Origin of the sequence: Tessaracoccus sp. SD287 (assembly GCF_017355265.1) — a bacterium.
GTDB lineage: Bacteria > Actinomycetota > Actinomycetes > Propionibacteriales > Propionibacteriaceae > Aestuariimicrobium.
The window spans coordinates 1-112553 of record NZ_JADIJQ010000007.1 but is presented as its reverse complement, the minus strand read 5'-3'; the positions used below and the strand labels follow the sequence as shown (position 1 = coordinate 112553).

Genomic DNA, 112553 nt, shown 5'->3' with positions numbered 1-112553 from the left:
GAGGCCGCCAAAATCGTGCTGGCCATCGCCTTCGCGTCCTACCTCGTGCAGAAGCGTGAACTGTTGGCCCTGGGTGGCCACAAGGTGGGTCCGCTGCGCATCCCGCGGCTGCGCGACCTTCTGCCGATCGTGATCATGTGGGGCGCGGCGATGCTGGTGCTGGTCTTCCAGTCCGACCTGGGCACCGCACTGTTGTTCTTCGGTCTGTTCGTGATGATGCTCTACGTCGCCACCGAGCGTCCCAGCTGGGTGATCATCGGCATCGGTCTGTTCGCGGTGGGGGCGTGGCTGGCCTTCACGCTGTTCTGGCACGTGCAGGTGCGCGTCAACGCCTGGCTGCACCCCTTCGAGAACTACGACCAGAACCTGCAGGTGATCAGCGGCCAGTTCGGCATCGCCTGGGGCGGTCTCACCGGCCGCGGCTGGGGCCTGGGCCGTCCCGGACTGACCCCGCTCGCCAAGAGCGACTTCATCAGCGCCGCCGCCGGCGAGGAACTGGGCATCGCCGGCCTGATGGCGATCATCATGATCTACGCCATCCTGGTGTCGCGAGGCCTGCGCACCGCGCTGGCCAGTTCCGACGAGTTCGTGAAGTTGTTGACCTGCGGACTGTCGTTCGTGTTCGCGCTGCAGGTCTTCGCCATCATCGGCGGGGTCACCCGGCTGTTGCCGCTGACCGGGCTGACCACCCCCTTCATGAGCCAGGGCGGGTCGTCCCTGATCGCCAACTGGGTCATCATCGGGTTGCTGGTCGTGATCAGTCACCAGGCCCGCAAACCGGTGCCGCTGGTGCACACCGGCCCCGCCATGGCCGCCGATGTCGCCGACCTCTCCGACGACCAGACGCAGGTGGTGAACCGATGAATCGTCCCATCCGCAAGGTGGCCGTGCTGGCAGCGCTGATGATGTTCGCCCTGCTCCTCAATGCCAGCTGGCTCGAGGTCGGCCGGGCCCAGACCCTCAACAACGACACCCGCAACCGTCGGGTGACCGACGCCGAGTACGCCCGCAACCGCGGCGCCATCATGGTGGGCACCCAGGCCATCGCCCAGTCGATGCCCAGCCAGGGTCGCTTCGCGTTCGCCCGCCAGTACGCCCAGCCGCTGCTGTACGCCCACGCCACCGGTTACTACGCCTACGACTACGGCTCGGCCGGCATCGAGCTGAACTACTCCAAGCAACTGGCAGGCACCAGCGACGACCAGTTCTTCAACCGCATCATCGATTCCCTGACCGGCAAGGAGCCCATCGGCGGTTCGGTGACGACCACGCTCAATCCCAGGGCGCAGAAGGCGGCCTACGACGGTCTGGCCGGCCGCAAGGGTGCCGTGGTGGCGATGGACTGGACCAGCGGCGAGATCCTCTCGTACGTGAGCCTGCCCACCTACGACCCGAACCAGCTGTCCAGCACCGACCTCAACATCTCGCGCGACGCGTGGACGACGCTGAACGCCGACCCGAACCGACCCCTGGCGAACCGCGCCTCCCGCGAGATCTATCCCCCGGGCTCGACCTTCAAGATCGTCACGGCGGCGGCGGCGCTGGAGAACGGCATGGCGCCTGAAACCCTGTTCGAGGCACCCGACGAGCTGAAGCTGCCCCAGACCAACGTGGTGCTCACCAACCAGGTCGACTGCGGCAACACCCAGGTCACCCTCGAGGTGTCCCTGATGAAGTCGTGCAACACCTCCTTCGCCAACATCGGCATGCAGGTGGGCTCCGACGCGCTGCGCGCCCAGGCGGAGAAGTTCGGGTTCAACAAGACCGTCGCCACCGACGTCCCCTTCGTGGCCAGCCAGTTCCCCGGCGAACTGGACGTGCCGCAGACCGCGTTGAGCGCCATCGGACAGTTCGACGTGGCCGCCACCCCGCTGCAGATGGCCATGGTGATCGGCGCCATCGCCAACGATGGGCAGGTGATGGCGCCGACCCTGGTCAAGGAGGTGCGCGCCAACGACCTGTCGATCGTGCACGTGAACCGCCCCGTCAAACTCGACAAGGCCATGAGCACCGGCAACGCGGAGTTGCTGCAGGAGATGCTGGTCAAGGTCGTCAGCGACGGCACCGGCGGCGCCGCCCAGGTCGCCGGGGTGCGCGTGGGTGGCAAGACCGGCACCGCACAGTCCGACCCCGATCGTCCGCCCTACGCCTGGTTCGTCGCCTTCAGCGAGAACCCGAACGTGGCGGTGGCTGTCTTCATCGAGGATGCAGAAGTGGAACGTAATGACATCGCCGGCGGCCGACTGGCCGGACCCATCGCCAAGGCAGTGATCGAGGCTCTGAGACCATGACTCCCAACGACGACACCTTCGTGAACCCGGACCAGCCCGCTCGGGCCCTGCCCCCGGACGAGGAGGGGCAGCGGCCCGAGGCCGCGCACGACGCGGCGGCCACCCGCGCCATGCCCGCGATCGACCCCGACGCCCCCACACTCGCGGAAAGGACCCGGCCGATGTCCGTGCAGGGAACCGTGCTCGGTGACCGCTACCGGCTCGACGAGATCATTGGGCGCGGCGGCATGGCCGAGGTGTGGCGTGCCCGTGACGTCCGCCTCGATCGCGACGTGGCCGTGAAGCGTCTGCGGGTCGACCTGGCCACCGACCCGATGTTCCAGGCACGTTTCCGTCGCGAGGCGCAGTCCGCGGCCGGCCTGAACCACTCCAAGATCGTCGCCGTCTACGACACCGGCGAGGCCGAGGACCCGAACACGCAGATCTCGGTGCCCTTCATCGTGATGGAACTCATCGAGGGCCACACCCTCAAGGACGTGCTGCGCGACGGCCGCAAGATCCTGCCGGAACGGGCCCTGGAGTTCGTGCAGGGCACCCTGGAGGCCCTGGGCTACTCCCATCGCGCCGGCATCATCCACCGCGACATCAAACCGGCCAATGTGATGCTGACCACCAACGGGGTGGTCAAGGTGATGGACTTCGGCATTGCCCGCGCCGTCTCGGACACGTCGGCGACGATGACCCAGACGGCCGCCGTGATCGGCACCGCGCAGTACCTGTCCCCCGAGCAGGCCCGCGGCGAGACCGTGGACAACCGGTCCGACATCTATTCGGCTGGCTGCCTGTTGTACGAACTGCTGGTGGGGCGTCCGCCCTTCATCGGCGACTCACCGGTCAGTGTCGCCTACCAGCACGTCCGGGAACTGCCGGTGGCGCCGAGCCAGCTCGACCCCGAGATCACCCAGGACATGGACGCCATCGTGCTGAAGGCGTTGGCAAAGGACCCGGCCGACCGCTACCAGAGCGCCGAGGAGATGCACGACGACATCGCCCGCCTGCTCTCGGGCGAAAAGGTCACGGCAGTGTTGATGTCGCCGGTGCCGCTGCCCCCGGAACCGTGGCAGACCGGCAGCCAGACGCCGGTCGCCGTGGCCTCGGCGCCGCCAGCGGCCCTGGCCACCGCCGACGACGAACTGGACGAGCAGAGGAAGGCCCGGACCCTGCCGATCGTGGTCGGGGTGCTCCTGCTGGCCCTGCTGGCGGCGGTCAGCTTCGGGCTGTGGCAGTTCTTCAAGCCCGTCGAGGCGCCCGTGGTGGCCCAGGTTCCGGTGCCGGCGTTGACCGGCCTGACCGAGGAGGCAGCCCGCTCGACCATCGTCAACGCCCGGCTGAAGGTCGGCACCGTCGACTACGTCAACCAGACCGCCGAGAAGGCGGGGCAGGTGATCAGCCAGAACCCGGAGGGACAGTCCCAGGTGCCTGAGGGAACCGCTGTGGACATCGTGGTCAACCGTGGCCCGGCGACCAGCAAGGTGCCGGCCAATCTGGTCGGGATGACCGCCGCCGAGGCAGAGAAGGCACTGGTGGCGGCCGGCTTCACGGTCAAGAAGGTCGACGACACCCCCGCCGACGAACCCATCGACGCGACCGCCGGTGACGTCACCAAGGTGAACCCGGCCGAGGGCGCCGACCTGCCCAAGGGTTCCGAGGTCACCATCACCGTCGCCAAGGGCATGTCCATCGTCCCGAACCTGATCGGCAAGACCGAGGCCGAGGCCGAGGCGTTGGCCCGGCAGCGGGGCTTCACCATCACCGTGGAGCGCGCCGAGTCGACCCAGACCCAGGGTCTGGTCTTCCGGCAGACGCCCGGCGACGAACTGGCCGCCGACCGCACCAAGCCCATCGTGGTGGTGATCGCCGAGGCCCCGGCGACTCCGGTGGCCACGCCCAGCACGGCCACCAGCACCCAGACCACGCCCGCCGAGACACCCCCGCCGTCGACACCGGTGACCCCGGACCCGTCGACGTCGTCGACGTCGTCGCAGACCCCGAGCGGCGCGCCCTCGACGCCCGGCGGCTGACCCGGGTTCAGGCCAGGGTGACCAGCGGCGACATGCCGACCGCCCGCGCCGGGGCGTCGGCGTCGCCGCAGTCCGCCAGCCAGTTGGCGAGCATCTGGTAGCCACCCTCGGTCAGCACCGACTCCGGGTGGAACTGCACCGACTCCAGTGGCTGGTTCCGGTGGCGAATGCCCATGATCACCCCGGACTCGGTGCGCGCCGTGACCTCCAGCACCTCCGGCAGGGTCTCCTCGACGATGGCCAACGAGTGGTAACGGGTGGCGGTCAGCGGTGAGGGCAGCCCGGCGAAGACGCCGGTGCCGTGGTGCAGGATCGCCGAGGTCTTGCCGTGCAGCAGTTCGGGGGCACGTCCCACGGTGGCGCCGTGGGCCACCGCCATCGCCTGCAGACCCAGGCACACGCCCAGGATGGGCACCCGTCCGGTGTGGGTTCGGATCACCTCGACGCAGACACCGGCCTCCTCGGGGGTGCCGGGGCCGGGCGAGACCAGCAACCCGTCGTAGCCCTGATGGAAGTCCTGGTTGGCGAAGCGTTCGTCATCGTTGCGCCAGACCTCGACCTCGGCCCCCAACTGGGCCAGGTAGTGGACCAGGTTGAACACGAAGGAGTCGTAGTTGTCGATGACCAGAATCTTCACGTGCCCCATTGTGCACCCTCAGGCTGGGGGCTTCGCGTACTTCAACCCGGCCTGACCGGTGTACGCCGGCATGGTCACCTCACCGAGACGTTCCTGGGCCCAGCCCAGGCGGTAGACCTCGGCGTACTGCTGGTAGACCTTGACCTCGTCGCTGCCAGCCAGCGCAGCCAGCAGTCGAGCCGGGTCGCCGATGGCGATGATCTCGTAGGGCGGTGCATAGGGCACCCCGTGGAGGACGACGGAGTTGCCGACGCACTTGATGCCGGTGGTCGAGATCATCCGCTGCCCCTGCACCGTCATCGCCTCCGCGCCAGCACCCCAGAACAGGTTGACCACCATCTGGATGTCCTGCTCGTGGACGATCAGCAGGTCGTCGGCGACGTCCGGCGGTTTGACCGACAAGGGGGCGTCGTCCAGCACCACCTTGACGGCCGGTCCCCGCACCGGGGTGGCACCGGCCTGCGCGGCTGCCCGCTCGAGTTGGGCGCTCAGCGCAGGATTGTCGGACTGCTTGGACAACTCGTCGAGTTCGGCACGTTGGGCGGCCATGGTGTCGGCCAGGTTCTTGTTCTCGTGGGCGCGGGCCCGGACCAGTCCGGTGAGGTCACCATTGCGTCCGGCCCTTGGGTCGTCCCCGCGCACCGAGAGGGCTCCGACGGTGGCCATCAGCGCCGCCAGTGCCAGGACCACGGAGCTGGCCAGACGACCCCGCACCGATCGGCCACCCGGCCCGACCCCGGCGCGACGCCACAGGCGTCGCAGGCGAGGACGCAGGGGGTGGCGCTGGCGATCGGGGCTCAACTGTCCTCCAAGGTTTCGGCGGCGTACCCGGTGTCGACTAGGCTACCTCTCGTAAACCGACGCAGTTCGGTCTGGCGAGTCCGGCACGACCGGGGGAACAGGGGAACACACGGCATGGCCGAGTCCAAGGTGTCGAAGTCCGCAGCGACGAAGAAGAAGACCAAGAAGGTCGTCGAGGACGCCGAAAAGCGCCGCGAGCGCAAGCGCATGGCCCCCACCTCACGCCGGTGGGTGCCGCCGGTCTTCATTGCCGTGGGCCTGCTGGGCGGTCTGTGGCTGGTGACCTACTACATCGCCGGCAACCAGATTCCGTTCATGAGCGAACTCGGCGACTGGAACGTGCTGATTGGCATGGGTCTGATGGCTGCCGCCTTCGCCATCTCGACCCTCTGGAAGTAACAGCCTTCTGGGGGGGCAACAGCCCGGGTCAGTGTCCCGAGGGACGCAGCAGCGGGAACAGGATCGTCTCGCGAATGCCGGCACCGCTGAACAGCATGATCAGGCGGTCGACGCCCAGACCCAGACCGCCCATCGGCGGGGCGCCGAACTCGAGAGCCGCCAGGAAGTCCTCGTCCAACTGCATCGCCTCGGGGTCGCCCGCCGCCGCAGCCAGCGACTGGGCCGTCAACACCTCGCGCTGGACGATCGGGTCGATCAGCTCGGTGAAGCCGGTGCCGCGCTCCACGCCACCGATGATCAGGTCCCAGGCCTCCACCATCCGCGGGTCGTCGCGGTGCGGGCGGGCCAACGGCTGCGCGATCGCCGGGTAGTCGCAGACGAAGGTCGGCTGCAGCAGCGTGGGTTCGACGATCTCACCGAACAGTTCCATGACGACCTTGCCGTCGTTCCACGAGGGGTTCAGCTCGACGTCATGCCGCTGCGCGATGGACTCCAGCACCGACCGGGGGGTGTCGAGGGTGACCTCTTCACCGACGGCTGCCGACAGCCCGGGATGGACGCCGAGCCATTCCCAGTCACCGTCCAGGTCGATGGTGCCGGCCGGGGTCTCCAGCTGCAGCAGGCCGAGCTCGCGGGCGGCGTTCTGGATGATGTCCTGGGTGACCCGGGCGATGGTGAACTGGTTGCCCCAGCTCTGGTAGGCCTCGAGCATGGTGAACTCGGCCGAATGGGTTGAGTCGATGCCCTCGTTGCGGAAGATGCGGCCCATCTCGTAGACCCGGTCGGCGCCGCCGACCATCGCACGCTTGAGGTACAGCTCCAGGGCAATGCGCAGGGTCATGTCCAGGTCGAAGGCGTTGAGGTGGGTGCTGAACGGGCGAGCGGCCGCGCCACCGTGGATGAGCTGCAGGGTGGGGGTTTCAACCTCCATGAAGCCCTGGTCCTCAAGCGTCCGGCGGATGCTGCGGGTGATCTGCGCCCGGGTGCGCACCATGTCACGCGCCTCGGGGCGCACCACCAGGTCGGCGTAGCGCTGACGGACGCGGGCCTCCTCCGACAGATCCTTGTGCATGACCGGCATCGGGCGCAGCGCCTTGGACGCCATCCGCCATTCGGCGGCCATCACCGACAGTTCGCCGCGCCGGGAGCTGATCACCCGTCCGCGCACCCAGACGAAGTCGCCCAGGTCGACGTCGCTCTTCCAGTCGGCCAGACGCTGCTTGCCGACCTCGGCCAGCGACAGCATCACCTGCAGGCGCTCGCCGTTGTCGGCGGGACTGAAACCGTCCTGCAGCGTGGCGAAGGCCAGCTTGCCGGTGTTGCGGATGAAGACCACCCGCCCGCCAATGCTGACCTCGTCCTGGGTCTCCTCACCGGACTCGAGGTGGCCCCAGGTGGCGCGGACCTGGGCCAGGGTGTGGTCGCGTTCCAGGTCGAAGGCGTAGGCCTCGGTGCCCTGGTCGAGCAGCCGCTGGCGCTTCTCGCGGCGCACCTGCATCTGCTCGGAGACCTCGGCCTGGGCGCGAAGTTCCTCGGAGGTGCTGGACGGGGCGGTCGGCGATTCCTGGTTCTCACTCACCCGGACAGCCTACCGAGGTCGGGCCTCGGTGCCCTCATCGTGCAGCAGCGCCCATTCCTGTGCGGGGTCCAGCCCGGAACGGCGCGTACGCGCGGTGCCCCGAGAGCGTTCGTCGACCAACACCCGGCTGATGGTCTGCCCCAGTGGACGGATCGTCCCACCGGCGGCCAGGTAGGCGTCATTGCGATTATCGGCGAAGCCGGTGTGCGTCGGCGGCAGCCACAGCGGCAACGAACGCGGGCCCGCCCAGTAACCGACGTCGCGGGCCAGCAGCCACTCGTCCTCGCGGGCCACGAACGGGGCGGTGAACCCGGTGGCGCGGGCGGTCTGGGCCAGGACGTCGGCCAGGTCATGACTGTGGCCCACAGCGTTGACCACCCCGACCCCGGCCCGGTCCGCCGCCCCGACGACGAATTCGGCCAGGTCGTCCACGTCGATCACCTGAACCCTGCGGCCCTGGGTGGTCGGGGTGAGTGCCGGGCCGCCGCGGTCAAGCCGGGCCATCCAGTACCCGAAGCGGTCACTCGGGTCGCCGGGGCCAGCGATCAGTCCGGGGCGGACGACCAGCAGCCGGTCACCGAGGTGGTGGGCGCTCGCTCGTTCCGCCGCGACCTTGGCCTGGGCATAGTCACGCTCGCCGTCCTCGGGACCCACCTCGACCAGGTCGGCCGACTCGTCGGCGCCGGGTTCATCGGTGCGTGCGTACACCGAGACGGACGAGACCAGGGTCCAGTGCCGGGCGCGGTCGGCCAGCGCCAGCAGTGCCGACTCGACCAACTCCCGGTCATGGGCGATTTCGATGACCTCGTCCCAGTCGCCGCCGAGCCCCTGGTAGGCATCCGGCAGGCGGCGATCCACGGGCACCAACTGCGCGCCCGGGGGCGCGGCGCCCGACTCCCCGCGGGCCAGGCAGGTGACCGTGTCACCACGCTCGACCGCGCGTGCCGCGATCCGCTGACCCACCCAGCCGGTCCCGCCGAGCACCAGTACCCGTCCCATGCAGCCATTCAATGCCATGGTTGTCCCTGCGCGGGGGAATTTCGCTCCTCGATGACCTGCCGCGGTGAAACCCCAACAACTATCGTGGGGGCATGAGCAACCCTCCCTACGGCCAGAACCCGTACGGCCAGAACCCCTATGGCCAACCCTCCTCCCAGCCCTCGGCAGGGTGGGGGCAGCCGCCAGCCGGTGCCGGCAACCAGCCGCCGCAGCAGCCGGGATGGGGCCAGCCCGCCCCGTGGGGAGCGCCTCAGCCCGGTCCCGGCGGACCGCCCCAGCAGGGCTGGGGCCAACCCCCGCACCCGGGCCAGCAGCCGCATCCCGGCCAGCCCCCGCACCCCGGCCAGCAGCCGCCGATGTCACCCCAGCACTGGGGGCCGCAGGGCCAGCAGTCGGCCCAGCCGCAGCGTCCCGTGCCCCCCACCCCGGTTCCCGAGCCGGAGCCGCGCACGGCTGAACTGCTGCAGCGTGACGTGATCGTGTCCACCACCGAGAACCTGCCCGGTCAGGAGGTCACCGACATCCTCGGTGAGGTCATCGGCGTGGTGACCCGTCCCCGAGACATGCGCGCCCAGGCCGACCTGGCCGTGATCCTGACCGAGACCCGGCAGGCCGCTGTCACCGCGATGGTCGAGATGGCCACCCGGGCCGGCGCGGACGCGGTCATCGGTCTGCGCTTCGACGGCGGCAAGATCAGCGAGGGGGCCTCCGAAGTGACCGCCTATGGCACCGCGGTGAAGCTTGGCGGCGCCCCGCAACGCGCCAGCACCGACGCCGAAGAGAAGGGTGATGCTCCGCTTGCCGCAACCCCCGGTACGCAGGCCGAGGGCGACGCCCCGCAGGGACAGGGGGACAGCGCGGCCCCCGGTGACCAGGGTGACCAGCCGAACCCGTTCGTGAACTTCTGAACCAACGCCACAGCCGGGCACCCGTGAAGGGTGCCCGGCTGTGGCGTGTCTGGGGCTGGTGGTTACCAGCGCTGTCCGTTGGTGGTCCCGGTCGTGCCCGTGGTCCCGGTCGTGCCGGTGGTCCCGGTCGTGGTGCCCGGGTACCCGGTGGCGGTGTCCGTGGTCCCGGTGGTGCCCGAGTAGCCGGTGGTGGTGTCGGTCAGCCCCGACCCGGCGGTCCCGGACTGCAGGTTGTCCTTGGCCGTCTTGCCCTGCTCGACCGTGTGGTCCTTGGCCTGTTGGGCCTGGCCGACAACCTCGTCCTTGGCGTCGGTGGCGGCCTGCTTGAGCTGCTCGCCTGCCTCCTGGACGGCGGGCTTGACCTGCTCGACAGCGTCACGCGCCATCTCCTTGGCCTGGTCCATGGCAGGTCCGGCCTTGTCCTTGACGGCCTCGGCGGCCCTGCGCTCCGGTTCGGTGGACGGGATCAGGCTGCCGATCAGGGCACCCAGACCGAAGGCGACCACCCCGGCGGCCAGGGGGTTGCCCCGGGTCTGGCGGCGCACCTGCTGGGGTGCCTGCTGGGCCATCTGCTTGGCCTGGCCAGCGGAGTCACTGATGGCGCCGGCAGTGCTGCTGAGGGCCTGGGCGGCGTGATCCTCGGTGCCCATGACACGCTCCTTCAGGTTGGTCGCGGTCTCGCGGACCCCCGACAGGGCCTTGTCGGCCTGCCGGTGGGCGATGTTCTTCGGGTTCGCCTCATCGGCGAGGGCGTTGACGTCGTAGCTGAGGCTCGAGCGGGTGTGCTCAATCTGCTGACGAATCTCTTCGGGATCGTTGCTCATCGGTTCTTCTCCTCATCACCCTTCACGGCGTTCGGGATCTGCTTGATGGTCTCGGCGGTACGGGGGACGCCTTCGACGTCTTCGAATTCGGACTTGCCCTTGACAGCCATCACCGCGGCGACGATGCCCCACAGAACGGCCACGATCAGGAAACTCCAGCCGAACCAGGGATCATCGTTGTCGAATAGGTGGGCCACCAGCCACCACAGCGCGAAGGTGGCGAACAGCAGCGCCATGTGGGCCGCGACGCCGGCGCCGCCGAAGAGGCCTGCCCCGCGGCCGGCCTTCTTGGCGCTCTGGGTGATCTCGGCCCGGGCCAGCGCCACCTCCTGGCGCATCAGCGTCGAGACGTCCCTGCTGAGATCGCCCATGATCTGGCCGATGTCACGGCCGTCACTCGGGTGTCGGTCCTGGTCCGGTGCACCCACGGGGCGGCTGGGCACCTGCAGGTTCGGGTCGGTCATCGCGGCGGCTCATTCTGGTAGCCCTGCTGACCGGTGGTGGTCTCGTAGTCCGATCCCGCCTGGTATCCGGGTGTCGCCGGGTAGCCCGCAGAGGTCTGGTAGCCGCCGGAGGTCTGGTACTCCGTGTCAGCAGCGTAGGTGTCCTCCAACGGGTAGGCCGGGTCCACGGGGTAGGCGGAGCCTCCCGTGGCGCCGAGTCGGCTGGTGTCCTCGGAGTAGCTGTAGGCGTGCTCACCGACGGCGCGGCGCGGGTCCTGGTAGGAGTACCCGGTGGTCAGTTCCCGGGTGTCGTCAGCACTCTCGTCGCGTACGCCTCGCAGGAAGCGGCCCGCCAGCAGACCGGCGCCGGCCGCGATGGCCAGGAAGGTGCCCGGACGGCGAGCCGCGAACCGGCGGACCTCACGCAGGACGTCGTCGGGTCCGTGGGCCTCCAGCCAGCTGGCCAGGTCATCGCCGACGCGGGCTGCGTCAGACGCGAGCTTGGTGGCGATGCCGCTCTGCCCGCTGCCCTCAGCCATGGTGCCGGCCTCACCGGCGAACTCACGCACGACCTCAGCCAGACGCTGCTGGCCGGTGGCGGCCTGGCTGCGCAACTGGCCGACGGACTCATCGACCAAACCCTTGGCCTGGTACTTGGCCTCTGACATGACGTTCTGGCTCTCGGAGCCGACGGTGCTGGCCAGCGTGCTGGCCTCGTCGCTCACGGTGCGCTTCAGGTCGGACGCCTCGGTCGCGGCCTGGTCCTTGGTGGATTCATTTCCAAAGGTGCTCATCTTGCCCTCATTCCATTCGTCGATGTGATGCGGACCACATGCTCATCCCCACATTGCCCCGGCGCCCCGGGCCGGGGCAGCAACGGGCTCGACAAGCCATCCTTGGGGGTGCAATCTCGCACCCGCAGGGGTGTGATCAACAGGGATCCCGTTTGCGGACGGCGTGGGAGGCGGACAATTACCCCGCGCCCGGGGGCAGGGCTCAGGCGAGGGTCAGGCTGACACCGCGCGGCGTCTGGGTGAAGCGCACCTCGGCCAGGTTCGTCACGACGGCATCGGCCTGCTCGGCGACCAGTTGCCGCGGGGTGGTGGTGACCACGCCCAGCGTCACGCAACCCGCGGCGCGGGCACCGACCAGTCCGGCGGTGGCATCCTCGACCACCAGGCAACGGGTCGGGTCAACACCCAGACGCTGCGCTGCCAGCAGGAAGGGGTCGGGGTTCGGCTTGCCGCGCTCGACGTCGTCCACGGTCACGGTGACGGCGGGACGCGGGATGCCGCTGGCCACGATCCGCGCGTCCATCAGGTCACGGTGGCAGGAGGTCGCAATGGCACGACGCGAGTCGTCCAACGCCTCCAACGCGCCGACGGCCCCGGGTAGCGCCACGATGCCGTCAGTGTCGACCACCTCGAGTTCGTCAATGAAGCGTTTGGCCTCGTCACGGTGTGGTTCGGGAATGAGGTGGGCAATGATGGCCGCCGACGGCACACCGTGCCAGTTCGCCAGCTGTTCGGCACTGATTCCATAGTGGACGGCCCAGGTCGCCCAGCTGCGCTCGACGGCCGCCAGGGAGTTGATCAAGGTGCCGTCCATGTCGAAGATGATCGCTTCGAAGTGTCGACCCGCCAGGGGTCCGAGGTCGGCTGGGCTGGTGTCAGTGGCTGCGGTCACGCTCCCACCCTAGGCGATGAGAAAGTTCATCATGCCGCTTGGATGAGTGAGTGCTCACTCACTACACTGGGTCGACGTGACACCACCCCGCGCCGCGGCACTGCCGCCCGACCAGCGACGCACCGAGATCATCGCTGCCGCCTGCCCCATCCTGCTCGCCGACCCCACCGGCTTCACCACCCGGCAGGTGGCCGAGGCTGCCGGGATCGCTGAGGGCACCCTGTTCCGCCATTTCGAGACCAAGGCAGAACTGGTCTCGGCGGTGGTCGACGACCTGCTGAACCCCGACCCGCTCCTTGAGTTGCTCGCCGGCCTCACCGGCGATGACCTGGAGAGCCTCACCCTGGGCATCCTCACCGCGTTGCGGCGCGGCGTCGAGCAGCAGTCCAGCCTGCTCGTCGCGCTGAAGCGCCACGATCGGCCCAGCGAGACCGCGATGGCCGACCACCACCACCGCCACGTGGAGCGGATGCGACTGGTCGATGCCGCCATCGCCCATGCCCTGGCCCCCCACGCGAACGAGTTCCGGTTGCCGTTGCCGACGATCGCCTTCCACCTGCGGGTGCTGGCCGTGAGCGCCAGCCACCCCCTGCTGTCGGCCGGTGAGCCGACGCTCGACTCGGGCGATCTCGTCCGGGTCTTCCTCTACGGTGTCGCCTCCACCCAGCAGGAGTCCTCGTGAAGCTCATCCATCTCGTCAACAAGCACATCGGGCCGTACGCGGGCTTGATTGCCGCGGTCATCGTGCTGCAGGTGATCGCCACCGCAGCCTCGCTGGCCCTGCCGACACTGAACGCCCGCATCATCGACCAGGGCGTCCTGCTCCAGGACACCGGACTGGTCTGGCGCAACGGCGTCATCATGCTCGTCGTCGCCGCCGCGCAGGCCGCTTGCCAGATCGGGGCGGCCTACCTCGGTGCCCGCATCGCCATGAGCCTGGGGGCCGACATCCGCTCCAGCATCTTCACCCGGGTGCTGTCCTTCAGCAGTCGTGAGGTGAACCAGTTCGGTGCCCCGTCGCTGATCACCCGCAACACCAATGACGTGCAACAGGTGCAGATGCTCGTGCTGATGTCGTTGATCATGCTCGTCAGCGCACCCATCACGATGGTGGGTGGGGTGGCCATGGCGCTGCGCGAGGACGTGCAACTGTCCGGTGTGATCCTGGCCTCGGTGCTCGTGCTCGGCGTGTCCCTGGGCCTGCTGATCACCCGTGCGATCCCGCTGTTCCAGTCCATGCAGGTCAAGATCGACGCCCTGAACCGGGTGGTGCGTGAGCAGATCACCGGCATCCGCGTCGTGCGTGCCTTCGCCCGTGAACCCCACGAGGGCCAGCGGTTCAACCACGCCAACGAGGACCTGACCTGGTTGGGCATCCGGGTCGGCCGGCTGATGGCCATGTTGTTCCCGCTGATGTTGTTCGTGATGAACGTCTCGCAGGTCGCGGTGATGTGGTTTGCCCGCACCCGCATCGACAGCGGCGAACTCCAGGTCGGCCAACTGACGGCCTTCCTCGTCTACCTGGTGCAGATCCTGATGAGCGTGATGATGGCCACCATGATGGTCTTCATGGCCCCCCGAGCCATGGTCTCGGCCGAGCGCATCATGGAGGTCCTGGACACCGAGTCCAGCGTGGTGCCACCCGCCGAGGGCGTCATGTCCCTGGACACCCCGGGACGGATCCGCTTCGAGGGCGTCGAGTTCAGCTACCCCGGGGCCGAGGTGCCGGTGCTGCAGGACCTCACCTTCGACCTGTTCCCCGGCCAGACGACCGCCATCATCGGTTCCACCGGCGCCGGCAAGACCACCCTGGTCAGCCTGATCCCCCGGCTGTTCGACGCGACGGCGGGACGGGTCCTGGTCGGCGGCGTCGACGTGCGCCAACTCGACCCCGACACCCTGTGGGCCTCCATCGGACTCGTGCCGCAGCGCCCGGTGCTGTTCAGCGGCACCGTCGCCTCGAACCTGCGCTACGGCTCACCGGAGGCCACCGAGGAACAGATGTGGCAGGCGCTGCGCGTGGCTCAGGCCGAGGACTTCGTGCGAGCCATGCCCGGCCAGCTGGAGGCGCCCATCAGCCAGGGCGGCACCAACGTGTCGGGCGGACAACGCCAACGACTCTCGATCGCCCGCGCGCTGATCAAACGCCCCGAGGTCTACGTCTTCGACGACTCGTTCTCGGCCCTGGACGTGGCGACCGACGCCCGCCTGCGCGAGGCACTGCGGCCCGTCACCGGCGAATCGGCGGTGCTGATCGTCGCGCAGCGGGTGGCCACCATTCGCCATGCCGAACAGATCATCGTCCTGGACGGCGGACGCATCGTCGGGCGGGGCACCCATTCCGAGCTGATGGAGACCTGCTCGACCTACGTCGAGATCGTCAACTCCCAGCTCAGCGCCGAGGAGGCAGCAGCATGAGCAGCCCAGGAACCGGGCTCGGCGTGACCGACGCCCCCGACACCGAACCCGTCACGGCGAATGCCCGCAGCGAGCACGAGGAGGTCGCCCGCAAGTCCGGCGCCAGTGGTCACGGCCCGATGGGCGGCATGGCGCCCGCCCAGAAGGCGGTGAACTTCGGGCCCTCGCTCAAGCGCCTGCTGTCCCGGATGCGCGGCGAACGAATGCTCATCGCCCTGGTCATCACCATGGCCGCCATCAGCGTCCTGGCCAGCGTTGTCGGCCCGAAGATCCTGGGCCGGGCCACCAACCTGATCGTGGCCGGTGTCCTCGGCAAGGACCTCCCGTCGGGCATCACCAAGGAGGCGCTGATCGCGCAGTTGCGCGCTGAGGGCCGCGGCGACTTCGCCGACCTGCTGAGCACCATGCCGGTCGTCCCGGGCCAGGGCATTGACTCCGGCGCACTGGGACAGGTGCTGCTGGTGGTGCTCGGCCTGTACGTGATCTCGGCCCTGCTGATGTTCGCCCAGGGATGGGTGCTCAACGGCGTCGTCCAGCGCACCGTCTACGGGCTCCGCAAGGACCTGTCGAAGAAGCTGGACCGGTTGCCGTTGCGCTACTTCGACAAGCAGCCGCGCGGTGAACTGCTCAGCAGGATGACCAACGACATCGACAACGTCTCACAAACGCTGCAGCAGACCCTGCAACAGATGCTGAACGCCGTCCTCACGCTGATCGGCGTCATGATCATGATGTTCTGGGTCTCGCCGCTGCTGGCAGTGGTGACCCTGCTGATCGTGCCCATCTCGGGGGTGGCCGCCGCCATCATCGGCAAGAAGGCCCAGGTGCAGTTCGTCAGCATGTGGGCATCGACGGGCAAGCTCAACCAGACCATCGAGGAGAGCTTCACGGGCCACGCACTGGTCAAGGTCTTCGGACGCCAGCGGGAGGTCGAGAAGGTCTTCGCCGATCGCAACGAGGCGCTGCGCACATCGTCGTTCATGGGCCAGTTCCTGAGCGGAATGATGATGCCGGTGATGTTCCTGATCGGCAATCTCAACTACGTGGTCGTCGCCGTCGTCGGCGCCCTGCGGTTGTCCAACGGCCAGATGACCCTGGGCGACGTGCAGGCATTCATCCAGTACTCCCGCATGTTCACCCAGCCGATCACCCAGGTCGCGTCCATGGCCAACCTGCTGCAGTCGGGCGTGGCCTCGGCGGAGCGCGTCTTCGAGGTGCTGGACGCCACCGAGTTGGTCGGTGACAGTGGCCAGCCGCTGCCGCCGACCCGAGGGCTGGTGAGGTTCGAGAACGTCTCCTTCAGCTACACGCCCGACGAGCCGCTGATCGATGGCCTGTACCTCACCGCGACGCCGGGCCAGACGGTGGCCATCGTCGGGCCCACGGGCGCAGGCAAGACCACCCTGGTGAACCTGCTGATGCGCTTCTACGAACTCGACGGTGGCACCATCACCCTGGACGGCGTCGACATCGCCTCGGTGGCCCGCGCCGACCTGCGCCGCAAGCTCGGCATGGTGCTGCAGGACACCTGGCTGTTCGAGGGGTCGATCCGCGACAACATCATGTACGGGAACCTGGATGCCACCGAGGAGCAGATGCTCGAGGCTGCCACGGCCACCTACGTCGACCGGTTCGTGCACGCCCTGCCCGAGGGCTACGACACGGTGATCGAGGACGAGGGCTCCAACATCTCCGCTGGCGAGAAGCAGCTGATCACGATCGCCCGTGCCTTCCTGGCCAATCCGGCGATCCTGATCCTGGACGAGGCGACCAGTTCGGTGGACACCCGCACCGAGGTGCTGGTGCAGCATGCCATGGCGCGCCTGCGGGAGGGCCGCACCAGCTTCGTGATCGCCCACCGGCTCTCGACCATCCGCGACGCCGACCTGATCCTGGTGATGGAACACGGAGCCATCGTCGAGCAGGGCAGCCACGGCGAGCTGCTCGCCGCCCAGGGCCCCTACTTCGACCTCTACGAGTCGCAGTTCAAGGCTGCCAGCCCGGTCGACGAGGAACGGGAGGCGGTCCGATGACGATCCACAGCAGCCACCCCTTCATGGACGAGGAACGGGTCCTGGGGCGCCAGTTCCGCGGTCGGCTGGGCAACCGGGTGAGCCTGTGGACCGCCGGGAACCTGGCCGCCGGGGCGCACGACGCTGCCGGACTGACGGTGAGCTCGTCCCTGGTCATCCCCGGGGAGCCGTGGCGGGTGATCGGGTTCGTCGACCCCGAGTCGGCCCTGGCCGAGAAGGTCATGGCGACCGGCAGGGCGGTGGTCTGTCTGCTCGAGTGGCAGCATCGGGGACTCGCCGACATGTTCGGCGGCGTGGCCCCGGCGCCCGGGGGCGCCTTCACCCATGCCGAGTTCGAGCAGACCGACCATGGGCCCCGGTTGACGGGCGCGGCGACCTGGGCAGCCCTGGAACTGGAGTCGCAGGCCGAGGTGGGTTGGACGCTGCAGCTGACGTGCCGGGCGACCCACTTCGAGGTCGGTCCCGACGAGAGCCCTCTGCACCACACCCGCGGCCGCTACCGCACCATCACCGCACCGCTCTGAGTACCGACGCTCGGTGGCCGGGCCGGTTCAGACGGGCTGGCGCAACGCCCGCAGCACGCGTTCGACGTGCTCCCGACGGGATTCGCTGAGTCCCTCGACGAACTGGGCCAGGATCAGATTGGTCTCCTCGCCGGCCTCGTCGAGCAATTCGGCCATCGCCCCCACGACCATTTCAGAGTGCGTCGCCGCCGGCAGGTACAGCCAGGCGCGACCCTCCTGCTGGCGGGTGACCCGGCCCTTCTTGGCCAGACGGTCCAGCACCGTCATCACGGTGGTGTAGGCGAGTTGGCGTTCGCGGGTCACGGTTTCGAAGACTGCGCGCACGGTCATGGGGTCATCGGAGGACCACAACACCTGCATGATCGCCGTCTCAAGCTCACCCAACATCGCCACGGCCTCAGTCTAGCGTGGCACGACTCTCAGTACGACGCTAGGTAGTATTAAACGAGACTGTTGCAGATTGCACCACCGTGAGAGCATGAACCCATGCTCGTCGCCTTCTCCGTCGCCCCATCGTCGAACCACCCGGACGCCTCGGTTCACGATGCCGTGGCTCGCGCCGTGCAGATCGTGCGCGACTCGGGCCTGCCGAACCGCACCGATGCCATGTTCACCACGATCGAGGGCACCTGGGACGAATGCATGGACGTCGTGCGCCGGTGCAGCGAAGCGATGCTCGAATTCGGCCCTCGGGTCTCGCTGGTACTGAAGGCCGACATTCGCCCCGGTCACTCCGGGGAACTGGACGGGAAGCTCGTGCGTCTCGAAGAGGCGTTGACGAGGGCTTCCGCTGACGACTCCTGAGTCGCATCCTGAATGGGAAAAAGGTGGGATGGCCCCGCCTGACGCTACGATCTTCGCACCTCTGCTTGACCATCCTCGAGGAGTACTCATGTCGAACCCGCCCAACAATCCGAATCAGCCCGGTGGCTATGGCGAGCAGCCTGGTGGCTACGGTCAGCAGCCTGGTGGCTACGGCCAGCAGCCCGGTGGCTACGGTCAGCAGCCCCAGGGTGGCTACGACCAGTCCGGTGGTTACGGCCAGCAGCCCGGCGGGTACCCACAGCAGTCACCCGCCGGCTACGACCCCACCGCCGCGACTGGCGGCTACGGGCAGCAGCCCGGCGGCTACGGACAGCCCCCGCAGGGTGGCTACGGGCAGCAGCCCCCCGTCGGTGGGGGCGGCTATCCCCCCGCTGGTGGGGGCGGTTATCCCCCCGCGGGTGGCGGCTACCCCCAGGGTCAGCCCCCGAAGAAGAACAACACTCCCCTGATTGCCGCGATCGTGGCCGTGGCGGTCCTGGTCGCAGGTGTCGGCATCTGGGCATTGACCCGCGGTGGTGGCGACGACACGTCGGGCACGCCGGTCGTCACCACGAGCACGCCCAGCACCGACACCTCGACCACCTCGGAGGAGACCGAGACCACCGACGTCGAGACCACCACCACCGAAGAGACGACGACCACCGAGCAGACCACCAGCACCGCGGCCACCACGACCGCCCTGCTGAACGTCAAGGTCGGCGAATGCGTCAGCCTGACCCAGCGCGAGAACAGCACGTGGAACATGACCAAGGCTGACTGCGCCGACCAGACCGGAACCTCGCTCTACGTCGCCAAGATCAACACCGACGGTGCCACGTGTGACCCGGCCTACTCCAACTACCGTGTCACCCGCAATGGCACCAGCGTTCGCTACTGCCTGATCGAGGAACTCCAGCAGAACGCCTGCTACACCAAGTCGACCACCAAGACGTTCGGTTACGCCAAGATCGACTGCGCCGCCTCGACCCTGGCCGCCGACATCAAGATCGTCCTGCGCGCGAATGACAAGGCGGACAAGAGCCTGTGTGGCGCGGGCACCCGGGTGCGCGTTTTCCCTGAGGCCAAGCGCACCTACTGCTTCTCTCCTGCGAAAGCCTGACCCAGCGCATTCCTTCCCTGAACGCTGCCCATTTGCTCGCCAAATGGGCAGCGTTCTGCATCTGTTGACGGCTGCATTTGTGGCGTAGATTACGCAGTTATCAACGCGACGCTGACCGGCCTCGCATGATCAGGATTCAGGAGCCCGCCATGACCAACCCACCGAATCAAGGCCCTCCCCAGGGCCCCCACCAGGGTTCCCAGCAGGGTCCTGGCCAGAGTCCGAACCAGTGGGGAAGTCCCGGCAGCCAGTCGAGCGCCCCGCCGCCCCAGCCCACGGGAGGTGGGCAGTACGGCCAGCAGCCACCGGGGTACGGGCCACCCTCGGGCGGGCCGGGCCAGTACGGTCAGCAACCCTACGGTCAGCCGGGCGCCGGTGCTGGTGGTGGCCTGCCGCCGCAGGCTGGCCAGACCCAGTTCGGTGGACCCGACCAGCCCAGGAAGAACAACACCCCGATGCTGATCGGCGTCGGCGTCATCGTGCTCGCCCTGATCGCGGGACTGATCTGGTTCTTCACCCGCGAGGACGACACCGTGACGTCCACCCCCGCCACGACCACCTCGCAGCAGTCGACTGACCCCGCTGGCACCACTGCCCAGACCAGCGAACCCGAGTCGACCGAACCGGAGACCACCCAGGCCGAGTCGACCGAACCGGAGTCCACCGCCCCCGAGACCACCACTGCCCAGAGCACCGCTGCGACGACCGCGAAGAACACGGGCAGCGTCCCCAAGGACCCCGGCAAGTACAAGACGGTCGGCTCCAAGGCCTTCACCAAGGTTCCGGCCTCGGTGGGCGACTACGTCAACGTCGCACCCGACGCCACCGGCACCCTGCTGGTGCTGTACACGCACAAGGGCGACAAGAACAAGCTGGTCATGGCCAGCGTGCTCCCGTTCGGCTCCGACGGCACCGAGTCGCGCTCCGAGCTGGTCAATCCCCAAGTGGTCGGCGATTTCGTCTGCGGTGAGTTCGAACAGGACGAGACCGACGAGCCGGGGTCCTCGTGCATCATCGACATTTCCGACGGCTTCGTGCAGTTCATAGCCTCCGAAGATGTCGCCACCACTGCCCAACTGTTCAAGCAGTGGCTCAGCGGGGCCATGGCCTGATCATTGACCCATGAAAACGCGGGCCCACTCCTCGAAGGAGTGGGCCCGCGTTCACGGTAGGACGGGATTCAGACCTGCACGTAGCTGACCTGCGCGATGCCTGCGTTCTCGCTGGCGATCTGCAGGAACGCGCCCTTGGCCAGGTCGAGGCAGCGACCGCCAATGTAGGGGCCACGGTCGTTGATCGTCACGATGACGCTCTTGCCGTTGGCCTTGTTGGTGACCTTGAGCTTGGTGCCGAACGGCATGCTCTTGTGGGCGGCGGTCATGCCCATCGGGTTGAACCGCTCACCGGTGGCGGTTACCTGACCCTGCCAGTAGTTCGATGCCTCGCAACTGCCCGAGTAGCCACCCGACTTGGCCGTCACCGAGGTGTTGGTGCGCGGCGGGGTGGTGGTCTTCGGGGTGGTGGTCTTCGGAGTGGAGCTGGTCTCCGACGAGGTGTCGACGGGCTCGGCCTGCTTGGTGCCGACGTGGACGACCTGGGTCACCGGCTGCGCGGTGACCTTCTCGCCGGTCTTGTGATTGTTCGAGACGAGCTTGCCGTCGAGGTAGACCTCGGTGATGGCCGTCTGCTTGTGGCCCTTGACGCCCTTGGTGACAACCTTCCGCTCACCCTTGGGCAGCGAGGCGTTGTCGACGGTCTTCTCGTCGAAGGCGATCTCAGAGGTCACGAGGATCGGCCGGTAGGCGACGTCCTGGTAGGTGATCTTCTGGTCGGCGGTTACCGGGCTGGCCGGCGAGGCACTGACCTTGTCGAGGTTGTCCAGGATCAGGCCAGCGGCCTTCAGCGCGTCACCGACGGTGGCATTGCCCGGCACCTCCACGGTCTTGGTGCCCGACGCGGTGGTGATGGTGACCGTCTTGGGGGTGACGACCTCAACCTGCAGACCCTGGCGCTGGAGCGCGGTCGAGCGGTTGGTCGAGACCAGGTTCTTGGCGTCGTCCAGGTCAAGCTGCGCCAGCGCCTCGTCCAGGGTGAGGGCGGTGGTCCACCTGGTGATGGTCTTGCCGTCGACGTTCAGCGTCAACGGCTTGCCGATCTTGATGGTGACGGCCGCTCCGTCGACCACGGGGGTGTCGACCTGCGGCTGGATGACGTCGTGCTCTGCCAGCGTGATGCCCTGCTGCTCGAGCAGTTGGGCGACGGTCTTGGCACGGGTGTCAACGGTCTGGGTGCTGCCGTCGGTGGTGATGGTGACGGTGTCCTTGTCCATGGCGACGGCCGCTGCTGCGCCGCCCCCACCGATCACACCGAGTGCCAGCACACTCGACAACGCGATCGCGGTGCCCTTGGAGATCTTCTTCACGTGATGGAACCTCTCAACATGACGGGCACCTGGGTTGACGGAGCTCGTCTGGATACGACCCGGCCGAAGCCGAACGCTTACCACAATAAGAGATTGTTGAGAGATCCCCAAATCAAAACTGAGAAATCTTCAGCTTGTTCGGCGGGTGAAGCCCCGCAGCCGCAGGCTGTTGCCCACGACGAACACCGAGCTGAAGGCCATGGCCGCGGCGGCGAGCATGGGGTTCAGGAAGCCGAGCGCCGCCACCGGGATGGCGATGACGTTGTAGAAGAAGGCCCAGAACAGGTTCGTCTTGATGGTGCGCAAGGTCGCACGCGAGAGGCGGACGGCGTCGGCGGCCAGCAGCAGGTCAGCCTGGATCAGCGTGATGTCGCTGGCGGCGATGGCAGCATCGGTGCCACTGCCCATGGCCATGCCCAGATCAGCCTGGGTGAGGGCCGCGGCGTCGTTGACGCCGTCACCCACCATGGCCACCCGACGCCCCTGGGCCTGCAGTTCGCGCACCACGTCCAGCTTGTGGCTCGGCAGCACGTCGGCGTGGACGCGCTCGATGCCGACCTGTCCCGCCGTCGCCCGGGCGGCGTGCTCGTTGTCGCCGGTGAGCATGACCGGCTCCAGTCCAAGCTCCCGCAGCTCCGCGACGGCGCGGGCGCTGGTGGCCCGGAGGGTGTCCTGCACCGCGATCAGGCCCAGGACGTGGGTCTGGTCGGCCACCAGTACCTGGGTGGCGCCCTGCATGGCTGCCTGGTTGGAGGCAGCGACCAGTTGCGGGCACAGCCCGTGGCCCTGCTGCTCGACCAGGCTGCGGTTGCCGACGACATAGGTGGTGCCGTCGACCACTCCCCGGATTCCCGAACCGGGCAGGTTCTCGAAGTCGGTGACCTCACCGATCGCCACCCCCGCCTCGACGATGGCGCGGCCAATGGGGTGTTCCGAGTGTGATTCCAGCGCCGCGGCGATGCCCAGCACCCGTGCCACGGTGGCACCGGTCTCGGTCGCCGGGGTCACCTGGGAGACGGCCATCTTGCCGGTGGTGAGCGTGCCGGTCTTGTCGACCACGACCGTGTCAATGGAGTGGGCCTGCTCGAGGACCTCCGGCCCCCGGATGACGATGCCGAGTTCGGCGCCGCGTCCAGTGCCGGCCAGCAGCGCCGTGGGCGTGGCCAGGCCCAGCGCGCAGGGGCAGGCGATGATCAGGACGGCGACCGCCGCGGTGACCGCGAATGAGGGCGAGGACCCGGCCACCAGCCAGGCGACGAGGGTCACCAGGGCGATCCCCAGCACGATCGGCACGAAGACACCCGAGATGCGGTCGGCCAGCCGTTGGACGGCCGCCTTGCCCGTCTGGGCCTGCTCGACCAGCCTGGCGATGTGGGCCAACTGGGTGTCATTGCCGATGGCGGTCGCCCGCACGCTCAATCGTCCCGAGGTGTTGATGGTGGCCCCGACGACGTTGTCCTCGGGACCGACCTCCACGGGCACGGACTCCCCGGTGATCATGGCGGCGTCGATGGCCGAGTTGCCACTCAGGACGACCCCGTCGGTGGCGACCTTTTCGCCGGGCTTGACCACGAAGACGTCACCCACCGCCAACTCGCCGATGGGAATGCGCTGTTCGTGCTGGCCGTCGGGGCCGTCGCGCAGGACGTTGACCTCCTTGGCGCCCATGTTCAGCAGCGCCTGCAGAGCCGCCCCTGCCTCGCGGCGTGACCGGGCCTCGATGTAGCGACCCAGCAGGATGAAGGTGATGATCGCCGTGGCGGCCTCGAAGTAGACGTTCGCACCCGACATGGAGCGGTCGAGTCGCAAACTGAACTGGTGGGTGAAGCCGAGGTCACCCGCGTGGGTGAACCCCAGGGCATAGATCGACCAACCCATCGCGGCTGTCGTGCCCAGGGTGATGAGCGTGTCCATCGTGGTGGCACCGTGGCGCAGGTTCACCACGGTGGACTTGTGGAACCCCCACCCGGCCCACAGCCACACCGGCAACGACGCCACCAGGGCGAAGTACTGCCAGCCGGTGAACTGCAGGGACGAGAGCATCGAGACCAGCATGACTGGCACGGTGAGCACCGCCGCGACGACCAGGCGGGTGCGCAGGGCACCGGCACGGTCCACGGGCCGGGCGTCGGGCTCCGGCAGGGAGGCCCCGTAGCCGGTCTTCTCGACGACCGCGATGAGGTCACCGACGGTGACCGCCACGGGCGCCAGCACGTGCGCCTTCTCCGTGGCGTAGTTGACGCTGGCCTGCACGCCCTCGACCTTGTTGAGCTTCTTCTCGACGCGTGCTGCGCACGAGGCGCAGGTCATGCCCGAGATGTCGAGCTCGATCGACTCCCGCCGGTCAACGGGCGCTGCGGGGTGGGCGGTCGTGCTGGGGGTGCTCATCAGATGTCCTTGGGGGTGGTCCTAGGCGGGGGGGCGGAACCGGGTGTTCAGGCGGGCTGGACGACGTACTGGTCGCCGGCCTCGGCGACGGCCGCCTTGATGGCGTCGAAGTCCACGGCGTCCGCAGAGGTCACCGACATGGTGCCGCCTTCGAGCTGGACATCGACCTGGTCGACCCCGGCGACGGCGGAAACCTCTTCGGTCACGGCGCTGACGCAGTGGCCGCAGGTCATGCCGGTGACGGTGTAGGTGCTGATCATGGTGTCTCCTTGTGGTGGTGGTGGTTGCTGCCTGTCAAGATCATCAGGACTTGACCAGGCGTCGGATGGCAGCCATGGCTTCGGCGATCTTCTCGTCCGCCTCGGTGCCCCCCTGGCGCGCGGCATCCAGGACGCAGTGACTCAGGTGGTCCTCGAGCAGCCCGAGGGCGACGGCCTCCAGGGCGTTCGTCATGGCCGCGACCTGGGTCAGGATGTCGATGCAGTAGGTGTCCTGCTCGACCATCCGCTGCAGACCCCGGCTCTGACCCTCGATACGCCGCAGGCGCTTGAGGTAGTCGTCCTTGGCACTGATGTAGCCATGGTGATGACCGTGCTCATCGGGTCGGTGGTCTTGAATCGGTGATTCGGTCATGGAGCAACCATACCCCCACAGGGTATCGAGCAGGTCATGGGGACTCCTCAATGTGCCGAAACTCCGCGAGCCGACCCCGCGACCGTCCATGATCACGTCGACCTGACGGGTCCCCGGGGCGAACTGTGGACAACCCTGCCCCACGGCGCCAACCCCACGTGCCACGGCGCTCGCGGACGTGATCAGAACGTGAACACGTCGTCAACTACCCACACTCTCCACAATCAGTTGCGGGGCCGTGAAATCCCTAGTCAACCACGGGTTGGCGAGTCCAGATGAATTCTTTGTCCCCAGAGAAATTCGGGTTGTCCACAGCATCGCGCGCACCGCTCCACCCCTGTCCACAGGTCCGCTGGCTGCCTGTGGACAACTCTGGGGCGTGCTGGGGTTGCGCCGTAGTCTGTCTACCAGTACGGTTCACCGGTCCCACCGGCGGGTCGGCACCACGTGCACCCGTGCACCGGCCCGCGAGACACAGCGGCGCCAGGACCACTGGCCGGTGACGCGTAGAGTGGCCGACGGCGCTGGTGGCGCCAACTTGGACAGGCAGAGGAGGGCGATGTCGTGAGCGACGGCTTCGATCAGGGCATGGATCGCACTCCCCCACAGGACCTGGCCGCCGAGCAGAGCGTTCTGGGCGCCATGCTGATGAGCAAGGACGCCATCGCGAACGTGGTCGAGGTTCTGAAGGGCCGCGACTTCTACCGACCCTCGCACGAACTGATCTTCGACGCCATCATCGACCTGTACGGTCGCGGCGAGCCGGCCGACCCGATCACCGTCGCCGACGAGTTGGGCAAGCGCGGCGAGATCGCCCGGGTCGGTGGGCACGTCTACCTGGCCGACCTGCTGGCCAGCATCAGCATCGCGGCGAACGCCAGCTACTACGCCGAGATCGTGCACAACAAGGCCGTGCTGCGACGGCTGGTGGAGGCATCGATCAAGGTGGCCCAACTCGGCTACCAGGGGCAGGGTGATGTCGCCGACATCGTCGATGCCGCCCAGCAGGCGGTCTACGAGGTCGCTGACGGCAAGTCCAGCGAGGACTACCAGCCCCTTTCGGAACTGATCGAACCCACCATCGACGAGATCGAGGCCATTGAGGGTCGCAAGGGCGTGATGTCCGGGGTTCCCACCGGTTTCGCCGACCTCGACGAACTGACCAATGGGCTGCACGCCGGACAGATGATCATCATTGCGGCGCGTCCCGCCGTGGGAAAGTCGACCCTGGCCCTCGACTTCGCCCGCGCCGCGGCCATCAAGAGCAAGCTCGCCACTGTCTTCTTCAGCCTCGAGATGAGCCGCACCGAGATCGTGATGCGCCTGCTGAGCGCCGAGGCGCAGGTGTTCCTGGGCTCCATCCGTGGCGGCAAGATGAACGACGAGGACTGGCGTCGGGTGGTCAACAAGACCCCCATGATTTCGGAGTCGCCACTGTTCATCGACGACTCCCCCAACCTGACCATGATGGAGATTCGGGCCAAGGCACGCCGCCTCAAGCAACGCCACGACCTGAAGATGGTGATCATCGACTACATGCAGTTGATGAGTTCCGGGAAGAAGGTCGAGAGCCGCCAGCTCGAGGTCTCGGAGTTCAGTCGCCAGATCAAGCTGCTCGCCAAGGAACTCGAACTTCCCGTGATCGCGCTCAGCCAGCTCAACCGTGGCCCCGAGCAGCGTGGCGACAAGAAGCCGATGCTGTCGGACCTGCGCGAGTCGGGCTCACTGGAGCAGGACGCCGACATGGTGGTGCTGCTGCACCGTGAGGACGTCTACGACAAGGACAATCGCCCCGGAGAGGCCGACCTGATCGTGGCCAAGCACCGCAACGGTCCCACGGGGACGATCACGACCGCATTCCAGGGGCACTACTCCCGGTTCGTCGACATGCAGGGCTGAGCCTGCCCGTCGCGACTCAGCCCTCGGTGGCTCCCGGCACGTTGATCTCCCAGAGCACGCCGAACTGGTCGCGGGCCTGCCCGTAGTGGTCTCCCCAGGGTGCTGCCTCCAGGGGCAGCACGACCTGGCCTCCGGCGGAGAGCTTGCCCATCAGCGCCTCACCGTCCTCCAGGGAGTCCGGCACCAGCATGATCGAGTAGGGCCCGGCCGCCGGGTCGACAGTCCCGCCGACCGCGTCGCCACCCACGATGTGCAGCCCCTCGGCACTCAGGTCGGCATGCGCGACGGCCTCGGCCGGTGGCGTCTCGGTCATGTCCATGGGAGGGAAGTCCTGGTAGCGAGAGATCTGCAGGTTTCCGCCGAAAACGGTCTGGTAGAAGGTGAATGCCTCGGCAGCGTTGCCGGGGAACTGGATGGAGATGCAGCCTGTCAACGACATGGGGTGCTCCTTTGCACACGACTGCGTCCCACGCTACGCCGAGCCGTGGCCGAGGGCGAGTGCGTCGGATACCCGCGATTCTTGACAGAGCCCGCCCACTGGCGTAAATTTAGTTAAGCATTCAACCTTCGCGGGTGGCCCCAGCGGTTCGCCCCTGTCACCCAAGGATTCCCATGAACGACCTGCTCAACCTGTCCGGCAACTACGTCCTCGACCCCGCCCACACCGAGATCGGCTTCGTGGCCCGTCACGCCATGGTCACCCGCGTGCGCGGCTCGTTCAAGGAGTTCGAGGGCACCGCGTCCACCGACGCGAACCTCGCCAACGCCGCCATCTCGCTGAGCGCCCAGGTGGCCTCGATCTCCACCGGAAGCGCCGACCGGGACGCGCACCTGCGCTCGGCCGACTTCTTCGACGTCGAGAACTACCCGACCATCACCTTCACCTCCACCGAGGTCACGTCCCCCGACGCCGACGTCCTGCGCGTCACGGGCGACCTGACCATCAAGGACGTCACCAAGCCGGTCACCATCGACTTCGACTTCGAGGGCGCCGCCGTTGACCCGTTCGGCAACCAGCGCGTGGGCCTGTCCGGCGTCGTCAAGGTCAACCGCAAGGACTTCGGCCTGACCTGGAACGCGGCGCTGGAGACCGGTGGGGTGCTGGTCTCCGACGAGATCACCCTGAGCTTCGAGGTCTCGGCCATCAAGTCGGACGACGCTGCCGCCCCCGAGGTGGCCGCCGAGGCTGAAGCCGCTGCCGTGGAGGGCGAGACCCCGGTCGAGGCCGAGACCGTGCAGACCGAGACCGTGCAGCCCGAGACCGTGCAGCCCGAGACCACCGCACCCGTCGGCTCCGAGGCCCCGGCCCGCGCCAACACCCCCCGCCAGGGCGGGTTCGTCGGTTGGGTCAAGGGTCTGTTCGGCGGCTCCTCGCGCTGACCCCCACGCTGCGTCACCGACGCAGCCACCCCTGAACGTCTCGTCTGCCCCCGCTTCGAAGCAGGGGCAGACGTCATTTTTGGGCGCAGGTGGCGACTGGACGAGACAAAGCTGCAGAAATCCCATTGTGACCGGGAGCACACCCCACGTACTGTTGCTGCGCGGCCATCGGGGGACGAGGAGCTCGAGATGACTGAGGCGCAGCACCCCACACCCGAACTGGTCCACACGGCCGGTGGGATCAGGAATCCGGACGCCATCGACACGAGCCGGCGTCCGCCCGAGCAGCGCCAGCGCACCTTTCGCGCCATCCTGGTCAACACCGGTCTGGCCAACATCACCACGGGCTACCTGTGGTTCGCACTGGTGTTCTGGATCTACCTCGAGACGCGCAACGTGATCGCCACGGGGGTCCTGGGCGGCGGCTACATGCTGCTGCTGTCAGTCAGCGCCATCAGCTTCGGCACCCTGGTCGACCGGTTCCGCAAGCTGGCCGTGATGCGGGTCGCCAGCATCTTCACGTTCGGCATGTTCCTGCTGGCAGGAGCGGTGTTCTTCCTCGCCCCCGCGGGGGCCATCACCGATCTCACCAGGCCCTGGGTCTGGGTGTTCGGCCTGGTCATCCTGGCCGGCGCCGTCGTCGAGAACATGCGCAACATCGCATTGTCGACGACGGTGACGATCCTGATCGACCCGGACGACCGAGCCCGGGCGAACGGCCTGGTGGGGGTCGTCCAGGGCCTGGCCTTCATGGTGACCAGCGTCCTGTCCGGCATCTCGGTGGGTCAACTCGGAATGGGCACGACGATCGTCATCGGGATCGGCCTGACCGCGGTGTCCTTCGCCCACCTGCTGACCCTGGGCATGCCCGAAGAGGTCGAACCGGCGATCTCGGACGCCCAGGGCCACTTCGACCTGGCCGGTGCCTGGCGATCGGTCTCCGCCGTGCCGGGTCTCATGGCACTGATCCTGTTCTCGACCTTCAACAATCTGGTGGGCGGTGTCTACGCCGCGCTGATGGACCCCTACGGCCTGGAGATCTTCAGCGTCGAACTGTGGGGCGGACTGTTCGCGGTGGCCGGCACGGGCTTCCTGATCGGCGGTGCACTGATCGGCAAGTTCGGTCTGGGCCGCAACCCGCTGCGGACGATGCTGCTGTGCGTGATCGGCATGGGTCTGCTGGGGGCGTTGTTCACGGTGCGGGAATGGGGCTGGCTCTACATGTTGGGGATCTGGTTGTACATGGTGCTGATGCCGGCGATCGAAGCAGCTGAACAGACCGTCATCCAGCGGGTGGTGCCCCTGGAACGCCAGGGCCGGGTCTTCGGGTTTGCCGGCGCCGTCGAGATGGCCGCCGCACCAGTGACCGCCTTCCTGATCGCGCCCATCGCCCAGCTGTGGATCATCCCGTGGTCACGCTCAGCCGACGGCGTCCGCACCCTCCGTCCACTCCTGGGTGAGGGCACCGGACGCGGGATCGCCCTGGTCTTCCTGGTGGCGGGCCTGCTGATGGTGCTGGCCGCGGTCGCCGCCTTCTTCAGCCCTGTCTACCGCAGGGTCAGCGCCGTCTACGCCGACCAGTCCGCCAGCGATGCGGCGGCGAACCGGGCGGGGCAGGTGACCGAGTGAACCGACCGTGGCCCCCGGATCGTCACAACCCTCCTGCGCACCCGGTGCCGCGAGTAACTTGGGCGCCATGACACTGACCCTGGGCATGATCACCACCGACACCACCGATCCCGAACCGCTGGCCGCATGGTGGGCCGAGCAGACCGGCGCCGAGATCACCGAGACCAACGACGGCTGGTTCGTCGTCGTCAAGGGCGGCACCCTGCCCTGCTGGCTGGCGTTCCAGAAGGTGGAGGACCCGACGCCGGGCAAGAATCGCGTCCACTTCGACCTCAACACCGACGACCTGGACGCCGAGACCGACCGGCTGATCGCCGCCGGAGCCACCCTGGTCGAGCGTCGGGGTGACGAGAGCTTCCGGTGGCACACCCTGGCCGATCCCCAGGGCAACCAGTTCTGCGTTGCAGGAAGCCACTGAGACTCATCCGTCGGGCGCGTTGTCGAGAACTCGTCGACTGCTCCGTCCCTGCAGTAGAGCCCGCCACCGTGGCGGCCCGGTTCGAGGAGAACACGATGAAGTACCTGCTGCTCAAGCACTACCGCGGTGGCCCGACCCCGCTCCAGAGCGTCCCGATGAACCAGTGGACGCCGGACGAGGTCTCGGCGCACCTGAAGTACATGGACGATTTCGCCCAGCGGCTGGAGGGCACCGGCGAGTTCGTCGATGGTCAGGCGCTCGCACCCGAGGGCACCTTCGTCCGCCATGACGGGCCCGGACGGCCACCGGTCACCGATGGACCCTTCGTCGAGACGAAGGACTTGATCGCGGGCTGGATGGTCATTGACGTCGACAGCTACGAGCGGGCACTCGAACTGGCCGGCGAGTTGTCCGCCGCCCCGGGTCCTGGTGGCACACCGCTGCAGGAATGGCTGGAGGTGCGCCCACTCCTCGGTGCCCCACCCACCATCACCGAGTGAGTTGTCGTGGACGAGGCGCTGCTGCGGGGGTTGACTCCCACCGTGATCAGCGTCCTCGTCCGCCGCGGAGCCACCTTCCCGGCGGCCGAGGACGCGGTGCAGGAAGCCCTGGTGGAGGCGGTCGAGCGATGGGTCGACAACCCGCCGCGCGACCCGAAAGGGTGGCTGATCACCGTCGCCTGGCGGAAGTTCGTGGATGCGTCCCGCTCCGCGGTGGCGCGCCGCCAGCGTGAGGTACTGGTCGCTGCCGAGCCGGCGCCGGGTGCCGCCGGGACGATCGATGACACGTTATGGCTCTACTTCCTGTGCGCCCACCCGGCACTGAACCCGGCGAGCGCCGTCGCGCTGACGCTTCGAGCACTCGGCGGGTTGACCACCCGCCAGATCGCCCGCGCCTACCTCGTCCCGGAGGCGACCATGGCGCAACGCATTTCGCGTGCGAAACGGACCCTGGCCGAGCTGGAACTGGACGAACCCGGTGACGTTGCCACGGTGTTGCGGGTGCTCTACCTGGTCTTCAACGAGGGCTATTCCGGTGACCTTGACCTTGCTGCCGAGGCGATCAGGCTGACGCGTCAGTTGTCCGCGCTGGTCGATGACCCGGAGGCGTCCGGGCTGCTGGCGTTGATGCTGCTGCACCATGCCCGCCGTCCGGCTCGCACCGGGCCGGACGGTGAGCTGGTGCCGCTGGCCCACCAGGACAGGGGCCTGTGGGACACGGCCATGATCGTCGAGGGGGTGGCGGTGCTGCAGTCGGCGTTGGCCCGAGACCAGTTGGGCGAGTACCAGGCTCAGGCCGCGATCGCCGCCCTGCATGCTGACGCGCCGTCCACGGGCGAGACCGACTGGGTACAGATCGTGGGCTGGTATGACGAACTGGCCGGGCTCACCGGTAGTTCGATCGTGCGGCTCAATCGCGCGGTGGCGGTGGGCGAGGCGGACGGTGCCCGCGCTGGACTGGCGGCGCTGACCGAGCTCGATCCGGGGTTGCCCCACCATGCTGCGGTCTCGGCCCACCTGCACGAGAAGGCCGGCGAACTCGCCGCGGCGGCGCGGCTGTACGCCCAGGCGGCCGGGCTGGCGACGAACACCGCCGAGCGTGGCCATCTCACCCGGCAGGCGGCCCGGTTGAACGCGCTGCTGCGTTCGCCCAGCGCAACACCCGCAACGCCCGCAACGTCACCCACCGATTCGGCTGTCCCGCCCCGGGATAGCTCACCCACGTCTCGCCGGGGTACTGCGACGACGCGGCCCACCGTCCGTCCGGACGTCGCCGACGCCGCACCACCTCCAGCGCCGCCACCATCCGCGGATCCCACGTGACACCAGCCGCCCACAGCACCTCCAGGCCCCGCAGCACGTCGAAGTGCCAGCGCGCGGGATGGTGCAACCGGGTGAACTCCGGCCTGATCGCTTCGGTCGTGCCCCGCCGTTGGTACAAGTTCCGGGCCAACAGTGACTCGACCGCGTCCGCCAGCGCCTCGCGCACCTCGTCCTGGCGATGAAGGAAGCCGCACGCCAGGTACTGGGCGAAGCCGTCGATGACCGACGTGGTGGTGTGGACCGACGAGACCCGGCCCGGTGAACGAGCGGCGTCGCAGTTGAACCCGCCGTCGGCCAACCGCTGCCCCAGGAGGAAGTCGATGACGCTGATCAGCGGGTCAGCATTGGCACCGAAGTGCGCGGCATACGCCAGGAACATCCCGTTGATGCACGCGTCGGCTGGCCGTAATCGGGCGGCCGGGTTGACGCCCCCGTCCGGGCCCTTCTGCCGGGCAATCAGCTCCACGGTCCGCCGGCAGGGTTCGTGTCCCGGGGGCACCCCGAGGTCGCGAAGTTCCAGCAGCGAATAGTGGCTGCTGGTCCACTTGGGCTGGTAGAAGCCCCGACCCCAGTGACCGTCCGGCCCCTGCGCCGCCAGGATCAGGGCGGCGTCCCCGTCGGACACGATCCGGGCCAGCAATTCGGGCCGGTCGTCGTCGGCCAGGTCGCGCCTGGTCTGGTACCGGACGCTGCTGTCACCACCCATCAGCCAGCCGATGACCTCGTCCGCCATGTCCCGAGGCTACGCCGGGGCCGACGGACGGGCAGCGTGCCGGGCGAATATCGCCTCCCGCCGATGTCGCCGCCTTCGACCCGGGCGTAGTCTCGAATGAGGCGACCCTGCTCAGGGGCCACAGTGAAAGTCGACGACGATGAAGATCGAGCAGGCCGCCCAGGACTTCCTGTCCTGCCGGCGGATCGCAGTCACAGGGGTGTCCCACGCACCCAAGGGCCACGGCAGCAATGCCGTCTACGTGCGGCTGCGCGAGCGCGGCTTCGAGACGTTTGCCGTCAATACGCATGCCGAGACCGTCGAGGGTGGCCCGACCTATCCGGACCTGCACTCCATTCCCGGTGGCGTCGAGGCCGTGGTCATCGGCACCCGCCCCGAGCATGCCGAGTCCACCGTCCGTGAGGCCGCCGACCTTGGCATCACCCATGTCTGGATGCACCGCTCCATGGACGCGGGCAGCGTCTCACCCGAGGCGGCCGCGTATGGACGGGCGCACGGCATGACGGTCATCGAGGGCGGTTGCCCACTGATGTTCGGCGAGGCCGCCGACGGCGGACACAAGGTGATGTGCTGGATGCTCAAGATGACCGGCAAGGTGCCCCGGACGGTCTAGTGTCAGCGGCTGCCCAGCAGTCGCACCAGCCCGATGAGTCCGACCACCACGATCACCGCCCGCAGCGCACCGGGCTTGAGCTTGCGGCCGTAGCGTGCCCCCAGCCAGCCCCCGATCGTGGACCCGACCGCGATCACCACGACCACATCCCAGTGGATGCGTTCGGGGGCGACCAGGGTGTAGGTCACGGCCGCCACGATGTTGACGACCAACGACAGCACGTTCTTGGCGGCATTGAGCCGCTGCAGGTCATCGTGCAGGATCGCCCCGGTCAACCCCATCAGCAGGATGCCCTGGGCGGCGGTGAAGTAGCCGCCGTAGATGCCAATGGCGAAGGTGCCCACGATCAGCAGCAGCATCCGGCCGGCGCCGAGGCCGACGTCGGCACCGTCACCGCCGGTCGTCCGGCGCTTCACCCAGGCGTTGATCCTGGGCTGGAAGACCACCAGCACCAGCGCCAGGACCAGCAGCACCGGGACGACGGCCGCAAACACCGTCTCGGGTAGGTGCAGCAGCAGCCAGCAGCCGACCAGGGCACCCACCAGCGAGGCGGGGATCTGCCAGCGCAACCGTGCCCACTGGCCACGCAGTTCCCGGCGGTATCCCCAGGTGCTGGAGACGCCACCGGCGACCAGGCCGATGGCGTTCGACATGGTCGCCGAGACCGGGGCGACGCCGAAGGCGACCAGGGTGGGGAAGGTGATCAACGTTCCGGAACCGACCAGCGCATTGATGGCCCCGGCTGCGATTCCGGCGAACGCGAGAATGACGAGTTCGACAGGGCTCACTGCAGCGTGGCCGTGACCTCGACGGTGACGTCGTCGCCCACCTTCAGTGCCCCCATCATCAGACTGAACGGCTTGATGCCGTAGCGGCTCTGGGTGATCGTGCCGGTGGCGGTGTACACCCCGTCGGCGGCAGCGATGGTGAACTGCTGCACCTCGGCGCGTCCGGCCAGGGTCAGGGTGCCCTCCATCCGGCCCTGCTCCCAGGTGCCGTCGATGGCGGTGGAGGTGAAGCTGAGTTCGGGTTGGTGGGCCACGCCCAGCACCCCGGCGGCATTCTTCTCGATCTGGCCACGTTCGAAGTCGCTGAGCGGCTTGAGCCCGCCGTGGGCGTCCAGCACCCGCAGGGTCGCCAGGTTCGCGGTCACCCGCAGTGAACTGGTCACCGGTGAGTCGCCCACGACCAGGGTGCCCGACCAGTCCTCGACGGTCAGCGTGAGGTTGTGGCCCGCGCGGGCCATCTTGCCCTCCGACGTCGTCCTGAGCACCAGGGTGGCGGTCTGCGGGCCGAGGTCGAAGCTACCGGCTGTGGGAATCATGGGACCCATCGTGCCACGCGTCCCACCACCGCAGCACCCGGATCGCATGGAAGGTGAGCCAGCGCGACGGCTGCCCGGCCGGCGCGTCGACGTCGAACCAGACCCGTCCGTCCTTGGCGATCTGCTGGTGCCAGGTGCCATCCGCGTCGCGGGCGCTGCGCACGTGGTCGATGCCGTCGGCCAGTCGTTCATCCGGTGCGACGCCGTCGTGCAGGGACGCCTCGCGGAAGTGGTCGAGGGCACGCAGCACGCTGTACCAGCCGCGGTAGGGATACGAGAAATGGGTGGCCCACGGTGTGTGGACCTCGCCAGTGCTGCGTCGGCGCATCAGCCCCCGGTCGAGCAGGTATTCGGCGGCCCGCTGCCGGGCCTGACGCAACTGGACGTCACCGGTGCGCTTTTCGTAGTCGAGGATGCCCACCATGGCGTTCAGGGTGGAGTGGAACGAGGCCCGGGTCGACCCCTCGATCCATTCGCAGTTCCAGCCGCCCTCGTCCATCTGGTGTTCCAGCAGCCACGTCGCGATGGGTGAGACGTCGGTGCCGAGCCAGGCGCCATTGGCCAGGGTGAAGGCGTTGATGCAGGCGTCGACCTCCCCGTCCCAGTAGGGCAGGTTGTCGTACTCCCAGCGGGCGTTGGCCCTCAGCAGTCCGGCAGTGTCGGGACGCAGCGCGTCGGGCTCGACGCCCCACTCCCGCAACTGGTTCAGCGACCAGGTGGTGGCCGTCCAGGGTTGGGGTTCCTCGCCGGTGAAATCGGCAGGGAAGAAGGCCCCGCCTGCCCACTGCCCGTCCGCGTCCTGGTGGGACAGCAGTTCGGCGCCGAAACCCTCGGTGGCCACCCGGGCCCGGGTGGCCTGCCACACGTCCTGCGGCTCGCCGACCAGGTCACGCTCGACCTGCCAGCGCAGGCTCGGGTCGGATTCCAGCAGCCACTCCACGACCTCGGTCTGAGTCATGGACACACAGTATGCAGACGCCTCCGGACCCACAAGGTGCTTCAGAACAGCGCGATCTTGGCCACCTTTGGGAAGATCTCGTCCAGCGCGGCCTCGTCCTCGGCGCTCGGCACCCACCCGGCCGACTCGGCGTTCTGCTGCACCTGCTCGGGTCTGGTCGCGCCCGCGATGACGCTGCCGACGCTCGGACGTGAGGCCAACCACGAGAAGGCAACCTCGATCTCGGTGAGGCCACGTTCGGCCGCGAAATCCCCGAAGGCCTTCATCTGCGCCAGGTCGAGGTTGTCGACCAGGTGCTGGCGGGTAAGGGTCAGTCGGCTGCCCTCGGGCGCCTTGCCGGAGGAGTACTTGCCGGTCAGCAGGCCATTGGCCAGCGGGAAGTAGGGCAGCACCCCCAGTCCGAACTTCTCGGCGGCCGGGGTGACCTCGAGTTCGGCGCGACGGTCGAGCAGGTTGTAGTGGTTCTGGCTCGAGATGAACCGGGTGCCGCCGCTCGCCCGAGCAGTGAACTCGGCCTCGGCGATCTGCCAACCGGCCATGTTGGAGTGGCCGATGTAGCGCACCTTGCCGGCGCGCACCAGGTCGTCCAGCGCGGCCAGGGTCTCGTCGATCGGGGTCTGCGGGTCGGGCGTGTGGAACTGGTACAGATCGATGTAGTCGGTGCCCAGTCGGCGCAGCGAGGCCTCGGCCGCGGTGACGATGTAGCGACGCGAGCCGCGGGCACCAAAGTCGAGGCCGTTGACGCCCTTCATGTCCATGCCGAACTTGGTGGCCAGCACGATCTCGTCGCGGCGGCTGCCCAGCGCCTTGCCGAGCATCACCTCCGACAGGCCGGCCTCGTAGCCGTAGCTGTCGGCGACGTCGAACAGGGTGATTCCCGCGTCGAGCGCGGCGTGGACGACCAGGTTTGCGCCCTGCTGCTGCTCGGTGGGAGTGCCGCGTCGTCCGAGGTTGTTCAACCCCAGCCCCACAGCAGACACGGTCAATCCGGAATGGCCCAGGCGGCGGTAGTCCATGGAAATCCTCTCGAGGGTGCTCGTCGCATTGATCCTAGTCCGGGCGGCTCCGGGAGGGTCGGCGACCCACCTGCCGGAAGGATGGGCACACACTTTCTGCGGCACCCACCAATCCGCGGGGGCGACGGCTCCGAATGAAGGGTGAGACCACATCGAAAGGAACTCACTCATGAACCGCACCTGGAAGTCCCTGTCCGCCTCGGCTGCACTCAGCCTGCTCGTCGCCGCACCGCTGGCCTTCGCCGCGACCTCGGCCAGTGCACACGATGGCGAGGATCACGCCCACGCCGTGACGTTTCGTCTCGACTCCATGAAGGGCAGCAACGCCACCGGCACGGCCACCCTGACCCCCACCACTGACGGCGGCCTTGTGGTCGAAATCACTGCCAAGGACATGGTGCCCAACGCACCGCACGCCCAGCACATCCACGGCGACACCACCGGTGCGATGAAGCACTGCCCGGCACCGTCGGCGGACAAGAACGACAACGGCTTCATCAGCGTCGAGGAGGGCTTCCCCGACTATGGCGACATTCACATCTCGCTGACCACCGCGGGAGACACCACCAAGGCCAGCGGCCTGGCCGTTGACCGGATGCCCATGGCCGACGCCAAGGGCAACCTGAAGTACAAGCGCACCCTGACCGCCGCCCAGCTGCCGAAGGGCACCCTGGAGAACCTCACAAACCTGCATGTCGTGCAGCACGGCGTGGACGCCAATGACAACGACAAGTACGACCTGGAGGGCCTCGGTGAATCCACGTTCGCCGCGTCGCTCGGAGTCAAGGGCATCCCCGCCGAAGCCACCGACTCGGCCACCTGCGGCATGATCATGCCTTCCGGTGGCGTCAACACCGGCGGCGAGGCCCCGACCGCTGCCAACGGCGGACTGCTGGCCGCCGGGGGCATCCTCATGGTCGGTGGCGCTGCCGCCGCCGTCAGCCGTCGTCGCTCGGCCGCCGCCACCAAGGGCTGATCGACGATCATGACCCGGACCCAGTCACCTCGCACGTGGCGGGTGCTGATCGGGGGGATGGCAGGGTTGGTCGGGGTGGGCGTCATTGGCGCCGCCCTGGCCTTCCCCGCGGCCACTGCACCGCAAGCGCTGCCCACGGCCGCTGTCATCACCTCACCGTGGGTGACGCCGGCGGCGCCGGACACCGCGTCAGCGCCCACAGCAACGTCCACACCGACCACAGCACCCACCGCGACCACCCCGGACGACCGTGAACTTGCCGAATCTGCACCCACCAGGGTCACGATCCCCAGCATTGGCGTCGACGCCGGCACCGTCCCCCTGGGACTGGACGGCAACGAACTCGCGACCCCAGCTGATCCCGACGTGGTGGGCTGGTTCACCGGCGCCCACACCCCCGGGGCCCCCGGCAGGGCCGTGCTGGCCGGTCACCTGACCTGGAATGGACGCCACACCGTCTTTGCCCGGCTGCCCGAACTGGCTGTCGGTGCCATCGTGGACGTCGAACGTGAGGACGGCACCACGGCACGGTTCGAGATCACCAAGGTCGCCACCTTCGCCAAGGACACCTTCCCCACCGCGGAGGTATACGCTGCCACCGACGAGCCAACGCTGGTTCTGATCACCTGCGGCGGCGAGTACGACCCATCCCAGCACTACTACGATTCCAACGTCATCGCCTTCGCTACAGCCCTGACGGGGTGAGGAAGGGACATGGTCGCCGCACATGACGAAGGACCACGGTCCCGGGACCTCCCCCGCGGGGTCGGACCCGCGGAACAGCGACCCCCTGCATGACGTGTTCGCCAGGGTCAGGCAGGGCGATGAGGCTGCCTTCGCCGAGTTCTATGACCTCACCAGCGCCCGCGTCCACGGGCTGATCCTCAGCGTCCTGCGCGCTCCGGACCTGGCCGCGGAAGTCACCCAGGAGGTCTACGTGGAGATCTGGCGGCAGGCAGCCCGCTGGTCGCCGGACAAGGGCAGCCTGAGGGCGTGGATGCACACCATCGCCCATCGGCGTGCAGTGGACCGGGTCCGCTCCGCCCAGAAGGAGTCCGAACGCGACGGACGATGGGCCGGCAGCAGCGGTGGCAGCGAACCCGACCAGACCTGGGAAGGCGTGGAACACCTCCTGGACGTCGAGGGGGTGCGCTCAGCTTTAGCAGCGTTGACGACAGCGCAGCGCGAGGCCGTGTCACTGGCCTACTACGGCGGATACAGTCATCGGGAGGTGGCCGACATGTTGGGCCTACCGCTCGGAACCGTGAAGACCCGCATCCGGGATGGACTGCTCGGACTGCGCAGCACGATGGGAGCCGGAGCATGACCGAGATGCATGCCCTGGTCGGGCCCTTCGTCGCTGACGCCCTCGACGACCAGGAACGCCGGGACTTCGACGACCACCTGGCCACCTGTGCCCAGTGCCGCGAGGAGGTGGCGGAGCTTCGCGAGACGATGGCCGAAATGGCAGCGTTCCACGAGGTCGCTCCCCCACCGATGCTGCGAGCCTCCATCCTGAACGCCATCGCCACCACGCCGATGCTTCCCGCCGAGGAGGTCCCGCCGGTTGACGAGCAGCCGGCCGCCACCATCCTCACCCCACGCCACGGCTTCGGACGCGGTCGCCGACCGCTCTCGACCTGGCTGACCGCCGTCGCCGCCGTGCTGGTGGTGGCACTCGGCGGAGTCACCATCTGGCAGCAGGCCCACCTGCATTCCATCCAGTCCGCCGATGCGCAGCGCATCGAACTCCTCGCTGCCCCCGACCTGCAGGTCAACCACACCACCCTGGCCGGGGCCGAGCTGACCTACCTGGTGTCCAAGAGCCGCGGCCAGGCCATCGTCACCGCCACTGCCCTGCCCGACCCCGGCACCGACAGGTCCTGGCAGGTGTGGGTCATGCAGGCAGGTGTCCCCCGCTCGGGGGCACTCATCGACGAGGGGGGTCGGGTCTCGACGGTGGTCACCGGGCTCGGCGGTGGGCAGGCGTTGGCCATCACCAACGAGCCCCGGGGAGGATCCCCGGCCCCCACCGGTGAGGTGCTGGCAGCAGTCGAGCTCTGAGTACCTAGGGTGGTCATCATGAAGGCCATCCAGTACTCAGCCCATGGCGGTCCCGAGGTCCTGCACCTGACCGACACCGCCCCCGAGCCCAGCATCAGGCCTGGTGAGGTGCGCATCGCGGTGAAAGCGTCCTCGGTGAACCCCGTCGACTGGAAGATCGTCGCGGGACGCCCCGACATGCCGGTTTCTTTGCCGGCGATCCCCGGACGAGACGCCGCCGGGGTCGTCGAGAGCGTCGGTGAGGGCGTCACCCGGTGGGCGATCGGTGATGAGGTGATCACCTACGGCCACGAGGGCCGAGGGGTGCGCAGCGGCGGCTACGCCGAATTGATGACGGTGCCCGCCGATGCAGTGGGACCGAAACCTGCCACCCTCAGCTGGGACGAGGCCGGCACCCTGGGCTGCGCCGCACTGACGGCTTACCAGGTGCTGCGCCTGGCCGAAGTGGGCGAGGGCGACACGGTGCTCATCCACGCAGCCGCCGGCGGTGTGGGCCACTTCGCCGTGCAGATCGCCCGGGCACTCGGTGCCGCACGGGTCATCGGCACCGCATCAGCGGCCAACCACCAGTTCCTGCGCGACCTCGGCGCCGAACCAGTCGGTTACGGCGACGGACTCGTCGAGGCCGTCAGGGCCTTGGCACCCGGCGGGGTCGACGTGGTCATTGACCTGGTCGGCGGCGGGGTGGTCGACCAGACCCTGGCCGTGCTCACCGAGGGTGGGCGGCACGCCTCCATCGCGGACCGGCAGATCACCGAGCGGGGCGGCCGCTACCTGCAGGTCGAGGCCGACACCACCGACTTCACGGCGCTGGCCGACCTCATCGACGCAGACCAGGTGCGGGTGCACCTGGCCCACGTCTTCGACCTGGCCGACGCCGCCCAGGCGTTCACTGTGAGCCAGACCCGCCACCTGCGCGGAAAGATCGCCATTCACGTCAACGACTGAACGCCGCGGCTGTCGTATCCGGGTGGAATCGTTCGTGGTGTAGGTAGAGAGAAAGGACACTCGCCCATGACCACCTACCTGATTTCCTTCAACGACGAGTGGGTTGCCGAACACACCCACGAACAGCTGCTGGCCAAGTCCGTCGCCGGCCGGGCCGTCCTGGACGAGATGACGGCGGCCGGCGTCTTCGTCTTCGGCGACGGCGGCCTGGACGCCAGCACCACCGTGTGCAGCGTCGTCGCCCGCGACGGCGACCCGGTCTTCACCGACGGCCCCTTCGTCGAGACCAAGGAGCACCTCGGCGGCTTCACCGTGATCGAGGCCCCCGACGATGCCACCGCCCGCTACTGGGCCGGCCGACTCGCCGTTGCCCTCGACTGGCCCCAGGAACTGCACCGGTTTCCTGCCCCCTTCCACACCACCCCACAACCCCAGTCCCCACAACCACAGTCCACGGGAGATGAATGACATGGCCCGCTACCTTTTGTCCGTCTTCGGCGCCGAACCTCGTACCCAGTTCGGTGACCACCCCTCCAGGGAGGCGATGCTGCAATCGTTCGCCGACACCGGTGCCTTCAACCAACGGCTGATGGATTCCGGCCACTTCGTCTTTGCCGACGGCCTGACCACCGCCCTGGACGCCACCACCGTCGACGGCCGGGGCGACACCCCCGTCGTCACCGACGGGCCCTACCTGGAGTCAAAGGAACATCTGGGTGGCTTCTGGGTGATCGAGGCCGCCGACCTGGATGAGGCCCTGCGGCTGGCCGCCGACGCCTCCCACGCCTGCGGATCTGCCGTCGAGGTCCGGCCGTTCCAGACAGAGGAGTCCATCGCTCGCCTGCTGGAGCCGTGACCGACTCCCCCGCCGACCAGGCCATCATCCGCGCCCACCAGCAGGAATGGGCGCGGATGGTGGCCGGGCTCGTCCGCCGCTTCGGCGACATTGACGTGGCCGAGGAGTCCGCGGCCGAGGCATTCGCCAGCGCCGCCGAGCGCTGGCCCCGCGACGGCGTGCCGCCCAACCCCGGGGGGTGGCTGACCACGACCGCCACCCGCAAGGCGATCGACCGCCTGCGCCGGGAATCCCATCGCACCACCAAGCAGCGGGCGGCCCACATGCTCACCGACGACTCCCCCGCCCCAGCTGAGGGCCCGATCACCGACGACCGGCTGCGACTGGTCTTCACCTGCTGCCACCCCGCCCTGTCCCTCGAGGCCCGGGTGGCACTCACCCTGCGGTTGCTCGGCGGGCTCAGCGTGGCCGAGATCGCGCGCGCCTTCCTCGTCCAGGAGTCGACCATGGCCCAACGCCTGACCCGTGCCAAGGCCAAGATCCGCGACGTCCACATCCCCTACCGGGTACCGTCGAGCGCCGACGTGGCCGAGCGGGTCGGTGGCGTGCTGGCCGTGGTGTACCTCATCTTCAACGAGGGCTACCTCGCCAGCAGCGGCGATGAACCGGTGCGCGCCGACCTGTGCCAGGAGGCGATCCGCCTGGGTCGGCTGCTGCGCGGCCTGCTGCCGGGCGACGGTGAGGTGACGGGGCTGCTGGCCTTGATGCTGCTGGCCGAGGCCCGACGCGGTGCCCGCATCGCCGCCACCGGGGAACTGGTCACCCTGGCCGAGCAGGATCGCAGCACTTGGGACGCTCGCCTGATGGAGGAGGGCCACGCCCTGGTCCGGGAGCGGATCGCGATCGTCGCCGCCGGCGGTGCCGCGCCCGGACGCTACCAACTGTTGGCCGCGATCAGCGCCGTGCACACCGCTGCCGCCACGGCCGATGCCACCGACTGGGCCCAGATTCTGGTTCTCTACGACCGGCTCGCGGCCCTCGACCCGTCCCCGATCGTGCGGCTCAACCGGGCCGTCGCCGTCGCCGAGGTGGACGGCCCCGCCACGGCCCTGGCCGAGGTGGACCGCCTCACCGGCGACCTGGCGGGCTACCACCCCTTTCACGCCACCCGGGCCGACCTGCTGCGGCGGATGGGTCGCAGCGCCGAGGCCCGCAGCGCCTACGACCGGGCGATCGCGCTGAGCGGGAATGCGGGCGAGCAGGCCTTCCTGACGCGCCGGCGCGCCGAGTGCCGCGAGTAGGTTGACCCCCAGGACTCAGGTCCAGAGGCCGCCGGGTGCGAAGACCTCGTCCACGAGTTCACCGAACCAGCCGATCTCGCGGGCAACGTCGAGCACCGTGTATCGCGAGCGGTAGTACATCGCCCGGGGGAAGGTCTGCTGCACCGCCTCGGCCGTCAAACCGATGTCCTCGGGCCGCGACGGCGCCCCGGCCTCGACGAGCATCCCCTGCAACTGACGTGCCGGCAGTAACTGTTCTTGCAGTCGTGCTCGCGTCCCCGGCCAGGACTGGATCAGTCGTCCCAGCCGTTCACGCAGGCCATCGGCATCGACGTACTTCTCCCTGGTCTCATTCAGGCCCTTGTCGATGAGTGCCCCCTGCATGGTGGCGCGGATGTCGGTTTCGACCTCTGACCAGGACGGCCAGCGAGCCACCACATCGTCCAGGTCGAGTGCGCCGAGGTCGCGCTGCAGGAACTGCTCGTAGAAGGCCGTCATTGCCAGCGTCCCGATCGCCACCTTGGCCCCGTGGCTCAGCGGCGGGTCCAGGTCGGCGCCCAGGTGGTCGAGTTCCCACAGGTGGCTGAAGTAGTGTTCGGCGCCCGACGCCGGACGGGTGCCCCGGGCGACCTGCATGGCCAACCCCGACAGCACCAGCCCGTTGCACAGCCCCTCATAGGCCTCCGGGACACCGGCAGCGAGATCCCTGGGACGTGAGAGCGCCTCGCGGACACCACTCTGGACCAGTTCCCAGGCCAGCGGGTTGATGGGTTCCACACCCACGGCATCGGCCAGGATCCAGTCCGCGCCGGCCGGGATCTTGGCCGACAGGTCCCCGTAACCGGACGCCGCCATCGACGTCGGGGCGGCGGCCGCCACGTCCAGATCGAAAATGACCACCCTCGGCGCCGGGCACGGCATCGTAATCTTCAGCCCGTCACGGGTCATCGGCGCCCCGAAGCCGGTGTAGCCGTCCATGGAGGCGGCCGTCCCGACCACGGCGTAGGGACGATCCAGTTCACCGGAGGCGAGTTTGACCAGGTCGTTGAGGGTCCCCGACCCGATGGCGATGCCCACCGCATCGGCAGCGCGCAGGCGTTCACGGATCGCTTCGGCATGGTCGTAGGAGGCGTAGAGCGTCGGCTCGCCGGGGAAGACCATCGGATCGGCCATCTGCGCACCGACCCCCTCCAACGACCGGGTGACAGCGGCACCGGCGGCCTGCCAGGTGCGCTCGTCCGCGACCAGCATCCCGGGCCTGCCCTCGCTGGTCAACAGGTCGTTGATGATCCGGCCTGCTGTGCTCAGCACTCCGCGGCCGACCTCGACCACGCGGGTGGTCTCGGCGTGTTCCAGAGCCGTGTTGACGGCGTCGCTCATGGGCTTCTCCCTCGCTCAGTGCTGGACGCGGTCGTAGACGGCGTGCTGGATGTCGCGCAGTGCTGGATAGATCTGGGCGTACTGGTCGACCCAGAACTGGTACTCCTGGTGGCGGTCCGGGGCGGGGGTGATCACCTGGGCCTGGTGCACCATCGCCTCGGCGGCCTCGTGCAGGTCGGCGAAGCGTCCGGCGGCGACCGCACCCATCATCGCCGAGCCCAGCGTCGGGCCGTCCTGCACCTCGGTGATGACGATGTCGACGCCGGTGACGTCGGCGTGCATCTGCATCCACGGCGGGCTCGACAGGGCACCGCCGCAGGCGATGATCGAGTCGGGCTGCAGGCCGTGTTCGCGCAGGGTCCGCAGATTGAGTTCCAACCCGTAGCAGGTCGCCTCCTGGATCGCCCGGTACAGGTGTTCACGGCGGTGGTGGAGGTCCAGGCCCGTGAAGGTTCCCCGCACCTTCGCGTCGCTGTAGGGGCTGCGGTTGCCCTGGAAGTACTCGGTGACGATCAGTCCCTCGGATCCGGGCGGGATGTCCTTGGACGCCTCGTTCAGCACGTCCCAGGCGGAGGGGCCGCCGTTCTTGTGGGCCTCCAGCAGGTCTTGGGCCGACATCTGCAGGAACCACCGCATCACCGAACCGGTGGCCGATTGCGAGGCCTCGACGGTGTACTGGCCCGGGATCAGCGCGTCGGTGTGGGCGCCTACCAGCCCCTTGGCATACATCGGCGTGGCGCTCTGGGCGAGCAGGGGGTTGCTGGAACCAGTGATCAACGCCATCTTGCCCGGGGCCATCACGTCCATGCCAATCATCCCGGCCTCGGCGTCGATGGTGCCCACGGCGACGGGAATACCCTGCCGCAGCCCGAGTTCGGTGGCCACCTCGGCGGTCAAACCGCCGAGCCGTTCGCCCAGCGGGGCCACCCTGCTGGGCATCTTGTCCATCAGTCCGTCGGCGCCCACCGACTCATAGAAGTCGCGCGGGAAACCGCCGTGGTCGTTGTTGTGGTGCATCTTCAGGGCGGCCGAGGTGATGTTGATCACCGCCTCACCGGTCAACTTCAGTCCCATCCAGTCCGGGGCATCCAGCAACCACCTGCTGTCCTTCCAGATCTGGTGTTCCTGCTCCTTGACCCAGACGGCCTTGTACAGGAACCATTCGGCCGACGGCGCATCCTCTCCACCGCCGTTGTAGAGCCTGGCCCAGTGGTCGATGGTGGCGGCACGCTCGGCCTGGTCGCTGGCCCGGACGTCGGCCCACATGATTGCCGGTCGCAGCGGTCGCAGGTTTCGGTCGAGGGCCACCAGCGTGGCCGAGGTGGCGTCATAGCCGATGCCGTCCACGTCGTCGGCACTCGCGCCTGACTTCTGCATGGCTCCTCGCACCGCGCCGACCAGTGCCTCGCACCACTCGTCCACGTCCTGTTCCACCCAGCCGGAACGCGGGTAGTAGGACTTCAACGGCGAATCGTGGAAGGCCAACGGCTTGCCTGCGTCGTCATAGATGCCGGCCCGGCAGCCGCCGGTTCCCAGATCGATACCCAGATACACCTTGCGCATGGCTCACCTCTCAACGGGAGCGACGTCCTTGTCGCTGCTCTTCCCATCCTGACGACAATGGGCCGCCAATACCACCGATCGCACAGAATGTGGCCCATCGCACCCTGTCAACGATCGACCTCAGGTCCCTTCTCTGCCCACGCCCGGGCCACCGCCGCCGTCGCCTCCTGCAGGTCGACCCCGGACGACCGGACGGCCGCCACGTAGGCCAGCGCCGCGCGGTGGACGAGGTCGGGAACCGCCTGGCCGGCGGCCACCCGGGTGCCGCGGCTGCGTGAGGTCGTGACCAGGCCGTCCGCCTCCAGCGCGGCGTAGGCCTTGGCCACCGTGCCGGGCGCCACGTCGAGGTCGCCGGCGAGCTGGCGCACCGAGGGAAGTCGCGCCTGCTCGGTCAGCGCCCCGGCCTGGATGTGGGCCCGAAGCTGTTGGCGGATCTGCTCGGAGGTCGGGGTCGGGCTGTCCTCGTCCAGGCGAATGCTGACGCTCATCGTCGGGCCGCCGTGACGAGGGCGGTCGCGCACAGGAACAGCCCCACCACGATGGCGCACAGACCGACGGCGACCTCCATCGCGCCGAGTGCGTCCAGCGCCGGCACGTCCCACCCGTAGGGCTGGCCGTCCTCGATGAGCACCTCACCCCCGGTCACCGACGACGTGGTGATGCCCGCCATCAGGGTCATCCCGCCGGAATAGAGCAGGAAGCTGCCGGTGCCGACGGCCATGACCACCCGCGCCAGGCCGGCGCGCCAGCCGCGCGCTGCCTCACGTTCGTCCGCGGTGCCGCGCAGCGGGTGATGGGCAACCCGGGCCAGGGCCAGCACGGTCGCCGCCAGCAGCACTAGCGCCAGGACCAGGGCCGGCAGCCCGTAGTACCAGCCGGGGTAGGGGCTGGACGAGGCGCCCACGATGCCGGCATCGACGGTGATGGTGCGCTGTCGACCCTGTTCGTCGGCGCTGGAGCTGGCCCCGAAGAAGACGATCGCCGAGATCATCAGGGCCGCGGCGGCGGCGGGCGCCGCGTAGAGCCAGGCCGGCCCCAGGCTGGCCCACCCGCGCCGCGACAGTTCGGCCTGGCCGCGGGGCGAGCCAGCACCGCCCGAGCCGGGAGACGCGATGACGGCGACCAGGACGACCAGCGCACCCACCCCGGGGGCGAGCATCTGGACCAGGCCCAGCGTCGAGAGGAACACGGTGCCGCCCAGGACGAACAACACGATGCCCACCACCAGTCCCGCCACCAGCGCGCCGAGCAGGAATCGTCGCCGGGGACCAAGTCTGAGGGGAGCACCCACCCGGGAGACGGCGCGCGCCACCAGCACGCACAGCAGGACACACACCAGAACCGGCACCAGGATGCCGAGGACGCCTATTGCCATGACCGTCTCCTCGCTTCGGCGGCACTGGTGTACCGCGCTCTTGATACAAGACTACGGACCTTGTACCAAGAGCGCAATACACAAAGCAGCGCCGACCCACAGCTCCTAGGACGGGCTGTCGGATCCTTCGACGGGCAGGTGCTTGCCCCACCAGTCCAGCACGTGCTGGAAGCGTTCGAGGCGATGCCGGGGGCTGCCGCCACGGGTGAGTTCATGGTTCTCACCGGGAAAGACCAGCAACTGTGTCTCGACGCCCTGACGCTTCAACGCCGAGAAGTAGCGCTGGGCCTGCTCGAGGGGGCAGCGGTAGTCCTCCTCGGAGTGCACCACCAGGGTGGGGGTACTGACCTGACCGACGACGGCCATCGGGCTCTGCGCCAACCGGCCGGCGGCATCCTCGCCGGTGTAGGCGGTGCTGAAGTACCAGCCAATGTCGCTGGTGCCGATGAACGTGTCCGGGTCGAGGAATCCCCGCTCGACGATGGCTGCCGCGAAGCGGTGGTCGTGGGCGATGGTCCACGCGGTCAGGTAGCCGCCATAGGACCCGCCCATGATGCCCAACCGCTGCGCGTCCAGTTCGGGGTGCGCCGCCAGGGCTCCTTCCAGGAACTCCAGCACGTCGCTCGCGTCAACGGTGCCCATCGCCTCTTTGATCGCCAGGCCGTGCTGCTGGCCGTAGCCCGCCGAGCCCCGCGGATTGCACTGCACCACGGCATAGCCCGCCTCGACGGCGACCTGCGCCTCGTCGAAGACCCGCACCCCGTACTGCGCGAAGGGTCCGCCGTGGATGTTGAGCAGCACCGGGTGCGGCCCCGGACCTTCCGGTGCCCACACCCAGCCGTGCACCTCGCCGCCGTCGCTGGTGGTGAAGACGTGTTCGGTGGGTGCCGCCAGGCCGGTCCCGGCCAGGGCTGCCCCGAAGGACGTCAGGATGCGGGCCCGGCCGTCCTCCACCAGCGCCACCTCGGCATAGGAGGTCGGGTTGCCGACCACGGCCACGATGCGCCCGCCGCCGATGCCGTGGGACAGGACCTCCACGTCACCGCTGGTGAGTTCTTTCAGACTCCCCTCGGGACCGACCCGCGCCAACTGGACGCGGCCGCGGGTGCGCACCTGCACCAGGAACCCGTCCTCGGTCTCGGTGAGGTGGCTGCCGACCTCGCCCAGGTCAATGGTCTCGTCGTCGGTCAGCCGACGCGGTGCGGCACCGGCCGACTCCACCAGGTAGAGCGACGCGTTGCGGGCGACGAAGTCACGTCCGGTCTCGCCCATGTGGCGGGCGAGCAGCGCGTAGCCGCCGTCCCGGGTGGCCAGCACGCTGTCGATCGCCAGGCCGGCCTCGGCGGGCACGACGACCTGGGGTTCATGTTCGGTGACCGAGGCGTCGAACTCGACCACGGCGCGCAGCAGGTCTTGCTCGCGGGAGTCGTGGCGGGCGCTCGTGACCACCACCCGGGCCCCGTCGGGCGTCCATGACGGGCTGGCGTGGTCAAAGTTTCCGGCGCTCAACTGCCGGGCGGGTGCCACCACGGGCACGGGCGTGACCGGGGATGCACCGTCGCGTCCGTCCTCGGGGTGCGCCGCCCGGGGGTAGTGGGGCTCGCCGGCCAGGTCGGGGGTTTCGGCGACGAAGACGTGGGCGTGGCGGTCACGGGTGTAGCCCTGGCCATTGCCGAGGTAGGCCAGTTCATCGATCAGGCGCGGCGACTCGTCCCGGGCGGTGATGCCCTCGACCGAGCCGTAGCGTCCGTGCTCGACGACCTGGCTGGTGAAGGCGATCCGCGACCCGTCCGGCGACAGCGCGAACTGGCCGACTCCCTGGTCGGTGTCGGTGGCCTGCACCGGCTCGCCGCCCTCGACGTCGAGGACGAAGACCTGCGCCTTGCCGTCGGCGTCACCACGCACGAAGGCGATCAGGCGACCGTCGCGCGACAACTGCGGGGCGGTGTCGGCGACGCCCCGGGTCAGCCGGGTGGCACGGCCGGTGTCGAGCCGGACCCGCCACAACTGACCGACGGCGCGGTTGGCCGCCAGGTCGGGCCGCGACGAGGCGACCACGGCCCAGTCACCACTGGGGTGGACCGCCGGACGCGACAGGGAGACCAGGTGTTCGATGTGCTCGGCGCGCATCAGCGTGCCTCGGCGGGCACCGGCTGGGACGCGGTGGGCTGGGAGGCAGGGGGACGGGCTGCGGGCGGACGGCTCACGTGGTCTTCCTTCGAACGGTGGTGGGGCCCCTCGAGACTACTGGTGCCCGCCCCTCGAAAAGGGCGCTGCACCGGCCTAGTGTTGGCCCATGAAGGCAATCACGTACTCCACCTACGGTGGCCCCGAAGTCCTGTCCCTGACCGAGGTGCCCGCACCCAAGGTTGGCCCCGCCGAAATCCGCATCGCGGTGCATTCGGCGTCGGTCAATCCCGTTGACTGGAAGATCGTCGCGGGCTACCTGGACAGCCTGCTCGAGGTCAGCTTCCCCGCCATCCCCGGGTGGGACGTGTCCGGGGTCGTCGAGGCGGTCGGGCTGGACGTCACCGAGTTCGCCGTCGGCGACGAGGTGATCGCCTACGGCCGCAAGGACTGGGTGCACGGCGGCTCCTTTGCCGAGCAGATCACCGTGCCGGTGCGCACGGCAGCCCACAAACCCGCATCCCTGGGGTGGGACGAGGCCGCCTCGCTGCCGCTGGCCGGGCTGAGCGCCTACCAGACCCTCAAGCGGCTGGGCGTCAGCCGGGGCGAGACCGTGCTGGTGCACGCCGCCGCCGGTGGTGTGGGTGCCTTCGCCGTCCAGATCGCCAAGGCGTGGGGTGCTCGGGTGATCGGTACCGCCTCGCCCAGGAACCACGACTACCTGCGCGAGATCGGTGCCGAACCGGTCAGCTACGGTGCCGGTCTGGTCGCGCAGGTGCGTGACCTGGTTCCCGACGGCGTCGATGTCGTGGTCGACTACGTCGGCGGTGCCGAGGCCGACACGATGGCTGTCCTGGCGCCGGGTGGCCGGCACGGGTCCATCGTCGACGACAGCGTCGAGGAACTGGGTGGGCTGTACATGTGGGTGCGCCCCGACGCCGCGGACCTGGCCGCCCTGGCCGCGCTGGCCGAGAGCGGCGAGGTCAAGGTGACCGTGTCGCAGACGTTTCCCCTGGACCGGGCAGCCGATGCCTTCCGGGCCAGCATGGAGGGTCACGGACGCGGCAAGATCGTCGTCCGCGTCCGCGACTGAGGACCCGGCTGGTCAGGCGCGCACCGCCGTCGCCGCGGCACCCATGAAGCGCCGCTGGTAGGAGACCACGTGGGCCGACGAGGTGAACCTGGCCAGGTAGCCGGGTTCGGCGGTGATCACCAGGCGGTCGATGACGTCGGCGAACTCCGGATCGGCGGTCAGGGTGTCAATGTCGGGATAGTTCTGGTCACCCTCCATGCTGCACACGATCACGCGGGTGTCGGGCAGGTTGCAGTGCTTCAGCAGGCGCAGGTTGTGCCGTAGGGAGTCCAGCCCGTCGGAGCCCTCGTGCTCGTCGAAACGGCGGTAGCGCAGCATGTTCTCGGCGTAGGCCAGCACGTCCAGCAGGTCACCCTCCTGACCCTGGACGAAGTGGTCGTTGGTCGTCAGGAAGTCGCGCAGGCTCTTCAGGTGGGTGACGTCGCCGGACTGGCGGTAGGCCGCAATCAACTGCGCGCTCTTCTCGGACTGCTTCAGGCGGTGGCGGACGAAACTGTTGATGAAGGCCGGCTTGGCCTGCAGCGCCAGCGCCGCCTGGTAGGGCTCGAACATCAGCGTGAAGTTGACCCGGTAGCCGTGCTCACGCAACTTCAAGGCCAGGTTGTGGCCCCACAGGGCGTCCTTGGTCGACGCCTGGGTGTACCGGGTCGACAGCCTCTTGTCGCCCTCCAGCAGCTGGTGGTAGTTCTCGTAATTGACCGGTCCGGTGTGGGGCACCTTCACCACCAGCCGGTACTTCGACAGGATCTTCTCCATCGGTTCGATCTCGGCCAGGATGTTGTCGAAGTCGGGGTCGAACGGGTTCTCCAGTTCCACCGACATGTCGCAGCCCGGCCCCAGGATCGTCCCGAGCTCGGTCATCACCTCGTCCAGGGTCGAGAACTTGTGGTCGACGTTCGCCTCGGGGTTGTTGATGAACATGTCATAGACGATGCCGGGGTTGCAGGTGAGGTTGCCCAGTAGTGGGGCGATCGGCGCGAGTTCATAGGGGTTGGCGGTGTCGGCAGAAAAGATGACCCCGGTCGGACGTTTTGCGCCGTTCTTGTCGTAGCTGATGTCGCGGACCAGGTCGATCTCGAGCACACCCCCGGCCCTCAGGCTGGCCTCGACCCGGAAGCCGGCAGGGGTCTCGTCGGCGGGCACCGCAAAGGTGGTGATCACGTCGTGGAAGCGTTCGCTGCCGATCAGGGTGGTCGCCCCCGAGGCCAGCACCTCGAACTCCTCGCACCCCAGGGGCAGACCCGTGACCCGGGGCAGGACGTCCTCGTGTCCTCGACCCGGCTGCAGGTCGAGCCCGCCGAGGGTGAGGGTCAGCCCCAGCCGCCCATTGGCGTGCTGCGGCTGATTGACGGTGAGCATGGCAGTCTCCTCTCCTGAGGTGGCCCACGACTCGGACGTCGAGGGCACCATTGCACCTCCGGAAACCATCCACTTGTATACCCTGATACACACTTGTATGGTCTTGTACACAAGGGTACGCCCGACACCCCGCCAGATCAAGAGGTCCCGCCCGACGCCTGCCGATCGCCCAGGATCCCGGTAGACAGGGGACATGACCGTGTACGGATTCCACGCCTCCCACGAGCAACTGTCGCCACGACAGCTGCTCGCCGACGTCCAGCGCGCCGAACAGGTTGGCTTCGCCGCGGCCATGTGCTCCGACCACATCGAGCCGTGGTCCGAGCGCCAGGGTCACTCGGGGATGGCCTGGCCATGGCTCGGCGCCGCCCTGGCGACCACGAACCTCAGCTTCGGCACCGTCACCGCCCCCGGGCAGCGCTACCACCCCGCGATCGTCGCCCATGCCATCGCCACCCTGGGCCAAATGTTCCCCGGGCGGTTTTGGACGGCGCTGGGGTCGGGCGAGTACGCCAACGAGCACATCACCGGCCAGCCCTGGCCCGACAAGGACACCCGCCAGCGCCGCCTGGAGGAATGCGTCCAGGTGATCTCACGGCTGCTGGACGGCCAGACCGTCACCCACCACGGACTCGTCGAGGTCCACGAGGCCAGGCTGTGGGAGATCCCCGACCCGAAACCGCAGCTGATCGCGCCGGCCGTGAGCGTGCCCACCGCCGTCCGCGGCGCCGCCTGGGCTGACGGGCTGGCCACCATCAACGCCGACCCCAGCACGCTGCGGGCCATGCTGGACGCCTGGGACGAGGCCGGCGGCGCCGACCACAAGGTGCTGCAGATCCACCTGTCCTGGGCGCCCACCGAACAGGAGGCCCGGGCCATTGCCATGGACCAGTGGCGTTCCAACGTGTTCGGCGTCCCGGCCTGCTGGGACCTCACCCGCGCCAGCCTTGACGAGGTCAGCCGTGAGGGCGTCACCCTCGACCAGGTGCAACGCGCGGTGCTCGTCTCCAGCGACCTGGGCCTGCTCACCCAGCGCATCCATGACCTGGCCGACCTCGGCTTCGGCACCGTCTACCTGCACCACGTCGGCACCGACCAGTCCGCGTTCCTGGACGCCTTCGGCGCCACGGTCCTGCCCCAACTCGCCTGACCCCCAAGGAGCACCACCGTGCGGATGACCGAGACCTCAGACATGTGGTGGAAGACCGCCGTGGTCTACTGCCTGGACGTCGAGACGTTCTTCGACGCCGACAATGACGGCACCGGAGACTTCACCGGACTGTCGGCACGCGTCGACTACCTGGCCGAACTGGGCGTCACCTGTTTGTGGCTGATGCCGTTCTATCCCACCGCCGAACGTGACGACGGCTACGACATCACCGACTTCTACGGCGTCGACCCCAAGCTGGGCAGCTTCGGCGACCTGGTCGAGTTGATCCGCACCGCCAAGGACCGCGGCATGCGGGTCATCGCCGACCTGGTCGTCAACCACACCTCGGCGAAGCACCCGTGGTTCAAGGCGGCCCGCTCGTCCAAGGACAACCCGTACCGCGACTTCTACGTCTGGCGTGACACCCCGCCGCCGGACACCTCCCACGAGGTGGTCTTCCCCGACCAGGAGGACTCGCTGTGGGAGTACGACGAGCGCACCCAGGAGTGGTTCCTGCACAACTTCTACAAGCACCAGCCCGACCTCAACGTGACCAATCCGGTGGTGCGCGACGAGATTCGCAAGATCATCGGGTTCTGGATGGAACTGGGCCTGGACGGCTTCCGGGTGGACGCGGTGCCCTACCTGATCTCGGCCCGCGGGGTCGGTCAGTCCGACGCCGAGGGCTACGGCGACCCCCACCAGCACCTGCGGGAACTCAAGGCGTTCATGGGACGCCGTCGGGGCGACGCCATCCTGCTCGGCGAGGTGAACATTCCCTACCAGGAGCAGCTGGCCTTCTTCGGCAGCGAGGGCGTCGGTGAGGAACTGACCATGCAGTTCGACTTCGTCCTGATGCAGCAGATGTACTTGGCCTTCGCCCGCAACGACGCCACCCTGATCGGGGCGACTCTGGAGCAACGTCCCGACCTGCCCGTCAACAGCCAGTTCGCCTGTTTCGTGCGCAACCACGACGAACTCACCCTCGACAAGCTCAGCGAGGACGAACGCCAGGAGGTCTTCGCCGCGTTCGGGCCCGACCCCGACATGCAACTCTTCGGGCGGGGCCTGCGGCGCCGGCTGCCGCCGATGGTGGACGCCGACCCTCGTCGGCTGCGGATGATCTACTCCCTGATGTTCTCGCTGCCGGGCACACCCGTGCTGTTCTACGGCGAGGAGATCGGCATGGGCGAGAACCTGGCCGTGCCCGGACGGATGGCGGTGCGCACCCCGATGCAGTGGACCGACGAGAAGAATGGTGGCTTCTCGGCCGCGCGGGCCTCACGGTTGCCGGCCCCGGTCACCGAGGGCGCCTTCGGACCGGCGCACGTCAACGTGGCCGCCCAGCGCAAGGACCCGGACTCGCTGCTGAACTTCGTCTCGCTGCTGGCCCGCCGCTACCGGGAGTCGCCCGAGGTGGGCATGGGTGCCAGCCAGGTGCTGGCCCACGATGTCGCCTCCGTCCTGGCCCACCGCTGCACCTGGACCCGTCCGGGCGACGCCGGGGCGAGCACGGTGCTGGTGCACAACCTGTCGCCGGAGGCCTGCGAGATCACCGTCACCCTGGACGGCGTCGAGGAGGGCACCGAGGCCCGCGAGTTGTTGACCGACGCCCGGCTGCAGGTGGGCCGGGGTGGCCGGCTGACCGTCCCGGTCGACGGCTACGGGCACCTGTGGTGGCGGCTGCACCACCCCGGTGACCTGCGGCTTCCCTGACCAGCCGGTTCAGGCGCTGAGACGGCGCTGGTCCGGCTGCTGCAGGTCTGCCTGCTGCAGGGCCCGCCGCACGCCCAGCGCGGCCCGTCGTCCGGCCCGGTTGGCCCCGATGGTGCTCGCCGAGGGCCCGTAGCCCACCAACTGCACCCGCGGGTCGGCGACGGCGGTGGTCTCGTCGTCGGCCAACTGGATGCCCCCGCGCGCCGAACGCAGCCGCAGCCCCGCGAGGTGGTCGACTGCCGCCCGGAACCCGGTGGCCCACAGGATCACGTCCACCGCCTCGAACACCGGGGCACCCGGCCGGGGCTGGTGCCAGCGCACCCCGTCGGGCTCGATCCGACTGAACATGGGCCGGCGGGCGGCGTAAACCCCCAGCGCGGCCGCCTGCTGCTCTTGTTCGCGCAGGAACAGGCCCGTGTAGCTGACCACCGAGCGGGTCGGGAGCCCGGCCCGGGCCCGTTCGGAGACCTTGGCGACCACCCGGGAACCGAGTTCCGGGGTGAACTCCTGGTCCAGCCAGACGGGCTCGCGTCGGGTCGTCCAGACCAGGTTCTCGGCGCCGACGCGCGGAGCCAGCAGGCCGAGGAACTGGACGGCCGAGGCGCCGCCGCCGACGACCACGGTGCGGCGTCCCTCGAAGAACTCCGGGCCCGGGAAGTCGCGGGTGTGCAGCTGTGTCCCGGCGAAGCTCGCCTGCCCCGGGTAGCTGGGCACGAACGGCCTGGTCCAGGTGCCGGTGGCATTGACCAGGGTGCGGGCGCGCAGCTGCACCCGGCCGCTGGGCAGGCGCGCCTCGACCAGGAACCCGTCGGCCGAGCGGGTCACGGCCACCACGGTGGCGGGACGCACCACCGGCAGCCCGAACCCGGTCTCGTAGGCCCCGAAGTAGCGCGGCACCGCGACATTGGCCCGCTCCCGGGGCGTCGTGGCGGTTTTGTCGGTGCCCGGCAGCTCGGCCACGCCGTGAACGTCGGCCATGGTCAGCGCATCCCAGCGGTGCTGCCAGGCGCCACCGGCCGCGTCATTGGCGTCCAGCACCACGTGGTCGATGTCCAGGCGCAGCAGGTGGTGGGAGGCCGACAATCCGGCCTGGCCGGCCCCGATGACCAGGCTGTCGAGGACGCGATCGGGGTGCAGGACGGGTCGGGCGCTCACGGTGGGTACAACGCCCGGGGCCGGTCAATAAGTCCTGCCGCGACTCGTCCCCCCGCCCGGGTGGCCCGACTAGATTGGGGCAATGAGCACCGACGCCAGCGACAGCATTGACATCAAGCCCCGCAGCCGGGTGGTCACCGACGGCATCCAGGCCACCACCTCGCGGGGGATGCTGCGCGGGGTGGGCATGGGCGACCAGGACTGGGACAAGCCGCAGATCGGCATCGCGTCCAGCTGGAACGAGATCACCCCCTGCAACCTGAGCCTGGACCGGCTGGCCCAAGGTGCCAAGGAGGGGGTGCACGCCGGCAGCGGCTACCCGCTGCAGTTTGGCACCATCTCGGTCTCCGACGGCATCTCGATGGGTCACGAGGGCATGCACTTCTCGCTGGTCTCGCGCGAGGTGGTCGCCGACTCGGTCGAGACGGTGATGATGGCCGAACGGCTGGACGGCTCGGTGCTGCTGGCCGGCTGCGACAAGTCCATCCCGGGGATGCTGATGGCCAGCGCCCGCCTGGACCTGTCCAGCGTCTTCCTCTATGCCGGGTCCATTGCCCCCGGGCACGTGAAGCTCAGCGACGGCACCGAGAAGGAGATCACCATCATCGACTCCTTCGAGGGAGTCGGGGCCTGCATGGCCGGGCGGATGAGCACCGCCGACCTGAAGCGCATCGAATGCGCCTTCGCGCCCGGCGAGGGTGCCTGCGGCGGCATGTACACCGCCAACACCATGGCCTCGGTCGCCGAGGCGCTGGGGCTCAGCCTGCCCGGCTCGGCGGCACCGCCCAGCGCCGACCGGCGCCGCGACGGCTTCGCCCACCGTTCCGGTGAGGCCGTGGTCAACCTGCTGCGCCTGGGCATCACCACCCGCGACATCCTGACCATCGAGGCCTTTGAGAACGCGATCGCGCTGGCCATGGCGCTGGGCGGGTCGACCAACGTCGTCCTGCACCTGCTGGCCATTGCCCACGAGGCCGAGGTCGACCTCGACCTGCACGACTTCAACCGCATCGGTGACAAGGTGCCGCACCTGGCCGACATGAAGCCCTTCGGCAAGTACGTGATGAACGACGTCGACATCCACGGCGGCATCCCGGTGATCATGAAGGCCATGCTGGACGAGGGCCTGCTGCACGGCGACGCGTTGACTGTGACCGGCCGCACCCTGGCCGAAAACCTGGCCGAACTGGACCCCGACCCGGTCGACGGCACCGTCATCCACCGTCTGGACGACCCCATCCATGCCACCGGCGGGCTGACGATCCTGCACGGCTCGCTGGCCCCCGACGGTGCGGTGGTGAAGTCGGCCGGTTTCGACGCCGACGTCTTCGAGGGCCCGGCGCGGGTCTTCGAGCGTGAGGCGGGAGCGATGGAGGCCCTGGAGGCGGGCGGGATCAACCACGGCGACGTCGTGGTGATTCGCTACGAGGGCCCCAAGGGTGGCCCGGGCATGCGCGAGATGCTGGCCATCACCGCCGCCATCAAGGGGGCCGGGTTGGGCAAGGACGTGCTGCTGCTGACCGACGGACGGTTCTCCGGTGGCACCACGGGCCTGTGCATCGGACACATTGCCCCCGAGGCCGTCGACGGCGGCCCGATCGCCTTCATCCGCGACGGTGACCGGGTGCGGGTCGACATCGCCGGACGCACCCTCGACCTGCTGGTCGACGAGGCCGACCTCGAAGCGCGCCGCCAGGGCTGGGAACCGCTGCCCCCGCGCTACACCCGCGGCGTGCTGGCCAAGTACTCGAAACTGGTGAAGTCCGCCGCCCGCGGCGCGGTCACCGGGTAGGGGCAGGCGATGGACCACGACGGCCAGGTCGAGCTGCTGCTGCGCTACCTGCAGGCCAAGCGCGACGCCCTGCTGTGGAAGCTGGAAGGACTGTCCGAGTACGACGCGAGGCGTCCCTTGACCCCCACCGGGTCGAACGTCCTGGGCATCGTCAAGCACGTCGCCTCGGTCGAGCACGACTACCTCAGCGTCTGCTTCGGTGACCCGCCAGCCTTCCCGATGCCGTGGAATGACTCCGAGGAGCCCAACGCCGACATGTATGCCACCGCCGAGGAGTCGGTGACCGACATCATCGGGCTGTACCGGACGGCCTGGGAGCGTGATGATGCGAGCGTGCGGCGGCGCGGGCTGGCCGCCACCGGCCGGGTGCCGTGGTGGGGCGAGCGGGGCCAGCAGGTCGAGATGTTCTGGGTGCTGGTGCACGTGCTGGACGAGACCGCACGCCACCTCGGCCAGGTCGACATCCTGCGGGAGTCGATCGATGGCCAGGCCGGCGTCCGACCGGAGGGATCCAACTTGCCGGAGTTGGACGCCCAGGGGTGGTCCTCCTACGTGGACATGCTCGAGCAGCTCGCCCGCCGGGCTGGCGACGAGGGGCTCCCCGCCGCTTCGCCGTAGAATCCGGGGGTGACCGATGTGCCGACCCCTGACCAGCCTGACGACCGCGCCGAGAACTCGCCCGACGTCCCCCGCGAACTGATCCGCGAGTCCAACCTGGTGTTGCGCATCGGCAACCTGATGCTTGGCGCCGGCACCAGTTCGCTGCGGGTCCGCACCGCCATGCTGCGGCTGTCGCGGGCGCTGGACATCGACCACCTGCAGGCCCAGATCTCGTTCACCAACATCGTGGTCACCACCCATCGCCAGTCGATCTTTCGCACCCAGGCCGGCGAAATCACCACCCCGGGGGTCAACGCCGACCGGATCCGCGCCATCCAGCACTTCGCCCGCGGCCTGCCGGAGCGAATGTCGGCCGATGAGGTCAGTGCCCGGTTGAACGCCATCGAGGCCCGGCCGGCGCTGCACCCGACCTGGCTGGTGGCCCTGGCGGTGGGTTTCGCCTGCGTCTCGGTCGGATTCCTCAGCGGCAGCAACTGGCGCGAACTGCTGGCCGTGTTCATCGCCGCCATCGCCGCGTTCGCGGTGCACCGACGGCTGCTGGCCTGGCGGCTCAACCTGTTCGGTTCGGTGGTCGCCTCGACGGTGGTGGCCTCACTGGTCTACCTGGCCGCCTCCTGGTTCACCCATGGCTTCAGCCTGGAGAACACGCCACGGATGGTGGCCGGCTTCATCGCCGCCAGCATCTTCCTGGTGCCCGGCTTCCCCCTGTTCACCGGGGCCCTGGACCTGGCCAGGCTCGACCTGCAGGCCGGCATCGGACGGATGACCTACGCGGCGCTGGTGATGTTGTCCATCGGCATCGGTGCCTGGATGGTGGCCTCGATCGCCGGGTTGGACCCCACCGACCCGCCGCCGGTGCTGCTCGACCCGTTCTGGTTGTGGACGCTGCGCGTGGTGGCCAGCTTCGGGGCGGTGTTCGGGTGGGCGGTCATGTTCAACTCCCCCACCCGTGAGGCGCTCGGCTCGGGCCTGGTCGCGATCGCCGGCAGCGTCGTCCGGCTCGTCCTGATCGATCTCGGCGCGATGGACCACGTCGCCACCTTTGTCGGGGCGCTGGTGATGGGCATCCTGTGCCACATGGTCGGCCGCTGGTTCGGGCTGACCCGGTTGATCATGCTGGTGCCGACGTTGCTGGTGATGATTCCGGGCACGCCGGCGCTGCAGACCCTGCTCCACTTCAACTCCGGCGACCTGTTCTCTGCCCTGGGCAGCGGCATCTTCGTGGTGCTGCAGGTGATTGCCATGGTGTGCGGGCTGGTGGCCTCGATGATGATGCTCGACCCGGGGTGGGCGTTCACCCGCCGCGACTCGGCGATCGTCCCGCGCTGATACCCGCTCAGGCCTCGGCGCGCTTGGAGACCATGCCCAGGATCTCTGGTTGGCGTCCGGCGCTGTACCGGGTCGCGGCCACCCACATGCCCCACATCGCCAACCCGCCGGTGACCGCCGAACCGACCCCGGCCAGCGTCGGCCACCACGGGTGCTCAACGTTCAACATGGCCAGGGCCACGAACGGCCCGCAGACGACCCCCAGCACCGGGAACGCGACCAGTTGCGCCACGAAGGCGGTGAAGCTGCCCGAATTGGTGGCCATCAGCGAGTCCTCGGAGACCTTGATCGGGTAGGGGGCAATCACCGACTGCAGCAGTCCCAGGCCGATGCCGACGAACCACACCCCCAGCGTGATGCCGACCACCGAGACCGTCAACCGGGGCGCGATGACCACCGGAAGGGCCACCGCGAACACCACCAGCACCGGGGTGTAGACCAGCAGTCGGGCGACCAGCTTGCCCATCAGGTCGGACCTGGCGTCGTCGCCGGCGGCCACGTTGACCCACAGCGAGCTGCCGTCATAGCCGTACATGTTGGTGTAGGTGACGCCCAGCATCCACGCGACACCGGCGACGATGTAACTGGCCAGCGGGTAGTCGCGCAGCAGGATCGCCGGGACGACCACGGCCGCCAGCCCGAAGATGACGATGATGATCACACCCACGCGCTGGGCCGGTTCACGGAACATCAGGATGATGTCCTTGCCGATCACGGCCCGCACCCGCGGCGAGAACCGGCTCAGGACCCGCGCGAACGGGAACCTCAGCTCCCCGTCCCGGCGCTCGGCGGCTCCCGAGACCGGCGGGCTGGTCATCACCTTGGCCAGCAGCAGCGTCCACAGCCAACCCAGGATGACGACCAGGACCAGACCGGCCAGCAGTTCGACCAGACCCCGCCCGAGGTGGCCGTCCCGCCCGGCCAGGATCACTTCGGCGGCGAACGAACTGGGCAGGAACCGGGTCACCCCGGCCACCGTGCCCAGCATCTTCTGGGTCGCCTCGGCGCTCTGGTTGGTGGCCAGTTGGCTGAGCAGGTTGGGCAGCTGCGACAGCACCACGACCGCCAGCGGAATCGCCACGGCCAGCACGTCGCGGGTGCCGCGCTTGCGCAACCCGAAGCCGACCAGCGAGACGACCAGCCGGCTGACCATGGCGCAGGTGACGGTGAACAGCGCCACCCCGGCCACCACCAGCGGCAGGCCGGCAGGACGACCGGCCAGACCGATGGCGACACCGATCATGGCCAGCACCGTGGCCAACCCGCCGGGCCCGACCAGCGACGCCAACCCCAGCCCGGACGCCAGTTGCCGCCGCGACAACGGCAGCAGGGTCAGCTTGACGGGGTCCATGGCCGCATCTGAGCCGGCGATCAGCATCGGGCCGAGCACCCACACCAGCAGCACCACCGCCAGCGATGCCTGCAGTGCCCAGGACTGCCACGGTTCGGGTGCCATGCCCAGCAGCACCCCGCCGACCAGACCGCCGACGCCGGCCACCAGCCCCGCCAGCAGTCCGAGGACGCTGCCAATGATGCGGGGGACGTTCCCGGTGCGGAACCCGGCAATGATCAATGCGACCTTGAGTCGGAGGAAGTGCCCAACCATGCCAGCCTCCCCTCGATCTCGGCACTGGGTGCCCCCACGAGCTCGATGAAGCGGTCCTCGAGGCCGCGTCCCCGGCGCACCTGGTCCATCGGACCGGCGGCGACGATGACGCCGGCCGCCATGATCGCGACATGGCTGCACAACTGCTGGACGGTCTCCATCACGTGGCTGGACAGGATGACGGTGGCGCCACGGTCGACCAGACGGCTCAACACCTCACGGATCGTCCGGGCCGAGACCGGGTCGACGGATTCGAGGGGTTCGTCCAGGAAGAGCACCCGCGGGTCGTGCAGCAGCGCCGCCGCCAATGCGACCTTCTTGTGCATGCCCGCGGAGTAGTCGACCACCAGCGTGTTGCCGTCCTCGGACAGTTCGAGCACGGCGAGCAGGTCCTCGATGCGGGCCCTGACCAGTTTCTCGTCCATGCCGCGCAACAACCCGTTGTAGAGCAGCAACTCCCGCCCCGACAGGCGTTCGAACATGCGCCGCTCGTCGGGAAGAATGCCGATATTGGCCTTGGCGTGGACGGGGTCGGCCCAGACGTCGATGCCGTCAACGATGACGCGTCCCTGGTCGGGGCGCAGCAGCCCGGTGGCCATCCTGATCAGGGTCGTCTTCCCGGCGCCATTGGGGCCGACGACGCCATAGAAGCTTCCGCGGGGGACCGCCAACTGGGTCGGCTGGACGGCAACCTTCCTGCCGAACGCCTTCGCCAGGCCTTGGACGAGCACCGCCGGGGCCGGTGGGGCAATGCCTGCGACTGGCGGCGGTGGCGGCGCTGAGGGAAGGTCCATGGGATTGACTCTGTCCCACCCTGCGGCCCAGCACAACCGCCCTGTGGCCAATGCCACCACCACGTCGAACACTGTGGTGTCGCCCCGACCTGGGTATGCCGAGGTCGAAGCGACACCTGCTGGTTCGCAGTGGCCCCGCCGCCCGAGATCGCCTATCCCGCCCCAGAGCCGGGCGGACGTGGGATCGTGTGAGCATTGCGTGATCATCGCCACGACACTGAGGATTGCCATGAGCCAACACGACCGTCGCTCGTTGTGGTGGGGTCTGGCCGACCAGAGACCCCGCGACCCCGTGGACGCCACCGACCTGCCCGGCCACGCCGACGTGCTGGTGGTGGGGGCGGGCATCACGGGAATGAGCACCGCGGTGCAACTGGCCCGCGGCGGCGTCCGGGTGGTCGTGGTCGAGGCCTACCGCGTCGGTTCCGGGACCACCGGTCACAGCAGCGCCAAGGTGACCCTGCTGCAGGGCTCCCAGTTGCAACAGGTGCGCCAGCACGTCGACGACGACACGCTCAAGGCCTACGTCGAGGCCAACCGGGCCGGACAGGGGTGGCTGCTGGCCGCCCTGCGGCGCGGCGGCATCGAGCCCGAGATCCGTGATGCGCTGACCTACGCGGTCACCACCCAGGGCGCCAGGGCCGTCCAGGCCGAGCGGGAGTCCTCACGCCTGGCCGGCCTTCCCGTCGTGGACGCCCCGCATCCCGGTCTGCCGTTCACCGTCACCGACGCGATCCTGCTGCCCGACCAGGCCCAGATCGATCCACTGGCCGCAGTACGGGTATTGGCCGCCGAGCTGGTGGAACTCGGCGGGGTGATCGTCGAGGGGGTCCGGGTCCGCGACGTGTCGATGCGCAGGCCCTGGACCGTGGACACCACGGCCGGACCGATCACCGCGGGGCACCTGGTGCTGGCCACCCAGGCTCCCATCCTGAACCGCACCGGACATACGGCGGGCATGTCGGCCCACCGCTCCTACGTGCTCGCCTACCCGGTCGACGAGGACACCCGCCTGCCCATGGCCATCTCGCTGGACGACAATGCCCGGTCTCTGAGGACGGCCACGACCTCCCGGGGCACGTTCCTGCTCGTCGGCGGCGGTGGGCACGCCGTCGGCATCGGATCGGCGGCCCAGCACGTTGCCGAACTCCAAGGCTGGGCCCGCGCGAACCTGGGCGTCGGTGAGCCATCGTGGTCCTGGTCGGCCCAGGACTACCGGCTGACCACCGGGATGCCCAGCGTCGGCCCCGCCACCGGGACCGACGGCACCCTGCTGGTGGCCACCGGCTTCGACAAGTGGGGTCTGGCCACCGGGGCGGCGGCCGGTCAGGTGCTGGCCGGTCATGTCCTGGGGCAGGTCCCCGGGTTCGCGGCCGGGCTGCACGGCCATGGTGTGCACCTGCGGCAACTGGGTGAAACCGTCGCCCGGGTCGGCTCCACCCTTCAGCATGCGGTGGGCGACCGCGCCGCCCTCGCCACCCCCGGGCATGCTGCCTCCAGGACTCCCCCGGCCGAAGGCGAAGGGCGTCTGGAGGGCAATCCGGTGGCCCCGACAGCCGTCTCCACGGTCGACGGGCGCAGCTGCCGCGTCAGCGGTGTCTGCACCCACCTGGGCGGCATCCTGTCGTGGAACGACATCGAGAAGTCCTGGGACTGCCCCATCCACGGCTCCCGGTTCGCCCCCGACGGCACCCTGCTCGAGGGTCCCGCCACCACCGACCTCAGCGACCACGACTGACGGCGTAGTTTCACCAACGAGAGGAATGATCATGGACCAGAACCAGTCCCAGCCCGGCCACGAGCACGACGCCAGCACCCCCGACCAGGAGCTGCAGCACGGCAGCTCCGAGACCGCCCCGCCGCCGGACACCCAGGGCTCGGCGGCGTCCTCCACGGGAAACACCGTGGCTGCGGGACCATCGACCGATCGTCCGGCGACCGCCGAGACCGACGAGGCCTGAGCGAGTACCGCGCTGGTCGCCGGACGGCTCAGCGCAGGACGAGCCGTCCGAACTGGTCGGGGCGGTGGAACTGCGGGCGTTCGGCGTCAATCGGCTGCCAGGCGCCATAGTGGGGTGCGTCCGTGTCGTCGCCGCACTTGTAGAAGTTGGTCTCCATGACCGTGCCGGCGGTCAGGGTGATCGGCTGCTGGGCGGCGATCCCGGCCAGGGCGTCGAGCAGGTCGACGGGCACCGTCCAGGTGATCGACCACTGGTCGTCGGCCACGTCGGCCCGGACCCCCACCAGCACCCGCAGGTCGGCGGCCAGCAACGTCCGGTCCGCGGTGGTGCCGAACGCGGCGAACAGGGTGCCGGCGCTGTTGGTCTCCAGGTTGAGGTACCAGCCGGTGCCGGGCCAGGGCGCCAGGAACCACTCCAGGCAGGAGTCGCGGTGGACCGGGTCGTTGGGCTGGTGGAAGGTGGTGCGTGGTTCGGTCTCGTGGGTGATGAGCCGGCAGGTGAGCTCCTGCGGGGTCCAGGAGACGACCCCGTGGGTGAGCGGCAGCGTCGACGGCTCGGTCCACAGCGCGTGGTCGACCTGGACGATGCCGGGAGCGTCGATGCTGCGGCGGGCGTCCGGGGTGGGATTCATGGTCGGAAGGCTACAGCGCGGTGACGCGCTTGCCGCGGGGACGAACCGGTCACGGCTGGCCGTGGTGCAGGGTCAGCGCCGAGCGGATCCGGTCGGCGTACTCGACCAGTTGACCCTCGGCGTAGGCGTGCCGAGGCCAGAAGAAACCCCGCAGCCCGTCCCCCCTGGTGCGGGGGACGACGTGGGCATGCAGGTGCGGCACCGACTGGCTGACCTGGTTGTTGATGGCCACGAAGGTGCCCTGGCAGCCGAGCGCCTCGGGCAGCGCCGCGGCCACCCGCTGGACGTCGGAGAAGAAGCCCGCCACCGAGGCGGCCGGAAGTCCGGCCAGGTCCTCGACGTGCTCCAGCGGGCAGACCAGGACATGGCCCTTGAACACCGGTCGGTGGTCGAGGAAGGCGATGCTGGTGGCGGTGCGCAGGACAGGATCCACCTCGGCCTGTCCTGCGATCATCTGGCAGAAGATGTCCGGGCTGGTCACCAGACCTCAGTCGACCACGGCCGCGTTGGCGATGGCCACGATCCGCAGGTTGTGCGGCAGGGCCCCGTCGGCGGCGACCGTCGACATGGTCAGGATGACGGTGTCACGGGCCGGGTTGTTCACGAACTTCGTCGAGAAGTAGCCCTGCCAGCTGTAGGCACCGGCGCCGCCGAGGTAGGCGATGGACCCGGCCGGGGCATTGACGTCCTGCTGGATGTCGACCTGGTAGCCCCACTTGTTGTCGGTGAGCTGCCAGTTGGTCAACTCCCCGATCTGGTTGCTGGTCATCAGTTCCACCGCGGCGGGGCTGAGCACCCGCACCCCGTCCAGTTCCCCCTTGTTCAACAGCATCTGGGCGAAGCGGAAGTAGTCGGCCGTGGTGCCGTGCAGGCCGCCGGCGCCGCTGAAGTAGGTGTGGTCGGGGCTGTGCGCGCCCTCAGGTCCCAGCGTCAGCGGACCGACCTGGACGTTCTCGGTCTGGCGCTCGTCGCGTCCGGGCAGGTAGATCTCGGCCAACCGGGCCCTGTGCTCCTCGGGGATGTAGAACCAGGTCTCGTCCATCTCTAACGGGCCGAAGATGTGGTCGCGCAGGTACTGGTCGAAACTCTGTCCCGAGACCACCTCGACCAGCCGGCACAGGGTGTCGACGCTGTTGTTGGAGTAGTCGAACATCTCACCGGGGTGGGCCAGCAGCGGCACCGTCGCCAGCTTGTTGATGTTGTCCTCCAGCGTGATGGGCGGGTTGTTCATGTCGTCACGCACGCCGGCCTCTGCCAGCAGCTTCGGGACGACCTGGTAGCCGTGGGGTGCGAAGGCCCCGTCCCACCAGGTGTTGGTCATGCCGGCGGTCATGGTGAGCAGGTCGTGGATGGTGATCTCGCGTCGGGCCGGTTCGAGTTCGTAGCTGCCGTCGGCCTGGGCAACGACGACCTGCATGTCCTTGAAGGCGGGAATGTAGGTCGAGATCGGGTCGGACAGGGCAATGAGTCCCCGTTCCCACAGCTGCAGCACGGCGACCGCGGTGGGCACCTTGGACATGGAGGCCAACCGGAAGACGGAATCGGTCTGCATCGGCACCTGCTCGTCGGCCTTGCCGAAGGCCTTGAAGTAGCAGACCTGACCGTGCCGGGCGACCAGGACGACGATGCCCTGGTAGGCGTTCTCGGCCAGGTGCTTCTCGACCAGGGTGTCGATGCGGCCGAGCCCCTCGGCGGACATTCCGACGGTGCTGGGCTCGACGATGGTGGGCTCGACGCTGGTGGGGTTGACGCTGCTGGAGGTCATGGGGCAGTCCTGTTCTCGACGGTGAGGTGTGACATGCGTGCCCGCAGCACCAGTGCGTGCGGGGTTGTCGCTCGAGCAACACTGTAGGGGCGTGGTCGCAGGTCAACAAGGGATCACGGTTGTCGCATCGGTCACGCGTCGGGGCGTACAGTCGCCCACGTCCTGAGGAGGAACCATGCCCATCACCGTCAAGGCCCTGCAGAAGACCGCCGTCGACCAGCCGTTCCAGGTGCGCACCATCGAACGCCGCGACCCGCGTCCCGACGACGTGGTCATCGCCATCAAGGCGGCCGGCATCTGTCACAGCGACATCCACACCATCCGCAACGAGTGGGGGCCCGCGCACTTCCCGCTGGCGGTGGGCCACGAGATCGCCGGGGTGGTCGAGGCAGTCGGGTCGGCGGTGACCAACTGGGCCGTCGGTGACCGGGTGGGGGTGGGTTGCCTGGTCAACTCCTGCGGCACCTGCGAGCAGTGCACCGCAGGGTTCGAGAACTGCTGCCTCAATGGCGCGGTCGGCACCTACGACGCCGAGGACGTCGACGGCACCATCACCCAGGGCGGCTACTCCGAGAAGGTGGTCGTCAACGAGAGGTTCGTCTGCCGCATCCCCGAGGCGCTGGACTTCGACGTCGCCGCGCCCTTGCTGTGCGCCGGCATCACCACCTACTCCCCCATCGCCCGCTGGAACGTCGGCGCCGGGGACAAGGTGGCCGTGCTCGGCCTGGGCGGTCTGGGCCACATGGGCGTCCAGATCGCGGCCGCCAAGGGGGCCGACGTCACCGTGCTCTCCCGCAGCCTGCGCAAGGCGGAGGTCGCAGGCGAACTCGGTGCTGCCCGCACCCTGTCCACCACCGAGGACGGCTTCTTCGAGGAGCACCGCGGCGAGTTCGACTTCATCCTCAACACCATCAGCGCCTCCATCGACCTGGACGCCTACCTCGGCCTGCTCAAGCCGCGCGGCGTGATGGCCGTGGTGGGCGCGCCGCCGGAGGCGATGGCGGTGCGTGCCGGTTCGCTGATCGGCGGCGGCAAGGTGCTGACCGGTTCGAACATTGGCGGCATTCCCGAGACCCAGCAGATGCTGGACTTCTGCGCCGAGCACGGGTTGGCCGCCCGCATCGAGACGATCGGCGTGGACGACGTGGACGCCGCCTACGAGCGGGTGGTCGACGGTGACGTGATGTTCCGCTTCGTCATCGACACCGCCACCTTCGCCGACGCACCGGTGTGAGCGAACGCCCACGCTGAGTGATCACCTCGGTGGGTCGGCGGCGGGTGGCCGCTACGTTGGAGTCGTGATCGAATTCGGGACCGGCGGATGGCGTGCCATCATCGCCGACGGCTTCACCATGGCCAACCTGCGCCTGCTGGGCCAGGGCCTGGCCCAGCGGATGCTGGACGAGGGCGTGGCCGAGCGTGGCATCGTCATCGGCTACGACCGACGGTTCCTGTCCCGGGAGTCGGCCTGGTGGCTGGCCGAGGTGATGGTCGGCAACGGCATCCCGGTGACCCTGATCGACCGGGCGGCGCCGACGCCGATGATCATGTACACCGTCCGGAGCCTGGACACCGCCTACGGTGTGGCGATCACGGCCTCCCACAACCCGGCGCTGTACAACGGCGTCAAGGTGTTCACCGCCGGCGGCCGCGATGCCGACGCTGCCGTCACCGCCTCCCTGCAGGACCAGGTCAACGCACTGACGGCCGACGACGTGGTCAGCGTGCCCAGCCACGAGATCCACGGGCATGCCCTGGTCACGGTGCAGAAGTCCATGAACTGGTACATCGACTCGATCCTTGACCAGGTCGACGTCGACACCATCCGCCACGCCCACCTCACGGTCGTCCTCGACCCGATGTTCGGGGTCTCGCAGACCTGCCTGCAGACCATTTTGATGACCGCCCGCTGCGACGTGGAGGTGATCAACAGTCGCCACGACACCCTGTTCGGGGGCCGACTGCCCTCACCGAACTGGGACACCCTGCACGAGCTCAAGCAGAAGGTGCGCGACTCGGGGGCCGACCTGGGCATCGGCACCGACGGTGACGCCGACCGGCTGGGCATCATCGACGACCAGGGCAACTTCCTGTCGGCCAACCAGATCCTGGTGCTGCTGTACCGCTACCTGCTGGTGGACAAGGGCTGGCACGGTCCGGTGGTGCGCAACCTGGCCACCACCCACCTGCTCGACCGGGTCGCCGAAAGGCACGGTGAGCAGTGCTACGAGGTGCCGGTCGGGTTCAAGCACATCAGCGCCGCCATGGACCAGCACGGGGCCATCATTGGCGGGGAGTCGTCCGGCGGCCTGACCGTGCGCGGCCACATCGCCGGCAAGGACGGCGTCTACGCCGCCTCGCTGCTGGTCGAGATGCTCGCGGCCAGCAAGCGCCGTCTCAGTGAGCACTGGGCCGACATCGTCGCCGAGTACGGCAGCCTGGAGATGGTCGAGACCGCCTGGGGTTTCACCCCGGCCCGCCGCGAGGCGCTGATGGCCCAGCTGTTCGAACGCCGGGAGCTGCCCGAATTCGGCCGTCCGGTCACCGAGGTCAGCTACCTGGACGGGATGAAGGTGCACTTCGGGGCGGATGCGTGGCTGGTGGCCCGCTTCTCGGGCACCGAACCGGTGCTGCGGATCTTCGCCGAGGCCGCCACCGAGGACGAGGCCCACGCCCTGGTCGACACGATGGTCGATTTCCTCGGACTCGCCTGACCCGCACACCGGCAGCCACGGGCGCTGTTAAGCTCACCCCACTCGGCTCCCCGGGAACCATCTGCGCGGCAACGGTGCCGCGCATGCCAATGGAGGTGTGCGCATGCCCATCGACCCCCTCGAGGTCTCCCTGTCATCTGGCAGCGTGACCATCGTCGTCGTGATAGCGGCCCTGGCCGCGCTCGCCGTGGCGATGTCGCTGGTCTATCGCGCGCAGGTGCTGCGCGCCGCCGACGGCACCGACAGCATGCGGGCCATCGCCCTGGCCGTGCAGGAGGGTGCCGGTGCCTACCTGGCCCGGCAGTTCCGCACCCTGGGCATCTTCGCGGTGGTGGCCTTTGTGGCGCTGTTGATCCTGCCCGTCCACGGGGACGGCGATGCGGTCGGGCTGCGGGCAGCCCGATCGGTGGCCTTCTTGGCCGGTGCCGGCTTTTCCGCGCTGATCGGCTGGATGGGCATGCGGCTGGCCGTGCGCGCCAACGTGCGGGTGGCCGCTGCGGCTCGCGACCAGGGCCGGGACCCGGCCATGAAGATCGCCTTCCGCACCGGCGCCGCGGTCGGCATGGCCACCATCGGCCTGGGACTGCTCGGCGCTGCCCTGGTGGTGCTCGCCTTCGGTGGTGACGCCCCGGTGATCCTCGAGGGCTTCGGGTTCGGTGCGGCGCTGCTGGCCATGTTCATGCGGGTCGGCGGTGGCATCTTCACCAAGGCCGCCGACGTCGGCGCCGACCTGGTCGGCAAGGTCGAGCAGAACATTCCCGAGGACGACCCCCGCAACGCCGCCACCATCGCCGACAACGTCGGCGACAACGTGGGCGACTGCGCCGGAATGGCCGCCGACCTGTTCGAGTCCTACGCGGTGACCCTGGTCGCCGCCCTGATCCTCGGCCGGGCCGCATTCGGCGAGCAGGGTCTGGTGTTCCCGCTGATCATCCCCGCCATCGGCGTGCTGACCGCTCTGGCCGGGGTCTACCTGATGCGTCCCCGTGCCGGTGAGAACGGGTTGAAGACCATCAACCGGGCCTTCTACGCCTCGGCCCTGTTCTCGTTGGTGCTCTCCGGGGTGGCCGCCTGGGCCTACCTGCCCAGCTCCTTCGCCGACCTCGGCGTCGCCGAGTACCGCGGCCCGATTGATGATCCGCAGCTGGTCGCCTTCGGTGCGGTCACCATCGGCATCGCCCTGGCCGCGGTCATCCTGTCGCTGACCGGCTACTACACCGGCACCGAGCACCGGCCCGTCCAGGACGTCGGCAACACCTCCCTGACCGGGGCGGCCACCGTCATCCTCTCGGGTCTGGCGCTGGGGCTGGAGTCCTCGGTGATCACCGGCCTGCTGATCGCGGCAGCGGTGCTCGGCGCCTTCAGCCTGGGCGGGGCCGGGGTGATCGGCCTGTTCGCCATTGCCCTGGCCGGCTGCGGGCTGCTGACCACGGTCGGTGTCATCGTGGCCATGGACACCTTCGGACCGGTCTCCGACAATGCCCAGGGCATCGCCGAGATGTCCGGGGACGTCGACGGTGAGGGGGCCCAGATCCTCACCGAACTGGACGCGGTGGGCAACACCACCAAGGCCATCACCAAGGGCATCGCCATCGCGACCGCGGTGCTGGCCGCCACCGCCCTGTTCGGGGCCTTCACCGACGCCGTCGCCACCGTCCTCAAGGAGCGCTACCACGACTTCGAACTGGCCTCGGTGGTCTTCTCCCCCGCAGTACTGGTCGGGCTGATGGTCGGCGCCGCGGTGGTCTTCCTGTTCTCGGGGCTGGCGATCCAGGCCGTCGGACGAGCCGCCGGCGCGGTCGTCTTCGAGGTGCGCCGCCAGTTCCGGGAGATCCCCGGAATCATGGAGGGCACCGGACGTCCGGAGTACAGCAAGGTCGTCGACATCGTCACCAAGGACTCGCTGCGGGAACTGACCACCCCCGGCCTGCTGGCCGTCCTGGCCCCGATCGCGGTCGGCTTCGGTCTGGGGGTGCCGGCGCTGGCGGGCTACCTGGCCGGTGCCATCGCCTGCGGCACCCTGATGGCGGTCTTCCTGGCCAATTCCGGCGGAGCCTGGGACAACGCCAAGAAGCTCGTCGAGGACGGGCACCACGGTGGCAAGGGCTCACCGGCGCATGCGGCCGTGGTGATCGGCGACACCGTCGGCGACCCGTTCAAGGACACCGCCGGACCCGCCATCAACCCGCTGCTCAAGGTGATGAACCTGGTGGCACTGTTGATCGCCCCGGCCGCGGTGGGCATGTCGAGCCTGGGTGGCGACCCGCACTGGGTGCGCTTCCTGATCGCCGGGGTCGCCACGATCGTCTGCGTGGGCATGGTCTTCTACAGCTCCCGGCGCGGGTCGACCATCATGGCCGCCCCCGAGCCGAACCCAGGCCTGGACGGGCTGCCCGGCAACCCCGAGTGGGAACTGACCCGGCACGCCCCCGACCGCAGCGGCGCCCTGGCCGAACTCGACGCCGAGCGCGAGGACGTCCAGCAGCCCTGAGCGCGACGTCACCTGTCGGGCTGGCCCCACCCCCGTTGGCCTGCCTGCGGGATACTGGCAGCAGACGCGCACCGGAAGGCTGGGGACATGACCACACACACCCTTTCCGCCCCGCGCACCGGCGGCGAGCCGCCCCGTTCCCGGGCCCGCCAGTTCGGCCACGACGCCGGCTACCTGCTCGGCAACTGGTTCATGCTGCTGCTCGGATTCATCGCCGTCATCACCCTGGTCGTCACCGGTGTCTCGACGGCCATCATCTGGGTCGGCATCCCGATCATGGCCGGCGGGCTGCTGACGGCGCGGGGCATCGCCAGCGCCGAGCGCCGCTGGATCGCCTCGGTCAGCCACCGCCCGCTGCTGCCCAGTCCCTACCTGCCGGCCCGGGCTGATGCCACCACCCTGCAGCGCCTGCTGCGTCCGCTGACCGACCCACAGTCGTGGCTGGACGTGCTGTGGACCCTGGTCGGCTTCGTCATCTCCACCCTCGGCTTCTGCATCGCGCTGACCTGGTGCGTGGGCGCCCTGGCCACCGTCGGCGGGCCGCTGGCCAGCATCATCACCGAGAACATCTTCGGCGAGGACCAGACCGGTCTGGGTGAACTGCTGGGCCTGCCCCTGCCGCTGATGTTCGACGTGGCCACCCAGTTCGTCGCCGGCCTGCTGTTCCTGGTCAGCGCGCCGTTCGTCCTGCGCGGCTGGACGAAGGTGCAGACCGGCCTGTCCGACCTGCTGCTGAATTCGCGCGCCGACAGCCAGGCCCAGATCGCCACCCTCACCCAGAGCCGGGCCGCGGTCCGCCAGGCCGAGTCCGATGCGCTGCGCCGCCTCGAGCGTGACATCCACGACGGTCCGCAGCAGCGCCTCGTCCGGCTCAGCATGGACCTGGCCCGTGCCAAGCGGCAGGCCGCCACCGACCCGGCGAAGGCGGAGCAGTTGATCGCCGAGGCCATGACCGCCACCCAGGACACCCTGGCCGAACTTCGCCAACTGTCCCGCGGCATCGCCCCTCCGGTGCTGGTCGACCGCGGTCTGGAGGCCGCCATCATGGAGTCGGCCGCCCGGTCGGTCGTCCCGGTCACCGTCTACGCCGACCTGCCCCAGGACCTGCCCGACCACGTCGAGACCGCCGCCTACTTCGTGGTGTCCGAGGCGCTGGCCAACCTCAACAAGCATTCCGGGGCCACCAACGCCGAGGTCTTCATCGGGGTGCAGGACCAGTGGCTGTTCGCCACGGTCAGCGACGACGGCCTGGGCGGTGCGAGCCCCGCGAAGGGTCACGGGCTGCGCGGGCTCGGCGACCGACTGGCGGGCGTCGACGGTACCCTGACCGTGACCTCCCCCGAGGGGGGCCCGACCACCATTGAGGCGGTGATCCCTTGCGCATCCTGATCGCGGACGACTCGGTCCTGCTGCGTGAGGGCCTGACCCTGATCCTGGGCGACGGCGGCCACGACGTCATCGCCGGGGTCGGCACCGGCGACGATCTGGTCTCGCGCGCACTGGCGATGCGTCCCGACCTGGTCATCAGTGACATCCGGATGCCGCCGTCGCACACCGACGAGGGGCTGCAGGCGGCCATGCGGATTCGCAGCCAGTGGCCGAGCGCCCCGATCCTGCTGCTCAGCCAGTACGTGGTGCTCTCCTACGCCACCGAACTGCTCTCCTCCGGTACCGGCGCGATCGGCTACCTGCTGAAGGACCGGGTCAGCGACATCGACGAGTTCCTCGACTCGGTGGAGCGAGTCGCGCACGGCGGCATGGTGCTCGATCCCGAAGTGGTGGCCCAGCTGATGGGACGGGGACGGGCAGCCGACCCGGTGGCGGCGCTCACCCCCCGGGAGCGTGAGGTGCTGGAACTGATGGCCGAGGGGCACACCAATGCCGGGATCGCCCGACGCCTGGTGGTCACCGAGGGTGCGGTCGAGAAGCACACCCAGCGGATCTTCGCCAAGCTGGGGCTGCACTCCGATGCCGACGTGCACCGCCGGGTCAGTGCCGTGCTGAGGCTGCTGGGCTGAGTATTCGACGTCAGGTCTTCTCGCTCGGGCAGCCACTTCCACCTTCGAACTCGCTGGTGCGGGTTCGACCTGGTTCTACTGCGGTCCAGGCGCCACCACCGTGTTCGAAGCGGCGCACAGGGTCTCGGGAACAGGCTCAGGTGACCGGCGTGGACGGCTGCTGCCAGGCGGTGCGCAGGTGCTCCTCGGCGGCGGCCCGGCCCAGGCCCAGCGCCTTCATGTTGGCCACGTACTGTCCGGTCAGGGCGATCGCCCGCTGCTGGACCTCGTCGCCGGTGTCCCGCTGGGCCACGACGGTGCCATGGCGCCCGGCAGTGGTGACGTAACCCTCGCCCTCGAGCTCACGATAGGTGCGGGCGACGGTGTTGGGCGCGAGCCCCAGGTCGGCGGCCAGGCGGCGCACCGAGGGCAGTCGGGTGCCGACCAGCAGCTCGCCGCTGTCCATCTGGGCCACGAGTTGGGCCTTCAGCTGCTCATAGGGCGGAAGCGGGCTCGCCGGGTCGATGTGCCACGTCATCTGGGGGTCCTGACCACGCCGACAACGTAGCGCCGGACAATGACTCGCACAACCCGATGCCGCGCAGGCGTCGGAGCCCTAGAGTGCTGGCATGAACCCCCATGCCGAGCGTGCGCGCGACGCCGCCGACCAGGCACTCGACAGCGGCCGCGACGCCGCCCACACCATCAGCCGCTCGTCCGCCTACCGCGCCCTGGTCAAGGTCGGGCTGGTCAGTTACGGCATCGTGCACCTGCTGATCGGCTGGCTCGCGGTGACCCTGGCCACCTCGGGCAGCGACAACGGCGAGACCAGCAACTCCGGTGCGCTGCGACTGCTCTCCGATGCCCCGATGGGACGGGTGCTGCTGGGTGTGGTGGCTGCCGGCTTCGCCATGCTGGTGGTGTGGCAACTGGTGCTGCTGCTGGTGGGTCACCGCGAGTTCGAGGGCTTGAAGCGCTGGCGCAAACGCGGCTCGTCGCTCTTGCGATCGGTCATCTTCGGCTACCTGGCCATCGCCTCGGCGCGTCTGGCGAGCGGCCCGTCGGCCAGCCAGGGTGGCCAGCAGCAGCAGTCGTTCAGCCGCCGGTTGATGGAGCTGCCGTTGGGCGAGGTCCTGGTCGGACTGGTCGGCCTGGCGATCGTCGGCTACGGCGTCTACCAGGCGATCAAGGGAATCCGCGGCACGTTCAACGAGGACCTGGACCGCAACCTCACCGGAGCCGGACGCCGGGCGGCCGGGGCCGGTTTCATTGCCAAGGGCGTGGCCTACGGTCTGGTCGGGGTGCTGTTCGTCACGGCCGCCGTCACCTTTGACCCCGAACAGGCGGGCGGCCTGGACCAGGCGTTGCACGGGCTGCTCGAACGACCCTTCGGTGCAGCGCTGCTGGCTGCGGTGGGGGTCGGGCTGGGGCTGTACGGGCTGTACTGCTTCTACTGGGCACGTCACCCCAAGCAGGCCTAGGACGCCGCCTGGGGACGGATCAGTCGGCGTCCTGTTCGGGGGCCGGCGCTGGCTTCTTCAGCGCCTTGGCGGGAGTGGTCTTGAGGAACGGGTCCCAGATCACCCCGGAGGTCACGGTCGGACCCGACGCCGGTGCCGTGGCCCTGGGGGTCGGGGTGCCACCGTCACCGGGGGTGGCGGGCCGCACGCCCTCACCCATCGCCTTGGCGAGTGCCTGCGCTATCTCGCCGCCCCTGCCCTGCGTGAACTTCCGGATCTCGGCCATGGCGCAAGGATAGGCGACACCGGGGTGACTAGGCTCTGCTGCATCCGACCCAGGAGGAACGCATGTCCCACACCGTACCCGGCGGGGTGCCGCTGCCCCGAGGCTTCGCGAAGGTGGCCGCGCTGATCGAGCGTGGGGCCACCATCCCCAACCCGTGGACGGTCGACATCGACGACGACGTGGACGTGAACCTGATCGGCAGCAACGTGGTGATCCACCCCGGCGCCCGGATTCGGGGGGCCCGGACGGTGATCTCGCCCGGCTGCGTCCTGGGGTCCGAGGGCCCGGTGACCATCGAGAACTGCCAACTGGGGCCCAAGGTCCGCCTCGAGGGCGGTTTCTTCAGCGGGGCGGTGTTCCTGGAGGGTGCGTCCATGGGGCTGGGCGCGCACGTGCGACCGGGCACCCTGATCGAGGAACATGCCAGCGGCGCCCACACCGTCGGGTTGAAGCAGACGATCCTGTTCCCCCATGCCACCCTGGGCAGCCTGATCAACTTCTGCGACGCGATGCTGACCGGTGGCACCAGCGCGAAGGACCATTCCGAGGTGGGCTCGAGCTACATCCACTTCAACTTCACCCCCGACGGTGACAAGTCCACCCCCTCCCTGTTCGGGGACGTGCCGCGCGGGGTGCTGGTCGACCAGCCCGCGATCTTCCTGGGCGGGCAGGGTGGGGCCGTGGGCCCGGTGCGCACCGGGTTCGGCGTGGTGGTGGGGGCAGGTTCGGTGCTGCGCGACGACATCGACGAGGACGGGGTGCTGGTCCTGCCCGAGCAGGTGCCGGGCCTGCGGCGTCCCAACACGCGGCACCGCTACCGCCGACTGAACGCCCTGCTCGAGAAGAACCTGACCTACATCGGCTCCCTGGTGGCGCTGCAGAACTGGTACCAGCAGGTGCGCAGCGTGTTCTTTGCCCGACAGGGCTTCGGCTCGCACGTGCAGGCGGGCGCGCTGGCGGCACTGGACGCCGGCCACCGGGAACGGGTCAAGCGGGTGGAGGCACTGCTGGCCCGCATCGAACCCGACGACGAGGCCCGCCGGGAACTGGTCGAGCGGTCCGGTGACTTCCTGGCGGCCACCGCACCGGTGAGCGTGGCGGCACCGGAAGCCCTGGTCGAGCACCTGGCCACCCAGGCGGCCCACGGCACGGACTACCTGACCGCGATCCGCTCGTTGGACGCCGACCAGCGGGCGGCGGTGACCAGCTGGCTGACCGCGGTCATCGACCAGGTCTGCGGCAGTGCGGCCGACGCGGTGCCGCTGCTCGGGCTGTTCGCCGGCGAGGTGGCGTGATCCCCTCGGTCGGGCACCACCGGATGGGCGCCGCCGGACGCGCGGCCCACGGCGTGCTGGCGCTGCTGGCCCTGGGCGCCAATGCGGCCTCATTGTTCATCGGTGCCACCGAGTCCTCGACGATTCCCGAGGGCGCCGGGTGGACGCGCCTGTGGGCGGCCGGGTGGCAGAACCTGGTCAACCAACCCCTGTTCTTCACCTTCATGTCCAACTTCCTGGTCGGCATCACGGCGTTGCTGCTGGCCCTGCGCCCGTCGGGCCGGGGTGCGGTGTTCGGTGCCGTGCGGCTCAGCGGACTGGTCTGTCTGGTCATCACCGGAGTGGTCTTCAACGTCCTGCTGCGCGATGACACCGTCCTGCCACTGTTCAACGCCGTACTGGACGCGGTGCAGCACGTGATCACCCCGATCCTGGCGCCGCTGCTGTGGCTGCTCTTCGGGCCCCGGGGACAGGTCACTGGCCGCCGGGTGCTGGCCTCCGCGCTGATTCCGGTGGCCTGGCTGGTGGTCACGCTGGTCCGCGGGGCGCTGGTGGACTGGTACCCCTACGTCATCCTCGACGTGCCGACGTTGGGCTATGCCGGGATCGCGGTCTACGTCGGCGCCATCCTGGGGCTGTACTTCGTCCTGGCCGGTCTGTTCTGGTGGGTCGATCACCGGCTGGTCCGCCGCGTCCGGGTGGCCGCGGCGGCCTGAGGTTCCTCAGGGCGCGGTGACCTCGAAGAGGTCCCCGACCGAGCAGTCCAGGACGTCGCAGATGGCCGTCAGGGTCGAGAAGCGCACCGCCTTGGCACGGTTGTTCTTCAGCACGCTGAGGTTGACCACGCTGACGCCCACCTGCTCGGCCAGGGCCGTCAGGGTCAGACCGCGCGCGGCCAGCAGGTCGTCGAGGCGGCAGTTCACCCGGTGGGGTTCGTCCACAGGCATCAGACCAGTCCCTCCACGTCGTCGGCCAGGGCGGCGCCCCTGGTCAGCGCCTCCCCCAGCACGAGCAGCAGCATCCCGACCAGGACCGGGGCGAACTCCACCAGGGAGAAGGTGAACAGCACCGACGGTTCGGCCTGCACCCGCGCCGCCATCGCGAACGAGACCGCCATCGCGACGAACGGCTGAAGCAGACCGCCGAAGACCACCAGCAGGGCCAGCCACCGCACCCGGGACAGGGTCTGGCGGGAAAAGGCCTGGTCACGGCGGATGTTGCTGACGATGCCCAGCAGCAGCAGGACGCCGACGATGACGCAGACCGCCGCGAAGACGGTGGGCAGCCCGACCAGGACGCGGTCGCCCAGACTCGGCTCGGTGAGCGTCCAGACAACCTCGCTGGCGTACGTGGCCGACGCGTCGGTTGCGCTGCCGACGGGGGTGTAGGCGGGGCCGCGATCGTCGACGGCGGCGGTGAAGGCGATGGTGTCGCCCGGCCACAGCGCGACCACGGCACTGGTGGCCGCACCGAGGGCGACCAGGGCCAGCAGCACCCGCAGGACGAGATGGTCGGCGCGCGACATGGGGGCGTGGATGGCGCGGCTCAACCGCGACCCTTCGGCGGTGGCATTCATGGTGGCTTCCTGACTGGGGTGAAGGAGGGCTGACTGGGGTGGAGGGTGGGGTGCGCGCACCACCACCATAACGAGATTCGTTGTTATCGTCAATCGTTATGGTGGTCGGGGTCTTCGTCCGGGTGGACGGCCCCTCACCGCACCCCGTCGACCGGCAGAATGGGAGCACCCCACCCGAGGAGCCCCTGTGTCCGACGCCGTGCCCGCCACCCCCGTCCCGTCCACCAACCGCCCGCTGCGCCGGCTGGGCGTGCTCACGCTGGGCACCTTTGACGGCGACGACCCGGCCGCCGGCCACGAGTACACCCTGTGGATGATCCAGCGCCTCGAGGAACTCGGCTACGACTCGGTGTGGTTGCGCCACCGCCACTTCCAGCACGGCATCTCCTCGCCGATCGCGATCATGGCCGCCGCCACCCAGCGGACCACGCGCATCGAGATGGGCACCGCCGTGACCCCCCTCGGTCCGGAGAACCCGCTGCGGCTGGCCGAGGACCTGGCCACCGTCGACATCCTGTCGGGCGGGCGCCTCAACCCCGGGGTCAGCACTGGTGTGCCGATGAACTTCGAGGACTGGTCCCATTCCCTCTACCCCGACACCGCCGAGCACGAGGACTTCAGCTATCGCCGCGTCGAGCGGCTGATGGAGGCGCTGCGCGGCGACGCGCTCAGCACCTTCAGCGGCAGGAAGGGCATCGAGGAGTTCTCCGACCGGGTGCAGCCGCATTCGGCCGGGCTGATCGACCGGCTCTGGTACGGGGCCGCGTCGCAGAACTCGGTGGAGTTCGCCGCCAGGGCAGGGCTGAACTTCCTGACCTCGAGCGTCATCATGGGCGAGGGCGACTTCGACGACGTCCAGGCCGCCCAGATCCGCCGCTTCCGCGAGCTGCATCGCGACGGCGAGGACGCCCGCGTCTCACAGGGCCTGGTGGTCATCCCCACCGACTCGGCCACCCCCGAGCAGGTCGAGCGCTACCGCGCCTACAAGGCCGGACGCGATGAGCGGGTCGGCAAGACCTTTGGTCCCCGCCACGCGCAGTTCGCCCCCGACCTGCTGGGCACGTCCGAGGAGCTCGCCGAGCAACTGCTGGCCCGCGACGCCTTCCGCCAGGTCGAGGAGGTCGCCTTCGCGTTGCCGTTCACCCTGCAACCCGACGACTACACCCAGATCGTGACCGACATCGCCGAGAAGCTGGGCCCGCTGCTCGGCTGGACGCCGAACGGGGCCTCGGTTCAGTAGCCGCGGCTGGTGTCCGCCTCGGTCTGCTCACCGGCGAGTTCGGAGAGGAACTCCTGCCCGGTCATCGGCCGGGAGAACATCGGGTAGTCAAAGGTGATGGCGTTGCGGTGCTCCTCCGGGCTGGTGGCGGCGACGCAGTCGGTCATGGTGACCACGTCGTAGCCCTTCTCGTAGGCCGAGCGCATCGTCGACTCGACGCAGCAGTTGGTGAGGAAGCCGCCGATGGCCACCCGGTCGATCCCCTTGCTGCGCAGGATGAAGTCCAGGTTGGTGCTGCCAAAGGTGTCCAGGCCCCGCTTGCCCTCGACGACGATGTCGCCGTCCTGGGGCGCCATCTCGTCGCTGATCTGGCAGCCCCACTCACCCTTGACGAAGGCGTTGGAGTCGACGACACCCTTGAGGATGCCGTAGGGGTGGCTGGTGATCTCGTGGTAGCCGGGGGCGAAGCTGATCGGGATGTGGATGATCGTGGCCCCGGCGGCCCGGGCCTGCTCCACGACCTGCTGGGAGTTGGCCATCATGTTGGTCTGCTCCATGGTGGGCGCGACGGCCTCGTGCAGCGCCCCTCCCTCGGTGGTGAAGTCGTTCTGGTACTCGATCAGCAGAACGGCGGTGTTCTTCGGATCCATGACTGTGATTCCCCTTTCGGCGCATTCGTGGACCGCGCCGGCGGAACACCACCTCGGACGAGGTGCGCGCTACCCCAAGGCCTACCGGCAATCCGATGCCGTGACAAGGTGTCACCGTCAACAAACAAGTTCCCCAGAGCACGAGCCCTGCCCATGCGCATGCCGCGTGCTCTGGGGAACTTGGTTGTTCACCCCGGGACAGCTCAATCGGCCCGTGTCAATCGGCCCGGGGCAGCACCCCCGACTCCTCGAGGGCCTGGGCGATGGCGTCCGACGTGGCCCGGGAGCAGGTCCGGCCGTCCGGCAGCCGCGCGCCCGACAGGTAGGAGCCGGGGCCGACATGCTTGAAGGGCCCGATCATCCGCTCGATCACCCGGTGCTCCCGCTTGGCCCTGGCCCAGGTCGAGTGGCGCGCCCACCGGCGCCGCTGGGGGAACACGATGGGTGCCAGCCAGCGGCACTGCCAGTCCCGTTCACCGACCAGGTGGATGATCTGCTGGGCACGGTCCAGGCCGGGGTCGGCGGTGAAGACGCCGCCCAGGTTGAGCAGGGTCACCCGCGCGCCGGCCGAGCCCAGGTACCAGGCGGCGCCGGCGGCGATCTGGGCCCCACCGCTCCAGCCGAGCAGGACCAGTTTGTCCACCCCCGGTTGGTAGCCGTGGCCGGTCAGGTGCTTCCAGGTGGTCTGGGCGATCCCGGCCGAGTAGACCGGTCCGTAGCGGGGGTCGGCCGAGACGAGCACCTGGTAGACGTTGCGCACGTTGACCGTCGCCACCGCCACCCATCCCCAGCGCTTGCTCCGCTGGTGCTGCACGATCCAGCGCCACAGCGGTGAGGAGCGCCGGTCGTCGACCAGGTCTCGGTTCTCCATCGCATACGGGTAGAGACCCTCGACCAGGGTGATGTCGGGATAGCTCTGCTGCAGGCGTTGCAGCAGTGGCCGTTCGGCGCGGGCGATGTGGTCATCATCAAAGGCCGCGATGCCCGAGAAGTAGACGACGAAGACCTTCGCCGCTCGGGGCACGGTGGGCACCGATGCGATGGCCGCCCGGAACTCGGCGGCCGCTATCCGGCTCTGGCGCACCCCTCGGCTGGACCACCAGGTCAACGTCTCCAGTGGCGACAGGACCCAGGCGATCACCGCCACGGCCACCACCAGCACGAGCAGGTATTCCAGGACCTGGAGCATCACTCACCGACCCGCGTGGTCGAGTGGCGTGACCCCAGCAGGCCGTGCCCCGCGTCGGCCTCGGGGGTGGGCGGAGCGTGGTGGCGGGCCAGCAACTGGGGGGTGGCCGCCGCCAGCAGTTCGGTGGCGCTGGTGCGCAGCGGGCGTCGCATGATGCCCCGCCACAGCGATCGGCGCAGCCACTGCACCACCGGGCTCAGCAGGTGGGCGACCAGCCGGGCCACCAGCCAGCCGACGACCACCACCAGCAGCACCAGCCACTGGGACAGGCCGTCGGGCATCAGGTGGTCCATCAGCATCCACAGTGCCAGCAGTTGCCATCCCCACAACACCCGCTCGATCATCGGGCCGATGTAGGGGGTGATGACCAGGAACTCGAACCACAGCGGCGCGGTCGACAACAGCACCACCCTGACCACGGCGCCCACATCGGGGACGTCGTTGATGACGATCCAGGCCGCGCACCACAGCACCAGCCCCTGGAAGGCCAGCGCTATCAGGTTCTGCAGGCTCACCAGCGCCCAGGTCACCATCACCCACAGGCCGCGGACCCGGTTGATGGCCAGCAGGCCGGCATTGCCGACCAGCCCCGACAGGGCAGCCAGGATGGCGACGGCCAGGGCCACCCGCCAGCGCATCGCGTCGGGGTTGAGCACCGAGTCCGGGGCGCGCAGCAACACCACGTCGCCGGCGGTGACGAGGACGAGGTGCAGGAACTGCCAGATGGTGGCCACCGATCTCCCCCTGGTGCCGTGGGCGGGTCGCCATCATCCTAGGTGGCCGTCGCCTCGGGTCGTCCCAGCAACGTGCACCCAGAGCAGTCCCTTCGCCCCGCCAGCCCCGATTGGCGTCACTGGATGCACACTGCTGGGTCGCCCGGCGCTCCCGGGTGGGGGGCGACCGCATGCCGACCGGCGAGCGGGCGTCGCCACCCCCGCAACTAGACTCATCCGGGTTGCCACCGTCTGCGGTGGCTCGAGGGAGGAAAACTCAGGATGCCAGTTCTTCGGTCACGCACCACCACCCACGGACGCAACATGGCCGGGGCCCGGGCCCTGTGGCGGGCCACCGGCACCGCCGAGTCCGACTTCGGCAAGCCGATCGTGGCCATCGCGAACTCCTTCACCCAGTTCGTGCCCGGCCACGTGCACCTGAAGGACATGGGCCAGTTGGTGGCCGGTGCGGTCAAGGAGGCCGGCGGCGTCGCCAAGGAGTTCAACACCATCGCCGTCGACGACGGCATCGCCATGGGCCACTCCGGCATGCTCTACTCCCTGCCCAGCCGCGAGGTGATCGCCGACTCCATCGAGTACATGGTCAACGCCCACCAGGCCGACGCGCTGGTCTGCATCAGCAACTGCGACAAGATCACCCCCGGCCACCTGCTGGCCGCGCTGCGCCTCAACATTCCGGTCGTCTTCGTCTCCGGCGGACCGATGGAGGCCGGCAATGCGGTCATCAACCCGGCCAATGGCACCGCGTCGACCCGCCTCGACCTGATCGACGCCATGACCAAGGCCGTCGACGAGTCGGTCTCCGACGCCGAGATCCAGGCCATCGAGGAGTCGGCCTGCCCGACCTGTGGGTCGTGCTCGGGCATGTTCACCGCCAACTCGATGAACTGCCTGACCGAGGTGCTGGGGCTGTCGCTGCCGGGCAACGGTTCCACCCTGGCCACCGCCGCCAAGCGCCGCGACCTGTTCCTGGACGCCGGCCGGCTGGTCGTCGAACTGGCCCACCGCTGGTACGACCAGGACGACGCCTCGGTGCTGCCGCGCTCGATCGCCACCAAGGCGGCCTTTGAGAACGCCATGCGCATCGACATCGCCATGGGCGGGTCCACCAACACCGTGCTGCACCTGCTGGCCGCTGCCCAGGAGGCCGGCGTCGACTTCACCCAGGACGACATCGACCGCCTCAGCCGGGTCACCCCCTGCATCTGCAAGGTCGCCCCCAACACGAGCAACTACTACATGGAGGACGTCCACCGCGCCGGCGGCATCCCGGCGATCATGGGCGAGCTGTACCGCGCCGGCATGCTCGAGACCGACGTGCACGCCGTCCACTCCCCCACCCTGGACCAGTGGATGGCCGACTGGGACCTGCGCAGCGGCACCTCTTCGGAGGCCGCCAAGGACCTCTGGTACGCCGCCCCCGGCGGGGTGCGCACCACCGAGGCGTTCTCCTCGACCAACCGGTGGCAGAGCCTGGACACCGACAGCGAGTCGGGCTGCATCCGTTCAGTCGAGCACGCCTACACCGCCGAGGGCGGGCTGGCCGTCCTCAGTGGCAACCTGGCCGTCGATGGCGCCATCGTCAAGACGGCCGGGGTGCCGGAGCACCAGTGGCACTTCCGCGGCCCCGCCAAGGTCGCCGAGAGCCAGGACGAGGCCGTCGAGATGATCCTCGGCGGCAGGATCGTCGCCGGTGACGTCGTGGTGGTCCGCTACGAGGGCCCCAGGGGTGGCCCCGGCATGCAGGAGATGCTCTACCCCACCAGCTATCTGAAGGGCGTCGGACTTGGCCCCCAGTGCGCGCTGATCACCGACGGCCGGTTCTCGGGTGGCTCGTCGGGTCTGTCGCTGGGCCACATCTCGCCGGAGGCTGCGTCCGGGGGCACCATTGGCCTGGTCGAGGACGGCGACATGATCGAGATCGACATCCCGGCGCGCAGCATCACCCTGGACGTCCCGGACGAGGTGCTGGCCGAGCGCCGTGCTGCTGCCGACGCGGCGGGCTGGAAGCCCAGGACCCGGGTACGTGAGGTGTCGCCCGCGCTGAAGATCTTCGCGAAGTTCGCCCAGTCGGCCGACAAGGGCGCTGCCCGACTGGTCGACTGAGTCCGGTCCCGGCAGGGGCACGGGGGTCCGGCAGGTTACGCTGCCCCCATGCGTTCCCTCTTCCCCCGCCGGGTCCCCCTCGACCGCTGGAGCCGCGTCCGCCGCTGGAGCACCGCCGCCCTGGTGGCTGCCCTGGTCGCGGTGCTGCTGCCGGCCACCGCCCGGGCCAACGACCCCGAGCCCAACGACAGCCTCGCCGCCGCCACCGGCATCACGGTCGGCCTGGCCGGCCGCGCGGGCGCCCTGTCGAGTGCCACCGACGTGGACAGCTACACCTTCGTCGCCCCCTACACCGGCACCTACACGGTGGAGCTGTTCAACGCCGCGCCGGCCCTGGACGGCGCCTGCCTGATCGGCTACAACGCCTCCCAGGCGAGGACCGGCGAGAGCTGCGTCGGGTCGGGGCTGACCGTCGCCCGGCTGGAGATCACCACCAACGCGGGCCAGCGCACCTACGTCCGCGCCTCACATCCGCTGCGGCGCATGGGCAACTACTCGATCCGGGTGCTGCCGCCCGCCGCGCAGATGAGCTGGTCGCCCGACTCGGAGCCGAACAACTCGCTGGCCACCGCCTCACCGCTGGCGGCCTCGCGGTGGAGCGTCCAGACGCTGTACAGCCTGCCCGGGGCCTACGCCCACGAGGGTCCCGACGTCGACGTCTTCCGTCTGGCCACCACGGCGGGGCGTGACTACACCGTCTCGACGGCCAACCTGGCCGACACGATGGGACGCGCCCTCATCCTGAAGGTGTACTCCCCGACAGGCACCCTGCTGGCGTCCAGCGGTGCCTGCGCCCAGGGCAGCGCGAACCCGTGCAACGAGCTGACCGTGACGGCCCCCGGCGAGGCAGTGTTCGCGCTGGTCACCTCGACCGGGACCGCCCGCCATGGGCAGTACTGGCTCTGCGGCCGACCCAGCGGTGCCGGCTGCTCCTACGGCGAGGTCGACCAGTTCGGTGACCTGAACTCCGACGGCACCCCCGACGTGCTGGCCGTCCATGACGACGGGACGCTGCAGCTGTACGCCACCCTGGGCCCGACCGTCTCGGCGCCAACCCCGGTCGGGCAGGGCTGGAACACCTTCCGGTGGCTCTCGCTGGTGCCCGACATGGACGGCGACGGGCGCACCGACCTGATCGGGCTGCGCACCGACGGGCTGATGTTCGCCTACCAGGGCGTCGGCGGCGGACGCTTCGGCAATGCGTTGCAGGTCGGCAAGGGCTGGCAGTCGATGTCGCTGATGACCGTCCTGGACGACATCACCGGCGACGGTCGTCCTGACCTGGTCGCCCGCAGCGGGGACGGCTTCCTGATCCGCTACTCCTTCTCGTCGACCGGCGTGCTCAGCAATGCCCGAGTGATCGGCAAGAACTGGTCGGGCATTCGGCTGACCACCACCGTCGATGACTTCAGCGGCGACGGCATCGCCGACCTGCTGGCCATCACCGAGGACGGCGACCTGGTGCGCTACGCCTTCAACGAGGGCGGCGTGATCACCAATGCCGCGCAGGTCGGGCGCCACTGGAACGCCATGGGTCTGGTCACCGCGCCCGGTGACATCAACAACGACCGTCGCCGCGACCTGGTCTCGCTGCGTGATGACGGCACCATGTGGGCCTACTGGAACAACGGCAGCAGTTGGGGCGGCCCGGCGCAGCTGGCCAGTGGACTTGGCGGCATCCGCCTACTGGCCTGATCGCCACGTCCTCAGGGCCCGGGCGGAGGCTGGCGCCGCAGCAACTCCTGCTGGCGGCGCAGCCAACGCATCCGCTGTTCGGGGGTGAGCCCGGGCGGCGGCATCATCCGTGGCCCGGCGCCCAGCAGCGGCGTCGGGGTGCCGAGGACCGGGGGCGGCACCAGTTCCGGCGGCACCTGGCCGGGCGGGAAGAGGGGCTGCGGCTGGGGATTCCGGATGTGAGCCCGGGCCGCCTGGGCGGCGATGAGGGTGGGGATGGCGGTGCCCAGCATCGGCCAGAACGGCCACCAGTAGAGGAAGCTGCCCGTCCCGATCACGGTGGCCAGCCAGATCACGTTGAACAGCATTGCCAGCGCTATCCATCCCATCCAGGCCTTGCGTCCGGCACGTCTGGCCTCGACCTCGAGGGCGGCCGGGGATGGGCGGCGGGTGGCGGGCAGGAATCGGCGCCGGGGCACCAGCAGGTCGGCGACCAGGTGCGGGAAGTCGCCGAGTGTGCGCGCCTTCATCGCCTCGTCCAGGCGCTGCTCGTATTCCTCGTGGCCGAGGCGGCCGTCGCTGTAGGCCTCGGCCAGCAGCTCGAAGGCGTGGTGACGATCGGAATCGCTGGCCCGGTAGCGGGCATTCTCCGGCACCCGCGGGTCGGCGGCGAAACCCTCCCAGCCCTGGGCTGCGGCACTGATCGGCTCGTCGGACTCGTCGTGGGGCATGCGCGTTCCTCCTGAGTGGCCATCGTACCCGGGGGTGAGGGCGTTCCAGGGGGCGCCGGGGCCTGGTCTAGCATCACCCCCGGGAAGGGGAACCATGCCAATTCTGCAGCGCAGCACCACCCTGGCCGCGGCCAACGTGGTCGCCTTCGCCTGCTGCCTGGCCGTGGTGACCGTCGTGCCCGCGTGGGCGGGGGCGACCCGGGTGGTGGCCAATGTGGACGCCAGCCACCGGGAGGCCCCGTCGGTGGTGCTGGCCCAGGTCAGGCAGACCTGGCGTCGGGACGGGTGGCTGAGCCTGGTCGCGGTGGTGGTGGCAGGCCTCGGGCTGGTCTCGCTGGTCTCGGCCTACGGCTACCTGACCGGCATGGCGCGGGTGGGCATGCTGGTGGTGCTGGCGCTGGTCCACCTGGTCATCGCCGTGCTGCTCGCCAGTTATGTCCGTTCCGCCGGGACCCTGCCGATGCCGGCCACCCGCCAGCAGGTCACCGAGCAGGCGATGCGACGCATCGTGGAGTACCCCGGGCGGGCGGTCGTCTCGACGCTGGTGATGCTGGTCTGCGCCCCCGTCTGGGTGGTGGCACCGCTCGCCGTCGCGTTCGGCCTCACCCTGCCGATCGGTCTGGCGCACCTGGTCTGGCGGCGCATCGAGGTCGACGTCGCCGACGATGACGAGCTGTGGAACGGCGCCCGGGACTGAGCGCCCGATCCCTCAGAGGTGGCCACACGACCCCTGAGACCGGTCTGCATGCCGCTTCACCCAGCAATGTCCACCAAGTGGGCCCAGATCGACTTCCAGGGGCAGACATCTCGCACTTGATGGACATTCCTGGGTCCACCCGACACCAACCCTTGCCCCACAGCCTCGGCGTGCCCGTCCACAGGGCCCCATGCCCCGTCACCCTCCACGGCCCGACAACTAGGATGAGGCCAACCGACCCGGAGGAAGAATGCAGATCCCAGCTGAGATGGCCAACGTCACCACCCTGTGCTTTGACGTGGACGGCACCCTGACCAACGCCGACCACGCGGTGAGCCAGGCCAGCCTGGAGGCACTGCGCAAACTCGACGACGCCGGCATCACGCTGATCATCGTCTCGGGCCGCCACCCCTACGCCTGCGCCAAGGCCCTGCACGACGCCGGCCTGCACGGCTGGACCAGCGCGGCCAATGGCGCCCTGAACGCCGACATCGCCACCGGCGAGGTGCTGCGCCGCGACCCGGTGCCCGTCGACCTGGTCAACCAGGTGATCGATCTGTGCGTGGCCGAACAGGTGCCGCTGGCCGCGTTCACCGACGACGACCTGCGCCTGCAGCCCGGTGCCGAGGGCGACGACTTCCTGCTGCACTTCCTGCCGGCCGCCAACGAGGGCATGACGCCGCTCATCACCGACATGCGCGACGTCGACCCCGCCACCATCCTGAAGCTGATGCCCGGCACCTCGGCCGAGCGGATGGCCACGTTCTTCCCCAAGGTGTTGGCCATCGCCGAGAACGCCACCCTGTCCCTGGACGAGACCTGCGAGGTCACCGGCCCGCACTCGGACAAGGAGGACGGCATCGCCTTCCTGCTCGAGCACCTGGACATCGACCCGGCGACCGTTGCCGGCGCCGGTGACGGCGGCAATGACGTGCGCTGGCTGTCGAGCATTGGCTGGCCGATGGCCATGGAGAATGCCCGTCCCGAGGTGAAGGACGTCGCCAAGCTGGTGTTGCCGCATCACCTGGACGACGGCGTCGCCCAGTTCGTCGACGCCTTCCTGGCTGCTCGCGGCTGAACCATGACCAGCCCCGAGCCCACGACCAGCCAGATCGCCCGCAACATCGCCGACGTCGAGCAGCGCATCGCCGCCGCCGCGGCGAGGGTCGGACGCCAGGCCCACGAGATCCGGCTGCTGCCGGTCAGCAAGACCAAGCCGCCTGCCGACATCCTCGAGGTGCGCGGGCTTGGCTACCGCCGCTTCGGTGAGAACAAGGTGCAGGAGGCCCACGCCAAGTGGGCCGAGCTGTCCCAGACCGACATCGAATGGGCCGTGATCGGGCACCTGCAGACCAACAAGGCGCGCGTGGTGGCCCAGTTCGCGGTCGAGTTCCAGGCCCTGTCGTCGCTCAAGCTGGCCGCCGAGCTCGACAAGCGGCTGCAGGCCGAGGGACGCCGCCTCGAGGTGCTGGTGCAGGTCAACTCCTCCGACGAGCCCCAGAAGTACGGCCTGCCGCCTGCCGACGTGCTGGCCTTCACCCGCGAACTGGGCGCCTTCGATGCCCTGGACGTGAAGGGGCTGATGACCCTGGCGCTGTTCACCGATGACGCCGAGCGCGTCCGGGCCTGCTTCGAGGTCATGGCGCAGGTGCAGCGTGAGCTGCGGGACGCCGACGGCGGCGGCTGGGACGAACTGTCAATGGGCATGTCCGGTGACTTCGAGCTGGCCATCGAGCACGGGGCGACCTGCGTGCGGGTCGGCCAGGCCATCTTCGGGTCCCGTCTCGACCCTGATGCGTACTGGCCGGGCGCGGCACGCTGAAGGCGCGCTAGGTTGTCGGCATGGATCTGATCAGGACGGCTGCGGGCACCTTCACCATCGAGATGTCGGCCCCCTCGACGGCCTTGGACGGCGCCGTCGACAAGTTCGGCCTGACCAAGACCTGGTCGGGTGACATCCGCGGCACCAGCACCGGCATCATGCTCGCCGGCGGCGACCCGGCCACCGGTGACGCCGGGTACGTCGCCATCGAGGTGGTCCGCGCCGACCTCGGCGGTCGTGAGGGCACCTTCTTGTTGCAGCAGTTCGGTGACCTCGACCGCAGCGCCGAGACGCTCTACTACCAGGTGGTCAGCGGCTCGGGCACCGGCGGGCTGGTCGGGCTGCGCGGCACCATGGACCTCGACATCGACGACGTCGGGGTGCACCACTACGAACTCACCTACACGCTGACCCCCTGACTCCCGTCCCGACCCGTGGCATGGTGGGGGGACCATTCGTCATCAGGAGGTTCTCGCCATGGCTGAAGAAGCACGCCCCGTGGTCATCTACTGGCGCCCCGGCTGCGGCTACTGCGCCCGGTTGCGCGACTCGCTGGGTGACCTGGCCGAGCAGGCGACGTGGGTCAACATCTGGCAGGACGAGGACGCCGCCGCCTTCGTCCGCAGCGTCAATGACGGCAACGAGGTGGTGCCGACGGTGGTCATCGATGGGGTCGCGGTCACCAATCCGCCGCCGGCGGTGGTCAAGGAACGCATCCACGCCCTGTCTTGACCGAGATCAGCATCCGACGGGTGCACGGCGGGGTCCCGCCCGGCTGGCACCCGATCCTGGTGGCCCGGCTGTGGCCACGCGGGTGCGCCAAGCCGGCCTGGCCGCGGGCGAGCAGTTGACCTGATGTCTGGACGACCCCAACCGGCGGACGGGACCGTCGTCCCCGAGCAGCCGTGAGATTCTGGGCATATGAGTGAATCTGCAACGACCAAGCCGGTCATCGGCATCATCATCGGCAGCACCCGTCCGGGACGTGCCGGCAAGCCGATCGGTGACTGGCTCGCCCAGGCCACCGCGCAGCATGGCGCCTTCGACGTGCGCGTGCTCGACCTGGCCGAGATCAACCTGCCCTTCTTCGACGAGCCGAAGCATCCCCGGCTGGGTCAGTACACCCACCAGCACACCAAGGACTGGGCAGCCCAGGTGGCCGCCTGTGACGCCTTCCTGGTGGTCACCAATGAGTACAACCACAGCTTCTCGGCGCCGCTGAAGAACGCCCTGGACTTCCTGTCGTCGGAGTGGGCCAACAAGTCGGTCGGCATCGTCAGCTACGGCGGTGTCTCGGCGGGCCTGCGCGCCGCCTCGCATCTCAAGGAGACCCTGGTCGCCCTGCAGATGTGGGTGACGACCCAGCACATTGCCATTCCGTTCGGGCCGGCGCTGATCAGCGACGGCGTGTTCACCCCGGCCGAGGAGACCGTCGCGGCCCTGGCCCCGATGCTCGACACGATGGCTGCACGCCACCCCCTGCTGGCCGAGCTTCGTGCCGCCTGAGCTCAGCGCACCGCGCCGGGGTGCTGCGCGGCGAAGGCCACCGCCGCGCTCAGCACCGGCTCGACCTGCCGCCCGACCTCGGTCATCACGTAGCGGACCTGGGTCGGCGGTCCGGGCTCGACCTCACGGACGAAGAATCCGCGCTCGGTGAGCTCCCGCAACCGGGTCGACAGCACCGCGTCGCTGACCCCGGGAACCTGGCGCTTGAACTCGCTGAACCGTTCGGCCCCGCGCAACGCCGCCTGCAGCACCGCACCGGCCCAGGCCCGTCCGAGCACGCCCATGACATCCTCGATGACCGAGCACTGCGGCCCCTGAGGGACCTCTGAGGCTGGGGAACTCATGGTGATCTCTCCTGGGCGGCGGGAATGAACTGATCTACTATGATGTTCATAGTAGCAGTGAGATCCATAGTGCCGGGAGGGTCCCGGCAGCGGTTCCGGAAGGAAGACATGTCCTCCATGCAGTTCGGTCTGTTCTCGATTGGCGACGTCACCACCGACCCCACCACGGGCAGGACCCCCAGCGAGCACGAGCGACTGAAGGCCATCCTCGAGATCGCCAAGCTCACCGAGCAGGTCGGCCTGGACGTCTTCGCCGTCGGCGAGCACCACAATCCCCCGTTCGTGGCCCCCGCCAGCCCCCCGGTGATGCTGGCCCACATCGGCGCCCAGACCGAGAACCTGATCCTGTCGACCGCCACCACCCTGATCACCACCAACGATCCGGTGCGCCTGGCCGAGGACTACGCCTTCTTGCAGCACCTGGTCGACGGCCGGATGGACCTGACCCTGGGCCGCGGCAACACCGGCCCGGTCTACCCCTGGTTCGGCAAGGACATCCGCGAGGGCATCGGCCTGGCCGTCGAGAACTACAACCTGCTGCACCGCCTGTGGCGTGAAGAGGTCATCGACTGGGAGGGCCGTTTCCGCACCCCGCTGAACCAGTTCACCGCCACCCCGCGTCCGCTGGACGGGCTGCCGCCGTTCGTCTGGCACGGCTCGATCCGCTCCCCCGAGATCGCCGAACAGGCCGCCTACTACGGTGACGGCTTCTTCCACAACCACATCTTCTGGCCGGCCAGCCACACCCAGCGGATGGTCGACCTGTACCGCCGCCGCTACGAGCACTACGGCCACGGCAGCTACGACAAGGCGATCGTGGGCCTCGGCGGCCAGGTGTTCATGCGTGAGAACTCCCAGGACGCGATGCGCGACTTCCGTCCCTACTTCGACAACGCCCCGGTCTACGGCGGCGGGCCGAGCCTGGAGGACTTCACCTCGCAGACCCCGCTGACGGTCGGCTCCCCCGAGCAGGTCATCGAGCGGCACCTGACGTTCCGCGACTACGTCGGTGACTACCAGCGCCAGCTGTGGCTGATCGACCACGCCGGGCTGCCGCTGAAGGAGGTGCTGCACCAGATCGAAATCCTGGGCACCAAGGTCGTCCCGGTGCTGCGCGAGGAGTTCGACAAGGTCCGCAAGCCCGGCGTCCCGGACGCCCCGACCCACGCCGCCCGACTGGCTGCCGCCGGCGGTCCCGTCGAGGACGAGCGCGGCCCGCAGGTCGACAGCTACACCGGCACCCGCGCCGAAGAACAGAACCGTGGCGCCGAGTCGTTGGCCGACGAGGCCACCCGAAAGGGGAACTGATGCGTTCCATCATCGTGCTGCAGGCCGGCCTGCGGAACCCGTCGACCACCAAGATGCTTGGCGAGGAACTGGCCCGTGAGGTGGCTGCGGCCTTCGAGGCCCGCGGTCAGGCCGTGCAGGTGCGCACCATCGACATCCGCGACCATGCCCACGGCATTGCCGACACCCTGCTGGCAGGGTTCTCCAACCCTGACCTGCAGCAGGCGCTGGACGCCACCGCCCAGGCTGATGGCCTGGTGGTGGTGACCCCCACCTTCTCGGCGTCCTACTCGGGGCTGTTCAAGAGCTACATCGACATCCTGGAACCCGAGTCGCTGGTCGGCACTCCGGTGGTGCTGGCAGCCACCGGGGGCACCGAACGGCACTCGCTGATGATCGACCATGCCCTGAGTCCGCTGTTCGCCTACCTGGGCGCCGAGCCCGTGCGCACCGGCATCTTCGCCGCCACCAGCGACTTCGGCGGCACCGAGGGCCACATCACCGCACGCATCCGGCGCGCTGCCGCCGAACTGGTGACCAAGGTGATCGGGCGTCCGGCGATGCCCGACACCGGGACGCTGGACGCGCCGGCCAGCGGTGCGGCGACGAACGGGGCAGTTGCGCCGCGCACGCCCAAGGGCTTCGGTGAGGACCTCGTCCCGTTCGAGCAGCTGATGGGCGAGTTGGGGGTCGGACGATGAGCAGCAACCGCAAGCGCATAGGTTTCCTGTCCTTCGGGCACTGGATGGACCATCCCGATTCGCAGGTGCGCAGCGCCCAGGACTCGCTGCTGCAGTCGATCGACCTGGCCGTCGCCGTCGAGGAACTGGGCGCCGACGGCGCCTACTTCCGGGTGCACCATTTCGCCCAGCAACTCGGCACCCCCGCGCCGCTGCTGGCGGCCGTCGCCGCGCGGACCCGCCGCATCGAGATCGGCACCGGCGTCGTCGACATGCGCTACTCGAACCCGCTGGGCTTCGCCGAGGACATCGCGGCCGCGGACCTGATCTCGGATGGACGAATCCAGCTCGGCGTCTCACGCGGATCGCCCGAGCAGGTCATCGACGGCTGGCGCTACTTCGGCTTCGAACCGGCCCCGGGCGAGAGCGATGCCGACATGGCCCGGCGCCACACCGCGGGCTTCCTGCGGGCCATCGAGGGCGAACGCTTCGCCGAACCGAACCCGCGTCCGATGTTCCCCAACCCGCCCGGCCTGCTGCGCGTCGAGCCCCACTCGGCGGGGCTGCGCCGGCGGATCTGGTGGGGTGCAGGCTCCGACGCGACGGCACGCTGGGCCGCCCAGGAAGGCATGAACCTGATGTCGTCCACCCTCAAGGACGACGAGACCGGCGAACCACTGCACGTGCAGCAGCGCAAGCAGATCGAAGTGTTCCGGCACGAGTGGGCCAAGCACGACCACGGCTTCGAGCCGCGGGTATCGGTGTCGCGGTCGATCTTCGCGATCACCAATGACCAGGACCGCCGCTACTTCCTGCGCGGCGGTGACCGGCAGGACCAGTTCGGCAGCATTGGCGGCACCCGCGCGGTGTTCGGGCGCACCTACGCCGACGAACCGGACGCGCTGGTCGAGCAGTTGCGCCAGGACGAGGCCATCGCGGCCGCGGACACGCTCCTGCTGACCGTGCCAACCCAGTTGGGCGTCGACTACAACGCGCACCTGGTCGAGTCGGTGCTCACGCACGTCGCGCCGGAGCTGGGCTGGCGCTGAGAGGTCAGCTGAGCCCCTCTGGCGACGACCGCCATCCTGTGCCCACAATGGGGCCCATGACCGACAGCGCGCAGGCACTGGACGAGGGACCGTTCTTCCACGGCACGACGGCAGAGCTGGGCGTCGGTGACCTGCTCTCAGCGGGACACCGGTCGAACTACCGTCGCGAGATCGTGATGAACCACATCTACTTCACGGCGCTCGTGGACGGTGCCGGGCTGGCGGCCGAGATCGCCGCCGAACTGTCGGACGGGTCCGCGGAGCCGCGGGTGTACCGCGTCGAGCCCACCGGGGCGTTTGAGAACGACCCGAACGTCACCGACAAGAAGTTCCCCGGGAATCCGACGCGGTCCTACCGCAGCAGCCACCCATTGCGGATCCTCGAGGAGGTCACCGGGTGGACGCGGCTCACGCCGGAGGCGCGGCAGGAGTGGCGAGAGCGCCTTCAGGCCCTGCTCGCCGACCCCACCAAGGAGATCCTCAACTGAGGCCGGTGCAGAGGCCGGTGCATTCGATCAGGGCTCAGCCCCAGGCCTCGTCCCCGGGCTGCAGGTTCTGGTACTTGCGCGTGTAGCGGGGCTCGGCCTGGATGTCCTCCATTGCTTCCTTCCACGCGAAGTAGTGCGGCTGGGTCTTGTGGAAGTCCAGGTCCTCGGGCGACCGGTAGCCCTCGACCAGCACGAACTGGGTCGGGTCGTCCAACTGCTGGATGACGTCGAAGCGGGTGCACCCCGGCTCGGTCAGGCTGGCCCGCGAGTTGGCGGTGGCGACCTCAATGAAGTCGGCGACCTTGTCGTCCTTGGTGCGCACGAAACAGTGAACGATGAACATGGCTCCAACCTAGTTGAAGTCGTCAGCGCGACACCCTCCACAGCGTCGATCCGTCGGTACCTCTGGTGTACAAGGACTGGAAGGTCCGGTCTGTCTGACAGAAGTACTACGCTCGGTCCATGAAGACCGTCAGCAAGCGCGAACTCAACCAGCGCACCGCGGACGTGCTGGCGCAGGTATCCGACACCGACGACGTCGTCGTCACCGAACGGGGCGTGCCCCGCTGGCGGGTGAGCATCGCGCGGCAGGGTGACGGCACCCTGGCACGACTCGAGCGCGAGGGCCGCTACACCCCACCTTCGGCGAACCCGGCGCCATGGCCCAGCCGCCCGGGCGGCCCGGCCTACACCGACGCCGAGGCCACGGCACTGCTCGACGAGATGCGCGGGGAGCACTGAGCGATGACCGCTTCCCTGGTGTACCTGGACTCGTCGGTGGCGCTGCGCACGATCCTGGACACACCGGATCGGGAGCGCGTGCAGGCCTGGATGGCGACCCCCGGAACGACGTACGTGTCATCCCGCCTGCTGCGCACCGAGGTGATCCGGGTGCTGCGCCGCGACAACCGCCCACTGGTCGACGCCACCCCGCTGCTCGACCGCGTCGGCCTGCTGGAGGTCAGCGGCGAGACGCACACCATCGCTGAGTCGATCGAACGACATGTCCGGACCCTGGATGCGCTGCACCTGGCCACCGCGCTGCTCATTGGCGAGCCGGTGACGGTGGCCACCCACGACGCGACGATGGCGACGGTCGCCGAGCACCTGGGCCTGCTGGTCATCGATCCCGTGACGATGGGTGATTGAGACCTCAGGGACGCTCAGCCGGGCGGCTTCGGCAAGACCTGGATCGTCTCACCCTGGTCATTGACGAACCGGCGGCTGCCGCGGGGCTCCTCCAGGGTGAACTCGAGGGGCAACACCTTCCCGATCGCGACCTGGTTGTCGTTCGGTCTGGCCGAGTTGTAGGCCGTCATGGTCAGCACGATCCGGTCCGGGTGCTCCTCGACAGAGAGTTCGGGGTCGGAGTGGGAGATCCCGCCGGTACCGTCCGCGATCCACGCCCGGCCCTGCTCCTCGCTGGGACCCTGGGGGGACACGGTGGTCACTGGAATCGACTGGCGCCCGATCGGGCCTCGACTGCACCCTGCCACGACCGGCGCAGTCACGGACCCCATCGCCACCAGCAGCAGTCCACGACGCCTCATTCGGCCACGCTATACACCGGTGGGGCAAGTTTCTGTCCCCCAGCGACGACCTACCCCCCTCATATGGGCAGGCAGGTGGTCACTGGGGGACGGAAACTTGCACTCCCCCTCCAACGCGCGGGGCGTCGTCCCCTCGAATGGGGGAATCGTCGCGGCCGCGATAGGGTTACATAGTTGAACGTTGCACCAATCTTGATTCGTCTGAACCCCCGGGAGAAGCACCTATGACCACCCTGAAGCTCATCGTCGGCAGCACCCGTCCCGTCCGCGTCGGCGGCCAGTTGGCCGACGGGGTCGCCGCGACCCTGGCCGAGGCCACCGGAGCCACCGTCGAGGTCGTCGACCTGCGTGAGCTGGACCTGCCGTTCCTGTCGGAGCCGCAGCTCGCCGCCACCGGCGTCTACACCCTAGACACCACCAAGAACTGGTCGGAGATCGTCTCCGCGGCCGACGGCATCGTCTGGCTGAACCCGGAGTACAACGGCGGCATGCCCGCCCCCGTCAAGAACGCCATTGACCACCTGTTCGCCGAGTGGGACGCCAAGCCCACCATGGTCGTCGGTTACGGCTTCGGCGGCGGCGCCCGCTCGGCCCGTCACCTGAGCGAGATCCTGGGCAACGTCAAGGCCAACCTGGTCGCCGAGCCCGTCACCATGGCCTTCGGCGACAACGCCCCCAACGAGGGCCAGGTCGCCAACCCGCAGGCCATCGTCGACGCCCACCGCGACGAGCTCACCGCCGCCGCGCGCACCCTGGTCGAGACCATTGAGTCCGACGAGGCCGCTGCCTGATCCAGCACCGGATCAACACGCGGGAATCAGCGAAAGCAGCCGTCGGGACGCTCAGCGTCCCGGCGGCTTGTCCATCTGCTCGATGCGTTGACCCTCGGGGTTCTGGAACTGCCGAGCGCCCAGGGGCTCGGTCAGCGTGAACTCGACCGGCAGCAGGATCGCGATCTCGCGCACCGGCTGGCCGGCGGTCCCCGAGTTCCAGGCCGTCATCGACAGCACGACGGCATCGACACCCTGCTCGATGGTCAACTGCGGATCAGAACTGTTGGCCCCGCCGGCCCCCTCGGCCACCCACCGCCGTCCCGACGTGTCGCCCGTCTGCGGATAGACGTAGCTGACCGGGATCGGTTCGCGGCCAATGGGCGCCGGGTCGGAGCATCCGACGGCTGCCCCGCCGACGACTGCCGCCAGCGGCAGCCACAGCATCGTCCGACGCCTCATCGCGCCCCCCTCGCCGCGGAAGATCCTGCCGCCAGACTACGCCGCACGCAGAATTTGGTGCTTCTCCGACGCGGTCAGCAGCCCACTCCTAAGCTCGGAACCATGGCTACGACGAAGAAGGCGGCCGCCAAGACGACCGCCAACCAGACGAAGAGCACCCCCACCACCAACCCTTCCCGAGGGTCGTTCACCGTCCCGGGCCTGTCGGTCGACGAGGGCCAGGAACTGGCGATGAAGCTGCAGATGCGCCTGCACGCCCTCAACGACCTGCAGCTGACCCTGAAGCATGCCCACTGGAACGTGGTCGGACCCAAGTTCATCGGCGTCCACCAGATGCTCGACCCGCAGGTCGCGGCCGTGCGCGCCATGGTCGACGAGACCGCTGAGCGGATGGCCACGATGGGGGTCGCGCCCAACGGATGTCCCGGCGCGTTGGTCGCCCAGCGCACCTGGCAGGACTATCCCATTGGACAGGCCCAGGCCGCCGAGCACCTGGGTGCCCTCGACGTCGTCTACGTCGGCATCATCGAGGACCACCGTGAGCTGATCGAGGAGGCCGGAGACATCGACCCCATCACCGAGGACATGCTGATCGCCCAGGTGGCACAGCTCGAACAGTTCCAGTGGTTCCTGCGCGCCCACCTCGAGGACGACCAGGGCAACCTGGCCACCGACGGCGTCGTCCACGCCGCCGACGGGGCCGCCAAGGGGCTGGCCGCGGACGCTTCGAGCGACTGACATCTCGGCCGACTGACCCAGTCCTCAGGGCATCGGCTGGCAGCGGGGGCAGTAGTACAGCTCCCGCTGCTGCGGTGCCCGACCGATCGTCGCCCGGGTGATGGCCGTCGCGCAGCGCGGGCAGGCCCGGCCCGGCTTGCCGTAGATGTAGAGCGGCTCGCGCCAGTTGCCGGTCGAGACCGATCCCCGGAATTTCAGCGTCCCCCTCAGCAGCCGATGGGCCCGGCGGACCACCGCCGCCAGCTGCTCGGCGTCCAGTTCGCCGACCGGATGCCACGGGTTGACCTTTTCCAGGAAGCAGATCTCGGCAGCCCACATCGTGCCGATGCCGGCCAGGTTGCGCTGTTCCAGCAGCGCCTCGCCCAGCGGCACCTCGGGGGCTTCGCCAAGCCGCCGCAGCGCCTCGTCGGCGTCCCAGTCGTCCCCGAGCAGGTCCGGGCCCAGGTGTCCGACCAGCCGGGACTCCTGCGCGGTGGGGACGAGATCGACATTGCCAAGTTGCCGTCCCAGCGCCACGAGCGATGCGGTGCCCACCACCGCCCGCAGCCACGGGTCACGCAGCCGTCGCGGGGTCGCCTCAGCACTCGACACGACCCGCCAGCGGCCCTCCATCCTCAGGTGGGTGTGCAGGGTCCAGCCGTCGTCCAGCCGGTGAAGCAGGTGCTTTCCCCGGGCGACCACCTCCACGGTGTGGCGTCCGCGCTTGTCAGAAGCGCCCAGCTCACCCCAGCGCAACTCCCACCGGGTCACCGGGTGCCCCGCCAAGGCCTGGTGCAGCCGCTGGGCGGTCCTCCAGACGGCGTCGCCCTCGGGCATCGACTACCGGGAGCCCTTGGCGAGCTTGACCGAGTGCCCGGCCATCATGGAGAAGCCGCTGAGCACCAGGACGCCGTTCGACCCGTCGCCCTGTGCCTTGGACCTGACGTCATTGCCGGCCATGATGTTGACGGTGTCGTCCTGCACCCGCACGCCCTCGGGCACGACGATGGTGCTGCCGCCCATGATGGCCACCGCCTCGAAGGTGATGGTGACGCCGGGCCCGAACGCCTCGGTCAGGTCAATGTCGTCACCGCCCCAGAACTGGAAACTGGAGATCTTCTCCACCCCCCGCTGCGGCTTCAAGTTCTTGCCGCTCATCACGGCGACGGTGCTCAGCGTGGGCGCCTGATCGTAGATCCCGGGCACCTGCGACGCCTGGAAGGCGGCCAGCCCGCGCCCCTGGTGCGGCCCGGTCATCATCACCATCGACTGTCCCTCGGGCAGGTCGGCGACCAGCGGCTGCAGTTCGTCCAGGTAGCGCGAGCCGATCACCAGGTTCTGGCGTTCGTCCAGTTCGGCCAAGTCGAGCCGTCCCGCGGCGTGGGCCTCCATCAGTACCTGCAGCACGGCATCGCGGTCGCTGTCGGCTGCGCGGATGCGGAGGGGTTCGGCCATGTCCAGCAGGCTACCCGGGCGAGGTCTACCCCCGCCACCGCTCAACCGAGGATGTCAGCCAGGTCGTAGGTGACCGGCTCGTCCAACTGGTCATAGGTGCAGCTGTGCGGGTCGCGGTCATCGCGCCAGCGCACCCACTGGGCGGTGTGGCGGAACCGGTTGCCCTCCATGTGGTCGTAGCGCACCTCGACCACGCGTTCGGGGCGAAGCGGCGTGAACGACAGGTCCTTCTTGGCGTTCCACCGGCTGTAGGCACTCGACGACGGGGTCCGCGGGAAGGACTGGTCACGATTGTCGGGCAGTTGCTCGTCCGGCGTGGCCTTCTGGCCCTGCTGCGGATCGGCCCAGGACCAGGGATGCCCCTCGAAGTCGGTGACCAGCGGCTGCAGTTCGGCGAACAGTTCCCGGCGGCGCTCCATCGGGAAGGCACCAATCACCCCCACCGAGTTCAGGTTGCCCTCGGCGTCGTAGAGGCCGAGCATCAGCGAGCCGATCGCATCATCGGTGTCCTTGTAGACCCGGTACCCGGCGACCACGCAGTCGGCAGTGCGTTCGTGCTTGATCTTGTACATCACCCGCTTGTCCTCGAGGTAGGGCATGTCCAGCGGCTTGGCCATGATCCCGTCCAGCCCCGCCCCCTCGAACTGGGTGAACCACTGCCGGGCCTCGTCGCGGTCACGGGTCATCGGGGTCAGGTGCACCGGCGGGCGGGCGTCCTTGAGCGCCTCCTCCAGGGCCAGACGGCGCTGCTCGAAGGGCACCTCGACGTAGTTGGTCATGCCGATGGCCAGCACGTCGAAGGCCACGAAACTGGCCGGGGTCTGCTTGGACAGTTTGGTGATCCGGCTCGCCGCCGGGTGGATCCGCTGCTGCAGGGCGTCGAAGTTCAGCCGGTCGCCACGCTCGGGGTCGATCATCACGATCTCGCCGTCAATGCAGCAGTGCTCGGGGAAGTTGGCCTTGACCGCCTCGACGATCTCGGGGAAGTAGCGGGTCATCGGACGCTCGTTGCGGCTGCCCAGTTCGACCATGTCACCCGAGCGCCAGATCAGGGTGCGGAAGCCGTCCCACTTCGGTTCGTAGATGGCCTCGACCTTGGGGATGTCCTTGACTGACTTGGCCAGCATCGGGCCGTAGGGCGGGGTGATGGCGGTGCCCCACTCGGCATCCCGTTCGGCCTTGGGCGGCAGGTAGTCGTCCTCGTCGCGATCCTGGCGTCGCTTGGACGGCGGCACCCGCGGAGGTTCGCCCGGCATCTTCGGGTAGTCCGGCGGGAAGTTCAGTTCCCCCAGCCCCCGGTCCAGGTCGGCCTGCCACAACTCGAGCGCGCGGGTGATGTCGCCGACGTGCTCGTCCATGTCGGCCCAGGGGTTGCCCCGCTCGGCCAGTAGTTTGGGCGCGGTGCGGACGGTGAAGTCGGCCGGGCTGACCTCGTCCAGTTCGTCCCAGGACAGCGGGAACGAGACCGGTGCCCCCGGCAGCGGACGCGGACTGAGCGCGGCGGCGATCGTCCGGTCCCGGTTGGCCTGGTTGAAGTCGACGAAGACCCGTTCCCCGCGCTCCTCCTTCCACCAACTGCTGGTGACCAGGTCGGGCATCCGGCGTTCGAGCTCGCGGGCGATGCCGATGACACCGTGGCGCACATCCTGGAACTCGTGGGTCGGCGCGATCCGCGCATAGACGTGGATGCCGCGGTTGCCGGAGGTCTTGGCGTAGGGGGCATATCCCAGTTCGGTCATCACCTGGCGCAGGCCCTTGGCGGCCTCGACCGCGTCGGTGAAGTCGCGACCCGGTTGCGGGTCCAGGTCAATGCGCAACTCGTCGGGGTTGTCGAGGTTGGCGGTGCGCACCGGCCACGGGTGGAAGGTGATGGTGCTCATCTGCCCGGTCCAGGCCACCGCCGCCGGTTCGTCGAGGACGAGCTGGGCGTGGCGTCGGCCCGAGGGATAGGTGCAGGTGACGGTGCGGATGAAGGCCGGCTTGCCCTGCGGCGGCCGCTTGGAGAAGAACTCCTCGCCCTCGATGCCCTCGGGGAATCTCTGCAGCGTGATCGGCCGGTCCCCGTTGGCGGCCAGGAAGGGTTCGGCGACGGCGAGCAGGTAGTCGACCAGTTCGGCCTTGGTGACGTCCCGGCCATCGGCCATGCCCGAGCCCGGCCACAGCACCCGGTCTCCGCTGGAAAGCTTGACCTTCCTGGTCTCGCCATGGGGACCGGCGATCTCGAGCGTGGTGTCAGCCATGCGAGTCAGCCTAGGTCGACCACGCCTGACCTCGCGGCAATGGCGCACGGTTCGTCGGGTGACTTACCCGGTCACCTGTCCCACCGCCCGGGCGCTCAGGCTGCGGGCGTCCAGGGCGGCGAACTCGCTGCGCAGTCGCGCCGAGGCCGCCCGGCGCTCGGGTGAGCGGAACACCGTGACGGCGGCCCGTGCCAGCAGGGCGGCCGGGGGTCGGGTCAGGCGGATCGAGCGGCCCACACCGGCATGGCGCAGCCGGGCGCCGACATCCGGCTTCTCCTCGGTGGCGCCGCACTGCAGCACCCCGACACCGGCGGCCAGGGCGAGGGTCACCGTGGTGTAGCCGCCATTGGTGACCAGCAGGTCGGCGTGGGCCAGGGCATCGGGCAGGTCGACGCGGGGGACGTGGGTCACTGCCCCGTCGGCCCTGGACGGCGCGGCCGGCCCGGCGACCAGCACCCTGAACCCGGCCCTGGCCAAGCCGCGGCAGGCGGGGTCGACCAGTTCGGTGGGGTCGGTACGCAGGGTTCCCTGGGTGACCAGGGCCAGGGGCCGTGGGTCGCTGCCTCGACGGCAGTGCTGGGGCAACGGCGGGGCGAACCCGGGCCCGGGACCCAGTGCGCCGACGTAGCGGATGAACCCCGGGGTGTGGGTGCGCGGGTACTCGAAGCCGGGAGCGCACCCCTGCAGGTGCAGTCGCCGGGACACCCCGGCGGTCAGCAGGTCGGCCACCGGCCCCAGCCCGTGGGCCCGGCGGGCCTGGTTCAGCTGGGTCAGTGCCGGCGCGAAGAGATGCCGGTCGACCACCCGCCGCACGTTCCGGTTGCGATGTCGTCCGGCGGGTCCGGCCATCGGCGACAGGCCCGTACCGAAGGGGGGCAGGTCCGGGTCGGGCCACTGCAGCGGTCCGTCGCCGAAGGTGACCCACACGACGTCCTCGGCGTCGGCGGCAATGCCGGCGGCGAACATCAGTGAATCCGACAGCACCACGTCGACCCGATGCTCGCGCACCAGTCGGCGCACCTGTCGGGCCTGGCCTTCGGCGGGGCCGGTCAGGGCGTCTCGGTAGAGGCTGCGGATGCAGGACAGGCCGGCCAGTCCACCGCTCGCGACCCAGCGCCCAGGCTCCCGGCCGACGACGTCAGCGTCCAGGGCGTCCAACGGACGGGCCCCGGTACTGGCCGCATGCCCGGCCCAGCGCTCCGGCAGCACCCACAGCACCGTCGCCCCGCTCGCCACCAGGCCCCGCACGGGCAGGTTGGCATTGAGCACGTGCGCCGTGATCGACGTGCTGACCACCAGGACGGTGAGGTCGCTCAGATCGACCTCAGCCGGGCCCGATGCGCTCGCCTGCTCCATGCCCGCCAACGCTAGCGGGCGCGGCTCGCCATCGGGCACCCGTCGCCCGGTGCCAGCACCGATCAGTACCAGGGCCAGCTCGTCTGGGACGGGCACCCCGGTTCGCGGAAGCCCCGCATGGCGACCGACGCCGTCTGGAGCACCACGGGGTTGCGGGTGATCACCCGGCCGGCCAGCGCCAGGGACACCAGGGACACTCCGCCCAGCAACGCGGCCCCCAGCGCCGAGACCGACAGCTGCAGGTCGGGTTCGTCGGTGTGGCTGCGGGCACAGACGGCGCCACGCTCGTCGGCCTGCAGCCGGAACCTGCCGTGGTTCCAATCGCACAGGTGGTCCACCACCTCGAAGACGACGTCGACGGGGGTGGCGTAGCGTCGCGACGAGAGGGCGCGGGGGACGTCGACCAGCCGCACCGCCAACCCGTCGCGGATCGTCCAGTCCAGCGCCTCGGGGTCGTTGACCATGTACTGCAGTGGCTCGTCGGGGGCACATTCGGCGCGCACCCAGTCGGCCGCGTCCAGGTCAAGCAGGAACCGCCACAACTGGCCGTAGGACGAGCGGTGGACGGCCACCAGTTCGGGCACCACCAGGCCGGTGCGGTTGCGCCCGCCGTGCCCGGCGCCGACCTCGAAGCGGTAGAACGCGTAGCCCTGCGGCAGCCCGTCGACGTCCCAGTGGATGGCCACCCGGGCGGCGGTCAGCCCCGGCACCGGTGCGGCCGCGTCGGCGATCATCCGGTCCCAGTTCGCCGCTGAACGCTCGACCCACCCCACATTCATCTGCCGTGCCCGCTGGTGGATCCGCGGCAGCAGGCCGCCCGCAGTGGCGAGGTCGACCAGGGTCACCCGTCCTGCTCCCAGCTCGACATCGGGACGAAAGCCCATGGCGCTGGTCGGGCCGTGGAGCAGGGCGGTCTGCAGGGCCATCCCGAACCCGAAGCGGGTGTAGGCCTCCGCCTGGTGGGAACTGAGCACCGCGATCGCCTCACGGCGGTGCTCGTACATGTCGGTGAACAGCTCGCGGACGAGCTGGGAGAAGACCCCGCGGCGACGGTGCGTGGGGGCGACGGCCGGGTTGGCGATGCCGGCGACCGCTTCGCTCAGACCGCCCGGCATGGTCATCTCGCGCGGGATGACCGTGATGCCGCCGACCGGGTCGGCGCCCTCGAAGGCTGCCCTGGTGCGGTCCAGGTCGATCACCGCACGCAGCCGGGCCAGGCTGTGGTCGTCATGGTCACGTCCCTGCGCGTCCGCCACGACCCGGGCCCAGTGCTCGTACTCGGAGGCAGTGACCGGTCGGGTGGTGATCAGCGACATGGCGTCCACCCAACCATGCGGCCGGTTCACCCCGGCGCGCGCCCCCGCAGGGGCGCGCGCGTCGATCAGGCAGTGACCAGGGTGCGGTCCGTGCTGGCCTCGATGACGTCCTCACCGTCGTACAGGCGACGGTTGAGGATCTTGTTGCGCGCCGACACAATCACCGGCACCAGGGCCTGCCCGGCCACATTGGTGGCGGTGCGGGCCATGTCGAGGATCGGGTCGATGGCCAGCAGCAGGCCCACACCCTCCAGGGGCAGCCCCAGGGTGGACAGGGTCAGCGTCAGCATCACGATGGCGCCGGTGAGACCAGCGGTGGCAGCCGACCCGACGACCGCGACGAAGGCGATCAGCAGGTAGTCGGTCAGGCCGAGCTGGATTCCGAACAACTGCGCCACGGTGATCGCGGCCAGGGCCGGGTAGATCGCGGCGCAGCCGTCCATCTTGGTGGTGGCCCCCAGCGGTGCGGCGAAGGAGGCGTACTCACTGGGCACGCCGAGCTTGTTCACCAGGGCGTGACGGGTGACCGGCAGGGTGCCCACCGACGAACGCGAGACGAACGCCAGGGTGATGGCGTCCCAGGCGCCGGCGAAGAACCGTCGCACGCTCAGGCCGTGCAGCTTCAGCAGCACCGGGTAGAGCCCGAACATCACCAGGGCGCAGCCAAGGTAGACGTCGAGGGTGAACACGCCCAGCGGCGCGACCAGGTCCCAGCCGTAGCTCGCGACGGCACGTCCGATCAGTGCGGCCGAACCGATGGGAGCCAGCAGGATGACCCACCAGACGAGCTTCTGGAGCACCTCGAGGATCGACTCGCTCAGGTTGACGAACGGTTCGGCCTTCTTGCCGACGGCCAGCGCGGCCGCGCCCAGCGCGATGCCAATGATGACGATCTGCAGGACGTTGAAGCTCAGCGAGCTCGACACCTGCACCGCACTCTCGGTGCTGGTGGCGGTGGAGTTGACGCTGGCGCCGAGGATGTTGCCGGGCACCAGGGACTTCAGGAAGTCCAACCAGCCGCCCTGGGTGGCCACGGCGCGGGCGTTCTCGGTGCCGATGCTGGCCCGCCTGCCGGGGTCGGTGAGGACGCCGATGCCAATGCCGATGACGACACTGACCAGGGCGGTGATGCTGAACCAGATCAGGGTCTGGACGGCGAGCCGGGCAGCATTGGCCACCTGGCGCAGCTGGGTGATGCTGACGATCATCGCGAACAGCACCAGGGGGACGACGATCACGCGCAGCAGGGTCACGAAGCTGCTGCCGACGATGGTCAGGGTCTCGACGAGCCAGTCGAGCTCGAACGTGCGGGCAAGGAAGCCGAGCACGATGCCGATGGCCAGACCGAGGAAGACCTGGGCCCAGAACGGGATCCGCTTCTTCTTGGCCACCGGCTGGCTGCTCTCGGGGGTGTCAGGATGACCGTCCGCGAGCGGCGCCGAGGTGGGGGAATGGGTGGACATGGTGGCCTTTCACAGCGATGGTTGTCCCGACCCGGGTCGGGAGCACGAGGGGTGCGGGCATGCCGCAGGGCGAGCCGCAGCTCAGGGGTGGCGTGTGGTGGTGCAACCGGGGGTTGCACCCTCAGGGGTTGCTCAGCGACAGAGCGCTCAGCGACAGAGGGAACTGTCGTGGCGCACGAGGTCGACGTGCAGACAACGCCACAACCCCATGCTCGACTCCCTGCCCAGGATGGGCACCCGGCGCGCCCGTTCAGCAGGGCAACACCCGACCAAGGACCTCTATTCCCGTTGGTGGGTTGCGGTGACGGACTAGCCTCACCCCATGACACGGCTCAAGCGGGTCTCGCCCAGCCAACCGGGCTGGACCCGGCGTCGCGCCGGCAAGGGCTTCAGCTACCGCGACGAGTCCGGCGCGGCACTGCCCAAGGAGGCGCTCGAGCGGATCAGGTCATTGGCGATCCCCCCGGCGTGGACCGACGTGTGGATCTGCCCGCTGCCCCACGGACACCTGCAGGCCACCGGCACCGATGACGCCGGCCGCCGGCAGTACCTGTACCACCCCCAGTGGCGGGTGCGGCGCGACCGGTCGAAGTTCGACCGGGTCCAGCAGGCCGCCCAGCTGCTGCCCCGGGCCAGGCGCACCATCGCCAAGGACCTGGCCGCCGAGGGGATGCCGCTGACGCGTGCCTGCGCCGCGGCCGTACGTCTGCTCGACGTCGGCTACTTCCGCATCGGCAATGACGCCTACACCGATGCCCACGGCTCCTTCGGGCTGACCACGCTGCTGCGCGAACACGTCCGCCGGCAGGGCGACCAGCTGGTCTTCTCGTTCATTGGCAAGTCCGGGGTCTCCCACACCATTGGCGTCGACGACCCCGCCGTGGTCGAGGCGCTGGAGGTGATGCGCCGACGTCGCGATGGAAGCAGCCGTCTGCTGGCCCACCGCGAGGGTGAGGACTGGCGGGAACTGACCTCGAGTGACGTGAACGCCTACCTGGCTGACCTCTTCGACGGCACCCTGACGGCCAAGGACTTCCGCACCTGGCATGCCGGGGTCATCGCCGCCGAGTCATTGGCCCTGTCCGAGGAGCCCGGCACCACCAAGACCTCGCGTCAACGGGCCATCCGGCATGCCGTCACCGAGGTGTCGCACTACCTGGGAAACACACCGACGATGGCGCGCGCGTCCTACGTCGACCCCCGCATCATCGACCGCTACCAGGCCGGGCAGACGATCGTCGCTGCCGCCGCCCGCAGGCACCGCAGCCCCGAGGCCCGCCAACGCGCGTTGGAAGCGGCCCTGCTGGACCTGTTGTCCTGAGCAGCGGGCGCCGGACCCATTGGTGTCTGGCCCTTGACTATGGAAATCTGGGCATGACCCGGACTGCACCTTTCGGGCGTGCTCGCGCGCCCGCCGGAGAAGGCAGCCCCACCAAGCAGCAAAGGAATATTCGTGACCCCCTATTCCGCCAAGAACAGTGCCACCCCCGAGTCCCCGCTGGACAAGTCCGGACCGCTCGGCCCCACCGGAGAAGTCAAGCATCCCGTTGCCAAGAGTCCGGTGGTCTCCCCGCAGCACACCGTCGACGGCTTCGTCAAGGAATTCCTGCGGGAACTCAATTACGGCCAGGGCGTCACCCTGAGCAACTCCACGCAGAACGACCAGTATCTGGCCTTGGCGCGGACCGTGCGCCACTACCTGATGGCCCAGAGGCTGCAGACCCAGAGCCTCTACCGTGATGTCGGCGCCAAGACCGTCGGCTACCTGTCGGCGGAATACCTGCTCGGACGCCAACTGAACAACAACCTGCTCGCGACCGGTCTCATCGAGATCGCCCAGGAGGCAATGAGCCAGGTCGGTCTGGAGCTGGGCACCCTGCGCGCGCAGGAGGTGGAGCCCGGCCTCGGCAACGGCGGTCTGGGCCGACTGGCCGCCTGTTTCATTGACTCGCTGGCCACCATGAGCATCCCCAGCATTGGCTACGGCATCCGCTACGAGTACGGCATCTTCCGCCAAACCTTCGTCGAGGGACGCCAGGTCGAGAAGCCCGACAGCTGGCTGTCCCTGGGTGTCCCGTGGGAGTTCCCGCACCCCGAGGCCTCGGTGACGGTCCACTTCGGCGGTCACACCGAGAAGTACGACGATGAGGGCACCGAGCGCACCCGGTGGGTGCCGAGTTGGGAGGTGCGCGCGGTCCCCTACAACTACATGGTGCCCGGCTTCCAGAACGCCCGGGTCAATACCCTGCGGCTGTGGTCGGCGCAGGCCACCAAGGCCTTTGACCTGCAGATCTTCAACGCCGGTGACTACGCCGAGGCCGTCCGGGCGCAGACCTTCGCCGAGAACATCTCCAAGGTGCTCTACCCCGAGGACTCCACGATCCAGGGCAAGGAGTTGCGCCTGCAGCAGCAGTACTTCTTCGTGGCCGCGTCGTTGAGGGACTTCATCGACAGCCTGCCCGCCGGTTTCGACCTGCACCATCTGGACGAGCGCATCGTCTTCCAGCTCAACGACACCCACCCGGTGATCGCCATTCCCGAGCTGATGCGCATCCTGGTGGACGAGGAGTCGATGCCCTGGGACGAGGCCTGGGCCGTCACCCAGAAGTGCTTCAACTACACCTGTCACACCTTGCTGCCCGAGGCCCTGGAGGTCTGGCCCACCGAGTTGATGGGACGCCTGCTGCCCCGCCACCTCGAGATCATCTACCGCATCAACGATGCCTTCTTGGTCCAGGTGCGCAAGGCCTACCCCGGCGACGAACTGCGCGCCAGCCGCATGTCCATCGTGGCCGAGTACCCCGAGCGTGCGGTCCGGATGGCCTGGCTGGCCACCGTCGGCGGGTCCATGGTCAATGGTGTCGCCGCCCTGCATTCTGAACTGCTGCGCGACAAGGTCTTCAAGGACTTCTCGGACATGATGCCCGAGAAGTTCACCAACGTCACCAATGGCGTCACCCCCCGCCGATTCGTCCGCATCTCGAACCCTGCCCTGTCCTCGCTGATCACCGGGACGATCGGCAAGGGTTGGCTGACCAACCTCGGCCGGCTCAGCGAGTTGGAGTCCTATGCCGTGGACGAGGAGTTCCAGCAGAAGTTCCTGGAGGCCAAGCAGGCCAACAAGACGCGGCTGAATCGACTGCTGGCCCAGCGCGACGGCATCGTCCTGCCCGACACGCACCTGCTCGACGTGATGGTCAAGCGCCTGCACGAGTACAAGCGGCAGTCGCTGAAACTGCTGCACATCGTCAGCGTCTACGAACAGATCATCTCCGGTGACCTGGACCCGGCCGACGTCACCCCGCGCACCGTGGTCTTCGGCGCCAAGGCCGCCCCCGGGTACCGGATGGCCAAGGAGACGATTTTCCTCATCAACAAGGTCGCCGAGACCATCAACGCCGACAAGCGCGTCGACGACGTCCTGAAGATTGCCTTCCCGCAGAACTACAACGTCACCCTGGCCGAGAAGTTGATCCCCGCCGCGGACCTCTCCGAGCAGATCTCGTTGGCCGGCAAGGAGGCCTCGGGCACCGGCAACATGAAGTTCGCCCTCAACGGTGCGCTCACCATTGGCACCCTGGACGGCGCCAACGTCGAGATCCGTGAGCAGGTCGGCGCCGACCACTTCTTCCTGTTCGGCCTGACCGAACCCGAGGTGACCGAGGTCCAGGCCGCCGGGTACGTGCCCAGCAAGGTCTACGAGGGCAACGAGCGGCTGCGACGCACCATCGACCTGCTGAGCAGCGGTCACTTCACCGGTGGCGACCGGGAGGCCGCCGCCCCGGTCGTCAGCGACCTGCTCAACAATGACCGCTTCCTGGCGCTGGCCGACTTCCAGTCCTACCTGGACGCCCAGGCCGAGGTCGAGAAGGCCTATGCGGACAAGCAGCGCTGGACGAACTCGTCGATCCTCAACGTCGCCCGTTCGGGATTCTTCTCCTCCGACCGTTCCATCGCCGACTACCTCGACCGCATCTGGCACGTCAACCCGGTGCGCTGAACCGCAGCAGTCCCACCGGCTGGCCTGACGACCCGGACGCCCCCGCCTCGCGCGGGGGCGTTCGTCGTTCCGGCGCGGCACGTTGGTTCATCGGTGCTGAACAAGTGTGCAGTTGAATCAGTAAGGATGGTGGATTCACCACAGAGTATGTTTGAATCAGAACAGAGCGACCCTCGGACAGGGGCTCTCCGGACGACCGAGGGTCGGACGAGTTCAGGAATCAATGTTGATTTGAGGTGCTACATGTCCACATCCGACCCCCTGGTCATAGCTGTTGACTCGTCGACCACGTCGAGCAAGGCGATCATCGTCGACACCGAAGGCAAGGTGCTGGCTCTCGGCAAGCGCGACATCATCCTGAAGCAGCCCAAGCAGGGCTACGGCGAGCACGACCCGCTGGCATGGTGGAACTCGACCAATGAGGCCGTCACCGCTGCCATCGCCCAGCTGAGCAATGCCGACAAGGAACGCATCGTCGCGATGGGCATCACCCACCAGCGCGAGACCTTTGCCCCCTTCACCGAGGACGGCACCCCGCTGCGCAACGGCATCCTGTGGCTCGACATTCGGGCGGCCGACCAGATCAAGAGGTACGGCAGCCAGGAGATCTGGGAGCTGTCCGGCAAGCCGGCCGACGTCACCCCCGCCATCTACAAGATGGCCTGGGTCAAGGAGAACGAGCCCGGTGTCCTGGAGGGCGCCGACCGCGTCGTCAACGTGCACGCCTACCTGGTCTACAAGCTGCTGGGCGAGTGGAAGGACTCGGTGGCCTGCGCCGACTCGCTGGGCCTGTTCAACATTGCCGAGCAGACCTACGACCAGAAGCTGCTGGACATCGCCGGCGTCCGCGAGGACCAGATGGCCGAGCTTTCCAAGCCGGGCGAAATGCTGGGCTACATCAAGAACAGCGTGCTGGACACCTGGGGCCTGAGCCAGCAGGTGGCCCTGATCGCCGGGCTGGGCGACGGACAGGCCGCCGGCATCGGTGCCGCTGCCGTCGACCCCGAGGTGCTGTACATGAACCTCGGCACCGCGGTGGTCGCCGGCGTCATGTCGCGTGAGTACGCCTTCGGACCGGTGTACCGGACCCTGGCCGGCGGCATCCCCGACACCTTCATCCTGGAGCTGCTGCAGTCCTCGGGTGCCTTCTTGCCCACCTGGTACCGCACCGCCTTCGGTAACCCCGAGCTGGGTGGGCGTCCCGACCCCAAGCTGGAGCGCATCGCGGCCGAGCGGGCCCCCGGCTCCGGTGGCCTGGTCACGCTGCCCTACTGGAACGCCGTGCAGAGCCCCCACTGGGACCCAATCGCCCGCGGCGCGGTCGTCGGCTGGCGCGGGTCGCATGGTCGCGGGTCGATGTACCGCTCGCTGCTGGAGGCGATCGGTCTGGAGATGGCCCGCTCGCTGCGCGGCATGGAGGAGGGCACCGGCACCAAGGTGACCACCGTGCGCGCCATGGGTGGCGGCGTCCGGTCCCCGCTGTGGCGCCAGATCATGGCCGACACCTCGGGCCTGCCGATCACGGCCTGCCTCGAGGACGAGATCTCGGCGCTGGGCGCCGGCGTCCTGGCCATGGCCTCGACCGGCGTCTACGGCGACACCTCGATCGCCACCGCGGCCGAGAAGATGGCCCGCTTCGGCGACGTGACCGAGCCGGACGAGTCCAAGAAGGACGTCTACGCCGAGCTCGGTGAGATCCAGGGCAAGTTGTACCACGCCCTCAAGGAGAGCACCGACGCGCTGCAGGCCTTCGCCACCAAGTACCCCGATGCCGAGGTCGCCGACGTCGAGTGAGCACCGCTCACCGGCGTCACGACCCCGACCACATCAACTGAAAGGCACATCACGTGAGCACGATCACGATTCTGGGCGCCGGAGCAATGGGTTCCGGCCTCGCCAATGCCCTGGTCCGCGCAGGCTGGGACGTCAACCTGTGGGGCACCTGGCTGGATGACCACCTCATCGATGCCATCGAGGCGGGCACCCCGCATCCGCGCATCGACGTCGTCATCGACCCGGCGGTGAAGACCTTCCGGTCCGACCAGCTGGACGCGGCCCTGTCCGGCGCCCAGGTCGTGGTCCTGTCCGTCAGCTCCGTCGGTGTCCCGAAGGTCGCCGAGATGGCGCTGGACGGCATCGTCGCGGCCGAGGCGCTGTGGCTCACCTCGAAGGGGTTCTACGAAAACGCCGATGGGACGATCGAGCTGCTGCCCACCGGCCTGCGCCGGTTGGCGGCGGCCAAGGGCGTGCAGCTGCCGCCCATTGTTGCCATTGCCGGCCCCGTCAAGGCCAACGAGTGCGCTGCCGGTGAGGCAACCGCCACCATTTACGGGTGCAGCGACCTGTCGGTGGCCACCAAGTACGCCGGCGAGGCCCGCTCGGAGCGCTACTGCCCCGAGCCGACCGATGACGAGGTCGGCGTCGAGATCTGCGCACCCATGAAGAATGTCTACGCCATCGCCCTGGGCATCGCCGACGGGCTGGGTGAACTGCGGGGACGCCCCCACCACAACATGAAGGCGGCGACGTTCGCCCAGGCCGTGCGCGAGATGTCGTTGCTGGGCCAGGCACTGGGTGCCCGTCCCGAGACCGCCTTCGGCCTGGCCGGTGTCGGCGACCTGGAGGTGACCGGCCTGTCCGGACGCAACAAGGTCTATGGGGTGCGCATCGGCCGCGGCGAGGGAGCCTTCGCCGCGCTGAAGACCATGGACGAACTGGAGCAGACCGTCGAGGGCGTCAACGCCGTCGGACTGGCCGTCCAACTGGTGCAGCAGACCGACCCCAGCCTCACCGAAAAGCTGCCGCTGCTGGCGGCCGTGCGGGCCATCGTCGCCGACGATGCCCCCAACTACGAGGAACTGGTCAACCAGGCCGTCCGTCCAGCCGCCCCCCGCCCCTGACCCCACCCCGCCACTGACCCCACCTGAGAAAGAGGAGATCTTCATGCGCGCCTACATGTTCCACGGACCCGGAGACCTGCGACTCGAGGACGTTCCCGAGGGCAAGCCCGGGCCCGGCGAGATCGCCGTCCAGATCAAGGCTGCGG

112 protein-coding genes (1 of these 112 running past the window's edge) are annotated in these 112553 nt (G+C 69.0%); 64 read left to right on the top strand and 48 right to left on the bottom strand.

Annotation, left to right across the window (positions count from 1 at the left end):
• The 3 genes from IPV09_RS04705 to pknB form a co-directional block, all read left to right on the top strand.
• A protein-coding gene (locus IPV09_RS04705; protein WP_242681241.1) for an FtsW/RodA/SpoVE family cell cycle protein crosses the window boundary here: on the top strand, positions 1–864 show its 3' portion. The gene continues 471 nt to the left of window position 1, outside the view; the window shows 864 of its 1335 coding nt (coding positions 472–1335); the start codon falls outside the window, past its left edge; it ends in the stop codon at positions 862–864.
• Entirely contained in the window at positions 861–2291 is a 1431-nt protein-coding gene (locus IPV09_RS04700; RefSeq protein WP_207474025.1) for a penicillin-binding protein 2, read from the top strand. The genes IPV09_RS04705 and IPV09_RS04700 overlap by 4 nt, the downstream gene beginning before the upstream one ends.
• Before the next feature lie 161 nt (positions 2292–2452).
• A complete protein-coding gene (gene pknB, locus IPV09_RS04695) occupies positions 2453–4312 on the top strand; it encodes a Stk1 family PASTA domain-containing Ser/Thr kinase (RefSeq protein ID WP_242681240.1) in 1860 nt (619 codons plus the stop codon).
• 7 nt (positions 4313–4319) lie between these two features.
• Here the strand turns inward: pknB and IPV09_RS04690 are convergent, their stop codons facing one another.
• Positions 4320–4958: an aminodeoxychorismate/anthranilate synthase component II gene (locus tag IPV09_RS04690; RefSeq protein WP_207474023.1), complete on the bottom strand. Its 639-nt coding sequence runs from the start codon at positions 4956–4958 to the stop codon at positions 4320–4322.
• Positions 4959–4967: 9 nt separating this feature from the next.
• Positions 4968–5750 carry a DUF881 domain-containing protein gene (locus tag IPV09_RS04685; protein ID WP_242681228.1) on the bottom strand — a complete coding sequence of 261 codons (783 nt, stop codon included), beginning with the start codon at positions 5748–5750 and terminating at the stop codon, positions 4968–4970.
• A 114-nt stretch (positions 5751–5864) separates the two neighbouring features.
• Here IPV09_RS04685 and IPV09_RS04680 point away from each other — a divergent pair, with 114 nt between their 5' ends.
• Positions 5865–6149 carry a cell division protein CrgA gene (locus tag IPV09_RS04680; RefSeq protein ID WP_207474022.1) on the top strand — a complete coding sequence of 95 codons (285 nt, stop codon included), beginning with the start codon at positions 5865–5867 and terminating at the stop codon, positions 6147–6149.
• Between the two features lie 28 nt (positions 6150–6177).
• Here IPV09_RS04680 and lysS read toward each other — a convergent pair whose 3' ends face one another.
• On the bottom strand, positions 6178–7647 hold the full coding sequence (gene lysS / locus IPV09_RS04675; RefSeq protein WP_207474039.1) for a lysine--tRNA ligase: 1470 nt from the start codon (positions 7645–7647) through the stop codon (positions 6178–6180).
• 90 nt (positions 7648–7737) lie between these two features.
• Complete coding sequence (locus IPV09_RS04670) at positions 7738–8727, bottom strand: NAD-dependent epimerase/dehydratase family protein (protein WP_207474021.1); 990 nt, start codon at positions 8725–8727, stop codon at positions 7738–7740.
• A 92-nt stretch (positions 8728–8819) separates the two neighbouring features.
• On the opposite strand from IPV09_RS04670, the gene IPV09_RS04665 reads away from it, so the two are divergent.
• The gene (locus IPV09_RS04665; RefSeq protein ID WP_207474020.1) at positions 8820–9635 is read left to right on the top strand and encodes a heavy metal-binding domain-containing protein; all 816 of its coding nucleotides are present in this window, start codon (positions 8820–8822) and stop codon (positions 9633–9635) included.
• 62 nt (positions 9636–9697) lie between these two features.
• Here IPV09_RS04665 and IPV09_RS04660 read toward each other — a convergent pair whose 3' ends face one another.
• The 4 genes from IPV09_RS04660 to IPV09_RS04645 form a co-directional block, all read right to left on the bottom strand.
• The gene (locus tag IPV09_RS04660) at positions 9698–10459 is read right to left on the bottom strand and encodes a DUF3618 domain-containing protein (protein ID WP_207474019.1); all 762 of its coding nucleotides are present in this window, start codon (positions 10457–10459) and stop codon (positions 9698–9700) included.
• Entirely contained in the window at positions 10456–10923 is a 468-nt protein-coding gene (locus IPV09_RS04655) for a phage holin family protein (RefSeq protein ID WP_207474017.1), read from the bottom strand. Before IPV09_RS04655 ends, IPV09_RS04660 begins: the two co-directional genes overlap by 4 nt.
• Positions 10920–11696: a hypothetical protein gene (locus IPV09_RS04650; RefSeq protein ID WP_207474016.1), complete on the bottom strand. Its 777-nt coding sequence runs from the start codon at positions 11694–11696 to the stop codon at positions 10920–10922. Before IPV09_RS04650 ends, IPV09_RS04655 begins: the two co-directional genes overlap by 4 nt.
• 202 nt (positions 11697–11898) lie before the next feature.
• Positions 11899–12588 carry an HAD family hydrolase gene (locus IPV09_RS04645; protein ID WP_370590220.1) on the bottom strand — a complete coding sequence of 230 codons (690 nt, stop codon included), beginning with the start codon at positions 12586–12588 and terminating at the stop codon, positions 11899–11901.
• A gap of 76 nt (positions 12589–12664) precedes the next feature.
• On the opposite strand from IPV09_RS04645, the gene IPV09_RS04640 reads away from it, so the two are divergent.
• Genes IPV09_RS04640 through IPV09_RS04625 form a run of 4 tightly spaced genes read left to right on the top strand, consistent with a single transcriptional unit; the run spans position 12665 to position 17563 of the window.
• Positions 12665–13270: a TetR/AcrR family transcriptional regulator gene (locus IPV09_RS04640; RefSeq protein WP_207474014.1), complete on the top strand. Its 606-nt coding sequence runs from the start codon at positions 12665–12667 to the stop codon at positions 13268–13270.
• A complete protein-coding gene (locus IPV09_RS04635) occupies positions 13267–15006 on the top strand; it encodes an ABC transporter ATP-binding protein (protein ID WP_207474012.1) in 1740 nt (579 codons plus the stop codon). Before IPV09_RS04640 ends, IPV09_RS04635 begins: the two co-directional genes overlap by 4 nt.
• On the top strand, positions 15003–17039 hold the full coding sequence (locus tag IPV09_RS04630; protein WP_304650735.1) for an ABC transporter ATP-binding protein: 2037 nt from the start codon (positions 15003–15005) through the stop codon (positions 17037–17039). Before IPV09_RS04635 ends, IPV09_RS04630 begins: the two co-directional genes overlap by 4 nt.
• Complete coding sequence (locus IPV09_RS04625; RefSeq protein WP_207474010.1) at positions 17036–17563, top strand: flavin reductase family protein; 528 nt, start codon at positions 17036–17038, stop codon at positions 17561–17563. The genes IPV09_RS04630 and IPV09_RS04625 overlap by 4 nt, the downstream gene beginning before the upstream one ends.
• A gap of 27 nt (positions 17564–17590) precedes the next feature.
• On the opposite strand, the gene IPV09_RS04620 is transcribed toward IPV09_RS04625, so the two are convergent.
• Positions 17591–17950: a BlaI/MecI/CopY family transcriptional regulator gene (locus IPV09_RS04620; protein ID WP_242681237.1), complete on the bottom strand. Its 360-nt coding sequence runs from the start codon at positions 17948–17950 to the stop codon at positions 17591–17593.
• A gap of 99 nt (positions 17951–18049) precedes the next feature.
• Between IPV09_RS04620 and IPV09_RS04615 the strand changes: the two genes are divergently transcribed.
• The 3 genes from IPV09_RS04615 to IPV09_RS04605 all read left to right on the top strand — a co-directional run bounded on the left by IPV09_RS04615 (position 18050) and on the right by IPV09_RS04605 (position 20599).
• The gene (locus tag IPV09_RS04615; protein WP_207474007.1) at positions 18050–18367 is read left to right on the top strand and encodes a thiamine-binding protein; all 318 of its coding nucleotides are present in this window, start codon (positions 18050–18052) and stop codon (positions 18365–18367) included.
• Positions 18368–18455: 88 nt separating this feature from the next.
• Positions 18456–19487 carry a hypothetical protein gene (locus IPV09_RS04610; protein ID WP_207474006.1) on the top strand — a complete coding sequence of 344 codons (1032 nt, stop codon included), beginning with the start codon at positions 18456–18458 and terminating at the stop codon, positions 19485–19487.
• A gap of 149 nt (positions 19488–19636) precedes the next feature.
• On the top strand, positions 19637–20599 hold the full coding sequence (locus IPV09_RS04605) for a hypothetical protein (protein WP_207474005.1): 963 nt from the start codon (positions 19637–19639) through the stop codon (positions 20597–20599).
• A gap of 68 nt (positions 20600–20667) precedes the next feature.
• On the opposite strand, the gene IPV09_RS04600 is transcribed toward IPV09_RS04605, so the two are convergent.
• From IPV09_RS04600 to IPV09_RS04585, 4 genes are all read right to left on the bottom strand, one after another.
• Complete coding sequence (locus IPV09_RS04600) at positions 20668–21909, bottom strand: septal ring lytic transglycosylase RlpA family protein (protein WP_207474004.1); 1242 nt, start codon at positions 21907–21909, stop codon at positions 20668–20670.
• A gap of 129 nt (positions 21910–22038) precedes the next feature.
• Positions 22039–24297 (bottom strand): cation-translocating P-type ATPase, encoded by a 2259-nt coding sequence (locus tag IPV09_RS04595; protein ID WP_207474003.1) that lies wholly within the window; start codon positions 24295–24297, stop codon positions 22039–22041.
• A gap of 47 nt (positions 24298–24344) precedes the next feature.
• Positions 24345–24557, bottom strand: a complete 213-nt coding sequence (locus IPV09_RS04590) for a heavy-metal-associated domain-containing protein (protein WP_207474002.1) — start codon at positions 24555–24557, stop codon at positions 24345–24347.
• Between the two features lie 43 nt (positions 24558–24600).
• Positions 24601–24930, bottom strand: a complete 330-nt coding sequence (locus tag IPV09_RS04585) for a metal-sensitive transcriptional regulator (protein WP_207474000.1) — start codon at positions 24928–24930, stop codon at positions 24601–24603.
• A 588-nt stretch (positions 24931–25518) separates the two neighbouring features.
• Between IPV09_RS04585 and dnaB the strand changes: the two genes are divergently transcribed.
• Positions 25519–26829, top strand: a complete 1311-nt coding sequence (gene dnaB, locus IPV09_RS04580) for a replicative DNA helicase (RefSeq protein ID WP_207473999.1) — start codon at positions 25519–25521, stop codon at positions 26827–26829.
• Between the two features lie 16 nt (positions 26830–26845).
• Here dnaB and IPV09_RS04575 read toward each other — a convergent pair whose 3' ends face one another.
• Complete coding sequence (locus IPV09_RS04575; RefSeq protein WP_207473998.1) at positions 26846–27268, bottom strand: VOC family protein; 423 nt, start codon at positions 27266–27268, stop codon at positions 26846–26848.
• Positions 27269–27441: 173 nt separating this feature from the next.
• Between IPV09_RS04575 and IPV09_RS04570 the strand changes: the two genes are divergently transcribed.
• The 6 genes from IPV09_RS04570 (at position 27442) to IPV09_RS04545 (ending at position 33425) form a co-directional block, all read left to right on the top strand.
• Positions 27442–28209 (top strand): YceI family protein, encoded by a 768-nt coding sequence (locus IPV09_RS04570; RefSeq protein WP_207473997.1) that lies wholly within the window; start codon positions 27442–27444, stop codon positions 28207–28209.
• 189 nt (positions 28210–28398) lie between these two features.
• Positions 28399–29838, top strand: a complete 1440-nt coding sequence (locus IPV09_RS04565) for an MFS transporter (RefSeq protein WP_207473996.1) — start codon at positions 28399–28401, stop codon at positions 29836–29838.
• Positions 29839–29905: 67 nt separating this feature from the next.
• On the top strand, positions 29906–30256 hold the full coding sequence (locus IPV09_RS04560; RefSeq protein ID WP_207473995.1) for a VOC family protein: 351 nt from the start codon (positions 29906–29908) through the stop codon (positions 30254–30256).
• A gap of 95 nt (positions 30257–30351) precedes the next feature.
• Positions 30352–30756, top strand: a complete 405-nt coding sequence (locus tag IPV09_RS04555; protein WP_207473994.1) for a YciI family protein — start codon at positions 30352–30354, stop codon at positions 30754–30756.
• 42 nt (positions 30757–30798) lie between these two features.
• The gene (locus IPV09_RS04550; protein ID WP_370590219.1) at positions 30799–32079 is read left to right on the top strand and encodes an RNA polymerase sigma factor; all 1281 of its coding nucleotides are present in this window, start codon (positions 30799–30801) and stop codon (positions 32077–32079) included.
• An 872-nt stretch (positions 32080–32951) separates the two neighbouring features.
• Positions 32952–33425, top strand: coding sequence for a CoA-binding protein (locus IPV09_RS04545; protein ID WP_242681226.1), 474 nt, complete (start codon positions 32952–32954; stop codon positions 33423–33425).
• A gap of 2 nt (positions 33426–33427) precedes the next feature.
• On the opposite strand, the gene IPV09_RS04540 is transcribed toward IPV09_RS04545, so the two are convergent.
• From IPV09_RS04540 to IPV09_RS04525, 4 genes are read right to left on the bottom strand one after another with little or no spacing between them, the layout of a single operon-like run.
• Positions 33428–34213, bottom strand: a complete 786-nt coding sequence (locus IPV09_RS04540; RefSeq protein WP_207473992.1) for a sulfite exporter TauE/SafE family protein — start codon at positions 34211–34213, stop codon at positions 33428–33430.
• Positions 34210–34749: a YceI family protein gene (locus IPV09_RS04535; protein ID WP_207473991.1), complete on the bottom strand. Its 540-nt coding sequence runs from the start codon at positions 34747–34749 to the stop codon at positions 34210–34212. Before IPV09_RS04535 ends, IPV09_RS04540 begins: the two co-directional genes overlap by 4 nt.
• A complete protein-coding gene (locus tag IPV09_RS04530; RefSeq protein ID WP_207473989.1) occupies positions 34730–35707 on the bottom strand; it encodes a squalene cyclase in 978 nt (325 codons plus the stop codon). The genes IPV09_RS04535 and IPV09_RS04530 overlap by 20 nt, the downstream gene beginning before the upstream one ends.
• A 41-nt stretch (positions 35708–35748) precedes the next feature.
• The gene (locus tag IPV09_RS04525) at positions 35749–36723 is read right to left on the bottom strand and encodes an aldo/keto reductase (protein ID WP_207473988.1); all 975 of its coding nucleotides are present in this window, start codon (positions 36721–36723) and stop codon (positions 35749–35751) included.
• Between the two features lie 169 nt (positions 36724–36892).
• On the opposite strand from IPV09_RS04525, the gene IPV09_RS04520 reads away from it, so the two are divergent.
• The 8 genes from IPV09_RS04520 to IPV09_RS04485 all read left to right on the top strand — a co-directional run bounded on the left by IPV09_RS04520 (position 36893) and on the right by IPV09_RS04485 (position 42808).
• Positions 36893–37699 (top strand): hypothetical protein, encoded by an 807-nt coding sequence (locus tag IPV09_RS04520; RefSeq protein ID WP_207473986.1) that lies wholly within the window; start codon positions 36893–36895, stop codon positions 37697–37699.
• A 9-nt stretch (positions 37700–37708) separates the two neighbouring features.
• Entirely contained in the window at positions 37709–38404 is a 696-nt protein-coding gene (locus tag IPV09_RS04515; RefSeq protein WP_207473985.1) for a sortase domain-bontaining protein, read from the top strand.
• A gap of 22 nt (positions 38405–38426) precedes the next feature.
• Positions 38427–39026 carry an ECF RNA polymerase sigma factor SigK gene (gene sigK / locus IPV09_RS04510; protein WP_207473983.1) on the top strand — a complete coding sequence of 200 codons (600 nt, stop codon included), beginning with the start codon at positions 38427–38429 and terminating at the stop codon, positions 39024–39026.
• Positions 39023–39763, top strand: a complete 741-nt coding sequence (locus tag IPV09_RS04505; RefSeq protein WP_207474035.1) for an anti-sigma factor domain-containing protein — start codon at positions 39023–39025, stop codon at positions 39761–39763. The genes sigK and IPV09_RS04505 overlap by 4 nt, the downstream gene beginning before the upstream one ends.
• 18 nt (positions 39764–39781) lie before the next feature.
• On the top strand, positions 39782–40711 hold the full coding sequence (locus tag IPV09_RS04500) for an NADP-dependent oxidoreductase (RefSeq protein WP_207473981.1): 930 nt from the start codon (positions 39782–39784) through the stop codon (positions 40709–40711).
• Between the two features lie 66 nt (positions 40712–40777).
• Entirely contained in the window at positions 40778–41179 is a 402-nt protein-coding gene (locus IPV09_RS04495; RefSeq protein ID WP_207473980.1) for a YciI family protein, read from the top strand.
• Between the two features lies 1 nt (position 41180).
• Entirely contained in the window at positions 41181–41567 is a 387-nt protein-coding gene (locus IPV09_RS04490) for a YciI family protein (protein ID WP_207473978.1), read from the top strand.
• Positions 41568–41623: 56 nt separating this feature from the next.
• Positions 41624–42808 carry an RNA polymerase sigma factor gene (locus tag IPV09_RS04485; RefSeq protein ID WP_207474034.1) on the top strand — a complete coding sequence of 395 codons (1185 nt, stop codon included), beginning with the start codon at positions 41624–41626 and terminating at the stop codon, positions 42806–42808.
• Positions 42809–42823: 15 nt separating this feature from the next.
• Here the strand turns inward: IPV09_RS04485 and IPV09_RS04480 are convergent, their stop codons facing one another.
• From IPV09_RS04480 to IPV09_RS04460, 5 genes are all read right to left on the bottom strand, one after another.
• Positions 42824–44167 (bottom strand): sn-glycerol-1-phosphate dehydrogenase, encoded by a 1344-nt coding sequence (locus tag IPV09_RS04480; protein ID WP_207473976.1) that lies wholly within the window; start codon positions 44165–44167, stop codon positions 42824–42826.
• Between the two features lie 15 nt (positions 44168–44182).
• Positions 44183–45730 carry a ribulokinase gene (locus IPV09_RS04475; protein ID WP_207473975.1) on the bottom strand — a complete coding sequence of 516 codons (1548 nt, stop codon included), beginning with the start codon at positions 45728–45730 and terminating at the stop codon, positions 44183–44185.
• Between the two features lie 107 nt (positions 45731–45837).
• Positions 45838–46218 carry a GntR family transcriptional regulator gene (locus tag IPV09_RS04470; RefSeq protein ID WP_207473973.1) on the bottom strand — a complete coding sequence of 127 codons (381 nt, stop codon included), beginning with the start codon at positions 46216–46218 and terminating at the stop codon, positions 45838–45840.
• Positions 46215–47105, bottom strand: a complete 891-nt coding sequence (locus IPV09_RS04465) for a hypothetical protein (protein ID WP_207473972.1) — start codon at positions 47103–47105, stop codon at positions 46215–46217. The genes IPV09_RS04470 and IPV09_RS04465 overlap by 4 nt, the downstream gene beginning before the upstream one ends.
• A 105-nt stretch (positions 47106–47210) precedes the next feature.
• Positions 47211–49235, bottom strand: a complete 2025-nt coding sequence (locus IPV09_RS04460) for a S9 family peptidase (RefSeq protein ID WP_207473970.1) — start codon at positions 49233–49235, stop codon at positions 47211–47213.
• A 166-nt stretch (positions 49236–49401) separates the two neighbouring features.
• On the opposite strand from IPV09_RS04460, the gene IPV09_RS04455 reads away from it, so the two are divergent.
• Entirely contained in the window at positions 49402–50325 is a 924-nt protein-coding gene (locus IPV09_RS04455) for an NADP-dependent oxidoreductase (RefSeq protein ID WP_207473968.1), read from the top strand.
• A 12-nt stretch (positions 50326–50337) separates the two neighbouring features.
• Here IPV09_RS04455 and IPV09_RS04450 read toward each other — a convergent pair whose 3' ends face one another.
• Positions 50338–51684, bottom strand: a complete 1347-nt coding sequence (locus tag IPV09_RS04450) for a transaldolase family protein (protein ID WP_207473966.1) — start codon at positions 51682–51684, stop codon at positions 50338–50340.
• A 193-nt stretch (positions 51685–51877) separates the two neighbouring features.
• On the opposite strand from IPV09_RS04450, the gene IPV09_RS04445 reads away from it, so the two are divergent.
• Both IPV09_RS04445 and IPV09_RS04440 read left to right on the top strand, forming a co-directional pair.
• On the top strand, positions 51878–52834 hold the full coding sequence (locus IPV09_RS04445) for a TIGR03885 family FMN-dependent LLM class oxidoreductase (RefSeq protein WP_207473965.1): 957 nt from the start codon (positions 51878–51880) through the stop codon (positions 52832–52834).
• A 24-nt stretch (positions 52835–52858) separates the two neighbouring features.
• Entirely contained in the window at positions 52859–54550 is a 1692-nt protein-coding gene (locus IPV09_RS04440) for an alpha-amylase family protein (protein ID WP_242681225.1), read from the top strand.
• A 9-nt stretch (positions 54551–54559) separates the two neighbouring features.
• On the opposite strand, the gene IPV09_RS04435 is transcribed toward IPV09_RS04440, so the two are convergent.
• Positions 54560–55705 carry an NAD(P)-binding domain-containing protein gene (locus IPV09_RS04435; RefSeq protein WP_370590218.1) on the bottom strand — a complete coding sequence of 382 codons (1146 nt, stop codon included), beginning with the start codon at positions 55703–55705 and terminating at the stop codon, positions 54560–54562.
• A gap of 82 nt (positions 55706–55787) precedes the next feature.
• Here IPV09_RS04435 and ilvD (IPV09_RS04430) point away from each other — a divergent pair, with 82 nt between their 5' ends.
• Genes ilvD (IPV09_RS04430) through IPV09_RS04420 form a run of 3 tightly spaced genes read left to right on the top strand, consistent with a single transcriptional unit; the run spans position 55788 to position 59447 of the window.
• Positions 55788–57497, top strand: a complete 1710-nt coding sequence (gene ilvD / locus IPV09_RS04430) for a dihydroxy-acid dehydratase (RefSeq protein WP_207473963.1) — start codon at positions 55788–55790, stop codon at positions 57495–57497.
• A 9-nt stretch (positions 57498–57506) separates the two neighbouring features.
• Positions 57507–58115: a DinB family protein gene (locus IPV09_RS04425; RefSeq protein WP_207473962.1), complete on the top strand. Its 609-nt coding sequence runs from the start codon at positions 57507–57509 to the stop codon at positions 58113–58115.
• Positions 58116–58124: 9 nt separating this feature from the next.
• A complete protein-coding gene (locus tag IPV09_RS04420) occupies positions 58125–59447 on the top strand; it encodes a threonine/serine exporter family protein (RefSeq protein ID WP_207473961.1) in 1323 nt (440 codons plus the stop codon).
• A gap of 7 nt (positions 59448–59454) precedes the next feature.
• On the opposite strand, the gene IPV09_RS04415 is transcribed toward IPV09_RS04420, so the two are convergent.
• Both IPV09_RS04415 and IPV09_RS04410 read right to left on the bottom strand, forming a co-directional pair.
• Positions 59455–61053: a hypothetical protein gene (locus IPV09_RS04415; RefSeq protein ID WP_207473960.1), complete on the bottom strand. Its 1599-nt coding sequence runs from the start codon at positions 61051–61053 to the stop codon at positions 59455–59457.
• Entirely contained in the window at positions 61017–61847 is an 831-nt protein-coding gene (locus IPV09_RS04410; RefSeq protein ID WP_207473959.1) for an ABC transporter ATP-binding protein, read from the bottom strand. The genes IPV09_RS04415 and IPV09_RS04410 overlap by 37 nt, the downstream gene beginning before the upstream one ends.
• A gap of 229 nt (positions 61848–62076) precedes the next feature.
• Between IPV09_RS04410 and IPV09_RS04405 the strand changes: the two genes are divergently transcribed.
• Together IPV09_RS04405 and IPV09_RS04400 are read left to right on the top strand one after the other, a co-directional pair.
• Complete coding sequence (locus IPV09_RS04405; RefSeq protein ID WP_207473958.1) at positions 62077–63585, top strand: FAD-dependent oxidoreductase; 1509 nt, start codon at positions 62077–62079, stop codon at positions 63583–63585.
• 31 nt (positions 63586–63616) lie between these two features.
• A complete protein-coding gene (locus IPV09_RS04400; protein ID WP_207473957.1) occupies positions 63617–63808 on the top strand; it encodes a hypothetical protein in 192 nt (63 codons plus the stop codon).
• Between the two features lie 28 nt (positions 63809–63836).
• On the opposite strand, the gene IPV09_RS04395 is transcribed toward IPV09_RS04400, so the two are convergent.
• Genes IPV09_RS04395 through IPV09_RS04385 form a run of 3 tightly spaced genes read right to left on the bottom strand, consistent with a single transcriptional unit; the run spans position 63837 to position 66204 of the window.
• Positions 63837–64439, bottom strand: coding sequence for a carbohydrate-binding family 9-like protein (locus IPV09_RS04395; protein ID WP_207473956.1), 603 nt, complete (start codon positions 64437–64439; stop codon positions 63837–63839).
• Between the two features lie 49 nt (positions 64440–64488).
• Complete coding sequence (locus tag IPV09_RS04390; protein WP_370590217.1) at positions 64489–64920, bottom strand: HIT family protein; 432 nt, start codon at positions 64918–64920, stop codon at positions 64489–64491.
• Positions 64921–64926: 6 nt separating this feature from the next.
• The gene (locus IPV09_RS04385; protein ID WP_207473955.1) at positions 64927–66204 is read right to left on the bottom strand and encodes a serine hydrolase; all 1278 of its coding nucleotides are present in this window, start codon (positions 66202–66204) and stop codon (positions 64927–64929) included.
• Between the two features lie 175 nt (positions 66205–66379).
• Between IPV09_RS04385 and IPV09_RS04380 the strand changes: the two genes are divergently transcribed.
• The 5 genes from IPV09_RS04380 (at position 66380) to IPV09_RS04360 (ending at position 73427) form a co-directional block, all read left to right on the top strand.
• Entirely contained in the window at positions 66380–67438 is a 1059-nt protein-coding gene (locus tag IPV09_RS04380) for an NAD(P)-dependent alcohol dehydrogenase (protein WP_207473954.1), read from the top strand.
• Positions 67439–67502: 64 nt separating this feature from the next.
• Positions 67503–68918: a phosphoglucomutase/phosphomannomutase family protein gene (locus IPV09_RS04375; RefSeq protein WP_370590216.1), complete on the top strand. Its 1416-nt coding sequence runs from the start codon at positions 67503–67505 to the stop codon at positions 68916–68918.
• A 103-nt stretch (positions 68919–69021) separates the two neighbouring features.
• A complete protein-coding gene (locus tag IPV09_RS04370; protein ID WP_207473953.1) occupies positions 69022–71409 on the top strand; it encodes a sodium-translocating pyrophosphatase in 2388 nt (795 codons plus the stop codon).
• Between the two features lie 87 nt (positions 71410–71496).
• Entirely contained in the window at positions 71497–72798 is a 1302-nt protein-coding gene (locus IPV09_RS04365; RefSeq protein WP_207473952.1) for a sensor domain-containing protein, read from the top strand.
• Positions 72786–73427, top strand: coding sequence for a response regulator transcription factor (locus IPV09_RS04360; protein ID WP_207473951.1), 642 nt, complete (start codon positions 72786–72788; stop codon positions 73425–73427). The genes IPV09_RS04365 and IPV09_RS04360 overlap by 13 nt, the downstream gene beginning before the upstream one ends.
• A gap of 136 nt (positions 73428–73563) precedes the next feature.
• On the opposite strand, the gene IPV09_RS04355 is transcribed toward IPV09_RS04360, so the two are convergent.
• Positions 73564–73944, bottom strand: coding sequence for a GntR family transcriptional regulator (locus IPV09_RS04355; RefSeq protein ID WP_207473950.1), 381 nt, complete (start codon positions 73942–73944; stop codon positions 73564–73566).
• Positions 73945–74035: 91 nt separating this feature from the next.
• On the opposite strand from IPV09_RS04355, the gene IPV09_RS04350 reads away from it, so the two are divergent.
• Positions 74036–74887 (top strand): DUF1206 domain-containing protein, encoded by an 852-nt coding sequence (locus IPV09_RS04350; RefSeq protein ID WP_207473948.1) that lies wholly within the window; start codon positions 74036–74038, stop codon positions 74885–74887.
• Between the two features lie 19 nt (positions 74888–74906).
• Here IPV09_RS04350 and IPV09_RS04345 read toward each other — a convergent pair whose 3' ends face one another.
• Entirely contained in the window at positions 74907–75152 is a 246-nt protein-coding gene (locus IPV09_RS04345) for a hypothetical protein (protein ID WP_207473947.1), read from the bottom strand.
• 62 nt (positions 75153–75214) lie between these two features.
• Between IPV09_RS04345 and IPV09_RS04340 the strand changes: the two genes are divergently transcribed.
• A complete protein-coding gene (locus IPV09_RS04340; protein WP_370590215.1) occupies positions 75215–76447 on the top strand; it encodes a UDP-N-acetylglucosamine pyrophosphorylase in 1233 nt (410 codons plus the stop codon).
• A complete protein-coding gene (locus IPV09_RS04335) occupies positions 76444–77142 on the top strand; it encodes a Pr6Pr family membrane protein (RefSeq protein ID WP_207473946.1) in 699 nt (232 codons plus the stop codon). Before IPV09_RS04340 ends, IPV09_RS04335 begins: the two co-directional genes overlap by 4 nt.
• A 6-nt stretch (positions 77143–77148) precedes the next feature.
• On the opposite strand, the gene IPV09_RS04330 is transcribed toward IPV09_RS04335, so the two are convergent.
• Positions 77149–77373 (bottom strand): helix-turn-helix transcriptional regulator, encoded by a 225-nt coding sequence (locus IPV09_RS04330; RefSeq protein ID WP_207473945.1) that lies wholly within the window; start codon positions 77371–77373, stop codon positions 77149–77151.
• Positions 77373–78002 (bottom strand): DUF2975 domain-containing protein, encoded by a 630-nt coding sequence (locus IPV09_RS04325; protein ID WP_207473944.1) that lies wholly within the window; start codon positions 78000–78002, stop codon positions 77373–77375. The genes IPV09_RS04330 and IPV09_RS04325 overlap by 1 nt, the downstream gene beginning before the upstream one ends.
• A 187-nt stretch (positions 78003–78189) precedes the next feature.
• On the opposite strand from IPV09_RS04325, the gene IPV09_RS04320 reads away from it, so the two are divergent.
• Entirely contained in the window at positions 78190–79242 is a 1053-nt protein-coding gene (locus IPV09_RS04320; RefSeq protein WP_370590214.1) for an LLM class flavin-dependent oxidoreductase, read from the top strand.
• On the opposite strand, the gene IPV09_RS04315 is transcribed toward IPV09_RS04320, so the two are convergent.
• The 3 genes from IPV09_RS04315 to IPV09_RS04305 form a co-directional block, all read right to left on the bottom strand.
• Positions 79236–79871: a cysteine hydrolase family protein gene (locus tag IPV09_RS04315; protein ID WP_207473943.1), complete on the bottom strand. Its 636-nt coding sequence runs from the start codon at positions 79869–79871 to the stop codon at positions 79236–79238. The two genes, IPV09_RS04320 and IPV09_RS04315, sit on opposite strands and share 7 nt — an antisense overlap.
• A gap of 217 nt (positions 79872–80088) precedes the next feature.
• Positions 80089–81063 (bottom strand): hypothetical protein, encoded by a 975-nt coding sequence (locus IPV09_RS04310; RefSeq protein WP_207473942.1) that lies wholly within the window; start codon positions 81061–81063, stop codon positions 80089–80091.
• Positions 81060–81794 (bottom strand): hypothetical protein, encoded by a 735-nt coding sequence (locus IPV09_RS04305; RefSeq protein ID WP_207473941.1) that lies wholly within the window; start codon positions 81792–81794, stop codon positions 81060–81062. Before IPV09_RS04305 ends, IPV09_RS04310 begins: the two co-directional genes overlap by 4 nt.
• A gap of 261 nt (positions 81795–82055) precedes the next feature.
• Here IPV09_RS04305 and ilvD (IPV09_RS04300) point away from each other — a divergent pair, with 261 nt between their 5' ends.
• Complete coding sequence (gene ilvD, locus IPV09_RS04300; protein WP_207473940.1) at positions 82056–83900, top strand: dihydroxy-acid dehydratase; 1845 nt, start codon at positions 82056–82058, stop codon at positions 83898–83900.
• A 48-nt stretch (positions 83901–83948) separates the two neighbouring features.
• Positions 83949–85595: a VCBS repeat-containing protein gene (locus IPV09_RS04295; RefSeq protein WP_207473938.1), complete on the top strand. Its 1647-nt coding sequence runs from the start codon at positions 83949–83951 to the stop codon at positions 85593–85595.
• Positions 85596–85606: 11 nt separating this feature from the next.
• On the opposite strand, the gene IPV09_RS04290 is transcribed toward IPV09_RS04295, so the two are convergent.
• Positions 85607–86305 (bottom strand): DUF1707 domain-containing protein, encoded by a 699-nt coding sequence (locus IPV09_RS04290; RefSeq protein ID WP_207473937.1) that lies wholly within the window; start codon positions 86303–86305, stop codon positions 85607–85609.
• Between the two features lie 94 nt (positions 86306–86399).
• On the opposite strand from IPV09_RS04290, the gene IPV09_RS04285 reads away from it, so the two are divergent.
• The 6 genes from IPV09_RS04285 (at position 86400) to IPV09_RS04260 (ending at position 90330) form a co-directional block, all read left to right on the top strand.
• On the top strand, positions 86400–87002 hold the full coding sequence (locus IPV09_RS04285; protein ID WP_207473936.1) for a hypothetical protein: 603 nt from the start codon (positions 86400–86402) through the stop codon (positions 87000–87002).
• 250 nt (positions 87003–87252) lie between these two features.
• Positions 87253–88080, top strand: a complete 828-nt coding sequence (locus tag IPV09_RS04280) for an HAD-IIB family hydrolase (RefSeq protein WP_207473935.1) — start codon at positions 87253–87255, stop codon at positions 88078–88080.
• Between the two features lie 3 nt (positions 88081–88083).
• On the top strand, positions 88084–88824 hold the full coding sequence (locus IPV09_RS04275; protein ID WP_207473934.1) for a YggS family pyridoxal phosphate-dependent enzyme: 741 nt from the start codon (positions 88084–88086) through the stop codon (positions 88822–88824).
• Between the two features lie 20 nt (positions 88825–88844).
• A complete protein-coding gene (locus IPV09_RS04270; RefSeq protein ID WP_207473933.1) occupies positions 88845–89243 on the top strand; it encodes a DUF3224 domain-containing protein in 399 nt (132 codons plus the stop codon).
• Between the two features lie 58 nt (positions 89244–89301).
• Positions 89302–89556 (top strand): glutaredoxin domain-containing protein, encoded by a 255-nt coding sequence (locus IPV09_RS04265; RefSeq protein WP_207473932.1) that lies wholly within the window; start codon positions 89302–89304, stop codon positions 89554–89556.
• A 189-nt stretch (positions 89557–89745) separates the two neighbouring features.
• Positions 89746–90330, top strand: coding sequence for an NADPH-dependent FMN reductase (locus tag IPV09_RS04260; protein WP_207473931.1), 585 nt, complete (start codon positions 89746–89748; stop codon positions 90328–90330).
• A 2-nt stretch (positions 90331–90332) separates the two neighbouring features.
• Here IPV09_RS04260 and IPV09_RS04255 read toward each other — a convergent pair whose 3' ends face one another.
• Positions 90333–90674, bottom strand: coding sequence for a helix-turn-helix domain-containing protein (locus IPV09_RS04255; RefSeq protein WP_207473930.1), 342 nt, complete (start codon positions 90672–90674; stop codon positions 90333–90335).
• A 117-nt stretch (positions 90675–90791) separates the two neighbouring features.
• Here IPV09_RS04255 and IPV09_RS04250 point away from each other — a divergent pair, with 117 nt between their 5' ends.
• Genes IPV09_RS04250 through arr form a run of 4 tightly spaced genes read left to right on the top strand, consistent with a single transcriptional unit; the run spans position 90792 to position 94178 of the window.
• Positions 90792–91982, top strand: a complete 1191-nt coding sequence (locus IPV09_RS04250; protein WP_207474028.1) for an LLM class flavin-dependent oxidoreductase — start codon at positions 90792–90794, stop codon at positions 91980–91982.
• Complete coding sequence (locus IPV09_RS04245; protein ID WP_207473929.1) at positions 91982–92662, top strand: CE1759 family FMN reductase; 681 nt, start codon at positions 91982–91984, stop codon at positions 92660–92662. Before IPV09_RS04250 ends, IPV09_RS04245 begins: the two co-directional genes overlap by 1 nt.
• On the top strand, positions 92659–93690 hold the full coding sequence (locus IPV09_RS04240; RefSeq protein WP_207473928.1) for an LLM class flavin-dependent oxidoreductase: 1032 nt from the start codon (positions 92659–92661) through the stop codon (positions 93688–93690). The genes IPV09_RS04245 and IPV09_RS04240 overlap by 4 nt, the downstream gene beginning before the upstream one ends.
• 56 nt (positions 93691–93746) lie before the next feature.
• Positions 93747–94178, top strand: coding sequence for an NAD(+)--rifampin ADP-ribosyltransferase (arr, locus tag IPV09_RS04235; protein WP_207473927.1), 432 nt, complete (start codon positions 93747–93749; stop codon positions 94176–94178).
• Between the two features lie 34 nt (positions 94179–94212).
• Here arr and IPV09_RS04230 read toward each other — a convergent pair whose 3' ends face one another.
• On the bottom strand, positions 94213–94521 hold the full coding sequence (locus IPV09_RS04230) for a putative quinol monooxygenase (protein ID WP_207473926.1): 309 nt from the start codon (positions 94519–94521) through the stop codon (positions 94213–94215).
• Positions 94522–94640: 119 nt separating this feature from the next.
• Between IPV09_RS04230 and IPV09_RS04225 the strand changes: the two genes are divergently transcribed.
• Together IPV09_RS04225 and IPV09_RS04220 are read left to right on the top strand one after the other, a co-directional pair.
• Positions 94641–94919: a type II toxin-antitoxin system Phd/YefM family antitoxin gene (locus IPV09_RS04225; protein WP_207473925.1), complete on the top strand. Its 279-nt coding sequence runs from the start codon at positions 94641–94643 to the stop codon at positions 94917–94919.
• A 3-nt stretch (positions 94920–94922) separates the two neighbouring features.
• Positions 94923–95327 carry a type II toxin-antitoxin system VapC family toxin gene (locus IPV09_RS04220; protein WP_207473923.1) on the top strand — a complete coding sequence of 135 codons (405 nt, stop codon included), beginning with the start codon at positions 94923–94925 and terminating at the stop codon, positions 95325–95327.
• A gap of 14 nt (positions 95328–95341) precedes the next feature.
• On the opposite strand, the gene IPV09_RS04215 is transcribed toward IPV09_RS04220, so the two are convergent.
• A complete protein-coding gene (locus IPV09_RS04215) occupies positions 95342–95728 on the bottom strand; it encodes a hypothetical protein (protein ID WP_207473922.1) in 387 nt (128 codons plus the stop codon).
• Positions 95729–95952: 224 nt separating this feature from the next.
• Here IPV09_RS04215 and IPV09_RS04210 point away from each other — a divergent pair, with 224 nt between their 5' ends.
• Positions 95953–96519, top strand: a complete 567-nt coding sequence (locus tag IPV09_RS04210; RefSeq protein ID WP_207473920.1) for an NADPH-dependent FMN reductase — start codon at positions 95953–95955, stop codon at positions 96517–96519.
• Positions 96520–96570: 51 nt separating this feature from the next.
• Here IPV09_RS04210 and IPV09_RS04205 read toward each other — a convergent pair whose 3' ends face one another.
• Positions 96571–96960, bottom strand: coding sequence for a hypothetical protein (locus IPV09_RS04205; RefSeq protein WP_207473919.1), 390 nt, complete (start codon positions 96958–96960; stop codon positions 96571–96573).
• Between the two features lie 102 nt (positions 96961–97062).
• Here IPV09_RS04205 and IPV09_RS04200 point away from each other — a divergent pair, with 102 nt between their 5' ends.
• On the top strand, positions 97063–97698 hold the full coding sequence (locus IPV09_RS04200; protein WP_207473918.1) for a Dps family protein: 636 nt from the start codon (positions 97063–97065) through the stop codon (positions 97696–97698).
• 24 nt (positions 97699–97722) lie between these two features.
• On the opposite strand, the gene IPV09_RS04195 is transcribed toward IPV09_RS04200, so the two are convergent.
• The 6 genes from IPV09_RS04195 to IPV09_RS04170 all read right to left on the bottom strand — a co-directional run bounded on the left by IPV09_RS04195 (position 97723) and on the right by IPV09_RS04170 (position 105507).
• Positions 97723–98514, bottom strand: coding sequence for an Fpg/Nei family DNA glycosylase (locus IPV09_RS04195; RefSeq protein WP_207473917.1), 792 nt, complete (start codon positions 98512–98514; stop codon positions 97723–97725).
• A gap of 3 nt (positions 98515–98517) precedes the next feature.
• Entirely contained in the window at positions 98518–99132 is a 615-nt protein-coding gene (locus IPV09_RS04190; protein WP_207473916.1) for a DUF1707 domain-containing protein, read from the bottom strand.
• A gap of 41 nt (positions 99133–99173) precedes the next feature.
• Positions 99174–101372 (bottom strand): ATP-dependent DNA ligase, encoded by a 2199-nt coding sequence (locus IPV09_RS14580; protein WP_242681224.1) that lies wholly within the window; start codon positions 101370–101372, stop codon positions 99174–99176.
• A gap of 63 nt (positions 101373–101435) precedes the next feature.
• A complete protein-coding gene (locus IPV09_RS04180; RefSeq protein WP_207473915.1) occupies positions 101436–102728 on the bottom strand; it encodes a hypothetical protein in 1293 nt (430 codons plus the stop codon).
• A gap of 62 nt (positions 102729–102790) precedes the next feature.
• The gene (locus IPV09_RS04175; protein WP_207473914.1) at positions 102791–104044 is read right to left on the bottom strand and encodes a GNAT family N-acetyltransferase; all 1254 of its coding nucleotides are present in this window, start codon (positions 104042–104044) and stop codon (positions 102791–102793) included.
• A 65-nt stretch (positions 104045–104109) separates the two neighbouring features.
• Positions 104110–105507: a dicarboxylate/amino acid:cation symporter gene (locus tag IPV09_RS04170; protein ID WP_207473912.1), complete on the bottom strand. Its 1398-nt coding sequence runs from the start codon at positions 105505–105507 to the stop codon at positions 104110–104112.
• A 322-nt stretch (positions 105508–105829) separates the two neighbouring features.
• Here IPV09_RS04170 and IPV09_RS04165 point away from each other — a divergent pair, with 322 nt between their 5' ends.
• From IPV09_RS04165 to IPV09_RS04150, 4 genes are all read left to right on the top strand, one after another.
• On the top strand, positions 105830–106828 hold the full coding sequence (locus tag IPV09_RS04165) for a DNA topoisomerase IB (RefSeq protein ID WP_207473910.1): 999 nt from the start codon (positions 105830–105832) through the stop codon (positions 106826–106828).
• Positions 106829–106960: 132 nt separating this feature from the next.
• A complete protein-coding gene (locus IPV09_RS04160) occupies positions 106961–109507 on the top strand; it encodes a glycogen/starch/alpha-glucan phosphorylase (RefSeq protein ID WP_370590213.1) in 2547 nt (848 codons plus the stop codon).
• A gap of 243 nt (positions 109508–109750) precedes the next feature.
• On the top strand, positions 109751–111301 hold the full coding sequence (locus tag IPV09_RS04155) for an FGGY-family carbohydrate kinase (RefSeq protein WP_207473908.1): 1551 nt from the start codon (positions 109751–109753) through the stop codon (positions 111299–111301).
• Positions 111302–111354: 53 nt separating this feature from the next.
• Complete coding sequence (locus tag IPV09_RS04150) at positions 111355–112407, top strand: NAD(P)-binding domain-containing protein (RefSeq protein WP_207473906.1); 1053 nt, start codon at positions 111355–111357, stop codon at positions 112405–112407.
• Positions 112408–112553 lie beyond the last annotated feature (146 nt).

Bases quoted from the DNA above. Each gene is read 5' to 3' on its own strand.
- IPV09_RS04700 (WP_207474025.1), top strand. From the start codon at position 861: ATGAATCGTCCCATCCGCAAGGTGGCCGTGCTGGCAGCGCTGATGATG.
- pknB (WP_242681240.1), top strand. From the start codon at position 2,453: ATGTCCGTGCAGGGAACCGTGCTCGGTGACCGCTACCGGCTCGACGAG.
- IPV09_RS04690 (WP_207474023.1), bottom strand. From the start codon at position 4,958: ATGGGGCACGTGAAGATTCTGGTCATCGACAACTACGACTCCTTCGTG.
- IPV09_RS04680 (WP_207474022.1), top strand. From the start codon at position 5,865: ATGGCCGAGTCCAAGGTGTCGAAGTCCGCAGCGACGAAGAAGAAGACC.
- lysS (WP_207474039.1), bottom strand. From the start codon at position 7,647: ATGCAGGTGCGCCGCGAGAAGCGCCAGCGGCTGCTCGACCAGGGCACC.
- IPV09_RS04670 (WP_207474021.1), bottom strand. From the start codon at position 8,727: ATGGGACGGGTACTGGTGCTCGGCGGGACCGGCTGGGTGGGTCAGCGG.
- IPV09_RS04665 (WP_207474020.1), top strand. From the start codon at position 8,820: ATGAGCAACCCTCCCTACGGCCAGAACCCGTACGGCCAGAACCCCTAT.
- IPV09_RS04660 (WP_207474019.1), bottom strand. From the start codon at position 10,459: ATGAGCAACGATCCCGAAGAGATTCGTCAGCAGATTGAGCACACCCGC.
- IPV09_RS04655 (WP_207474017.1), bottom strand. From the start codon at position 10,923: ATGACCGACCCGAACCTGCAGGTGCCCAGCCGCCCCGTGGGTGCACCG.
- IPV09_RS04650 (WP_207474016.1), bottom strand. From the start codon at position 11,696: ATGAGCACCTTTGGAAATGAATCCACCAAGGACCAGGCCGCGACCGAG.
- IPV09_RS04630 (WP_304650735.1), top strand. From the start codon at position 15,003: ATGAGCAGCCCAGGAACCGGGCTCGGCGTGACCGACGCCCCCGACACC.
- IPV09_RS04625 (WP_207474010.1), top strand. From the start codon at position 17,036: ATGACGATCCACAGCAGCCACCCCTTCATGGACGAGGAACGGGTCCTG.
- IPV09_RS04620 (WP_242681237.1), bottom strand. From the start codon at position 17,950: ATGTTGGGTGAGCTTGAGACGGCGATCATGCAGGTGTTGTGGTCCTCC.
- IPV09_RS04615 (WP_207474007.1), top strand. From the start codon at position 18,050: ATGCTCGTCGCCTTCTCCGTCGCCCCATCGTCGAACCACCCGGACGCC.
- IPV09_RS04610 (WP_207474006.1), top strand. From the start codon at position 18,456: ATGTCGAACCCGCCCAACAATCCGAATCAGCCCGGTGGCTATGGCGAG.
- IPV09_RS04605 (WP_207474005.1), top strand. From the start codon at position 19,637: ATGACCAACCCACCGAATCAAGGCCCTCCCCAGGGCCCCCACCAGGGT.
- IPV09_RS04595 (WP_207474003.1), bottom strand. From the start codon at position 24,297: ATGAGCACCCCCAGCACGACCGCCCACCCCGCAGCGCCCGTTGACCGG.
- IPV09_RS04590 (WP_207474002.1), bottom strand. From the start codon at position 24,557: ATGATCAGCACCTACACCGTCACCGGCATGACCTGCGGCCACTGCGTC.
- IPV09_RS04585 (WP_207474000.1), bottom strand. From the start codon at position 24,930: ATGACCGAATCACCGATTCAAGACCACCGACCCGATGAGCACGGTCAT.
- dnaB (WP_207473999.1), top strand. From the start codon at position 25,519: ATGGATCGCACTCCCCCACAGGACCTGGCCGCCGAGCAGAGCGTTCTG.
- IPV09_RS04575 (WP_207473998.1), bottom strand. From the start codon at position 27,268: ATGTCGTTGACAGGCTGCATCTCCATCCAGTTCCCCGGCAACGCTGCC.
- IPV09_RS04570 (WP_207473997.1), top strand. From the start codon at position 27,442: ATGAACGACCTGCTCAACCTGTCCGGCAACTACGTCCTCGACCCCGCC.
- IPV09_RS04565 (WP_207473996.1), top strand. From the start codon at position 28,399: ATGACTGAGGCGCAGCACCCCACACCCGAACTGGTCCACACGGCCGGT.
- IPV09_RS04560 (WP_207473995.1), top strand. From the start codon at position 29,906: ATGACACTGACCCTGGGCATGATCACCACCGACACCACCGATCCCGAA.
- IPV09_RS04555 (WP_207473994.1), top strand. From the start codon at position 30,352: ATGAAGTACCTGCTGCTCAAGCACTACCGCGGTGGCCCGACCCCGCTC.
- IPV09_RS04545 (WP_242681226.1), top strand. From the start codon at position 32,952: ATGAAGATCGAGCAGGCCGCCCAGGACTTCCTGTCCTGCCGGCGGATC.
- IPV09_RS04535 (WP_207473991.1), bottom strand. From the start codon at position 34,749: ATGATTCCCACAGCCGGTAGCTTCGACCTCGGCCCGCAGACCGCCACC.
- IPV09_RS04530 (WP_207473989.1), bottom strand. From the start codon at position 35,707: ATGACTCAGACCGAGGTCGTGGAGTGGCTGCTGGAATCCGACCCGAGC.
- IPV09_RS04525 (WP_207473988.1), bottom strand. From the start codon at position 36,723: ATGGACTACCGCCGCCTGGGCCATTCCGGATTGACCGTGTCTGCTGTG.
- IPV09_RS04520 (WP_207473986.1), top strand. From the start codon at position 36,893: ATGAACCGCACCTGGAAGTCCCTGTCCGCCTCGGCTGCACTCAGCCTG.
- IPV09_RS04515 (WP_207473985.1), top strand. From the start codon at position 37,709: ATGACCCGGACCCAGTCACCTCGCACGTGGCGGGTGCTGATCGGGGGG.
- sigK (WP_207473983.1), top strand. From the start codon at position 38,427: ATGACGAAGGACCACGGTCCCGGGACCTCCCCCGCGGGGTCGGACCCG.
- IPV09_RS04505 (WP_207474035.1), top strand. From the start codon at position 39,023: ATGACCGAGATGCATGCCCTGGTCGGGCCCTTCGTCGCTGACGCCCTC.
- IPV09_RS04500 (WP_207473981.1), top strand. From the start codon at position 39,782: ATGAAGGCCATCCAGTACTCAGCCCATGGCGGTCCCGAGGTCCTGCAC.
- IPV09_RS04495 (WP_207473980.1), top strand. From the start codon at position 40,778: ATGACCACCTACCTGATTTCCTTCAACGACGAGTGGGTTGCCGAACAC.
- IPV09_RS04490 (WP_207473978.1), top strand. From the start codon at position 41,181: ATGGCCCGCTACCTTTTGTCCGTCTTCGGCGCCGAACCTCGTACCCAG.
- IPV09_RS04485 (WP_207474034.1), top strand. From the start codon at position 41,624: ATGGTGGCCGGGCTCGTCCGCCGCTTCGGCGACATTGACGTGGCCGAG.
- IPV09_RS04480 (WP_207473976.1), bottom strand. From the start codon at position 44,167: ATGAGCGACGCCGTCAACACGGCTCTGGAACACGCCGAGACCACCCGC.
- IPV09_RS04475 (WP_207473975.1), bottom strand. From the start codon at position 45,730: ATGCGCAAGGTGTATCTGGGTATCGATCTGGGAACCGGCGGCTGCCGG.
- IPV09_RS04470 (WP_207473973.1), bottom strand. From the start codon at position 46,218: ATGAGCGTCAGCATTCGCCTGGACGAGGACAGCCCGACCCCGACCTCC.
- IPV09_RS04465 (WP_207473972.1), bottom strand. From the start codon at position 47,105: ATGGCAATAGGCGTCCTCGGCATCCTGGTGCCGGTTCTGGTGTGTGTC.
- IPV09_RS04460 (WP_207473970.1), bottom strand. From the start codon at position 49,235: ATGCGCGCCGAGCACATCGAACACCTGGTCTCCCTGTCGCGTCCGGCG.
- IPV09_RS04455 (WP_207473968.1), top strand. From the start codon at position 49,402: ATGAAGGCAATCACGTACTCCACCTACGGTGGCCCCGAAGTCCTGTCC.
- IPV09_RS04450 (WP_207473966.1), bottom strand. From the start codon at position 51,684: ATGCTCACCGTCAATCAGCCGCAGCACGCCAATGGGCGGCTGGGGCTG.
- IPV09_RS04445 (WP_207473965.1), top strand. From the start codon at position 51,878: ATGACCGTGTACGGATTCCACGCCTCCCACGAGCAACTGTCGCCACGA.
- IPV09_RS04440 (WP_242681225.1), top strand. From the start codon at position 52,859: ATGACCGAGACCTCAGACATGTGGTGGAAGACCGCCGTGGTCTACTGC.
- ilvD (WP_207473963.1), top strand. From the start codon at position 55,788: ATGAGCACCGACGCCAGCGACAGCATTGACATCAAGCCCCGCAGCCGG.
- IPV09_RS04425 (WP_207473962.1), top strand. From the start codon at position 57,507: ATGGACCACGACGGCCAGGTCGAGCTGCTGCTGCGCTACCTGCAGGCC.
- IPV09_RS04415 (WP_207473960.1), bottom strand. From the start codon at position 61,053: ATGGTTGGGCACTTCCTCCGACTCAAGGTCGCATTGATCATTGCCGGG.
- IPV09_RS04410 (WP_207473959.1), bottom strand. From the start codon at position 61,847: ATGGACCTTCCCTCAGCGCCGCCACCGCCGCCAGTCGCAGGCATTGCC.
- IPV09_RS04405 (WP_207473958.1), top strand. From the start codon at position 62,077: ATGAGCCAACACGACCGTCGCTCGTTGTGGTGGGGTCTGGCCGACCAG.
- IPV09_RS04400 (WP_207473957.1), top strand. From the start codon at position 63,617: ATGGACCAGAACCAGTCCCAGCCCGGCCACGAGCACGACGCCAGCACC.
- IPV09_RS04395 (WP_207473956.1), bottom strand. From the start codon at position 64,439: ATGAATCCCACCCCGGACGCCCGCCGCAGCATCGACGCTCCCGGCATC.
- IPV09_RS04385 (WP_207473955.1), bottom strand. From the start codon at position 66,204: ATGACCTCCAGCAGCGTCAACCCCACCAGCGTCGAGCCCACCATCGTC.
- IPV09_RS04380 (WP_207473954.1), top strand. From the start codon at position 66,380: ATGCCCATCACCGTCAAGGCCCTGCAGAAGACCGCCGTCGACCAGCCG.
- IPV09_RS04370 (WP_207473953.1), top strand. From the start codon at position 69,022: ATGCCCATCGACCCCCTCGAGGTCTCCCTGTCATCTGGCAGCGTGACC.
- IPV09_RS04365 (WP_207473952.1), top strand. From the start codon at position 71,497: ATGACCACACACACCCTTTCCGCCCCGCGCACCGGCGGCGAGCCGCCC.
- IPV09_RS04355 (WP_207473950.1), bottom strand. From the start codon at position 73,944: ATGACGTGGCACATCGACCCGGCGAGCCCGCTTCCGCCCTATGAGCAG.
- IPV09_RS04350 (WP_207473948.1), top strand. From the start codon at position 74,036: ATGAACCCCCATGCCGAGCGTGCGCGCGACGCCGCCGACCAGGCACTC.
- IPV09_RS04345 (WP_207473947.1), bottom strand. From the start codon at position 75,152: ATGGCCGAGATCCGGAAGTTCACGCAGGGCAGGGGCGGCGAGATAGCG.
- IPV09_RS04340 (WP_370590215.1), top strand. From the start codon at position 75,215: ATGTCCCACACCGTACCCGGCGGGGTGCCGCTGCCCCGAGGCTTCGCG.
- IPV09_RS04330 (WP_207473945.1), bottom strand. From the start codon at position 77,373: ATGCCTGTGGACGAACCCCACCGGGTGAACTGCCGCCTCGACGACCTG.
- IPV09_RS04325 (WP_207473944.1), bottom strand. From the start codon at position 78,002: ATGAATGCCACCGCCGAAGGGTCGCGGTTGAGCCGCGCCATCCACGCC.
- IPV09_RS04315 (WP_207473943.1), bottom strand. From the start codon at position 79,871: ATGGATCCGAAGAACACCGCCGTTCTGCTGATCGAGTACCAGAACGAC.
- ilvD (WP_207473940.1), top strand. From the start codon at position 82,056: ATGCCAGTTCTTCGGTCACGCACCACCACCCACGGACGCAACATGGCC.
- IPV09_RS04295 (WP_207473938.1), top strand. From the start codon at position 83,949: ATGCGTTCCCTCTTCCCCCGCCGGGTCCCCCTCGACCGCTGGAGCCGC.
- IPV09_RS04290 (WP_207473937.1), bottom strand. From the start codon at position 86,305: ATGCCCCACGACGAGTCCGACGAGCCGATCAGTGCCGCAGCCCAGGGC.
- IPV09_RS04285 (WP_207473936.1), top strand. From the start codon at position 86,400: ATGCCAATTCTGCAGCGCAGCACCACCCTGGCCGCGGCCAACGTGGTC.
- IPV09_RS04280 (WP_207473935.1), top strand. From the start codon at position 87,253: ATGCAGATCCCAGCTGAGATGGCCAACGTCACCACCCTGTGCTTTGAC.
- IPV09_RS04275 (WP_207473934.1), top strand. From the start codon at position 88,084: ATGACCAGCCCCGAGCCCACGACCAGCCAGATCGCCCGCAACATCGCC.
- IPV09_RS04270 (WP_207473933.1), top strand. From the start codon at position 88,845: ATGGATCTGATCAGGACGGCTGCGGGCACCTTCACCATCGAGATGTCG.
- IPV09_RS04265 (WP_207473932.1), top strand. From the start codon at position 89,302: ATGGCTGAAGAAGCACGCCCCGTGGTCATCTACTGGCGCCCCGGCTGC.
- IPV09_RS04260 (WP_207473931.1), top strand. From the start codon at position 89,746: ATGAGTGAATCTGCAACGACCAAGCCGGTCATCGGCATCATCATCGGC.
- IPV09_RS04255 (WP_207473930.1), bottom strand. From the start codon at position 90,674: ATGAGTTCCCCAGCCTCAGAGGTCCCTCAGGGGCCGCAGTGCTCGGTC.
- IPV09_RS04250 (WP_207474028.1), top strand. From the start codon at position 90,792: ATGCAGTTCGGTCTGTTCTCGATTGGCGACGTCACCACCGACCCCACC.
- IPV09_RS04245 (WP_207473929.1), top strand. From the start codon at position 91,982: ATGCGTTCCATCATCGTGCTGCAGGCCGGCCTGCGGAACCCGTCGACC.
- IPV09_RS04240 (WP_207473928.1), top strand. From the start codon at position 92,659: ATGAGCAGCAACCGCAAGCGCATAGGTTTCCTGTCCTTCGGGCACTGG.
- arr (WP_207473927.1), top strand. From the start codon at position 93,747: ATGACCGACAGCGCGCAGGCACTGGACGAGGGACCGTTCTTCCACGGC.
- IPV09_RS04230 (WP_207473926.1), bottom strand. From the start codon at position 94,521: ATGTTCATCGTTCACTGTTTCGTGCGCACCAAGGACGACAAGGTCGCC.
- IPV09_RS04225 (WP_207473925.1), top strand. From the start codon at position 94,641: ATGAAGACCGTCAGCAAGCGCGAACTCAACCAGCGCACCGCGGACGTG.
- IPV09_RS04220 (WP_207473923.1), top strand. From the start codon at position 94,923: ATGACCGCTTCCCTGGTGTACCTGGACTCGTCGGTGGCGCTGCGCACG.
- IPV09_RS04215 (WP_207473922.1), bottom strand. From the start codon at position 95,728: ATGAGGCGTCGTGGACTGCTGCTGGTGGCGATGGGGTCCGTGACTGCG.
- IPV09_RS04210 (WP_207473920.1), top strand. From the start codon at position 95,953: ATGACCACCCTGAAGCTCATCGTCGGCAGCACCCGTCCCGTCCGCGTC.
- IPV09_RS04205 (WP_207473919.1), bottom strand. From the start codon at position 96,960: ATGAGGCGTCGGACGATGCTGTGGCTGCCGCTGGCGGCAGTCGTCGGC.
- IPV09_RS04200 (WP_207473918.1), top strand. From the start codon at position 97,063: ATGGCTACGACGAAGAAGGCGGCCGCCAAGACGACCGCCAACCAGACG.
- IPV09_RS04195 (WP_207473917.1), bottom strand. From the start codon at position 98,514: ATGCCCGAGGGCGACGCCGTCTGGAGGACCGCCCAGCGGCTGCACCAG.
- IPV09_RS04190 (WP_207473916.1), bottom strand. From the start codon at position 99,132: ATGGCCGAACCCCTCCGCATCCGCGCAGCCGACAGCGACCGCGATGCC.
- IPV09_RS14580 (WP_242681224.1), bottom strand. From the start codon at position 101,372: ATGGCTGACACCACGCTCGAGATCGCCGGTCCCCATGGCGAGACCAGG.
- IPV09_RS04180 (WP_207473915.1), bottom strand. From the start codon at position 102,728: ATGGAGCAGGCGAGCGCATCGGGCCCGGCTGAGGTCGATCTGAGCGAC.
- IPV09_RS04175 (WP_207473914.1), bottom strand. From the start codon at position 104,044: ATGTCGCTGATCACCACCCGACCGGTCACTGCCTCCGAGTACGAGCAC.
- IPV09_RS04170 (WP_207473912.1), bottom strand. From the start codon at position 105,507: ATGTCCACCCATTCCCCCACCTCGGCGCCGCTCGCGGACGGTCATCCT.
- IPV09_RS04165 (WP_207473910.1), top strand. From the start codon at position 105,830: ATGACACGGCTCAAGCGGGTCTCGCCCAGCCAACCGGGCTGGACCCGG.
- IPV09_RS04155 (WP_207473908.1), top strand. From the start codon at position 109,751: ATGTCCACATCCGACCCCCTGGTCATAGCTGTTGACTCGTCGACCACG.